This window comes from Bradyrhizobium ganzhouense (genome assembly GCF_049949285.1).
Taxonomy (GTDB): domain Bacteria; phylum Pseudomonadota; class Alphaproteobacteria; order Rhizobiales; family Xanthobacteraceae; genus Bradyrhizobium; species Bradyrhizobium ganzhouense.
Window position 1 is genome coordinate 5478191 of record NZ_CP181318.1, and the last position, 115343, is coordinate 5593533.

General features: G+C 64.0%; 97 protein-coding genes (2 of these 97 running past the window's edge). 38 read left to right on the plus strand and 59 right to left on the minus strand.

Translation table 11 applies throughout. The annotated features are described in order from the left end of the window. Together ACLFLU_RS25175 and ACLFLU_RS25180 are read right to left on the minus strand one after the other, a co-directional pair. Positions 1-888 carry the 5' portion of a PleD family two-component system response regulator gene (locus ACLFLU_RS25175; protein ID WP_426407515.1) on the minus strand. The gene continues 486 nt to the left of window position 1, outside the view, so the window shows 888 of its 1374 coding nt (coding positions 1-888); its start codon is at positions 886-888; its stop codon lies beyond the left edge, outside the window. Positions 889-902: 14 nt separating this feature from the next. Further along, positions 903-1268, minus strand: coding sequence for a response regulator (locus tag ACLFLU_RS25180; RefSeq protein ID WP_008566616.1), 366 nt, complete (start codon positions 1266-1268; stop codon positions 903-905). A 251-nt stretch (positions 1269-1519) separates the two neighbouring features. Between ACLFLU_RS25180 and ACLFLU_RS25185 the strand changes: the two genes are divergently transcribed. The 3 genes from ACLFLU_RS25185 (at position 1520) to ACLFLU_RS25195 (ending at position 3718) form a co-directional block, all read left to right on the plus strand. Then, positions 1520-1831, plus strand: a complete 312-nt coding sequence (locus ACLFLU_RS25185; RefSeq protein ID WP_194468088.1) for a DUF3572 domain-containing protein — start codon at positions 1520-1522, stop codon at positions 1829-1831. Then, the gene (locus ACLFLU_RS25190; RefSeq protein WP_426407516.1) at positions 1828-3117 is read left to right on the plus strand and encodes a DNA polymerase IV; all 1290 of its coding nucleotides are present in this window, start codon (positions 1828-1830) and stop codon (positions 3115-3117) included. The genes ACLFLU_RS25185 and ACLFLU_RS25190 overlap by 4 nt, the downstream gene beginning before the upstream one ends. A 199-nt stretch (positions 3118-3316) precedes the next feature. Beyond that, positions 3317-3718 (plus strand): ACT domain-containing protein, encoded by a 402-nt coding sequence (locus ACLFLU_RS25195; protein WP_426414072.1) that lies wholly within the window; start codon positions 3317-3319, stop codon positions 3716-3718. Here ACLFLU_RS25195 and ACLFLU_RS25200 read toward each other — a convergent pair. The 4 genes from ACLFLU_RS25200 to ACLFLU_RS25215 form a co-directional block, all read right to left on the minus strand. Next, positions 3715-4128 carry an NUDIX hydrolase gene (locus tag ACLFLU_RS25200; RefSeq protein WP_426407517.1) on the minus strand — a complete coding sequence of 138 codons (414 nt, stop codon included), beginning with the start codon at positions 4126-4128 and terminating at the stop codon, positions 3715-3717. The genes ACLFLU_RS25195 and ACLFLU_RS25200 overlap by 4 nt on opposite strands. Before the next feature lie 12 nt (positions 4129-4140). Then, complete coding sequence (locus tag ACLFLU_RS25205; RefSeq protein WP_334522199.1) at positions 4141-4542, minus strand: RidA family protein; 402 nt, start codon at positions 4540-4542, stop codon at positions 4141-4143. Positions 4543-4611: 69 nt separating this feature from the next. Next, positions 4612-6045 carry an HlyD family type I secretion periplasmic adaptor subunit gene (locus ACLFLU_RS25210; protein ID WP_426407518.1) on the minus strand — a complete coding sequence of 478 codons (1434 nt, stop codon included), beginning with the start codon at positions 6043-6045 and terminating at the stop codon, positions 4612-4614. Continuing rightward, positions 6032-8167, minus strand: coding sequence for a type I secretion system permease/ATPase (locus ACLFLU_RS25215; protein WP_426407519.1), 2136 nt, complete (start codon positions 8165-8167; stop codon positions 6032-6034). The genes ACLFLU_RS25210 and ACLFLU_RS25215 overlap by 14 nt, the downstream gene beginning before the upstream one ends. 564 nt (positions 8168-8731) lie before the next feature. On the opposite strand from ACLFLU_RS25215, the gene ACLFLU_RS25220 reads away from it, so the two are divergent. Further along, a complete protein-coding gene (locus tag ACLFLU_RS25220; protein ID WP_426407520.1) occupies positions 8732-10039 on the plus strand; it encodes an autotransporter strand-loop-strand O-heptosyltransferase in 1308 nt (435 codons plus the stop codon). A gap of 20 nt (positions 10040-10059) precedes the next feature. Further along, positions 10060-11799, plus strand: coding sequence for a hypothetical protein (locus ACLFLU_RS25225; protein ID WP_426407521.1), 1740 nt, complete (start codon positions 10060-10062; stop codon positions 11797-11799). A gap of 119 nt (positions 11800-11918) precedes the next feature. Here the strand turns inward: ACLFLU_RS25225 and ACLFLU_RS25230 are convergent, their stop codons facing one another. After that, entirely contained in the window at positions 11919-12764 is an 846-nt protein-coding gene (locus tag ACLFLU_RS25230) for a cell envelope integrity EipB family protein (RefSeq protein WP_426407522.1), read from the minus strand. A gap of 253 nt (positions 12765-13017) precedes the next feature. Here ACLFLU_RS25230 and ACLFLU_RS25235 point away from each other — a divergent pair, with 253 nt between their 5' ends. The 4 genes from ACLFLU_RS25235 (at position 13018) to ACLFLU_RS25250 (ending at position 16023) form a co-directional block, all read left to right on the plus strand. Further along, a complete protein-coding gene (locus ACLFLU_RS25235; RefSeq protein WP_426407523.1) occupies positions 13018-13485 on the plus strand; it encodes a RidA family protein in 468 nt (155 codons plus the stop codon). 5 nt (positions 13486-13490) lie between these two features. Continuing rightward, complete coding sequence (locus ACLFLU_RS25240) at positions 13491-14237, plus strand: glycerophosphodiester phosphodiesterase (RefSeq protein ID WP_426407524.1); 747 nt, start codon at positions 13491-13493, stop codon at positions 14235-14237. A 54-nt stretch (positions 14238-14291) separates the two neighbouring features. After that, positions 14292-15533: a GNAT family N-acetyltransferase gene (locus ACLFLU_RS25245; RefSeq protein ID WP_426407525.1), complete on the plus strand. Its 1242-nt coding sequence runs from the start codon at positions 14292-14294 to the stop codon at positions 15531-15533. A 64-nt stretch (positions 15534-15597) separates the two neighbouring features. Beyond that, entirely contained in the window at positions 15598-16023 is a 426-nt protein-coding gene (locus tag ACLFLU_RS25250; RefSeq protein ID WP_426407526.1) for an HIT domain-containing protein, read from the plus strand. Between the two features lie 3 nt (positions 16024-16026). Here the strand turns inward: ACLFLU_RS25250 and tsaA are convergent, their stop codons facing one another. From tsaA to ACLFLU_RS25270, 4 genes are all read right to left on the minus strand, one after another. After that, positions 16027-16518: a tRNA (N6-threonylcarbamoyladenosine(37)-N6)-methyltransferase TrmO gene (gene tsaA, locus ACLFLU_RS25255; RefSeq protein ID WP_426407527.1), complete on the minus strand. Its 492-nt coding sequence runs from the start codon at positions 16516-16518 to the stop codon at positions 16027-16029. Between the two features lie 32 nt (positions 16519-16550). Further along, on the minus strand, positions 16551-16901 hold the full coding sequence (locus ACLFLU_RS25260) for an AzlD domain-containing protein (protein WP_334522232.1): 351 nt from the start codon (positions 16899-16901) through the stop codon (positions 16551-16553). After that, a complete protein-coding gene (locus tag ACLFLU_RS25265) occupies positions 16898-17638 on the minus strand; it encodes an AzlC family ABC transporter permease (protein WP_283052126.1) in 741 nt (246 codons plus the stop codon). Before ACLFLU_RS25265 ends, ACLFLU_RS25260 begins: the two co-directional genes overlap by 4 nt. A gap of 99 nt (positions 17639-17737) precedes the next feature. Continuing rightward, entirely contained in the window at positions 17738-18643 is a 906-nt protein-coding gene (locus ACLFLU_RS25270; RefSeq protein WP_426407528.1) for a transglycosylase SLT domain-containing protein, read from the minus strand. Between the two features lie 156 nt (positions 18644-18799). On the opposite strand from ACLFLU_RS25270, the gene ACLFLU_RS25275 reads away from it, so the two are divergent. Further along, on the plus strand, positions 18800-19816 hold the full coding sequence (locus tag ACLFLU_RS25275) for a TRAP transporter substrate-binding protein (RefSeq protein WP_426407529.1): 1017 nt from the start codon (positions 18800-18802) through the stop codon (positions 19814-19816). A 42-nt stretch (positions 19817-19858) separates the two neighbouring features. Here ACLFLU_RS25275 and ACLFLU_RS25280 read toward each other — a convergent pair whose 3' ends face one another. From ACLFLU_RS25280 to ACLFLU_RS25305, 6 genes are read right to left on the minus strand one after another with little or no spacing between them, the layout of a single operon-like run. Then, entirely contained in the window at positions 19859-20053 is a 195-nt protein-coding gene (locus tag ACLFLU_RS25280) for a hypothetical protein (protein WP_426407530.1), read from the minus strand. A gap of 41 nt (positions 20054-20094) precedes the next feature. Next, the gene (locus ACLFLU_RS25285) at positions 20095-20337 is read right to left on the minus strand and encodes a hypothetical protein (protein WP_426407531.1); all 243 of its coding nucleotides are present in this window, start codon (positions 20335-20337) and stop codon (positions 20095-20097) included. 59 nt (positions 20338-20396) lie between these two features. After that, on the minus strand, positions 20397-21698 hold the full coding sequence (locus ACLFLU_RS25290) for a glycoside hydrolase family 130 protein (protein WP_426407532.1): 1302 nt from the start codon (positions 21696-21698) through the stop codon (positions 20397-20399). 34 nt (positions 21699-21732) lie between these two features. Then, positions 21733-24018: a glycosyltransferase family 4 protein gene (locus ACLFLU_RS25295; RefSeq protein WP_426407533.1), complete on the minus strand. Its 2286-nt coding sequence runs from the start codon at positions 24016-24018 to the stop codon at positions 21733-21735. 45 nt (positions 24019-24063) lie between these two features. Continuing rightward, entirely contained in the window at positions 24064-24312 is a 249-nt protein-coding gene (locus ACLFLU_RS25300; RefSeq protein ID WP_426407534.1) for a type VI secretion system-associated protein TagO, read from the minus strand. Positions 24313-24372: 60 nt separating this feature from the next. Beyond that, the gene (locus ACLFLU_RS25305; RefSeq protein WP_426407535.1) at positions 24373-24567 is read right to left on the minus strand and encodes a hypothetical protein; all 195 of its coding nucleotides are present in this window, start codon (positions 24565-24567) and stop codon (positions 24373-24375) included. Positions 24568-24891: 324 nt separating this feature from the next. On the opposite strand from ACLFLU_RS25305, the gene ACLFLU_RS25310 reads away from it, so the two are divergent. After that, a complete protein-coding gene (locus ACLFLU_RS25310; RefSeq protein WP_426407536.1) occupies positions 24892-25530 on the plus strand; it encodes an HAD family hydrolase in 639 nt (212 codons plus the stop codon). On the opposite strand, the gene ACLFLU_RS25315 is transcribed toward ACLFLU_RS25310, so the two are convergent. Beyond that, on the minus strand, positions 25527-26567 hold the full coding sequence (locus ACLFLU_RS25315; RefSeq protein WP_426407537.1) for a phenylacetaldoxime dehydratase family protein: 1041 nt from the start codon (positions 26565-26567) through the stop codon (positions 25527-25529). The two genes, ACLFLU_RS25310 and ACLFLU_RS25315, sit on opposite strands and share 4 nt — an antisense overlap. A 27-nt stretch (positions 26568-26594) precedes the next feature. Further along, positions 26595-27611, minus strand: coding sequence for a carbon-nitrogen hydrolase family protein (locus ACLFLU_RS25320; RefSeq protein ID WP_426407538.1), 1017 nt, complete (start codon positions 27609-27611; stop codon positions 26595-26597). Between the two features lie 198 nt (positions 27612-27809). Between ACLFLU_RS25320 and ACLFLU_RS25325 the strand changes: the two genes are divergently transcribed. Together ACLFLU_RS25325 and ACLFLU_RS25330 are read left to right on the plus strand one after the other, a co-directional pair. Next, positions 27810-28766, plus strand: a complete 957-nt coding sequence (locus ACLFLU_RS25325) for a helix-turn-helix domain-containing protein (RefSeq protein WP_426407539.1) — start codon at positions 27810-27812, stop codon at positions 28764-28766. Positions 28767-28816: 50 nt separating this feature from the next. After that, positions 28817-29107 carry a hypothetical protein gene (locus ACLFLU_RS25330; RefSeq protein WP_426407540.1) on the plus strand — a complete coding sequence of 97 codons (291 nt, stop codon included), beginning with the start codon at positions 28817-28819 and terminating at the stop codon, positions 29105-29107. Here the strand turns inward: ACLFLU_RS25330 and ACLFLU_RS25335 are convergent. Both ACLFLU_RS25335 and ACLFLU_RS25340 read right to left on the minus strand, forming a co-directional pair. Next, on the minus strand, positions 29104-30006 hold the full coding sequence (locus ACLFLU_RS25335; protein WP_426407541.1) for an amino acid ABC transporter substrate-binding protein: 903 nt from the start codon (positions 30004-30006) through the stop codon (positions 29104-29106). The genes ACLFLU_RS25330 and ACLFLU_RS25335 overlap by 4 nt on opposite strands. A 19-nt stretch (positions 30007-30025) precedes the next feature. Next, positions 30026-31348, minus strand: a complete 1323-nt coding sequence (locus tag ACLFLU_RS25340; protein ID WP_426407542.1) for an aspartate aminotransferase family protein — start codon at positions 31346-31348, stop codon at positions 30026-30028. Positions 31349-31567: 219 nt separating this feature from the next. On the opposite strand from ACLFLU_RS25340, the gene ACLFLU_RS25345 reads away from it, so the two are divergent. From ACLFLU_RS25345 to ACLFLU_RS25355, 3 genes are all read left to right on the plus strand, one after another. Continuing rightward, the gene (locus tag ACLFLU_RS25345) at positions 31568-32473 is read left to right on the plus strand and encodes a LysR substrate-binding domain-containing protein (RefSeq protein ID WP_426407543.1); all 906 of its coding nucleotides are present in this window, start codon (positions 31568-31570) and stop codon (positions 32471-32473) included. Between the two features lie 122 nt (positions 32474-32595). Beyond that, positions 32596-33621, plus strand: a complete 1026-nt coding sequence (locus tag ACLFLU_RS25350) for an aldo/keto reductase (protein WP_426407544.1) — start codon at positions 32596-32598, stop codon at positions 33619-33621. Positions 33622-33800: 179 nt separating this feature from the next. Continuing rightward, on the plus strand, positions 33801-35222 hold the full coding sequence (locus ACLFLU_RS25355) for an MFS transporter (RefSeq protein ID WP_426407545.1): 1422 nt from the start codon (positions 33801-33803) through the stop codon (positions 35220-35222). Between the two features lie 18 nt (positions 35223-35240). Here ACLFLU_RS25355 and ACLFLU_RS25360 read toward each other — a convergent pair whose 3' ends face one another. The 3 genes from ACLFLU_RS25360 to clpS form a co-directional block, all read right to left on the minus strand. Next, on the minus strand, positions 35241-35786 hold the full coding sequence (locus ACLFLU_RS25360; RefSeq protein ID WP_426407546.1) for a cupin domain-containing protein: 546 nt from the start codon (positions 35784-35786) through the stop codon (positions 35241-35243). A gap of 88 nt (positions 35787-35874) precedes the next feature. Further along, complete coding sequence (clpA, locus tag ACLFLU_RS25365; RefSeq protein WP_426407547.1) at positions 35875-38286, minus strand: ATP-dependent Clp protease ATP-binding subunit ClpA; 2412 nt, start codon at positions 38284-38286, stop codon at positions 35875-35877. A gap of 293 nt (positions 38287-38579) precedes the next feature. Further along, on the minus strand, positions 38580-38912 hold the full coding sequence (clpS, locus tag ACLFLU_RS25370; RefSeq protein ID WP_426414073.1) for an ATP-dependent Clp protease adapter ClpS: 333 nt from the start codon (positions 38910-38912) through the stop codon (positions 38580-38582). Between the two features lie 484 nt (positions 38913-39396). Between clpS and ACLFLU_RS25375 the strand changes: the two genes are divergently transcribed. From ACLFLU_RS25375 to ACLFLU_RS25385, 3 genes are read left to right on the plus strand one after another with little or no spacing between them, the layout of a single operon-like run. Beyond that, a complete protein-coding gene (locus ACLFLU_RS25375) occupies positions 39397-40806 on the plus strand; it encodes a TadE/TadG family type IV pilus assembly protein (protein WP_426407548.1) in 1410 nt (469 codons plus the stop codon). A 9-nt stretch (positions 40807-40815) separates the two neighbouring features. Continuing rightward, positions 40816-41376 (plus strand): TadE/TadG family type IV pilus assembly protein, encoded by a 561-nt coding sequence (locus ACLFLU_RS25380; RefSeq protein ID WP_426407549.1) that lies wholly within the window; start codon positions 40816-40818, stop codon positions 41374-41376. Continuing rightward, entirely contained in the window at positions 41373-41966 is a 594-nt protein-coding gene (locus ACLFLU_RS25385) for a TadE/TadG family type IV pilus assembly protein (protein WP_426407550.1), read from the plus strand. Before ACLFLU_RS25380 ends, ACLFLU_RS25385 begins: the two co-directional genes overlap by 4 nt. Before the next feature lie 72 nt (positions 41967-42038). Here the strand turns inward: ACLFLU_RS25385 and ACLFLU_RS25390 are convergent, their stop codons facing one another. Then, entirely contained in the window at positions 42039-42377 is a 339-nt protein-coding gene (locus ACLFLU_RS25390; RefSeq protein WP_148754857.1) for a phasin family protein, read from the minus strand. 388 nt (positions 42378-42765) lie between these two features. On the opposite strand from ACLFLU_RS25390, the gene ACLFLU_RS25395 reads away from it, so the two are divergent. Continuing rightward, a complete protein-coding gene (locus tag ACLFLU_RS25395) occupies positions 42766-44586 on the plus strand; it encodes a serine hydrolase (RefSeq protein WP_426407551.1) in 1821 nt (606 codons plus the stop codon). A gap of 223 nt (positions 44587-44809) precedes the next feature. Here the strand turns inward: ACLFLU_RS25395 and ACLFLU_RS25400 are convergent, their stop codons facing one another. Then, on the minus strand, positions 44810-45535 hold the full coding sequence (locus ACLFLU_RS25400) for a DnaJ domain-containing protein (protein ID WP_426407552.1): 726 nt from the start codon (positions 45533-45535) through the stop codon (positions 44810-44812). A gap of 181 nt (positions 45536-45716) precedes the next feature. On the opposite strand from ACLFLU_RS25400, the gene tehA reads away from it, so the two are divergent. After that, positions 45717-46709, plus strand: a complete 993-nt coding sequence (gene tehA / locus ACLFLU_RS25405; RefSeq protein ID WP_426407553.1) for a dicarboxylate transporter/tellurite-resistance protein TehA — start codon at positions 45717-45719, stop codon at positions 46707-46709. Between the two features lie 4 nt (positions 46710-46713). On the opposite strand, the gene ACLFLU_RS25410 is transcribed toward tehA, so the two are convergent. The 3 genes from ACLFLU_RS25410 to ACLFLU_RS25420 form a co-directional block, all read right to left on the minus strand. Next, on the minus strand, positions 46714-47469 hold the full coding sequence (locus ACLFLU_RS25410; RefSeq protein WP_426407554.1) for a VWA domain-containing protein: 756 nt from the start codon (positions 47467-47469) through the stop codon (positions 46714-46716). 137 nt (positions 47470-47606) lie between these two features. Beyond that, complete coding sequence (locus ACLFLU_RS25415; protein WP_426407555.1) at positions 47607-48467, minus strand: alpha/beta fold hydrolase; 861 nt, start codon at positions 48465-48467, stop codon at positions 47607-47609. 346 nt (positions 48468-48813) lie between these two features. Beyond that, a complete protein-coding gene (locus tag ACLFLU_RS25420) occupies positions 48814-49737 on the minus strand; it encodes a division plane positioning ATPase MipZ (protein ID WP_426407556.1) in 924 nt (307 codons plus the stop codon). Between the two features lie 272 nt (positions 49738-50009). On the opposite strand from ACLFLU_RS25420, the gene panC reads away from it, so the two are divergent. Beyond that, positions 50010-50864 (plus strand): pantoate--beta-alanine ligase, encoded by an 855-nt coding sequence (panC, locus tag ACLFLU_RS25425; RefSeq protein ID WP_426407557.1) that lies wholly within the window; start codon positions 50010-50012, stop codon positions 50862-50864. 138 nt (positions 50865-51002) lie between these two features. On the opposite strand, the gene ACLFLU_RS25430 is transcribed toward panC, so the two are convergent. The 5 genes from ACLFLU_RS25430 to ACLFLU_RS25450 all read right to left on the minus strand — a co-directional run bounded on the left by ACLFLU_RS25430 (position 51003) and on the right by ACLFLU_RS25450 (position 54130). Continuing rightward, positions 51003-51443, minus strand: coding sequence for a DUF1489 family protein (locus ACLFLU_RS25430; protein WP_426407558.1), 441 nt, complete (start codon positions 51441-51443; stop codon positions 51003-51005). A gap of 42 nt (positions 51444-51485) precedes the next feature. After that, the gene (locus ACLFLU_RS25435; RefSeq protein WP_426407559.1) at positions 51486-52472 is read right to left on the minus strand and encodes a hypothetical protein; all 987 of its coding nucleotides are present in this window, start codon (positions 52470-52472) and stop codon (positions 51486-51488) included. Positions 52473-52628: 156 nt separating this feature from the next. Next, entirely contained in the window at positions 52629-52832 is a 204-nt protein-coding gene (locus tag ACLFLU_RS25440) for a hypothetical protein (protein WP_148773938.1), read from the minus strand. A gap of 185 nt (positions 52833-53017) precedes the next feature. After that, positions 53018-53386 (minus strand): YidB family protein, encoded by a 369-nt coding sequence (locus ACLFLU_RS25445; RefSeq protein ID WP_426407560.1) that lies wholly within the window; start codon positions 53384-53386, stop codon positions 53018-53020. An 81-nt stretch (positions 53387-53467) separates the two neighbouring features. Continuing rightward, positions 53468-54130 (minus strand): glutathione S-transferase family protein, encoded by a 663-nt coding sequence (locus tag ACLFLU_RS25450; RefSeq protein WP_426407561.1) that lies wholly within the window; start codon positions 54128-54130, stop codon positions 53468-53470. A gap of 125 nt (positions 54131-54255) precedes the next feature. Between ACLFLU_RS25450 and ACLFLU_RS25455 the strand changes: the two genes are divergently transcribed. Then, the gene (locus tag ACLFLU_RS25455) at positions 54256-54972 is read left to right on the plus strand and encodes a DUF599 domain-containing protein (protein ID WP_426407562.1); all 717 of its coding nucleotides are present in this window, start codon (positions 54256-54258) and stop codon (positions 54970-54972) included. A gap of 985 nt (positions 54973-55957) precedes the next feature. Here ACLFLU_RS25455 and ACLFLU_RS25460 read toward each other — a convergent pair. Continuing rightward, positions 55958-57334, minus strand: a complete 1377-nt coding sequence (locus ACLFLU_RS25460; RefSeq protein ID WP_426414074.1) for a sensor histidine kinase — start codon at positions 57332-57334, stop codon at positions 55958-55960. 5 nt (positions 57335-57339) lie between these two features. Beyond that, positions 57340-58014, minus strand: coding sequence for a response regulator transcription factor (locus ACLFLU_RS25465; protein ID WP_426407563.1), 675 nt, complete (start codon positions 58012-58014; stop codon positions 57340-57342). Between the two features lie 329 nt (positions 58015-58343). On the opposite strand from ACLFLU_RS25465, the gene ACLFLU_RS25470 reads away from it, so the two are divergent. The 4 genes from ACLFLU_RS25470 to ACLFLU_RS25485 all read left to right on the plus strand — a co-directional run bounded on the left by ACLFLU_RS25470 (position 58344) and on the right by ACLFLU_RS25485 (position 61768). After that, positions 58344-58922 carry a class I SAM-dependent methyltransferase gene (locus ACLFLU_RS25470; RefSeq protein ID WP_426407564.1) on the plus strand — a complete coding sequence of 193 codons (579 nt, stop codon included), beginning with the start codon at positions 58344-58346 and terminating at the stop codon, positions 58920-58922. 10 nt (positions 58923-58932) lie between these two features. Next, complete coding sequence (locus ACLFLU_RS25475; RefSeq protein ID WP_426407565.1) at positions 58933-59592, plus strand: DedA family protein; 660 nt, start codon at positions 58933-58935, stop codon at positions 59590-59592. 314 nt (positions 59593-59906) lie between these two features. Continuing rightward, positions 59907-60728, plus strand: coding sequence for a UDP-2,3-diacylglucosamine diphosphatase (locus tag ACLFLU_RS25480; RefSeq protein WP_426414075.1), 822 nt, complete (start codon positions 59907-59909; stop codon positions 60726-60728). After that, complete coding sequence (locus ACLFLU_RS25485) at positions 60728-61768, plus strand: glycosyltransferase family 4 protein (protein ID WP_426407566.1); 1041 nt, start codon at positions 60728-60730, stop codon at positions 61766-61768. Before ACLFLU_RS25480 ends, ACLFLU_RS25485 begins: the two co-directional genes overlap by 1 nt. A gap of 34 nt (positions 61769-61802) precedes the next feature. On the opposite strand, the gene ACLFLU_RS25490 is transcribed toward ACLFLU_RS25485, so the two are convergent. The 4 genes from ACLFLU_RS25490 to mgtE form a co-directional block, all read right to left on the minus strand. Beyond that, positions 61803-62705 (minus strand): hypothetical protein, encoded by a 903-nt coding sequence (locus ACLFLU_RS25490; protein ID WP_426407567.1) that lies wholly within the window; start codon positions 62703-62705, stop codon positions 61803-61805. A 49-nt stretch (positions 62706-62754) separates the two neighbouring features. Then, a complete protein-coding gene (locus tag ACLFLU_RS25495; protein ID WP_426407568.1) occupies positions 62755-63573 on the minus strand; it encodes an aldo/keto reductase in 819 nt (272 codons plus the stop codon). Between the two features lie 138 nt (positions 63574-63711). Beyond that, the gene (locus ACLFLU_RS25500) at positions 63712-64014 is read right to left on the minus strand and encodes a helix-turn-helix domain-containing protein (protein WP_426407569.1); all 303 of its coding nucleotides are present in this window, start codon (positions 64012-64014) and stop codon (positions 63712-63714) included. A 123-nt stretch (positions 64015-64137) separates the two neighbouring features. Beyond that, on the minus strand, positions 64138-65559 hold the full coding sequence (mgtE, locus tag ACLFLU_RS25505; protein ID WP_426407570.1) for a magnesium transporter: 1422 nt from the start codon (positions 65557-65559) through the stop codon (positions 64138-64140). A gap of 76 nt (positions 65560-65635) precedes the next feature. Between mgtE and ACLFLU_RS25510 the strand changes: the two genes are divergently transcribed. Together ACLFLU_RS25510 and ACLFLU_RS25515 are read left to right on the plus strand one after the other, a co-directional pair. Next, positions 65636-66442: a polysaccharide deacetylase family protein gene (locus ACLFLU_RS25510; protein ID WP_426407571.1), complete on the plus strand. Its 807-nt coding sequence runs from the start codon at positions 65636-65638 to the stop codon at positions 66440-66442. A 179-nt stretch (positions 66443-66621) separates the two neighbouring features. Then, complete coding sequence (locus ACLFLU_RS25515; protein ID WP_426407572.1) at positions 66622-67878, plus strand: polysaccharide deacetylase family protein; 1257 nt, start codon at positions 66622-66624, stop codon at positions 67876-67878. A gap of 10 nt (positions 67879-67888) precedes the next feature. Here ACLFLU_RS25515 and ACLFLU_RS25520 read toward each other — a convergent pair whose 3' ends face one another. Beyond that, complete coding sequence (locus ACLFLU_RS25520; RefSeq protein WP_426407573.1) at positions 67889-68263, minus strand: hypothetical protein; 375 nt, start codon at positions 68261-68263, stop codon at positions 67889-67891. A gap of 231 nt (positions 68264-68494) precedes the next feature. Here ACLFLU_RS25520 and ACLFLU_RS25525 point away from each other — a divergent pair, with 231 nt between their 5' ends. Next, positions 68495-68752 carry a hypothetical protein gene (locus ACLFLU_RS25525; RefSeq protein WP_426407574.1) on the plus strand — a complete coding sequence of 86 codons (258 nt, stop codon included), beginning with the start codon at positions 68495-68497 and terminating at the stop codon, positions 68750-68752. A gap of 226 nt (positions 68753-68978) precedes the next feature. Continuing rightward, positions 68979-69737: a transglutaminase-like cysteine peptidase gene (locus ACLFLU_RS25530; RefSeq protein ID WP_426407575.1), complete on the plus strand. Its 759-nt coding sequence runs from the start codon at positions 68979-68981 to the stop codon at positions 69735-69737. Positions 69738-69854: 117 nt separating this feature from the next. On the opposite strand, the gene ACLFLU_RS25535 is transcribed toward ACLFLU_RS25530, so the two are convergent. Both ACLFLU_RS25535 and ACLFLU_RS25540 read right to left on the minus strand, forming a co-directional pair. After that, positions 69855-70220: a helix-turn-helix domain-containing protein gene (locus ACLFLU_RS25535; RefSeq protein WP_426407576.1), complete on the minus strand. Its 366-nt coding sequence runs from the start codon at positions 70218-70220 to the stop codon at positions 69855-69857. Positions 70221-70602: 382 nt separating this feature from the next. Then, positions 70603-72864, minus strand: a complete 2262-nt coding sequence (locus ACLFLU_RS25540; RefSeq protein ID WP_426407577.1) for a polysaccharide biosynthesis tyrosine autokinase — start codon at positions 72862-72864, stop codon at positions 70603-70605. A 217-nt stretch (positions 72865-73081) separates the two neighbouring features. On the opposite strand from ACLFLU_RS25540, the gene ACLFLU_RS25545 reads away from it, so the two are divergent. Together ACLFLU_RS25545 and ACLFLU_RS25550 are read left to right on the plus strand one after the other, a co-directional pair. Next, complete coding sequence (locus ACLFLU_RS25545; protein ID WP_426407578.1) at positions 73082-73990, plus strand: hypothetical protein; 909 nt, start codon at positions 73082-73084, stop codon at positions 73988-73990. Further along, on the plus strand, positions 73987-74532 hold the full coding sequence (locus ACLFLU_RS25550) for a hypothetical protein (protein ID WP_426407579.1): 546 nt from the start codon (positions 73987-73989) through the stop codon (positions 74530-74532). Before ACLFLU_RS25545 ends, ACLFLU_RS25550 begins: the two co-directional genes overlap by 4 nt. Before the next feature lie 10 nt (positions 74533-74542). Here the strand turns inward: ACLFLU_RS25550 and ACLFLU_RS25555 are convergent, their stop codons facing one another. The 5 genes from ACLFLU_RS25555 to ACLFLU_RS25575 form a co-directional block, all read right to left on the minus strand. Next, positions 74543-75619, minus strand: a complete 1077-nt coding sequence (locus ACLFLU_RS25555; RefSeq protein WP_426407580.1) for a hypothetical protein — start codon at positions 75617-75619, stop codon at positions 74543-74545. 91 nt (positions 75620-75710) lie between these two features. Then, positions 75711-77906, minus strand: coding sequence for a glycosyl hydrolase family 28-related protein (locus tag ACLFLU_RS25560; RefSeq protein ID WP_426407581.1), 2196 nt, complete (start codon positions 77904-77906; stop codon positions 75711-75713). Positions 77907-77954: 48 nt separating this feature from the next. Continuing rightward, a complete protein-coding gene (locus ACLFLU_RS25565; RefSeq protein ID WP_426407582.1) occupies positions 77955-79415 on the minus strand; it encodes a hypothetical protein in 1461 nt (486 codons plus the stop codon). Continuing rightward, positions 79412-80782 carry a hypothetical protein gene (locus tag ACLFLU_RS25570; protein ID WP_426407583.1) on the minus strand — a complete coding sequence of 457 codons (1371 nt, stop codon included), beginning with the start codon at positions 80780-80782 and terminating at the stop codon, positions 79412-79414. Before ACLFLU_RS25570 ends, ACLFLU_RS25565 begins: the two co-directional genes overlap by 4 nt. 130 nt (positions 80783-80912) lie before the next feature. Then, the gene (locus ACLFLU_RS25575; RefSeq protein WP_426407584.1) at positions 80913-81845 is read right to left on the minus strand and encodes a peptidylprolyl isomerase; all 933 of its coding nucleotides are present in this window, start codon (positions 81843-81845) and stop codon (positions 80913-80915) included. A gap of 769 nt (positions 81846-82614) precedes the next feature. Between ACLFLU_RS25575 and ACLFLU_RS25580 the strand changes: the two genes are divergently transcribed. Beyond that, entirely contained in the window at positions 82615-84222 is a 1608-nt protein-coding gene (locus ACLFLU_RS25580) for a substrate-binding domain-containing protein (protein WP_426407585.1), read from the plus strand. 178 nt (positions 84223-84400) lie between these two features. Here the strand turns inward: ACLFLU_RS25580 and ACLFLU_RS25585 are convergent, their stop codons facing one another. Further along, positions 84401-85525, minus strand: a complete 1125-nt coding sequence (locus tag ACLFLU_RS25585) for an alpha/beta fold hydrolase (RefSeq protein ID WP_426407586.1) — start codon at positions 85523-85525, stop codon at positions 84401-84403. Positions 85526-85739: 214 nt separating this feature from the next. On the opposite strand from ACLFLU_RS25585, the gene ACLFLU_RS25590 reads away from it, so the two are divergent. Then, positions 85740-86966: a glycosyltransferase gene (locus tag ACLFLU_RS25590; RefSeq protein WP_426407587.1), complete on the plus strand. Its 1227-nt coding sequence runs from the start codon at positions 85740-85742 to the stop codon at positions 86964-86966. Between the two features lie 45 nt (positions 86967-87011). On the opposite strand, the gene ACLFLU_RS25595 is transcribed toward ACLFLU_RS25590, so the two are convergent. Further along, positions 87012-88808, minus strand: a complete 1797-nt coding sequence (locus ACLFLU_RS25595) for a carbamoyltransferase family protein (RefSeq protein WP_426407588.1) — start codon at positions 88806-88808, stop codon at positions 87012-87014. Between the two features lie 455 nt (positions 88809-89263). Between ACLFLU_RS25595 and ACLFLU_RS25600 the strand changes: the two genes are divergently transcribed. The 3 genes from ACLFLU_RS25600 to ACLFLU_RS25610 all read left to right on the plus strand — a co-directional run bounded on the left by ACLFLU_RS25600 (position 89264) and on the right by ACLFLU_RS25610 (position 92974). After that, positions 89264-90718, plus strand: coding sequence for a sugar transferase (locus ACLFLU_RS25600; protein ID WP_426407589.1), 1455 nt, complete (start codon positions 89264-89266; stop codon positions 90716-90718). A 91-nt stretch (positions 90719-90809) separates the two neighbouring features. Continuing rightward, on the plus strand, positions 90810-91955 hold the full coding sequence (locus ACLFLU_RS25605; RefSeq protein ID WP_426407590.1) for a hypothetical protein: 1146 nt from the start codon (positions 90810-90812) through the stop codon (positions 91953-91955). Beyond that, positions 91952-92974 carry an NAD-dependent epimerase/dehydratase family protein gene (locus tag ACLFLU_RS25610; RefSeq protein WP_426407591.1) on the plus strand — a complete coding sequence of 341 codons (1023 nt, stop codon included), beginning with the start codon at positions 91952-91954 and terminating at the stop codon, positions 92972-92974. The genes ACLFLU_RS25605 and ACLFLU_RS25610 overlap by 4 nt, the downstream gene beginning before the upstream one ends. Positions 92975-93164: 190 nt before the next feature. Here ACLFLU_RS25610 and ACLFLU_RS25615 read toward each other — a convergent pair whose 3' ends face one another. From ACLFLU_RS25615 to ACLFLU_RS25655, 9 genes are all read right to left on the minus strand, one after another. Beyond that, a complete protein-coding gene (locus ACLFLU_RS25615) occupies positions 93165-94151 on the minus strand; it encodes a glycosyltransferase family 2 protein (protein ID WP_426407592.1) in 987 nt (328 codons plus the stop codon). A 39-nt stretch (positions 94152-94190) separates the two neighbouring features. Beyond that, positions 94191-107951, minus strand: coding sequence for a filamentous haemagglutinin family protein (locus ACLFLU_RS25620; protein WP_426407593.1), 13761 nt, complete (start codon positions 107949-107951; stop codon positions 94191-94193). Positions 107952-108328: 377 nt separating this feature from the next. Next, a complete protein-coding gene (locus ACLFLU_RS25625) occupies positions 108329-109342 on the minus strand; it encodes a peptidylprolyl isomerase (RefSeq protein ID WP_426407594.1) in 1014 nt (337 codons plus the stop codon). Then, entirely contained in the window at positions 109339-109932 is a 594-nt protein-coding gene (locus ACLFLU_RS25630) for a hypothetical protein (protein WP_426407595.1), read from the minus strand. The genes ACLFLU_RS25625 and ACLFLU_RS25630 overlap by 4 nt, the downstream gene beginning before the upstream one ends. A 2-nt stretch (positions 109933-109934) precedes the next feature. Then, positions 109935-111737: a putative porin gene (locus ACLFLU_RS25635; RefSeq protein ID WP_426407596.1), complete on the minus strand. Its 1803-nt coding sequence runs from the start codon at positions 111735-111737 to the stop codon at positions 109935-109937. Between the two features lie 78 nt (positions 111738-111815). Further along, positions 111816-112532 (minus strand): energy transducer TonB family protein, encoded by a 717-nt coding sequence (locus ACLFLU_RS25640; protein ID WP_426414076.1) that lies wholly within the window; start codon positions 112530-112532, stop codon positions 111816-111818. Between the two features lie 21 nt (positions 112533-112553). Further along, positions 112554-112958 (minus strand): ExbD/TolR family protein, encoded by a 405-nt coding sequence (locus ACLFLU_RS25645; RefSeq protein ID WP_148777061.1) that lies wholly within the window; start codon positions 112956-112958, stop codon positions 112554-112556. A gap of 4 nt (positions 112959-112962) precedes the next feature. Next, positions 112963-114918, minus strand: a complete 1956-nt coding sequence (locus tag ACLFLU_RS25650; RefSeq protein ID WP_426407597.1) for a DUF2341 domain-containing protein — start codon at positions 114916-114918, stop codon at positions 112963-112965. Then, positions 114919-115343: the final stretch of a ShlB/FhaC/HecB family hemolysin secretion/activation protein gene (locus tag ACLFLU_RS25655; RefSeq protein ID WP_426407598.1), read on the minus strand. It continues 1234 nt past the right edge of the window; only the last 425 of its 1659 coding nucleotides appear in the window; its start codon lies off the right edge, out of view; it ends in the stop codon at positions 114919-114921. It abuts the gene before it with no gap.

Genomic DNA, 115343 nt, shown 5'->3' on the forward strand with positions numbered 1-115343 from the left:
CGCGTCGGTGATCGCCATCTCGATCGAGTTCTGCACGTTGTCGCGCAAATGATCGGTGTAGCGGCGGCGGCGGATCTGGGTGCGGGCGCGCGCCAAGAGCTCGGTCTTGTCGATCGGGCGCAGCAGATAGTCGTTGACGCCGATCTCGAGGCCGCGGAGCAGCCGCGTGGCATTTTCCGCTTCCGCAATCGCCAGGATCGGCACGTGGCGGGTGCGCTCCAGCGAACGGGCCTGGCTGCATAGCCGCAGGCCATCGAAATTGTTCAGGTCGAGCGAGACGATCAGCAGATCGTAATTGCCTTCGGCGGCATGGAACAGCGCCTCGGTCGGATTCGGCTCGACGTCGATGGTGTGCTCGGCGGCGAGGATCGTCGCCAGCCGCTCAAAGGACGATTGCCGGTCGTCGACCAGCAGGATGCGGCCGCCCTTGCCCGCATCGGCGATGGCGCTGCGCTCGGGCGCCTGCATGCCTATCTCGAGCGAGGTGATGGCGCGCATGCGCAGCTCGTCCGTCATCATCTTCAGCCGCGTCAGCGAGCGCACGCGCGCGATCAGCACGACGTCGGAGACGGGCTTGGTAAGAAAATCGTCGGCGCCGGCTTCGAGGCCGCGGTTGCGGTCGGCGGGGCTGTCCAGCGCGGTCACCATCACGACGGGAATGTGGTGCGTGGCCGGGTCGGTCTTGAGGCGGCGGCAGACTTCAAAGCCGTCCATGTCGGGCATCATCACGTCGAGCAGGATGATGTCGCATTCGGCGCGGCGGGCCAGCGCCAGCGCCTCGGTGCCGTTCGAGGCGGTCATCACGTCGAAATATTCGGCCGACAGACGAGCTTCGAGCAGTTTGACGTTGGCGGGAACGTCGTCGACAACCAGGATACGCGCGGACACTGTGAACTCACTTCCTATCCGATAAAACGCCGGACCGTCTCAATGAATTTGCCGACCGAGATCGGCTTGGACAAATAGGCTTCGCAGCCGCCCTCGCGGATGCGCTCTTCGTCGCCCTTCATCGCGAAGGCCGTGACCGCGACGACGGGAATGGCGCGCAGCTCCGGATCGTCCTTGATCCAGCGCGTCACCTCGAGGCCGGAGACCTGCGGCAATTGGATATCCATCAGCACGAGGTCGGGCCGCATCTTGCGCACGAGGTCGAGCGCCTCGTAGCCGTTGCTGGTGCCGGAGGTCTGGTAGCCGTGCGCCTCCAACAGGTCGCGGAAGAGCTTCATGTTGAGCTCGTTGTCTTCCACGATCAGGACGGTCTTAGCCATCCCGCCCTCCTGTTTGGTCCTGACGACCGATGCATGTGACGCCTCAGGCGCCGCTTTCCGGCGCTTCGAAAACTGGATTCAAACTAGCCTCAGATTCGCTCTAGTTTCGTTAAACCCGAGGGGCCACTTTCTGCGATGTGGTTTCCAGTTGCTTGTCTGGGCCCGCAAGACTCGAGGCCAAGACTCAGTCCCAAGACTCGGGCATATTCCAAAGTAGACACCGAAAGTTAACGGAAAGGCAAACCGGGCCCGTGAAAAAGCCTGTTCACAACCCTCGCGAAGTCGCTGAAATCGTTGCGATTCAGGCGCTGTCCTTTATTGCGGGCGACCCTGAAAGGCTGGGCCTGTTCCTGGCTGAGACAGGGGTCGGCCCGGAGACGCTCCGGAACGCCGCCTCGGACCCGAATTTCCTGCTCAGCGTGCTCGATTTCGTGCTGCGCGATGACGACACCGTGAAGGCCTTTGCCAAGGCCTCGGAACTGCATCCGACCAACGTTGCCGCAGCGCGGCAGGTGCTGGGCGACGCGCTCGGCGACCGGACCTGGGAGCGCGACGTGCCGTGAGCGCCGCCGATCCGGCCGGGCCCCGCTGCTTCTGCCGGGATTGTCTGGCCGATCTGGATGTGGCCGTGCGGCGCTGTTCCGCCTGCGGCTCCCCTCGCCTCGTCCGCCACCGTGCGCTCGCGGGCCTGACCATCGCCCATATCGATTGCGACGCCTTCTATGCGACGGTCGAGAAGCGCGACAATCCGGATATCGCCGACAAGCCCGTCATCATCGGCGGGGGAAAACGCGGCGTGGTTTCGGCCGCCTGCTACATCGCGCGCACCTATGGCGTGCGCTCGGCGATGCCGATGTTCAAAGCGCTGGAAGCCTGTCCGCATGCGACCGTGATCCCGCCAGACATGGCGAAGTATGTCCGGGTCGGCCGCGAGGTGCGCCAGGCCATGCAGGCGCTGACGCCGCTGGTCGAGCCGCTGTCGATCGACGAGGCCTTTCTCGATCTTTCCGGCACCGAGCGCGTGCACGGCATGATCCCGGCAAAGGTGCTGGCGCGCTTCGCCCGCGACGTCGAACGCGATGTCGGCATCTCCGTCTCGGTCGGCCTGTCCTGCAACAAGTTTTTGGCCAAGATCGCTTCCGATCTCGACAAGCCGCGCGGCTTTGCGGCGCTCGATCAGGAGGAAGCGCGCACGATGCTGGCGGAGAAGCCGGTCGGCTTCATCTTCGGCGTGGGACCAGCGACGCAGGAGCGCCTCATGCAGCGCGGCTTCCGCATCATCGCCGACCTGCAAAAGGCCGACGAGATCGAGCTGATGCGGCAGTTTCCGAGCGACGGCCGCAGGCTGTGGCGGCTCGCCCGCGGCATCGACGACCGCCGTGTCGAGGCCGATCGCGGCGCCAAGACGATTTCCAGCGAAACCACCTTCGAAACCGACATCCGCGATTTCGCGTCGCTGGAAAAAATCTTGTGGCGGCTGTGCGAGAGAACGTCGTCGCGCCTCAAGAGCAGCGAGCTCGCGGGCTCGACCGTCACGCTGAAGCTGAAGACCTCCGACTTCCGTCAGCGTACGCGCTCGCAGTCGATCGCAGCCCCGACGCAGCTCGCAGCGAAGATCTTCTCGATCTGCCGCGAGATGCTGGCGAAAGAAATCGACGGCACAGCCTTCCGCCTGATGGGCGCCGGCGTCAGCGCGCTGCGCGAAGGCTCCCCCGCCGACGACACCGACATGCTCGACCGCCGCGCCGTGCATGCCGAGCGGGCGGTGGACAGCCTGCGCAAGAAGTTCGGCAGCGCCGCCGTCATTCGGGGCATCGCGTATGACGGGCCGGAGAAATCGCATGAATGAGTTGGCAGCGACGGAGGTGTTCGTCCCGTCATCCTGAGGTGCGAGGCATGGGACGCAAGGCGTCCCATGGGGAGCCTCGAAGGATGCACGGCCGAGATGCAGCCGGGCCGCTTATCCTTCGAGGCCTCCGCTACGCTCCGGCACCTCAGGATGACGGGGATGGAATCTTGCGGTCCGAAAGCTGTGACAGGAAATGATCGTGACCGGTGAACGTGACCTCGACGCGCTACTGAGCCACATGAAACCGGAGCTGCAGCCGGGCACCTTCGTGTTCTGCACCATCGCGACAAACGAGCGCATTCCCGCAGCGCTCAATCCGCTGCTGACGTTCCGTGAGCAGGAAGGGACGACGCTGGTCATCCCGCGTGAAGAAGCCGAAGCGGCAGGGCTAAGCTACGCATTCGCCTCGCGCCTGATCACCTTGACGGTTCACTCCGCGCTTGATGCAGTCGGCTTCCTGGCTGCGATTACGACACGTCTCGCCGATGCCGGCATCAGCGTGAATGCGGTCTCCGCCTTCCACCACGACCATCTCTTCGTACCGGCCGACAGGGCCGACGACGCCTTGGCCGCTCTCCAAGCAATGTCAGGGGGGAGCTAGGTTCCAGCCGGCCGCGAGCACAGCGGAAGCAGCTTGTCGCGCGTCAGCGGCGCGAGCTTCACCGATCCTGGCGCGTTGGGGTCCAGCCAGAGAATCTCCTCAATTTCCGCTCCAGGACTGACTGACCGCGCGACAGCGATGCGAAAGATTTCCGCATCGACCAGCCGACCGGGTTCGTGCGCGGCAGGCGCGGTATATCGTCCGACATAAGTCATCTCGTTCGGATCGACTTCGATCCCGAGCTCCTCGGACAATTCGCGCCTCAGGGCGGCCTGTGGATGCTCGCCAGCCTCGATCTTTCCGCCCGGCTGCATGAAGCTCTCGGTGGCGCGCTTCCTGACGAGCAGGACGTGTCCATCGTCGCGGCTGATCAGCGCCGCGGCGATGCGAATGGCATTTTCCGACGTCATTGCGTCCACACCTCAATCCGCGACTGCAATCGCCTCGATCTCGATCAGCCACTCAGGCGCCGCAAGCGCGGAGACGCCGACGAGCGTCGAGGCCGGCGGCTCCATGCCTTCGAAGAAGGCCGAGCGGGCCTTGCCGATGATCGGGCGCAGCTCCGGCTTGTAGCCGACGACGAACGTCGTGATCTTCACAATGTTGCTGTAGGTCGCGCCGGCCGCCTTCAATGCATGACCGAGATTCTGCATCACCTGCGTCGTCTGCGCGGCGATATCGCCCTCGCCGACGATCCGCCCCTCCTCGTCCACCGACACCTGGCCGGAGATGTAGATCGTGCGCGCGCCGGAGGCGGTGACGACGTGTGAATAAGCGGGATTGTGGTGCAGGCCGCTGGGGCGGAGATGGTCGAGCTTGGGCATGGTGTTGTTCCCTGGCTTTTCTTTAATCGGGTGTGAGCCTACCCGGAAACGCGCCCTGCGCCAACGCCGCTATCTCTCCCGCATGCTCTCATGCCGATAGCGCGCAAGCGGCGACAGCAGATAGCTGATGATGCTCCGGGTCCCCGTCTTGATCTCGATGCTCACCGCCATCCCCGGCGAGAGATTGACGTATTTGTCATCGATCAGCATTCGGTCCCTTTCAGGCGATATCCTGGCCGAATAGACCAGCTCCTGCCCCTTGGGCTCGCTGCTGTCCTGCTCCGCGTTCGGCGGACTCGCGCCGTTCTTGTCCACGGGCTTGTCGCGGGTGATCGCATCATGCGACACGCTCGTGACCTTGCCGTCCAGCAAGCCGTAGCGGGTGAAATTGAAGGTATCGACCTTGATCGCCGCGTCCTGGCCGACCTCGATGAAGCCGATGTCGCGGTTCGACAGCATCGCCTCGATTTCCAGCCGGCTCTCCAGCGGCACGACCACCATCAGCGCCTGCGCAGGCGTGACGACGCCGCCGACGGTATGGATCGCAAGCTGCTGGATGACGCCGTCGACCGGCGCGGTCAGCCGCTGAAAGCTCCGCCTCTGCTCGGCCTTCACGACGTCCTGCGTGAGGCCCACGGCCTTCTGCTCGGCCTTGGCGAGGTCATCCGACAGCGAACGTTGATACTCAGCCGTCGTCTTGGTGGAGGTCTCGACCAGCGCAGCGAGCGCCGCATCGGCCTCCTTGTATCGGCTTCGTTGAACGACAAGCTCCTGCTGCTGGCCGACCAGGTCCTGCAGCTCCTGCAGATAAAGCAGCTTTGATCCCAGCTCCTTGTCGAACAATTGCTTGCGCATATCGACCCGCTGCTGAAGCAGCGGGATCGTCGCCTCCAGCTTGCCGATCGTCGCCGTGATCGTCGCCCGCTCGGCCTCCTTCTGCGCGACCTGATGCTCGATCGACGCCAGCTTGGCGTTCTGCTCCGCGGTCTGGCTCGCCAGAAATCGCCGCTGGACCTGCACCAGCTCGGCGGGAGCGGCTTGCGGCGGATGGAATCCGGCGAGCGGATCGGGGCCGTCGGCAAGAGCCGCGCGCAACCGTGCCACCTCGAGCTGCGCGCCGACGAGATCGCTCTTGAGATGGCCGAGCTCGGCCTCGTTCATCGTCGAGTCGAGATCGACCAGCACATCCCCTGCCCGCACTGTCTGGCCATCGGCGACCAGGATGGCGCGCACCACGCTCGTCTCGAACGGCTGGATGACCTTGGTGCGGCCACTCGGGATCACCTTCCCCGGTGCCACTGCGACGATATCGACGGTCCCGAGGCACGCCCAGACGATCGCGACCGAGAAAGCCGCAGCGATCGTGGCGCTGACGGCGCGACCGACCGGATTGGGCGGCGTCTCAACAATCTCCAGCGCCGCCGGCAGAAAGGCGATCTCGTCCCTGCTTCTCGCTGGCGGCTTGTTGGCCGGAAACTGCACGACTTTGCTAGCTGATTTCATGCAGCCCTGCCTGAAGCCGGAATAGCGTGGCGTATCGCCCGCCGGTCTTGACCAGTTCCTCGTGGGTGCCGTCCTCGATCAGGCGGCCCCGATCCATCGTGATGATGCGGTGAGCCATGCGCAGCGTGGAGAGGCGATGCGCGATCACGAAGACGGTGCGGCCCTTGGCGATCTGAATCATGTTCTGCTGCACGATCCGCTCGCTCTCGTAGTCGAGCGCGCTCGTTGCCTCATCGAGGATCAGGATGCGCGGATTGGTGACCAGTGCCCGGGCGATTGCGATCCGCTGCCGCTGCCCGCCCGAGAGCGTGCTGCCCTGCTCGCCGACGACCGTGTCGTACCCCTCGGGAAGCTCGAGGATGAAATCGTGCGCGCCCGCAAGCTTTGCGGCTTCGATCACGCGCTCGATCGACATCGCGGGATCGGCAAGCGCGATGTTGTCGCGGACCGTGCGGTTGAACAGGATGTTCTCCTGCAACACGATTCCGATCTGCCGGCGCAGCCAGGTCGGATCGACCATCGCCAGATCGGTGCCGTCCACCAGCACACGCCCGCTCTCGGGGACGTAGAGCCGCTGGATGAGCTTGGCGAGCGTGCTCTTTCCGGACCCCGACGTGCCGACCACACCGACGAACTGCCCCGCGGGCACGCTCAGACTGACGTCGCTGAGGATCTCCGGGCCGTCGATGCGGTAGCGAAAAGTGACGTGCTCGAATTTGATGTCACCGCGGATCGCGGGCAACGCCGCCCGCCCCGGGGTGTAGACCGGCTCGGCCGCCGTGTTCAGGATGTCGCCTAGGCGCTGAACCGACAAGCGCGCCTGGTGGAAATCCTGCCAGATCTGCGCAAGACGGAGGACCGGAGCGCTGACGCGGCCGGCCAGCAGATTGAACGCGACGAGCTCGCCCACGGTCAAATCACCCGCGATCACCAGCCGTGCACCGAAATAGAGGATGGCGGCGGTCGCGACCTTGCTGACGAACTGGATGGCCTGGCTTGCGGTGTTGCCGAGGCTGATGACGCGGAAGCTCGCGGCCACGTAGCTTGCGAGCTGCTCTTCCCAGCGCCGCTGCATCTGCGGCTCGAGCGCCATCGCCTTCAGGGTCTCGACACCCGTGACGCATTCGACCAGGAACGCCTGGTTCTCCGCGCCGCGCTGAAACTTCTCGTCGAGCCGCCCGCGAAAGGCGGGACTGACGCCGGCGGAGATGGCGATATAAAACGGAAACGACGCCAGCGTCACCATCGTCAGCAGCGGCGAATAGACCCACATCACGGCGATGAAGACGACCGTGAAGAACAGGTCGATCACGATCGTCAATGCGGAGCTGGTAATGAAATTGCGGATGTTCTCCAGTTCGCGCACCCGCGCGACGGAATCGCCGACGCGCCGCGCCCGGAAATAACCGATCGGAAGCGCCAGAAGGTGCCGAAACAGCCGCGCGCCCAGTTCGACGTCGATGCGATTGGTGGTGTGCGAAAACAGATACGTCCGCAGCGCGCCGAGGATCGTCTCAAAGAGCGCGATCGCAATCAGCCCGGTCACGAGGACGTCCAGCGTGGTCATGCTGCGATGGACCAGCACCTTGTCGATCACGACCTGGAACAACAACGGCGAGACGAGCGCGAACAGCTGGAGAAACAGCGACGCGATCAGGACCTCGCCGAGCAGCCGCTGGTACTTCTGAATCGCGCCGAGGAACCAGGTGATGTCGAAACGCCGGGTAAGATCAGTCAGGAGCGCCCGCTTCGCAATCAGGATGGCCCGGCCGTCCCAGGCGGCCTCGAACTCGGCCCGGGTCATCATGATCGGCTTCGATGCATCCGGGACCTGGACGATGATCTTGTCGTCCCCGGCCTTGCCGAGCAGGAGAAATCCACCGTCACGCAAGACCCCGATGCATGGCATCGGAATCCCGGCGAGCCGCTCCCAATTCGTGGAGACCGTCTTCGCTTTGAGGCCAAAGCCCTTTGCGCAACGCAGGATCTCGGTAACGCCAATTTGGGCGCCGAATTGATGGCGGACCTGGTCCGCGCTCGCCCCCACGCCATTCAGGCTCAACATGGCAATGATCGCGTGAAGGCCGGGGTCGCCGGGCGCTTGGGCCGCAGCTTCAGTCATGCGCAGCCCGGCCAAATGCCAGCATCATTGCAGGGAGATCCCAACGAGCCCATTATCTGCTCCATACATCCTCATCAGGCACGACGCAGCAGGGGGCGCCCAAATTGGTATGATATAATAACAATCTATGTTATAGACGGGAAATGCGACTCATATGCGAAAGCAGATTTCAGCTGAACGACCCTTCTTGAGGACTCTTTGCTAGCGCGGGATGGCGTCATTTCGCTCCTTCACCAAGCTTGCAGTGCAATCGAGCCTACGAAATAGGACCTATCCCGCCCCATTGCTCGGGACCAGCCGGATTCATTTTCGCCGATCCATCGCGACGTCGCGAGACCATCGTCTGGCGGCAATCCGTGTGGCGATCGGACGCGTCGATGCGAGTAACATCACATCGAATTGCGAGGAATAAAATGTTACTCGCCGTGTTATGATAACAAATATGATGCGTACATCGTAATAATCGCCCACTCGCCTTGACCAACTCCGGCCGACGACAGCGTCAACAGCATCCAATTCCGCGCCAAATCATCAGACGAAATCCATTTTGCCGACCGTTCACCGATGAATATTGCCCACGTCCCGACTTCTGCGCCTGATGCAAACGGCTCGTCCCGGCCATCGGAGCCCGGACCGGTCAATGCCGCGTCGCCGTCCACGCGGACATCGTCTGTCGCGCCGGACAAGCTGCCCTTCCATCCTCCGGCCGACATGCCGACCCAGTCCGGTCCGCGCGGGATTCGTTTCGACTTCAACGACGGCTGCCGGGTCCGGCTGCCCGAAGCCGATGGCCCCTACCGGGTCCGGCTGAGCGATATCGACAGCGGTAACGTTCTGTTCGAAACCGAGATCAAGTCAGGCCGCATCAATTCGACCAAGCGCTACTTCGTGCGCATCCGCCTCCAGATCTGGATCAACGACGAGATCGTGCTCGCGCACGACTATTCCGCGGCCGACCGCGATGTCCTGATTCAGCTTCCCGAGGTGACACTCGGCGACACCATCGGATGGTTTCCATACGCGGACAGGTTTCGCGCCCTGCACGGTTGTCGCCTGACCTGCACAATGTCCGAAAAGGTCATTCCGCTCTTCCGCAAGGCGTATCCAGAGATCACACTCCTGGCGCACGGCGAGGTCGATCCGCGCCGCTACTACGCGACATACAATATCGGACTGTTCTTCGACGATCAGGACCGGGTGTTTCAACCCTGCGACTTCCGCCATATCGGCCTGCATCGCACCGCAGGCTACATCCTGGGCGTCGACCCGGCCGAGCAGCCGCCGCGCATCGCGCTGGCTGAGGACACGCCTCCCATCGCCGAGCCCTATGTCTGCATCGCCGTGCAGAGCACGACGCAATGCAAGTACTGGAATAACCCGCATGGCTGGCGCGACACCGTTCGCTTCCTGAAACAGGCCGGCTACCGGGTGATCTGCATCGACCAGAAGCCGGTTCACGGCTCAGGATTGGTCTGGAACCACATTCCGCACGGCGCCGAAGATGAGACCGGCGACCGCCCGCTTCAGGAGCGCGCGCGCTGGGTCAGGCACGCGGACTTCTTCATCGGCCTGTCGAGCGGACTGTCGTGGCTCGCCTGGGCAACCGGAACGCCGGTCGTGCTCATCAGCGGCTTCACGCATCCGACCAATGAGTTCGCGACGCCTCATCGCGTCGTCAACTACCACGCCTGCAATTCCTGCTGGAACGATCCTGTTCACAGGTTCGACCACAAAGACTTCCTGTGGTGCCCGCGCCACAAGGATACCCCGCGGCAATTCGAATGCACGCGGCTGATCACCTTCGACCAAGTCAAACGCACGATCGAGAACATCCCGGGCTTCGGGACGCGAAACGGACATAGCACACAGTGAATTTTACCAGGAGAAATGCGATGACTGATACAGTGCAACCCGGCGATACCTTGGATGTCGGCTCCGGGTCGACCGCCGACGGGACTTTGGTCCTTTGGAACGGCACGCTCGAAATCAACGCCGGCGGCACGGCCAATGGGACGGTCGTCAATGGCGGCGGTCTGCTGGTGGTGGACTCCGGCGGGACTGCCGTTGACTCCTTCCTCGGCGGCCTCGCCATCGAAAACGTGTTCGGCACCGACATCAATGCGACGATCGCCGGTGGCGCCGTCATGAACATCTTGAACGGCGGTAAGGCGATCGGCACCACCTTGGACGGCGCCAGCCAGAACGTCTATTCCGGCGGCGTGGCCAGCGGCACCACTGGCGACGGTGTTCAGGCCGTCTACAACGGCGGCATCGCGACGGGCACCAATCTGAGCACCGGCGCCCAATGGGTCTATTCCGGCGGCGTAGCCAGCGGCTCGACGCTCGGCAACGGCATCTACCAGGCCGTCTATGGCGGCGCGATCGTGAGCGCCACGACGATCGCCGGTGGCCAGGAAGACGTCGTCGGCACCGCGTTCGACACGACCATGACGAGCGGGTGGCAATTCATCGGCAGCGGCGGTGTCGCCAGCAACACCACCATGAGCGGCGGCTTTGAATATGTGCTGGCCGGAGGCACTGCGGCCGGCACGCATATGAGCGGCGGATCCCAGATCGTCTGGGACGGCATCGCCAACAACACGGTGATGACCGGCGGCACGCAGACCGTGCTCGGTGGCGGCGTCGTAAGCGGCACGACCCTGACCGGCGCGACGCAGCAGGTGGAGATCTACGGCACGGCGCTCGCCACGGTGGTCAACCGCGGCGGCTACGAAGTCGTAACCTCGGGCGGCGTGACGAGCGGGACGATCGTCAACAGCGGTGGCTACGAGTTCGTCAGCGCGGGCGGAAGCTCGTTCGGGACCACGGTCAACCGTGGCGGCTATGAGATCGTCAGCGCGGGGGCGACCTCGACGAACACGACCGTGAATTCCGGCGGTTACGAGGTCGTCGACACCGGCGGCATCTCGAACGGAGCGACTGTCCTGACCGGCGCCTACGCCATGATCCAGATCGGAGGCCTGGCGACCAATATGGTCATCAGCGCCGGATATCAGTTCGTCTACGGCACGGCGGACAACACGACCAACAACGGAGGCACCGAGTACATCTATGGCGTCGTCGACGGCACGGTGATCGGAAATCACGGCAAGGAGAACGTCATGGGCGTGGCCAACAACGTGGTCGTGAGCAGTGGCGGTCTTCAGACCGTGTCGGGCGGCATCACCAACGGCACGATCGTTAGTAGCGGTGGCGTCGAATTGGTGAACAGCGGCATCGCCAACGGCACGATCATCGCGGGCGGCGTCGAGCACGTTGCTGCGGGTGGTGCAGCGGTCGACGTCAGCTTCCAGGGTGCAGGCGGCACGCTTCAGCTCGACAGCTCCAACCTGTTCTCGGGCCAGATCACCGGGTTCGGCGACACCGACGTCATCGACCTCCGGGACATCGCTTTTGGCGCGGGGACGACGCTTGGCTATGCGGCCGAACCCGGCAACACGGGCGGCACGCTAACCCTCGGCGATGGAGTCAATTCGGCCTCGCTGTTCCTGCTGGGCCAGTACTCGGCTGCGAACTTTGCGCTCGCGTCGGACGGACATGGCGGCTTGATGATCACCGAGCATACGGCGGTGGCGTCGGCGAGCCTGGCCCCCAACGCACTGGCGGCCTGATGATGACGCAGGTGGCGGAGCCCCGGCTCCGCCTGTCCTGAAACATCAAGGGCGCCGCCTCGGAGGCAGCGCCCTTTTCTTCTGGCTCTTGGACCGGTGGGCGCGCCGAGCCCCGGCGCTCAATTGCAGGGTTTGCTGTCCTTGACGTCGAACTTGCCCATCGCACCGGAAATGACAAAGTCGTTGTAGTCGAGCACGAGCTGGCGGGAGACGCCGTTTTCGTAGAGCTCGAACGACATCGCATAGACCGGCGTCTGCTCGCCTTCCTTCTGCTGAACGTCGCGATCGAAATAGCTGACGGTCACCGGCCAGCGCTTCAGCGATTTCATGTGCTCGTCCGACGTCGACGGATCGGGCGAGGCGGTGCGGTCGTCGGGGATCGGCTGACCGATCACGGTCAGCGTGTTGTAGACCTTCTGGCCGTCGTCGGAGCCGTCATAGACGGAGAGCTCCAACAGCGATTTGCCGTCCTTGGCGGCGGCAATGATGTGCTGGATCTGCTCGGTCGGAAACACGATCTTGCCGTCGAGGGTGAAATTTTTCGGTGCAGGCAACTTCAGCTTGACGTTGATGTGGTCGCCGTCGCGCTCAGCCGAGCCGTCGACCAGGCCGGCCTCGGTCTCGTTCATCCGCGTCTCGATCTTGAAACGGTAGCTTTTTCCTGTGGCGTCCTCCCAGGAATTGGAGCGGAGATCGCTGAGCGTAATCTTGCCTTCGCCGCTGTCGAGCTCGGAGACCTGGCGGAATTCGGACGTATAGCCCTCGCAGCTGCTCCCGGCGAAATTGTAGAGAATGCGGCCGCGCGCGCTGTTGATGGAATTGGAACGCGATTTGACGAGACTGAGATCGTAGAGCGCCTGGTGCGCGAGGAACGGACCGTTCGCTGCATGCGCGCCGCCACCGGCGCCTACAGTGGCCGCCGCGAGCGCCATCACACCGAGTGAAGTCCGGAAAAGGTGCACCATGTCTGTTCCTTGGGGGACGCGCAGATTCGACACTTTAATGACCGTTCCATTGCGTCGCAACTGCGGCGGTTTCACGTAAAGTTGCGCCTCTCCGTTGAATCTCCTGAGCTGCCTCATGAAAATGCAGTCCACCCCGCGCCCGACCGCCCTATCGGCTTGCTTGCATGTGGCGGCATGATGGGCGAAACAGGGCGCGCCCGGCGGTCACCAGACGCGCCGGAGCGGATGATTTTCCAGACATCGAGGTCGAGACATGGCGGGCACGGTCGAGCAAAAACTGGCGGAACAGGGCATCAAGCTGCACGACGCCCCCACCCCCGTCGCCAATTACGTGCCGTTCGTACGCACCGGCAATCTGCTGTTCGTCTCCGGCCAGGTCTGCTTCGCTCCCGACGGCAAGCTGATCGCCAAGGGCAAGCTGGGCGCGGGCGTCTCGCTCGAGGAAGGTGCTGCGGCCGCGCGTGGCTGTGCCGTCAACCTGCTCGCGCAGGTCAAGGCGGCGCTTGGCGACCTCGACAAGGTCGTACGCGTGGTGCGCCTCGGCGGTTTCATCAACTCGGCGCCGGACTTCGTGGACGGGCCGAAGGTTCTCAACGGCGCCTCCGACCTGATGGTCGCGGCCTTCGGTGACAAGGGCCGCCACGCCCGTACCACCGTCGGCGTCGCCTCGCTGCCCGCGGATGCGGCGGTCGAGGTCGAAGGCGTGTTCGAGGTCGCCTGACATCGATGCGTGCTCCGGATTGGCTGACAGCGCGGCCGGTCGCCCATCGCGGCCTGCATGACATCTCGCGCGGCTTCGTCGAGAACATGCCGGGCGCGGTGCAGGCGGCGGTTGCGGGCAATTTCTCGATCGAGGTCGACATCCAGCTTTCCGCCGACGGCGAGGCCATGGTGCACCACGACCATGCGCTCGGCCGCCTCACCGAAGCCAGCGGCCCGGTGGTCGCGAAGACTGCAGCCGAGCTGAAGGCCATCAAGTTCAGGGATACACCTGAGCGGATGATGTCGCTCAGTGACCTCTGCGCCATGGTCGCCGGCCGCGTGCCGCTGGTGATCGAGGTGAAGAGTCATTTTGACGGCGACCGCAAGCTGGTGAAGCGGATGGCCGAGGTGCTGGCGTCCTATCAGGGGCAAGCGGTCGGGATGTCCTTCGACCCCGACCAGGTGCTGGCGCTGCGCGAGCTGCTGCCCTCCCGCCCGCGCGGCATCGTCGCGCAGCGGAGCTATGAGGACGAGTACTGGGCCTACCTGACGCCGCAGCAGCGCGATAGCATGCTGTATCTTCGCCATGGCTTCCAGACCCAGCCGCATTTCGTCGCCTTCAAGGTCGACCACCTGCCGGCGCCCGCCCCTTGGGTCGCCCGCAACGTATTTGGTTGCGCCCTGCTCGGCTGGACCGTGCGCACGCCGGAGCAGCGGACGCGGGTCGGGCAATGTGCGGACCAGATGATTTTTGAGGGATTCGTGCCGTAGGCTTGAGTTCCCGCCCTCTTGAAGTCGCTGCTGCAATGCACGATCTTGGGCGCAATGGCATCATCCGACATCACGCTCGAGGCTGTACCGTCCATTGGCGAAGTCTCGCCTGCGGATTGGAACGCCTGCGCCAATCCCGGCAAGGCCTGCAATGGGCATGGCGCGGGAACCTCATCCGGGCTCCCAGGCGATTCTGCCGGCCTGTTAAAACCCTCCTATAACCCGTTCGTCTCGCATGCGTTTCTCTCCGCCGTCGAGAAATCGGGTTCGGCGACCATCCGCACCGGTTGGGGGCCGCGGCATCTCGTGGCCAAGATCGACGGCCGCGTCGCCGGAATCGTGCCTTGTTATCTGAAATCGCATTCTCAGGGAGAATACGTCTTCGACCGCGGCTGGGCCGACGCCTATGAGCGCGCCGGCGGACGCTATTACCCAAAGCTCCAGGTTTCGGTTCCCTTCACGCCGGCGACCGGACCGCGGTTGCTGGTCCGTGACGGTGTCGATCGTGATCGCATCACGGAGGCCTTGGCGAGCGGGCTGGTGGCGCTGTGCGGCGTCAGCAAGGCCTCCTCGGTCCACGTCACCTTCGCCCGCGAGGCCGAGTGGAAGCTGCTCGCCCAGCACGGCTTCCTCCAGCGCACCGACCAGCAGTTCCACTGGCGCAACGAGGGCTTTGCCACCTTCGACGATTTCCTGGCGACGCTGAACTCGCGCCATCGCAAATCAATCAAGCGCGAGCGGCGCGACGCGCTCGCCGCAGGGATCACGATCCACTGGCTCACGGGCAGCGACATCACCGAGGATGCCTGGGACGCCTTCTTCGCGTTCTACATGGAGACCGGCTCGCGCAAATGGGGCCGGCCCTACCTCACGCGCGAATTCTTCTCGCTGATCGGCGAGACCATGAGCGATGATGTGCTCCTGGTGATGGCCCGCCGCAACGACCGCTGGATCGCAGGCGCGATCAACTTCATCGGTTCGGACACGCTGTTCGGCCGCAACTGGGGCGCGGTCGAGCATCATCCGTTCCTGCATTTCGAGGTCTGCTACTACCAGGCGATCGATTTCGCCATCAAGCGCGGTCTCACCTATGTCGAGGCCGGCGCGCAGGGCGAGCACAAGATCGCGCGCGGCTACCTGCCGCGGACCACGCACTCCGCGCACTTCATCGCCGATCCCGGCCTGCGCCGCGCCATCGACGAATACCTCAAGCGCGAGCGCGCCTATGTCGCCGAGGCCGGACGCGAGCTCGCCGAGCTCGGCCCGTTCCGGAAAGGCATCGGCGAGGCGCCTTGACGGTTTGCCATCGCTGGTGACAGTAAGCGCAAAACCAAGCTCAAAATTCCTGGGAGCCGCCGCCATGACCGCCTATGACCCGAACAACATCTTCGCAAAGATCCTGCGCGGCGAGTTTCCCTGCCATAAGGTCTATGAGGACGAGCACGTCTTCGCCTTCCTCGACATCATGCCGCGGGTGCCCGGCCACACGCTGGTGATCCCGAAGGCGCCCGCCCGCAACATCCTCGACATCAAGCCCGATGACTATGCCCACGTCGCCCGTGGTGCGCACAAGATCGCAGCTGCCGCGATGAAAGCGTTCAAGGCCGACGGCATCACCATACAGCAGTTCAACGAGCCCGCCGGCGGACAGGTGGTGTTTCATCTCCACATGCACGTGATGCCGCGCCATGACGGCGTCGCGATGCTGCCGCCCGCGAGCCGCAAGGAAGACGTCAAGGTGCTGGAGGAGAATGCGACCAAGCTGATCGCCGCGTTGAAGGGCTGACCGTTATTCCGTCTGGAAATCCCCCGGCTGCGGTGCGGCCAGCGGCGTAAACTCGCACCGATCGGGCTTGATGTCGATCAGCGGCGTGTTGTCGAGGCAATCGAGGCCGCGCACCAGGATCGTGCCGCCCACGATGCCGACGAGCTTCACGATCGAGGTGCCGATCGGATTGGGCCGGACCGGCGAGCGCAGCGAAAACGTGCCGCGGGTCTTCTCGTTGTTCTTCGGGCTCTGCAGCACGATGTCGCGGCGCGACTTGTCGAGCCAGTAGAGCACTTCGAGATTGCTGTAGAAATCGACGCCCTTGATCGCGGGCAGGAAGGGCTCGAAGATCTCGAGGCGACACACCGGGCCGTCGGCGCGGCCCTGGCGCGGCGTCTCCAGCCGCGAGGTCCAGGGCGTGCGGATGCGGCCGATGAAGACGAGGCCGGCATCCTCCGTCGACGGCAGCTCGATGGCGACCTCGCCCTCGCGGAGTTCGTTTTCGCGAACCATATTTCCAGTTCCTTGGCTGTTCGGAGGTGGTTTTAGCCCAACCACCACTTGCCGGCCAGCATGAAGACCTCGCCGGCGACAACGCCCGCAAAGATCGAGCGGCGGGTCAGCAGGAACACGACGAGGCCGGCGCCGACCGCGCCATAGCGCAGGCCGTCCGGCACGCTGGCGAGCGCGCCGGGGGGCTCGACGACGATCTGGGCGATGACGCCGGCCAGGATCGCGGTCGCGACCGCCCTCACCCAGACCAGCAGCTCCGAGCCCTCGTCGATGCCGCCGCCGAACCACAGGCCCAGCATGCGCCATATCTGGTTGGGGATGACGCCGGCGACGAACAGCACGACCAGCGCCTGCCAGTCGCCGATGAGTTGCGCGGCGCTCATGCGCGCACCTCCCGCCACCAGTGCACGCCATAAGCGATCGTGCCCGCCGCAAGGCCACTGACGAGGATATCGAGGCCGGAGTTCATCTTCGCGGCCAGCGGATAGAGCAGAACCCCAAGCGCCAGCGCGACGACATCGGCGACCTCGCGGCTGTTGCGCGCGGTCGAGAACAGGAAGGACAACGGCGTCAGCAGCAGGATCGCGGCGCCCAATGTCTGAGTGAGGTTGGCGGCGAGGAAATAGCCGATCGTGTTGGCGGTCAGACACACCGAGACCAGACCGAAGCCAAGTCCGTTGACGAAGGCGATGCGCCGCTCGCGCGGCACCTGCGGCAGGAAGCGATGGCATTCGACCCACAGCGTCACGGCCGTCAGATGCGCCGCGAAGAACAGCTCACGCCGCTTGGTCGTCGGCGTGCGCATCAACGGCAGCACCGAGACCACCATCGGAAACAGCCGGATGGCGCTGACGGTGACCGCGATCGCCGACTGGATGACGGTCGCGCCCGAGCCGAGCGTGGTGATCAAGATGATCTGCGCCGGCCCGGCCCAGACGAACAATGTCGAGCAAAGCGCCCAGACCAGGCTGAAATGGCTGTCATGGGCGAGCGCGCCGATGCCGAGATAGGTCGCGAACAGGACGAGCGTGAGGATCGTCTGCGTGATCGAGCGCAGCCCCCAGGTGAAGGCGCGCCACGGACTTTGCCATTGAGGGGAATCGAGCGGAGGAAGCGCCACGGAACGGCCGGCTGAGGTTGCAGAATCGTGGCCGCATAACGGGCAATGCGGGCGGCCGCGTCAAGGAAGCACGCGGCGGGGCTGGCATGCGCGTGCTCCCTACCCGCTCACGCCCCGGTTCTTCAGCACGAAGCAGGCGCCGCCCGCTTTTCGGATGCGGTTGCAGAGATCGTCGGCCTCCGGGCGCGTGTCGGTGCCGATACGCACCTGGTAGAAGGTATGCGAACCGCGGCTGCGCACCACCGAGGAGAGCAGACTGGGATCGCGCTCGCCGATCACGGCGCTGAGGCGCGTGACGGCGCGGGAGTACATCGCCAGCGCCTTGTTGCGATCGAAGCCGGCGGCGAGCTGAACGCCCCAGATCTTGGCGGCGGCGAGCTCGACATGCTGCTCGAGCTCGGCAACGAACGGGTTCGGCGCGCGCTTCAACAGCGCCATCAGGTCGCGACAGCTCGTCGGCGGCGAGCTGGGCGGCCCCTTGCCGGTGCTGCCGGCCTTGGCCCATGCGTCAACCGTCGCGCCGGTGATGGCATAGACGTAGTTGCGGGTCTGCTCCGGCATGCCACCGGTGCCGGCGAGCCATTCCTGCACCCGCCGCGGTCCGGCATTGTAGGCGGCAGCGGCCAGGCCGAGATTGCCGAACTGGTTGCGCAGCTCGTTCAAGAACTCGGCCGATTTCGGCAGGGCCTGCACCGGATTGAAGGGATTGAGAAGCCCGCGCTCGCTCGCGGTGCCCGGCATGAACTGCGCGATCCCCTGCGCATGCTCGCCGCTGCGGGTCATCGGGCCCACCGCATCGGCCTGGAAGCGGCTCTCCTGCCAGATCACGCGGGCAAAGAATTCGAGCGGCAGACTGGCATCGCGCGCGGCCGCCTCCACGATCAGGCAAATCGATTCCCGCGTGTCGCTCTCGCGGCCATCCGCCGGCTTTTCCGGCGGCATCGCAAGCTCCTCGACGCTGGGGACGGCGACGTTGGTCTTTGCGGGTGAGCTGTCCCAAGCCATCGCCTGTGTCGCGGACACGAGCAATACGGGGATGATGCGTGATGCGATTCGCGTCGGCCGTGCCCAAGTATCCCCGTGGCGCACGCGGGCGCGGCATGCAACAAGATGATCTGCCATATCGTGGCGTCGTGCCATGGTTCGATGAGTTGCCAACAAATGCCGCCTGAGCTGCTTCTCCCAATGCGCACCCCCGCCAAAGGGATCCGCGCGATCCTTGCCCTCGCATTATTGATCCTGTCCGCCGCGCCAGCCATGGCGCAAGTGAACTGGCGGATGACCACCGAATATCCCGAGAACAACATATCCGGGATCGGGCTCAACACTTTCGCCGATCACGTGGCCGCTCGCACAAACGGTTTCGTGACCGTGACCAACGCCTTCGACAATCAGCTAAAGATCAGCTCGGGCGAGATGCCGCGCGCGGCGCTGGACGGCCGGATCGCCGGCGGCGACGCCTTTGCGGGCGCGCTCTCGGGCCTCGACCCCGTGCTCGGTCTCTCGACGCTACCCTTCCTGGTGCAATCGGTCGACGTCGCTCGCGCCGCCAATGTGCGCGCACGCCCGCTTTACGAAAAGGCCCTCGCCGCCCGCGGCCTCAAGCTGCTCTATCTGACGATCTGGCCGGCCACGGGCCTATGGTCGGATCGCGCGCTTGCGGGCGCCGACGATCTGCCGACACTCAATTTGCGCGCTTACGATGCCAATTCCAGCGAGGTGATGAAGGCGGCCGGCGCCAACGCGCAGTTCCTGCCGATGGACAAGGCGCTTGCCGGCCTGAAGGAGCATCAACTGAACGCGTTCCTCACCTCCGGCGACGGCGGAGCGGGACGCAAGCTGTGGGACTTCCTGCCCTATTTCACGGCCATCAACTACGCAATGCCGGTCTCGATCGCTTTCGTCCGCACCGAGGCATTTGCCGCGCTACCCGAGCCGATGCAGCGCGAGGTGCTGGCAGCCGCAGCCGAGACCGAGCAAAGCCAGCTCGCGCTGCTGGCCCACCGCACGACCGAGAATTATGCGCGCATGCGCGACAACGGCGTCAAAATCGCCGAGCCCGCGCCACCATCGCTCGTCGCGGCGCTGCGCTCGGCCGCAACGGCCACGATCGCCGCCTGGGAAGCGCAGGCGGGCGCGGATGCCGCCGCGATCGTCGAATGGGCGAAGCAGCAATAAGCGAGCCACGCCCGCAAGTCCCGTCTTTCGCTCGCTTCGGTCCTATGCCGAGACGGGGTTTTCTGTGCTGATTGCGCGATCCAGGGCATCAATCAGCGTTTGAAGTTCGACGAATTTGTTTCGGGCCCGCTCGGCCTTGTCACGATCAAAGGGAGCGGCCAGCACCTTCGCATGCTGGTCTCTGTCCTCGATCATGCGATTACGGGCCTTCTTCAATGTTTCAAGTCGCTCGTTCATCTCGGATCCTCTGCCAATATTTTTCGACCGCGACCGGGGATTCAGTCGAAGCCCGCCGGAAGCTCGCCCTTTCGGAAGAACACCGTAGGCTCATCGTCATAGTCACCCATTTCGGGATCGCCGCTGGACGAGAACGCGACGACGCCGAGCTTGCTCAAGGCCAGTCTCTCCGCCGTCCGCAGCGCACCGCTTTGCGACTTGCAGACGATGGGAGAGTCGGCCTTCAGATTTCCGCCCCTGCCGGCATTGAACGCCTGCACGACGTAGGTTGTTTCTCGGACCATGACGGCACCTCTGACCTGTTGGCAAACGGAGTTGACGTCAACGACCGTGAAAGCCGCGCTCAGCCGCGCATCGCTTCGATGAGCGCGAAAATTTTGATCGTTGCGAAACTGGAGAAGGTGTCCGACACGGCATATGGCAAGACGATCTGGTCATTGTGCCTCATCGCACCGCAGGTATAGACGACGTTGGGGACATACCCTTCGCGCTCGGACGGTTCAGGTCGCAACAGCGGCTCGACCGAACGTGCCAGCACCTTGGACGGGTCGCGCTTGTCGAGCAGCGCGGCTCCGATCGAGTATTTGCGGATCGGACCGACGCCGTGCGTCAGCAGCAACCAACCTTCGTCGAGTTCGATCGGCGACCCACAATTACCGATCTGGACGAACTCCCAGGGAAATTGCGGCTTCAGAAGGGGGACCCCGCCGCCTTCCCACGTGTAGAGGTCGTCCGAATAGAGCAGGTACAGGTTCTCATTGTCCTGTCGCGCGATCATGGCATAGCTGCCGCCGATCTTGCGTGGGAACAGCGCCATGCCCTTGTTGAGTGCCGCAGCCCCCCGCAAAGGCGTTAGCCGAAACGACATGAAATCGCTGGTCTCGATCAATTCCGACCGGATCGCGCGTCCGCTGTAAGCCGTATAGGTCGCGTAGTAGGTCTCCCGATCGCCGTCGCTGAATTTGACAAAGCGCGCATCCTCGATGCCGTTCGATTGGGATTCGGTAATGGGAAAGATGACCCGCTCGCTGAGGTCTTCCTCAGGCCTGAACATCAATTCCACACGGTCGCCGTCCGGCCCGGATACGCGATGGGTGATCCGGGGGACCGAGGCAAGGCGCGCCGTCGGGTCGACGGCCAGGCTTCCGTCAGCCGCAATCGTTCCGGTTCGAAACGTCAGTGACGACACATGCCCCTCGCCGATGGCTCGGAGACTGAGGATGAAGCGCAAGCCTCCCTTCGGTGCCCCCGATTGATCGGGGTGCGGGATGATGCTGGGATTGAACAAGGCAGATGCTTCGAACGAATACTCACTGAGAAAATAGGCGCCGACCAGCTGACGCTGCGTCTTTGAGAAGACGCCATGCGTTGCGAACGCATCCTCCATTTCATCCGCGCGGGTCTCGAACCTCTCCAAAAGATTACGATGTCGACCCTGGAAATTGTCGAGGACATCCGCAAGCTGAACCGCGACGGCTTCCGAACTGAGCGCCAGAACCCGGTCGACGATATGATTTGCACGCATCTTGTCGGTCGGGTTCAGGTCGCGGGGTTCGGTTGCCGGCTTGAATGGCCGCACGATGACTCGCGCTGGATCGGGGCGCAGATGGAGCCCCTGCCGGTTCAGGAAAGAAACTTGTGACACGGCATCCTCGGCTTGCTGAATGAAAAGATGAAGTTCAGGCGCTCACGGCGCGCAAGGCTGTGGACCTTGTCAGGCTCGGGTTGGCGCGCGCAAGCTGACGCATCTCCGCAAGTCCAAGGAGATAGCAAACAACCGACTCGCCCCCGCGGTTTTCGTTAGCGCGATCGGGGTGTAAGCCATCCCGGCAACTGCCAGTGAGCGGATCGACCAGCGCCACTGAGAGATCGTTGCTGCCGAGGAACCAGGCGAAGGCCCGCGTTGCCATGGCTTTCCATTCGGCATTGCCGTCGGCACGCCACGCGGTGAGGCAGGCAGCGATCGTTGCCGTTGCCTCCACGGGCTGCTGATCAAACGGACGAGGATGTTGCCGCCGTTCGCCGAAGCCGGCGGTGCCGACCGGTCGGAAATGACCTGCCGCGGTCGTCTGTTGCGTCATGAGCCAGCGCAGAGACCTCAATCCGCCATCGAGATATTGAGGCATTTGCGTCGCCACACCCGTGAGTATCAGGGCCTGCGGCAATCGCGCGTTGTCGTAGGCCAGCCCTTCTTCAAACCACACCCAATCCGGCGTCTCGACCGACGTCAGGCAGGACATTAACCTGTCGGCAAGGGAATGCCGGACTTCCCGGGCGTGGAGATCGTCGGGAGCTACAGCGCAATAGGCGTCCAAACCCAGCAGCATGAACGCCCACGCTCGTGGCGAGCGAAAGCTCTCCGCGATCGACAATGCCTGGGCGAACAAGGCAGCGGCCCACAGGCGCCGGGCCGGGCTCGCGTCTCTGCGTGCAGCCTCGCCCAAGGCCCATAGCGTGCGCCCGTGACTGTCTTCGGACCCTCTGTCTTCAAGCCAGGTTCGATTAAAGCCCATGAAGTTGCGAAATTGCCTGGTGTCAGGGTTCCAGGCGTGCTGCACGAATGCCGCAAACCGGCTCGTCAGGACCTCCGACAGCGGCTGTTCGCCTGGACTATTGAGGGCGCAGGCCAGCAGCAGCGCTCGGGCATTGTCGTCGACGCAATAGCCGTGCGCGCGATCCGGCACCGAATGGACCGCGTGCTGGAACAGGCCGACATCATCGCACATCGACAGGAAATGGCCGATCTGCATATCGGGCGGCGCGGGGCTACGTGGCTCCGACGCGTTCATGTCGGAGCGCGCGAAGACCTTCAACCGATGACCCTGCCGCGCATTGTCGAACACGGACACGTAGCGCTCGGCCACCCGCTCCCATGTCATCATCCGGCTTGCCGCATAGGCGCGCCGGGACATCGCCTGCCGGCGGGCGTCGTCGGTCAGCAAGTTTGCGATCTCGTTGCCGATCGCCGCGGCGTCGCCAAAAGGCACCAGGACACCGCACCCGTCGGCAAGCAGCTCGCGTGCGTGCCAGTAAGGCGTCGAGACGACCGGCTTCCCCAGTCCGAAGCTGTAGGCCAGGGTTCCCGACGTCATCTGGGCCTCGTTGAGGTAGGGCGTGACATAGACGTCGCACATCGAGATGAATTCGAGCAGCGTCGCCAGATCGGCGAACCGATCGAAGAACACCACGTGGTCGTCAATTCCGAGTTCGCGCACCCGCGCCATCAGGCTCTCGCGATAGGCTTCGCCCTGGTTCCGGACCAAATTGGGGTGCGTTGCGCCGAGCACGACATACACCGCATTTTCGCAGCGCTTCAGAATCGACGGCATGGCGTCGATCATGACTTCGATACCCTTGTTCGGTGACAACAGGCCGAATGTCAGGATGACCGATTTTTGCTCGAATCCAAGCTTGGTTTTCGCTGCATCGGGCTCGACGAAGGCGACATCGGGAATGCCGTGGGCGATGACCTCGATCTTGTCGTCAGGTACCAGGTAGACCTCGCGCAACAGTTCGCGGCCCTTATTCGCCATCACCACGACCTTCGACGACGCCTCGACAATGCGTTCCATGACCATCCGTTGCGCAGGTGTCGGATTGGCCAGAACGGTATGGAACGTCGTCACCACCGGCATGGCAAGGCGGGACAACAACACGAGGATATGTGCCCCGGCTTCACCACCGAAAATTCCAAACTCGTGTTGCAGACACACAGTGTCGAACCGGCCGGCATTCAGGAAATCCGCTGCCCGCACGTAGTCTTCGATATTGCCGTCCTTGATCTGGAACGCGACCGCCGGAGGATAATCATAAGCTTGACCGCGATCGGTCATTGCAACGATGCAAGTCTCCAGATCCTGGCGCGAAGTCGATATCGCGTTCTTCAGATCGGTCGTATAGGTCGCAATTCCGCACCGGCGTGGCAGCGAGTTGCCGATGACGGCGATACGGCGGAGCGGTGTCATGTCGGCACCTCAATGATTTCGCTTGATGTCGGAGCGTTCACGGCTTCAACAGCCTCGGCAGATGTTCTTTAGTTTCGCCGCGGTTCTGGCCTCTTCCGCGGTGAACGGGTCCTGATAAGCACCGCGGGACGCGTCGTCCTCCGCAACAGCGGGCTTCTTCACTTTCGGCGGAAACGCAGCGTCGTAACACGCAAGGCGTCCGCTTGTGCTGTCGATCGCGCGGCAGTCCGGCTCTTTCGCGACAGCACTTTGCACGAGTGCGCCAAGCGCCAATGCGACAAAAAGCATCTTCATGTAGGTATCTTTCTTTACGGGGATCTGGGCGCGGTCATTGGACGAACCGCCGGCGGATCTTCATGCCTCGAACTGGTCGAACTCGTCAGACAGCAGGACCCGGCCTTGCGGCGTGCATATCCGCACGTCGATATAGCCTTCCTGCAGCAGCTCCCTCGCCTTCTTCAAAGCGGCATCCGTGGTGGCGCGGGCCAAGCTGATGTACCCGCTTTGATCGCGGCCGCTCACCAGATACTGCAGCGGCGTTCTATCCATGCAGAAGCGCCGCAGCAGCTACCAAAAGCAGCAGAAAGAGCGGGACGATCACCGGCGGCACGATCCAGTCGGCCAGGCGAAATCGAGGCATGCGCGCTCCTCCTCGTTCGGCGGGAGCGCAAGTGACCCTCAGTCACCGATGGATGCCATGGGAAGGGCGGTGATGGCCCGACTCTACGCTTGCCCCCGGCCAATAGCGAGCCCTTAAACGGTACACAACGTCAGCCATCCCGATTTCGGCGTGATGACGGTTGCGCATTGCCTTGGCCAGCGGCCTCGTTTAGGTCAAACAGCGACGCTGGTATCAACACGGACGCGGCAAGAATGGCGACAATCTTCTTCGATCTCGACGGAACGCTGACCAACCCGAAACCCGGGATCACCCGCTCCATCCAGTACGCCCTGGAGCGGCTGAGCCTCGCGGTGCCGAGTGAGGACGAGCTGACCTGGTGCATCGGGCCGCCGCTGCATGCGAGCCTGAAGAAGCTCACCGGGACCGACGCGTTGGCCGACCAGGCGCTGTTGCTCTATCGTGAGCGCTTCAGCGATATCGGCCTGTTCGAGAACGAGGCCTATGCTGGCATCATCGACACGCTGACGACGATTGCCGCGACCGACCAGCGCATGTTCGTTGCGACCAGCAAGCCCGCCGTCTACGCCACCCGCATCGTCGATCATTTCGGCCTGAAGCCGTATTTCGAGCGCGTGTTCGGCTCCGAGCTCGACGGCACCCGTGTCGACAAGCGCGACCTGCTCCGCTACGCGCTCGACGAGACCGGGGTCGATGCGAACAGCGCCATCATGATCGGCGACCGCAGCCATGACGTGGTCGGCGCCCGGACCAACGGAATGACCGCGATCGGCGTGCTCTATGGCTATGGCAGCGAGGCCGAGCTGCGGGACGCCGGCGCGCATCACATCTGCGCCGCGCATCCGGAGCTGCCCGGCCACTGCGTCGCCTAAGCTGTAACCGTCTCGACCGCCGCAAGCATTCCCGTCTTCGGATGGCAATTCAGATATTCGAAGAACTGCTCGTCAACGGCCGCCACCGTAACCTCGTGATAGAGCCGCAGCTTGGCTGACGGCCCGAGCGTCGAGAGATATTTCATCGCCGCGCCGAAGATTTTGACATGGGTCGGATGCGATTCCGCCCAGCGCTCCAGTGCGGCGAGACTTTTCCACCAGCTCTGACCGTAGGATTTTTCACTCGCGTCGCCGTCAGCCGAGAGCACTTGCATGTAGCGGTTGGCATAGCAGCCGATCGCAAGCCCGTCGTCGCGCAAGAAATCCATGCCCTCGCGGAGCACCGGCTCGACGTCCTCGAGATAGAGCTTGCGCTCCGACGCTTCGGTATCGCTCCAGTCCTGCCCGGAGCGGATCAGGCAGAGATTGTCGTTCGCCTTCACGCGCACCCGCGCACCATCACGGATCAATTCCGGATTGCCGCCCGGCGACATCGGATCGGTCTGCGACAGCGGAATGCGGTCGCGCATGCCGCCCCAATAGGCGTGCTCCTGAACCTCGCCGCTCATGCCGTTGGCGATCACAGCAACACCTTCGGGCCTGCCGAGCGAGGAGAACAGCGTCTCGTGCCGCGCCACCGTGGGACGCAGCACCTCGATGAAGGTGCCGATTCCGTCGCGGTGCTTTCCGGTCCACGCCTCGCGTGCCAGCGCAAACCAGGCGTCGAAGCGCGCGATGTCGTCCCAATAGGCGACCGAGACAACGTTTGTGTGGCCGGCCTGGTCGACATAGTGCGCGCGGTCCCAGTGCGAGGGACCACCCTCGCCGGCGAACAGCCCGGCGATTTCCGCGAGCGCTTCCGTCGCAGCCACCGGCGTCGCCCCACGATATTGCACACCGAAATACGCCATCACGACGCGGCTCACGGCGGGCTTGTAGCGCGCCACGAACGACGGATATGGCGGCTGGTAATCGTCCGGCACGCGCTTGTGGCGCGTGCGCTGGGTTTCGAGATGCAGAGGAATTGCGGATTCCATGATCGTGCCTCCCTTTGATCCCTGCGATCAGCTTGCTGCCGCGTTGATGTCCGTGGGCTCAATGGTATCCACCGGCAGCGCGAACTGCTCGACGCGCTTGTACGGCTTCTTGTTGAGCAGCAGCCGCGTGACGTCGGGCCGCGAATAATGTCCGGCGGGATCGGCGGCATTCTTGGCGACGCCGATGGCGCCGAGGTCGATCTCGGCGATCAGCAGCCCCTCCTGGTCCGGCGCCAGCTTGTCGCCGATCTGGCTGCCGTCGGGCCCGTAGATCGCGGCAAAACCGCCGCCCACATGCAGCAGCGCGTTCTTGTCCGGCCGGTCGCAGAGCTCGTCGATCATCGCCTGCGAGACCGTCGCGCAGGGCGCCAGCACGAAGCAGGAGCCCTCCACCGCATAGACGCGCGAAGCGGCGTTGTTCACCTCCGCGCCGAGCGCCGGCGCAAAGGGGTCGTACAGCGAAAAGCTCGGCCAGGCCGCAACGTGCACCTGCTCGTTCTGGGCGTACATGGCGTATTTCGATAGCGGCTGGAGATGCTCCCAGCAGCACAGCGCGCCGATACGGCCGATGTCGGCGCGCGCATGGACCGCAAGATCGCTGCCGTCGCCCTCGCCATAGACGGTGCGCTCGGCATGGGTCGGCCGCAATTTGCGGCGTTTTGCAATCGTCTCGCCATCCGGCCCGATCAGCCATTGCGCCAGATAAAGGCTGCCGCCGTCGCGCTCGGACAGGCCGAATACAGCCGTGAGCCGCGCTTTCCGCACCGCATCGCGCAGCCGCTCGGCCTGCGGGCTGTCGTAGGACAGCGAATTGTCGAAATAGCGCTGCACAAAACCGCGGCCGATCGCCCAGGCCGGCGAGTCCATCCAGATATGCCAGGGGTAGCCGGGGATGAAGGCTTCCGGAAACGCGATCAGCTTGGCGCCCTTCTCCGCGGCGTCCCTGATCAGCGCGATCGACTTGTCGATCGAGGCGTCGAGGTCGAGCCAGGCGGGTGCCGCCTGCACCACCGCGACCTTGTATTTCGGATGTTCGATGCCCATTGCCGCCTCCATTGCCGGTTGATCGGAGACCACGTCCGATGCAGTCTATTGGGCCAAGCCGGGCGGCCGCGCGCTCGACCACGGCGGAACAAAAACTCGACTGGAAGGGATCGCCGCCCCGGTACGGAACTTGCCTGCGGTCAGGCTGGATCTGCGCCACCATGCGGTTTTGCTGGATGTGAAAGGGAGGCCTGCGAAATGCCAATCCAGTTCACGACAGACGGCAGCCCCGGCTACCGCCGGCTCGCCCTCTGGCAGGACATCGTCTGCGACGTCTTCGTCGGGCTCGACTGCAAGTCGGACCTCGGCAGTGCCTTCCACGGCTCGGTCACGCAAGTCGCGCTTGGCAAGGCCGTTTGCTCCGAGGTCTGCTCGGACCGTCAGCACGTTTTCCGCACGCCCTCGCGCATCGCGCGCTCGGATCAGGATTATGTTCTCGTTGCGCTCGGCCATCGCGGCGATGGCGGCGTGGTGCAGGATGGCCGGGAGACCGTGATCCATCCCGGCGAGTTCGCGCTCTACGACACCACGCGTCCCTACGAGCTGAAGTTCAAGGACACCTTCTCCCAGACCATCTTCAAGGTGCCCCGCGAGATGTTGCAGCGCCGGCTCGGCGCCACCGAGACACTCACCGCGATCACATTCGGGGCCGATGCGCCGCTCGAGCGGCTCGCCTATGATTTCATCTTCCGCCTCTGCCAGAGCGCGGACCGGCTCGCCCCCAACAGCGCCGCCGCCCTGTCCGAGCAAGCCGTCGACCTGCTCGCCATGGCGCTGAGCGAACGGCTCGGCGGGACGTCGCTGCCATCCTCAACCCATCGTTCTGCCCTGCTCTACAGGCTCAAGGCGCATATCCGCACACGCCTCGCCGATCCCGACCTCTCGCTGGCCGAGACCGCCGCCGCGCTCGGCATCTCCTCGCGCTACGTCAACGATCTCCTCGCCGACGAGGACACCTCGTTCCAGCGCCATGTGCTTGCCGAGCGCCTCGCCCAGTGCAAACGTGACCTCGCCTCGCCGGTACTCGCCCAGCGCCACATCAGCGAGATTGCGTTTGCCTGGGGCTTCAACGATCTCTCGCATTTCGGCCGCGTCTTCCGCGAGCATTTCGGGATGTCGCCACGCGACTTCCGGCAGAGTCAGCTGCGACACTAAGATCCGCTCCAGCCAGCCATCATCGCGAGCCTTCGTCTCAGGCGAAGGCAATGCTCGCCAATTCCAGATTGTCAGGTCGTGCAGTCTGCATCACGCTGGCGCGCATGAGGACTCACACGACGATAAACGGATCGGAGCTCTTGCTGGGCGTGATCGCGATCCGGCTTGCGGTGCTGGTCCTAGTGGGCTGGGGCTTGACGCTCCTGCCGCGGCAGGCACAGGACAGCGAACCGACGTGTCTCCCCTCGTCCGCGGCTACGATCGAAGCGCGGTCGCCAGCTAACCCGGCAGGCACGCGCATCGTCGATGCCGCGCTCGACGACCTGCGTCTGCACGACTAAGGCGCCAGCGCATCGCTCGGAGAAGCGACGCGAGCCTTCATCGCTTCGCTCATGGGAAGCTTGAGGTTCTGGCCCTTCGGTGGAATCGGCGACTCGAACCATTTTACGTAGAGCCGCCCGAACCCGCCGGACGCCATTTTCTCCTTGATTGCGGCGTCGACGAGGGCCTTGAACTCCGGGTCGTCCCTCCGGGTCATCAGCCCGTAGTAGGATGGCGCATAGGTGGCTGCCAACATCCGGAAAGCTTTGGGATCGGATGCGTTCGCGACAAGGCCGGCAACCAGGATATCGTCCTCAAACCACGCCACCGCGCGGCCCGTTCCGAGCATGAGGAGCGACTCGGCGTGGTCCTTGGCCTGGACGATCGTGACATTCAGCTTCTGGTCATCGATGATCTTCCTGGCGACCCCGAAATTCAGCGAACCCTGCGTGATGACGACCGTCTGCCCGTCGAGTCCTTTCGGCTCCATCACCTGCGACGAGGCGGACACCAGCCAGCGCGGCGACGCCACATAAGTCGCAACGGAGAACGCGACCTGCTTCTGCCGATCGGCCGTATTGGTCGTGCTGCCGCACTCGACGTCGATCGTGCTGTTCTGCAGCAAGGGAATACGATTGGACGCATTCACTGGAACGTATTCGATCCCGAGTTCGGGCCGCTGCAATGCAGCTTTGATCTTGTCGGCCACAGTGGAACAGAGGTCGAGCGAAAGTCCGGTCGGCTTCTGATCGGCCGCGAGATAAGCGAACGGAATCGACGCCTCGCGGTAACCGAAGGTGATCTTGCCGACCTCCCTGATCTTGTCGAGTGTCTGGCTGGCTGCCCGCGCGGCCGGAATATCGAGCAGTGCAAACGATACGGCGGCGATGGCGAGTGTCGGCAAAGATTTGCGGATCATGTCAGCCTCCGACAAGTTGCTAGGCAGCGGGGTTTCGCGACAGCTCGTCGAGACTTTCCCTCAAGGCCCGATCCAGGATTTCAACAGCGTGGTCGATTTCCTCGGTCGAGACGGTCAGAGGCGGCGCGATTCGCCACACCGACCCGCGCTCGGGGCGGCGCCGGATGTTCATGCTCAGCCCGTACTCAAAACACTTCCTCGTCGTCAGGCCGCCAAGCTGGTGAGCTGGGCGCCGGCTGTTGCGATCACTGACCAGTTCGACACCGAGCAGGAGGCCCATGCCCCTGATGTCGCCGATCTGCTCGTACTTTTGCTGAAGGCCTTCGAACCGGCCGCGCAGGTAGGCGCCCATCTCGTTTGCGCGTGCGACAAGTTTTTCTTCAGTGATCACGCGCAGCACCGCGAGCCCGACCTCTGCAAGCAAGGGATCGGAGACGTGGCTTGTGTAATAAGTGAAGTGATCGTCGTGGAGCTTGCTCTCGATCGCCTCGGTTGTAGACACCGCTGCAAGTGGGAGACCGCCGCCGAGCGTCTTCGACATGGTCATGATGTCGGGAACGACACCGAAATATTCCGATCCTGTCCTTTTGCCGATGCGCCCAAAGGCAGTCTGGGCCTCGTCAAAGATCAGCAGCATGCCGCGATCGTCAGCTGCCTTGCGCAACGCCTCCATGAACGCCTTCGGCGGTACCAATACGCCGCCGGCGCTGATCACGGGCTCCGCGATGATCGCCGCACCCCGCCCGCTCGACTGCATGTCGAACATTTTCAGCGCGAGTTCGAGATTTGCGAGCGCGGACTCGTCCTCGCTGCCCTTTGTGATGTAGGGCCGATAGGCGTTCGGCTCGGGGATGACGAACACGCCTGGCGGCGGGACGCCATATCCCTTGCGGTCGCTGGCCATAGAGACCGAGGCGGCCCCGCCGGTGATGCCGTGCCACGAGCCGCCGAGGACGAGCACCTCGTAGCCGCCGGTGTACATCTTGGCCATCCGGAGCGCGACTTCGGTCGCTTCCGAACCGGTGTTGATGAAGATCGAGCGCTTGATATCTCCGGGAAGCCAATCCGTGGCCAACACCTGGGCGAGTTCAGCGACGACTTCGGGGATCATCCCGCTGAAGAGGTGGAAGGCCTTCTTCCCTGCTCTTTCCACCGCCGCAACGATGGCCGGATGGTTGTGGCCGATGGTGGCGCACATCTGGCCGGAGGTGAAATCGAGATAGTCGCGCCCGTCACTGTCGGTCACGATCGTCCCCTTCGCCGAGGTGAAGAGGTTCGGAAAGACGTCTCCGCCGTATCGGACCAGGAACTCGTCGGCGGCCTGTTTCAGCGCAGAAGTCATGGATTCTCCTCGGGCAAGCGGCATCCCTCGCACGGACGTGCGGTGCGGCGGTGTGCTCGCCGTTGTCGGGTCGGTTTTGGGGTACGAAGCTGTTGCTTCAGGGCGCCTGCGGTACGAGACTTGCCCGAGCAACGTGGACATTCGTACCGAGCGGACATGATGGGCGCCAGTTCAAAAAACTCAGCAGCCGATGAAGCGGACTCAACGCAGCGGCCGCGAATGCCTCCACTCAAGGCGCTGTCGGCGTTCGAAGCGGCCTCGCGCCACGGTAGCTTCAGCCGGGCCGCCGAGGAGCTCGGGGTCACGCCCTCCGCGATCAGCCATCACATCCAGAAGCTCGAGGACTTCCTCGGCGTTCCCGTCTTTTCCCGGCACGCCGGCCGTGCAGTCCTCACCAATGCGGGCCGCACCTATGCCAGCGAGATCGAGCGCGCGTTCGGAACGATCATGGGCGCGACTCGGCTGGTGGCGCCGCAGTCGCAGCGCGAACACCTCTTCATCGCGAGCGGTCCGAGCTTCGCTGCCAAATGGCTTCAGCCACGGATCGGACATTTCATCGGCCAGCACCCGGAGATCGGGATCAGGCTGTCGACCATCACTGACTTGCGCGACCTCGAAACCATTCGGTTCGATCTCGCCATCGCCTATGGCCGTCCTCCCGTTGGCAACGGCCGGCAGATCGAACCGTTGCTGGCGGAGCGTCTGCGCCCGCTCTGCAGCCCGCGGCTGATTGAGCAGCTCGGGCTGCGCGAGCCCGGCGATCTCGCCCGCGCCACGCTGATCCATTCCTCGAATGCCCTGACCTGGACCGACTATCTGCGACAGGTCTTGGGCTCGACCATCAAGGCGCGCCACGAATTGTGGTTCGACCGATCCACGATGGCCATCGACGCCGCCGTCGAAGGTCTCGGCGTCGTCCTGGAGAGCGAGATCCTCGCTTCCGACGAACTCGAAAAGGGCACGCTGGTCGCGCCCTTCTGCCAGCCCAAATTCGAGGTCGAGACGGTCTCCTATTATCTCGTGCGGTCCGCTGAAGCCAAAGGCCGCAGCCACGTCGGCGCATTCGAAGCCTGGCTGCGCGCGAAGATCCCGGCTGCGAATCTGCAGGCGACAAGCGTGGCGTGACGCCTGCGGACCCTGCAAAGCAGAGCCGCCATGTGAGCGCGTCGTAGGACAACGCGCCTGCTTGCATTAGCATCCGGCACCAAGGCCGCGCGGATCAATCAGCGGCCGCGAGGAGCAGTTCGATGGAATACCGACGCTTGGGCCGGTCCGGCCTCATGGTGCCCGCCTTGAGCCTTGGCACCGGCACGTTCGGCGGCGTCGGCCGTCTCGCGGCTTGGGGGACGACCGACGCCACGGAAGCGCGGCGCCTTCTGGACATTTGTCTCGAGGCCGGCGTGTCGATGTTCGACACCGCCGACGTCTATTCGCTCGGCGAATCCGAGCGGGTGCTCGGTGAAGCCATTAAGGGCCGCCGCGACAAGGTGCTGGTCTCGACCAAGGCCACCTTCCGCTTCGGCGACGGCCCCAACGACATCGGCTCGTCGCGGCAGCATCTGCTTTCGGCCATCGACGGCTCGCTGAGCCGGCTCGGCACCGACTATATCGACCTGTTCCAGCTTCATGGGTTCGATGCCATGACCCCGCCGGAAGAAGTGCTGAGCACCCTCGACGTCCTCGTGCGCGCCGGCAAGATCCGCTATGTCGGTGTCTCGAATTTCTCGGGCTGGCACCTGATGAAGTCGCTTGGCGTTGCCGACAAGCACGGCTTCCCGCGCTATGTCGCCAACCAGACCTACTATTCGCTGGTCGGGCGCGACTATGAGTGGGAGCTGATGCCGCTCGGCCTCGACCAGGGGCTTGGCGCCGTGGTCTGGTCACCGCTCGGATGGGGCCGCCTCACCGGAAAGATCCGCCGCGGCCAGCCGAAGCCTGAAGTGAGCCGCCTGCCCCAGACCGCCGATTTCGGGCCGCCCGTGCCGGACGAACACGTCTATCGCGTCGTCGAGGCCATCGACGAGGTCGCAAAGGAGACCGGCAAGAGCGTCTCCCAGATCGCACTGAACTGGCTGCTGCAGCGCCCGACCGTTTCGACGCTGATCATCGGCGCCCGCAACGAGGCGCAGCTGCGCGAAAACCTCGGCGCGGTCGGGTGGTCCTTGACCAGGGACCAGATCGCGAAGCTCGATGCCGCGAGCAAGGTGACGCTGCCCTATCCGTACTGGCATCAGCGCGGCACGTTCTCCGACCGCAATCCGCCGCCGGTGTAGACATCTTCGGCAAGGCGACGTCGCGCTGGCGAGCCTATGAGATTCTGACTGATGCATGCCTGTGGCGCCGGGAGACCTGCTTCCGGCACAGGAACCGTCCGTGTCCTGCCGGGTTGCGATGATCAGAGCAATTTCCTAATCCGGGGATCATCACGGCTCGAATCAAGCGCGCCTCCACCATGTCGTCCATCCCGATCGAGCATGCCGACGGCCTGCCGCAGCCCCAGCGCAATCAGGCGATCCTGACCATTGCGCTCGGCATCACCATGGCCGTCGTCGACAGCGCCATCGCCAATGTCGCGCTGCCGACGATCGCAGCCGACCTCAACGCGAGCCCCGCCTTCTCGATCTGGATCGTCAACGGCTACCAGCTCGCGATCACGATCTCATTGCTGCCGCTGGCGTCGCTCGGCGAGATCGTCGGCTATCGGCGCGTCTATCTGGTCGGGCTTGTGCTGTTCACGCTCGCATCCGCTTTCTGCGCGCTGGCGCATACGCTGCCGCTGCTGACGATCGCGCGCATCATCCAGGGATTTGGCGCGGCCGGCATCATGAGCGTCAACTCGGCGCTGGTTCGCTTCACCTATCCGCGCAACCTGCTCGGCCGCGGCATCGGGCTCAACGCGCTCGTCGTCGCCTTCTCCGCCGCGGCCGGGCCGACGCTCGCCGCCGGCATCCTCGCAGCCGGCAGCTGGCCCTGGCTGTTCGCCATCAACGTCCCGCTCGGCGTGGTGACGCTGGTGCTCGGCCTGCGCAGCCTGCCGCACACCACGCCCGCGAGCCATTCCTTCGACTGGCAGAGCGCGGGCCTCTCGGCGATCACCTTCGGCGTCGGCATCGCCGCGATCGACAGCGTCGGCCACGGCGAGGCGACGATCACCTGTCTCGTCCAGTTCGCCATCGCGATCGTCGCAGGCGCACTGTTGATCTACCGCGAAACGCACATGGCATCGCCACTGCTGCCGGTCGACCTGTTGCGCATCCCGGTCTTTGGACTTTCGATTGCGACCTCGATCGCCTCGTTCTGCGGGCAGATGCTGGCCTTCGTCGCGATCCCCTTCTACCTCCAGAGCCGCTTCGGCTATTCGGCCGTGCATATGGGCCTCTTGATCACGCCATGGCCGATTGCGGTGGCATTTGCAGCCCCCCTCGCCGGCCGCCTGGTCGAGCACTATCCGGCCGGCCTGCTCGGCGGCATCGGGCTGACGCTGTTCGCCTGTGGCCTCGCCGCGCTCGCCTTCCTGCCCGCAAGCCCGACACCGCTCGACATCATCTGGCGGATGGCGCTCGCGGGCGCCGGCTTCGGCCTGTTCCAGACCCCCAACAACCGCACCATGATCGCGGCCGCTCCGCGCGAGCGCTCCGGCGGCGCCAGCGGCATGCTGGGCACGGCGCGGCTGCTCGGCCAGACCACGGGCGCGGCGCTGGTGGCGCTGTTTCTGGGTCGCTATCCAGTCGAGGGAACCCGGATCGCGCTTCTCACCGGCGTTGGATTTGCGCTCTGCGGCGCGATGCTGAGCATGCTGCGGCTGTCGCCGGCGGGTGCGCGGGGCGCCGAACACGTCCGCGTCCAGGACGACCAGCGCCTGCGGGGCGAATAGGGCTGCGTCCGGCGCGCCTCACATCTTCACCATCTCGGTGCGATATTTCGGCAGCAGTGCCGCGATCAACTTGCCCTTCTCGGCCATCCCTTCCGGGGTCGGCTTCGGCGGTGGCGATGTGCGGCTTTCGACGGGAAAGCCAACCGCCAGGAAGAATTCGTCCTGTCCCGCGGGCGTACACATACACAGCATGCGGGCCGTCTTGCCGGACACGTTCTTGAACGCATGCGGGGCGTTGGCCGGAACGTTGACGGTCGCCCCCGCACGTACGGTGTGGGACTTTCCACGAAAGGTGAATTCAAGTTCGCCTTCGAGCAGCGTGAACATTTCCTCGAAGTCGTGGCGGTGCGGCGGCGGCCCGCCGCCGGCGGGCACCAGCATGTCGACCAGGCAGTAGCGTCCAGCGGTCTGCGCACCTGACACCAGGATCGTGTAAGTGCCGCCGGCCACAGAGACATGCGGCACTTCGGAGCCGTCGGGATCGGCGACCGTCAGGGCGCGGCCGGGATCATCAGGGGGGATCGCGGAAGTTGACGGAGAATTTGCAGAAGGCGCGTTGGTCATCTCGGATCTCGTCGCCTGTGGCTGGCTGCCTAAAAAAAGGCCGGCTTCGCAGCCGGCCTTTTCGATTCATGATGCGCCGATCAAGCGATCAAGCCTTGACCAGCGGGCCCTTCGAGGTCGGCCCCTTGGAGCCGCCGGGACCGCCCGGCTTGTTGGGCTTGCCCGGGGGGCGCTTGCGGGTGCCGGGCAACTTTTCCTGCTTCGGCGTGACCGGGCCCTCGACGAACTCGAAGCCGATCTTTTCCTTGGTCTCGTCGGCCTCGTCCTTGACCAGGACGACGCGGACGTGACCGCCGCCCTTGAGCTTGCCGAACAGCACCTCGTCAGCCAGCGGCTTCTTGATGTGCTCCTGGATCACGCGGGCCATCGGCCGCGCGCCCATCTGCTCGTCATAGCCGTGCTGGACCAGCCAGGCCTTGGCGGGCTCCGACAGCTCGATGGTGACATCGCGGTCACCGAGCTGCGCTTCGAGCTGAAGCACGAACTTCTCGACCACGGTGCCGATCACCTCGACGCTGAGATGGCCGAACGAGACGATGGCATCGAGACGGTTGCGGAATTCCGGCGCGAACTGCCGGTTGATCGCCTCGTGGTCGTCGCCTTCCCGCTTCGAGCGCGTGAAGCCGAACGCCTGCTTGGCCAGATCCGAAGCACCCGCATTCGTGGTCATGATCAGGATCACGTTGCGGAAGTTGACCTGCTTGCCGTTGTGGTCGGTGAGCCGGCCGTGGTCCATGATCTGGAGCAGCACGTTGTAGAGGTCGGGATGCGCCTTCTCGATTTCGTCGAGCAGCACCACGCAGTGCGGGTGCTGGTCGACGCCGTCAGTGAGCAGGCCGCCCTGATCGAAGCCGACATAGCCGGGAGGCGCGCCGATCAGGCGCGACACGGTGTGCCGCTCCATGTATTCGGACATGTCGAAGCGCAGCAGCTCGACGCCGAGCGACGCCGCGAGCTGCTTGGCAACCTCGGTCTTGCCGACGCCGGTCGGACCTGAGAACAGGTAGCAACCGATCGGCTTCTCCGGCTCGCGCAGGCCCGCGCGGGCGAGCTTGATGGAGGCCGCCAGCGACTCGATCGCCTTGTCCTGACCGAACACGGTGCGCTTCAGGGTCTGCTCGAGATGCTTGAGCACCTCGGCGTCGTCCTTCGACACGCTCTTCGGCGGGATCCGCGCCATCGAGGCGATCGTGGTCTCGATCTCCTTGATGCCGATGGTCTTCTTGCGCTTGTTCTCGGCGACCAGCATCTGCGCCGCGCCGGACTCGTCGATCACGTCGATCGCCTTGTCGGGCAGCTTGCGGTCGTGGATGTAGCGCGAGGACAGCTGTACCGCCGCCTCGATCGCCTCATTGGTGTATTTGAGCCGGTGATAGTCCTCGAAGTACGGCTTGAGGCCCTTGAGGATGGCGATGGCGTCCTCGACCGTCGGCTCGTTGATGTCGATCTTCTGGAAGCGCCGCACCAGCGCGCGGTCCTTCTCGAAGTGCTGACGGTATTCCTTGTAGGTGGTCGAGCCCATGCAGCGGATCGTGCCCGAGGCGAGCGCAGGCTTGAGCAGGTTCGATGCGTCCATTGCGCCACCCGACGTCGCGCCCGCACCGATCACGGTGTGGATCTCGTCGATGAACAGGATGGCGTTGGGATGTGCCTCGAGCTCCTTCAGCACCTGCTTGAGGCGTTCCTCGAAGTCGCCGCGATAGCGCGTGCCCGCGAGCAGCGTGCCCATATCGAGCGAGAACACGGTCGCAGCCGCCAGCACCTCCGGAACCTCGCTGTCGACGATGCGCTTGGCAAGGCCCTCCGCGATCGCGGTCTTGCCGACGCCGGCCTCACCCACGAACAGCGGATTGTTCTTCTGACGGCGGCACAGCACCTGGATCGCGCGGTTGATCTCGGAATTGCGTCCGATCACCGGATCGATCTTGCCGTCACGTGCCTTCTTGTTGAGGTTGACGCAATAGGTCTCGAGCGCCTCGCCCTTCTTCTTGGCGTCCTCGGCCCCCTTGGTCTCGGTCTCCTCGTCGACGCCGCGCACCGGCCGCGCCTCGGAGACGCCCGGGCGCTTGGCAATGCCGTGGCTGATGTAGTTGACGGCGTCGTAGCGCGTCATGTCCTGCTCCTGCAGGAAATACGCAGCATGACTCTCGCGCTCGGCGAAGATCGCGATCAACACGTTCGCACCGGTCACCTCTTCGCGACCGGAGGATTGCACGTGGATCACCGCGCGCTGGATCACGCGCTGGAAACCGGCGGTCGGCTTGGCGTCGTCGGCGCCATCCGTCACCAGGTTTTCGAACTCGGTCTCAAGATAATTGACGAGGCTCGTGCGGAGCTTGTCGAGATCGACGCTACAGGCACGCATGACGGCGGCTGCATCGGAATCATCGATCAAGGAGAGCAGGAGATGCTCGAGCGTCGCGTATTGGTGATGACGCTCGTTGGCGATCGCCAGTGCACGATGCAGGGATTGTTCAAGGCTTTGAGAAAAAGTCGGCATTCGCGTCCTCTATGGCCCCCACCATCATGATCGCCATCGCCCGGTCAGGCAACAACAACCTTTGTCACATATAGTTATACAAGACTGCGGCGAAAGACCGGTTCCGCGACTCGATGGGCATTACGCGCCCACCGAATTCTCGATGCAAAACCCGTTCCGATTTGGGCAAAACTACCCATTTGGGCAGGATTGGCGGCGGCGCTGATTTTCGCCGGATCATGCAGCGGCATCCGCCGACATCACACACCGCACGAACAGAACCGATCCAAAGAACTCGGGATTCGAACGCGCAGTTACTTCTTTTCCATCACGCATTGCAGCGGGTGCTGGTGCTTGCGGGCGAAATCCATCACCTGCGTCACCTTGGTCTCGGCAATCTCGTACGTGAACACGCCGCACTCGCCGATGCCATGATGGTGGACGTGCAGCATGATCTTGGTCGCGGCCTCGATATCCTTCTGGAAGAACTTCTCCAGCACATGGACGACGAATTCCATCGGCGTGTAGTCGTCGTTGAGGATCAGCACGCGATAGAGGTTGGGCCGCTTGGTCTTTGGCTTGACCTTGGTGATGACGGACGTGTTCGGGCCCGCCGGGCCACCGGAACGGTTCTCGTCATTGCTCATCCGGGGAGCGTGGGCGGCGGCGGCCGCGGACAGGTCGAGTCTGGAAGTCAATTGCGGCATGGCTCAGGCGTTCAAATTCCCCATGGAAGCGTATGGCAGTTCGCCGCGCGGTCCCGCACCGGGGAGCCTCGCACGGGCGCGCCACCTTGTTGGATCGCCGCTTCCAACCAGCCCGGTCGAAACCGGATCGATTGCAGGGAATATGGGCCCGCCCCCGGCCCGCCGCAAGCATGCAACGGCCCAGCCGATGCGGCCGCGACGGTCCCGATTCCCGGTCCGGGCGATCCGCACCAAGGTTAACCAATCCCGACCGATTTGCCAAAATAATCCGTCCTCGGTTTCACCGACATTAACCAGACCCCCCTTCGGCGGCGGGGGCGCGACCTTTTGCGCGCGACTGGCCCTGGATTTGTACGGTCGAATTTACCTGATATTCAACCGCGCCCCCCGAAATCAGGCAAACCAGAGAATTTCGGGGACCGTCATGTTTCGCCTGCCCGCCGCCCGGCGCACTCGTCGACCCCTGGCTCGTTTTGCCGCCGCCGAGCAGGGCAACGTCGCGGTCATCTTCGCGATCATGCTGTTCCCGACCATCTATTTGTTGGGCATGACGCTCGATTACACCCAGGCCCAACGCCGACAATCGCAACTGGACGCCGCAGCAGACGCCGCAGCAATCGCAGCGGTGACGCCGTCGATGATGGCCCAGAGCACGACGGTCGCACAGACGACTGCCACGAACATCTTCAATGCAACGGCAAACGCTATCGCCGGCGGCCTGACAGGGTCGCCCAATTTGACGGTTACCGTCGGTAATGTCGGTCTGGTACGTACTGCGACCGTCACTTATACCGCGAACTCCAGCAACGCCTTCCCGTCCCTGCTCGGTGCCCCCGTGTGGCCGATCAAGGGCGCCGCGACGGCCAGCGCCTCCGGCGCGCCGAATATCAACTTCTATCTGCTGCTGGACGACTCGCCATCAATGGGCATCGCGGCGACGGCGAACGATATCACCAACATGATAGCCGCGACAAAAAACCAGCCCTCTGGCTCGGCGAACTGCGCGTTCGCCTGTCACGAGAAAAATCCCCAGTCAGACTCCGGCGCGAACTCCTCGACCAAGGACAACCTCAGCATCGCACGCAGCAACAACATCACGTTGCGTATCGACCTCGTGGCCCAGGCGACCGCGAGCCTGATGGGCACAGCGCAATCCACAGAGGCGACGCAGAACAACACTTACAAGGCCGCGATCTATACATTCGACTACGGCTTCAACACGATTTATGCGCCGTCAGGGCTGCCTTCCGCCGACCTGACGTCTGCCGCTAGCCAGGCCGCCAGCAATATTTCGCTTCTCACCGTCGACCATCAGAACTGCGTGATCTCGGGGTGCAGTATCACCACCGACTACGGCACCGACATCGAGAACGCGCTATCGAGCGTCAATGCGATCATGCCCGCACCCGGCGGAGGATCCAACCAAACCGGAGACACGCCCCAGGAAGTGGTGTTCCTCGTCACCGACGGGGTTGACGACAAGATCGTATCGTTAAGCTCGTCCTGTAGCGGTACGCCGATTGCGACTGGCTCCAAATATCGGTGCCAGCAACCAATCAACACGTCGATATGCACAACGATCAAGAATCGGGGCATTCGCATCGCGGTGCTCTATACCGAGTACCTCCCGCTGACGACCAACGGCTGGTACAACAGCTATATTGCGCCGTTCAACAATCCTTCGTCGTCCACGGGCCAGATCGCGCAAAATTTGCAATCCTGCGCATCATCGCCCAGCTTGTTCTTCGACGTGCAATCGGGCGGTGACATCAGCGATGCACTGAAGAAGCTGTTCCTGAAGGTCGTGGAAACGGCTCCCCACCTGACCAACTGAGCTGACATCATGTCCTTGTTGCACGCAGCATCCGGAAAGCGACGCCTTCGCGAGACGTTCGCGGCCTTTCTCAAGGACGCGAAGGGCGCGAACGCGGTCGAATTCGCGCTCGTCGCGCCGCCGTTCATCGCGCTGTTGGTCGGAATCATCCAGATCTTCCTGGTTTTCTTCGGCCAGCAATTGCTCCAGCAGGTCGTGCAGCAATCGGCCCGGCAGATCATGACCGGCCAGGTGCAGGGGGCCGGGATGACGCAGACTCAATTCTCGACCCTGGTGTGCTCGCAGGTCCGCATCATCTTCAGCTGCAACAATTTGATGATCAGCGTCCAATCCGCAAGCACTTGGTCCGCGTTGAGCGCGGCTTCACCGACGTTGACGTTCGATGCCAACGGCAATGTCACCAACAACTGGCCCTACAGCCCAGGCGGTCCTTCCGACAAGGTCATCCTGGCGGTGATCTACCAATGGCCGGTATTCATGGGACCGCTCGGCTTTACTCTGGCGAACCTGCCGAATGGCAATCGCCAGATCACGGCTTCAGCCGCTTTCCAGAATGAGCCCTATCAATGACCCGCTTGCCCGTGCGCCTGAGGGAGTTTCGAGCCAACGAAGATGCCGTGGCAGCAATCGAGTTTGCCATCGTGCTGCCGTTCATGCTGCTGCTCTGCATGGGCGGGGTCGAGCTCGGCAACGCTCTCGCGATCAACGTCAAGGTCACGAATACAGTGCATACGATCGCCGATATCCTGTCGCAGAACAAGTGCGTGACCACGAGCGACGTCACCGGCATTCTCAACGCCTCGTCGAAAGTTCTAACACCCTATGACATCACCAAGGCCGTCGTGACCGTCTCGGAGGTGCAGCCAACCGGCGATAACATCACAGCCAAGGTGATCTGGAGCCAGTCGCTTAACGGCACGGCAAGAGCGACCGGAACAACCGTCACCCTGCCGACGTCCCTGACGGGGGTGCCGACGACAGCTGGGCTTATCCTTGGTGAGGCGACGTACTTCTATACGCCGAACCTCGGCTACACGATCAGCGGAACAGTTTCGCTCAGCGACAGCTACTACCTGTATCCTCGCCAAACGAGCTTTGTCCCTGCCATCACAAGCGGGACGACGCCGCCCGTTCCAAGTACCTCATGTCCAACCTCATGACGTGCCGCCACTCGCAAAAAAAGCCCGGCTGAACCAGCCGGGCTTTTTCGATTCCAGCGCGTTTCGAAAGCGTTACTGGGCGGCCGGGGTGAACTTCGACACGACCGTTTCGACCGGCTTGAACGCCTGCTTGGCGAGGTCGCTGTAGAGGCCGGCGATCTTCTGCGATTCCGCGACGAAGGTCTCGTAGGCGGAACGGGCGAAATCGGTCTGGGCTTCCATCGCCTTGTCCAGCGACTTCACGCCGGAAAGCTTCTCGACGAAGGACTTGGTGTCTTCAAAAGACTTCTTGGTGTAGTCGCCATAAGCGCTGGCGATCGCCTGGAGGCCGTGCTGCACCGAGGTCGCGGAAGCAACGCACGTCTCGAAATGCTCTTTCCCGTAGTTCTGAAAGTCTTCAACCTTGAACATCTTGGAATCCTTTTCCCTGGCTCGTGTCCGGAAGCCCCGGCTCCCTGACTCTGCCCACAATTAGTGCAACGCACAAAAAAGTCAAGAATCTTGTGCGACGCACAAAAATCGATGCAAGTTACGGAAATTCCCGGGGTTTCCGGCAAGCATTTCTTAAGCTTTTGGAAACCGCGGCGCCCTACCCTGATTCCCTGGACGTGTTCACCTTCCGCAAACGGTCAAAAGCCGTTTGAGAACATCACCTTAGCCAGAACAGCGGCTCAGGCCCAACGTTCCCCGCAGCGAGCACCAGCGGAGGGACAGCCTGAGCAGGTAATGATCCCGGGTCCGCAGGGCACAATTTCGCCTCACGAGCCGGTGATCAAGTCACAAACGGGGACGGGGTTCCATGCTTCGTAGCAACTGGTCTTCCTCGCGCTTGGCGCGGGTTGGCGTTTTCGGGCTTCTCACGGTCACCACAGCCGTCATCTTCACGACCGATGCCGCCGACGCGCGGCGCCATCGGCGCCACTACGCGCACCACCGGGTGCAGCGTGAAGCGTCTGAGAGCTCCAGCCCGAAATTCGCATCGATCATCGTCGACGGCAATTCCGGCGCGGTGCTTCAGTCGACGAGCCCCGATGGGCTGCGCCATCCCGCCTCGCTCACCAAGATCATGACGCTCTATCTGCTGTTCGAGCGTCTCGAGTCCGGCAAGATGAAGCTCGACACCGAGATGCCGGTGTCGCAGCACGCCGCCGACCAGGATCCGACCAAGCTCAATCTGCGTGCCGGCCAGACCATCCGCGTCGAGGACGCGATCAAGGGTCTCGTCACCCGCTCCGCCAATGACGCTGCTGTTGTGATCGCCGAGGCGATCGGCGGCGACGAGGACGATTTCGCCGCGATGATGACGCGCAAGGCGCGCGCGCTCGGCATGTCCAAGACGGTCTACCGCAATGCCAACGGCCTTCCCAACGACGAGCAGGTGACGACCGCGCGCGACCAGGCCACGCTCGGCCGCGCCATCCAGGAGCGCTTCCCGCGCTACTATCGCTATTTCTCGACCACCTCGTTCACCTGGCGCGGCGAGCAGATCCGCAACCACAATCATTTGCTCGGCAGCGTCGACGGCGTGGACGGCATCAAGACCGGCTACACCCGCGCCTCCGGCTTCAACCTCGTGACCTCGATGCGCCGCGGCAACCGCCATCTGATCGGCGTGGTGCTCGGCGGCCGCAGCGGCGGGTCGCGTGACGCCATCATGCGCAACCTGCTCGCGGAGAACCTCGAGAAGGGCGCGACCGCCCACACCGTCGTGGCGGTGACCGAGCGCAACAGCGCTGACACCGGCACCGACGTCGCCGATGCTTCGGATATGCCGGCCCGTCCCGCTGCGCCGGTTCAGGTCGCAGCCGCCCCTGCCCCCGAGGCACCCGCGCCGCGTCCCGCCTCGCGCCTGTCGGCCCTTGCAGCTGCGACCGCCGCGATGCCGCCGGCCCAGACCAAGCCGGAAGCCAAGCCCATGGAGTCGAAGATCGAGCCCGCGCCGCTCACCAATGGCGTGATCTCGAGCCAGCCGCTCTCCCTCATTCCGGGGTCGTCCGAGCCGATGAAGCCGGTGCGGGTCAAGACGGTTCAGGTCAAGGCCGGCGCGGTCAAGGTCGCCTCCGCCGCCCCGACCCAGGTCGCGCCGCAGGTCACCAACACGATTTCGTCCCGCTCCGACGTCGCCGAGACCTCCGGCGCTGTCGTCGCCAGGGCCGACATCATCAACAAGCCGGAGCAGGCCCGGGCCGAGGCCGCCCGGACCGAGATGCCGCAGCAGCCGGCGGGCTTCGGCACCGGCAACGGCATCCTCGGCGTGCTGCCGGCGGCCACGACCGCCGCCCCGGCACCCGGCCCGGTCGCGAAGCTCGCCTCCGCCGATCCGGCCCCGCAGCCGATCCAGATGAGCGCCACCACCAAGCCGGTCGCCAGCCACAGCGGCTGGATCGTCCAGGTCGGCGCGCTGGAGAGCGAGAGCGAGGCCCAGCAGCGAATTGAAGCCGCCCGCAGCTCGGCCCGCGGACTGCTCAGCAAGGCCGATCCCTTCACCGAGCCTGTCGTCGCCAGGGACAATCGCAAGCTCTACCGCGCCCGCTTTGCCGGGCTCGAGCGGGACCAAGCCGAAGCGGTGTGCAAGGCGCTGAAGCGCGCCGATATCTCCTGCATGACCGTCCGCAACTAATCTCCCTACCCTTCCGAACAGAATGCCCGCGCCTTGCGCGGGCATTCTTGTTTTTGGGATGCGGTGGCGCTGGAGGCTGTTCGGCGACAACCTCTCGTCAAGGATTTACGGTTAAAACTTTACGCAAGGGATCGACCACGCCGACAATGGCGGGCATCGGGGCGACGGCAAACAGAGCAAGCGGAGCTCACGCGGTACGGGCGTTTGTAGCGTGGTGCCGGAGTTAGCCGTTATGCGTACGAAGCAGAGTATCCTTGGCCTCGTTTACACGGGCAGCCAGGTACGTCGAGCCCCCCTGGTCGGGATGCAGTTTCTTCATGAGGGATTTGTGCGCCCGGCTGATGTCGTCGCGCCCCGCTCCCGGTTGCAAGCCAAGGATCTGATAGGCTTCCTCCGCAGTCATTTTGCCGCTCGACGCCGTGCGGCGTTGCCCCCCTGCCGCGTTGCCATGCGCGTTCTGACGCCAAGCGGGAAACCGGCGGTCCAGATAGCTTTCAAGTAAGGCCACGCTCTCGGCGTCGAACGCCGGGACCATCGCCAGCAGGCTTGCAAGATCGAACTCGTCGAGACCGCGCCCGGCGTGAGGCCCGGCGACGATCTGGCCGGAGAGCTGGCCGGACTCGTGGTCGAGCCGCATGTCCAGGAATTGCGAGCGCACGCGCGAGCTCTGGCTGGACGAGCGCGTCGCGCCGCCACCGAACAGGCCACCGATATTGCCGAAGCCCGCATTCGCCAACGGCGTCCAGCCGAGCAGTCCGGCGCCAAATATCCCGAGCGGGATCGCAACCGCCAGTTCGCCCCTCAAGCCCGTGAAGGCGGCCACTGCGAGCGCGACCACGCCGCCCCCGACCTTGATGGCGCGCGCCAGCACGGCCGGATTGGCGGCGCGGAACATCTGGAGCAACAGATAAAGCGTGATAACTGCGACAAGGCCGGCAATCAGGGTCATGGCGGGAATATAGTCGCCCTCTTGCCAAAAAGCATGGTGTCCTTCCCTCCGTCCAAGATCGCAAGGTGACACGACAGGCTCTTTTGCCGATAAGCACTCTGCCCAATCATTCAGGCAGGCGCGACCGTGACGACGATCGCGTCATCATCGTAGGAGCGATGGCAAGGGCTTGGGGGAGACGATGAGCAGCGGATTCAAGCCACCGATCGTGCCGGCCGGTTTCTTCGGAATTGTCCTTGGCCTTGCAGGTCTCGGCAATGCCTGGCGTGCCGCACACCAGGTCTGGCACTTGCCGGCGATCGTCGGCGAAATCATTTACGCTTTCGCCTCGATCGTCTGGGCGGTGCTGATTGCGCTGTTCGCGCTGCGCTGGATTTTCGCGCGCGCCGAGTCGCTTGGTGAAGCCCATCACCCGGTCCAGTGCTGCTTCATTGGCCTCGCCGGCGTCTCCACCATGCTGATCGCGATCGCCGCGGAGCCCTATTCGCGCCTCGCCGCCATCATCCTGTTCGCGGTCGGCGCGGCCTTCACATTTGGTTTCGCACTGTGGCGGACGGGACTGTTGTGGCGCGGCAATCGCGATCACACGGCGACAACGCCGGTCCTCTATCTGCCGACCGTTGCGGGCGGCTTCGTCACGGCCGGCGCTTCAGCGGCGCTTGGCTACCCCGATTGGGGACAGCTCGCCTTCGGCGTGGCACTGTTCTCCTGGTTCGCGATCGAGTCCGTGCTACTGCACCGGCTCTATACCGTCGAAACCCTTCCCATCGCGCTGCGTCCGACGCTCGGCATCCAGCTCGCACCGCCCGTGGTCGGCGCGGTCGCCTATCTCGCCATCAATGGCGGTGTCCCCGACATGTTCGCGCATATCATGGTCGGATACGGGCTGATGATGGCGCTGCTGCTGCTTCGCCTGCTGCCCTGGATCATGGAGCAGCCATTCTCGGTGTCCTATTGGGGCTTCACCTTCGGCGCCACGGCGCTTGCGATCGCGCCGATCCGCATGGTTGGCCACGGCGACACCGGCGCGATCGCGCTGCTCGCGCCCTATCTGTTCGCGGCCGCCAATATCGTGGTCGGACTGATCGCGCTCGGCACGCTGCGCCTGATCGTGCAGGGACGCTTGCTGCCGCCTGTCGCCGCACCGCCTCCGGCGCAGGCCGCACGGGCTTGATCTGCTACTTCATTTGTCCGATCAGCTGCGCCGCGCCGCTCGCCGTCTTCGCCAGTTTCAATAACGCCTCGCGGCCGCCGGCTGCATAGGCCGCAGCAGCCCGCAACAACTCACGCAATTGCGCCGCCGCGCCCGGATCGAACCGGCACCAGGCGCCGCCGGTCAGGCGCGCGATCTCGCGAAACGCCTGTTCGGCGACTGCATCATGGCCTTCCTGAAACAGGAACACCGGCACCTTCAGCATGCCGAGCTCGCCGGCCTTGGCGCAGAGCGCGTCGACCTTCTCCTCCATCGCATCGCCGACGAAGACCACGGCACGCACACCCGATGCGACTGCCTCGCGCCGCGCATCGGTCAACACCCTGCCGATCTGAGTGTCGCCGCCGCGGCAGTCGATCTTGCTCATCAGCGTCGCAAGCTTGCCGCTGTCCGAAATCCACCCGGTGGCACGGCATTCGTTGAAGCCGCGATAGTAGACCAGCCGGATGTCGAGGCTGCCAAGCGAGGCGGCCTCGCGAAACATGTCCGCCTGAAGCGCGCAGGCCATGTCCCAGGTCGGCTGCCGGCTCATCGTCGCATCCAGCGCGAAGATCAGGCGGCCCTTCGCGCCCGGCGCATGCGGCGACAGCGCACGCGCCTTGGCGACGAAGGCGGCGACGTCCTCCGAAGTCGAGGTCCTTGCCTGCGGCAGCGCGCCGTCGCTTTCGGCTCTCGCCGAGACGGCATCGCTATGGCGCGGTTTGATGGGGTCGCCGGGCATCTGGGGTCGCACTTGGTCTCACACCACCAATGTGGATAGCGTGCCCTGCCCGGTCAATGCACAAAACCTCCGCAGGCGGGTGCCGACGGAGGCTTTGAAGCGCATTTCCGACGATTGTCGGATTGATCAGCTCTTGATCAGCTCTTGGCTGGCGACATCAGGGCAACGGGACCCGGCTCGAGCACATTCGGCGGCGACGACGTGGTGTCGACCGGCGCCATTGCGCTGTCGGTGTCGCTCAGGAATTTATCGAGCATGCCCTGGATCGAGTTCTTGGCGTCGTCCGGACCGGTGTCGCGCATGTCGTTGTGCTGGAAGTCGGTCTTCACGACCTGAATCCCGGCCTTCTCGCACTCCTCATCGGTCGGGATCACGCCCGGATCGGTCTTGAACTGCGGATCCTTAGAGCGGAACGACAGGATCTTGAACTTGCCGGCGGTGACGAAGGGCACGCGGAGATTGTCCAGCGTGACGACCTTCTTGACCTCGTCCGGATACTGCTTGGCGAAATACATCGTGATGTCGCCACCCATGGAATGGCCGACCATCGTCACCCGCGAATAGTCGGCGTTGGGCTGGACCTTCTTCATCTCCTGCATCGCCAGATGGATGTTGGCAACACCGCGCAGGATCTGCGGCAGGCGGCCGACATAGAGCTCACCGGGCTTGGTCACCATCGGGGGATCGGTCGGCAAATCATGCTGCGGGCTGACGACGAGATAGCCGCGCGCGGCGAAAATGTTGGCGAGGAAGCCGTACTCAGTGTTCTTGACGGTGTTGCCGTGATTGATCACGGCAACCGGCATCGTGATCAAGCCGGCATTGGCCTGCATTTCCTTGTCGCGACGGATCGCGATGTCGACGGGCACGGGACGGTTGTCGCGCGAAGGATCGTAGAAGGTGATGGTCTCGTGTTTGATCGCCCACTTGCTCGCCGTGAAATAGGCGACGCCGCAGAGGGCACTGACACAAACCAGAACGGCAATTCCACGCTTCATTTTCGTCCTCAGCCTCAGGCCTTCTGGCCTGAAATCGCAGTTGAAATCGTGTTCGTAGAGGGCTCTCGAGGGCCCCTTGTCGCCTATTCCCTAATATACGTCACAGCAGCGTGACAGGAAGGCCAAATATTGTGAACTGGCAGCCCTTTCATTGTGCGCCGCACACGTTTGTTAGGCACCCCATCCTCATACCGCTACGTCAGGGTGCAGGTCACCATTCGACGCAACCTGTCTCGATTGGGTTCAATTTCGCGGCAAACGTGGGATGGAAACGGCCGAACACGACCGCAGTTCCCGCGAGAACCGGCTGTTTTGATCGACTGGAAGTAGAGTTATACCGCCTGTATCAGGCGCCGAAGATGTCGTGAACCTCGAGCGGCTTGTCGACCTGGCTGAACCACTCGGCGCGATTTGCCGCACGGCGGCGGCCGCGCTCGTCGAGCGGCAGCTTGAGCTGGCGGAGCAGGCTCGTGACCTCTTCCCGCGCGGTGAGATGGCCGAGATTGGGCCGCATCCCGAGCGTGGCCTCGTCGATCTCGTCGAGCGCCGTCAGGCCGCGTGGAAAAAACTCGCGATAGACGACGCGCTCGGCGAAGCCGTCCACGTAGCGGAAGCCGAGCCGCAGCGACAGATCCTTCAGCCCTTCGGCGACGAGTTGCTTGTTGCGGGAGCCGAGCATCGACAGGCGGTTGCGCACCACGATCCAGTCGGTGGTCGAGCCATCGAGCTGGCGGCGCTTGCGCCTGACGTCGCGCACCATCTCCGCGTAATGGCTCTCCCCTGTCACCGCGTAGTTGGCGGGGTCGACGGTGCCGAGCACGTCGAAATCGAGGAAGCTGTCGTTGATCGGCGTAACCAGGGTGTCGGCCATCGAATGGGCAAGCCGCATCAGATAGCTGTCGGTGCCGGGCGTATCGATGACGATGAAGTCGAAGCTGCTCTCGACCGCCGAGACCGCCTCCATGAATTGAAGGAACTCGGAATTCTCGTTCTCGGCGACCTGCATGGTCTCGCCGAGCTTGATGCAGCGATGCATCGGCAACTCGAGGTCGAGCTTGGTGCGGCGCGCCCAGGCGGAGCGGTTGTTGATGTAGCGGGTGAAGCTCTGCTGACGACAGTCGAGATCGATGGTGGCGACGCGCTGGCCGGCCTTCAGGAGCGCAACTGCGATGTGCAGGGCGGTGGTCGATTTGCCGGAGCCGCCCTTTTCATTGCCGAGCACGACGACATGCGCCGAGCCGGATTGGCTTTGGCTAGCCTGCACAAGCATGGCGATCCTCAACACCCCTGAACAATATCTTCGAGTTGGCCGCGTCTGCGGTCAAGTGAAATGCGTGACAGGATGACGAAATCGCAGTGCGCTGGTCTTCATCGCGAATCGTGTCGCGTGTCGCCTCTGTGATCCAGCCGGCAAGAGCGCGCCATCCTCGCTGCGAGAGATGCTGTGCCGCATGTCGATGCTTGGCGTCCACGACCGCTGCTTGTTAAGGTTAGCCGCAAGCGCGGTGGACCGCGCCCACCCCCAACGATCGCTGAGTCCTGATGTCACGAAGCCCCTTGATCACCCGCACGGTGCCCGCCCTGCGACGCGCCGTCGACACTCTTCGCAAGCGAAAGGCCACGGTCGCGCTGATTCCGACCATGGGGGCACTCCATGACGGGCATGTGTCGCTGGTGCGCCTGGCCAAGCGACGCGCGAGCCGCGTCATTGTGTCGATCTTCGTCAATCCAACTCAGTTCGCCCCGACCGAGGATTTCGGCGCTTATCCGCGAACCTGGAAGGCCGACATCGCCAAGCTCGCCGCCGAGGATGTCGACATCGTCTGGCACCCTGGCGTCGAGGCGATGTATCCGGAGGACTTTGCGACGCGCATCGTTCCGGAGGGACCGGCACTGGCCGGTCTCGAGGACCGCTTCCGCCCACACTTCTTCGGCGGCGTCGCCACCGTCGTCGGCAAGCTGTTCACGCAATGCCGGCCGGATGTCGCGATCTTCGGCGAAAAGGACTTTCAGCAATTGCGCGTGGTGACGCAGATGGCACGCGACCTCGACCTTGGCGTGAAGGTGATCGGCTCCCGCACGGTGCGCGAGCGCGACGGGCTCGCGATGTCGTCGCGCAATGTCTACCTCTCACCCGAGGAGCGGCAGACCGCCACCACCCTCTACCGCGCCATGAAGGACAGCGCCGGGCGGATCCAGGCCGGGCAAGCCATCGCAAGTGCGATGGCGCGCGGCGCCGACGTGATCAAGGCGGCCGGCTTTGCGCTCGACTATTTCGAGCTCCGTCATGCCGAGACGCTGGCGCCTGTCACCTCGCGCGCGGACGGGCCACTGCGGATTCTGGTCGCAGCCAAGCTCGGCACCACACGGCTGATCGACAATATCGCGGTGCGATAGCCGAAGTTGATCTCAAGGTTGACTTCGAACTGGAGCCCTTTCCGTTCCGATGGAATCCGAACGGGGCTCCAGATTCTTGTTTTGACGCGTTTTCTTTACGCGAACCGCTACCCACTTCGCTCGAAAACGCTCTAGCGCCTACAGCAGCCCGAGATCGCGCAGCTCGCGCCGCATCGGCTCCGGCATCGCGGCGATGCTGCCTGCGGCGGACTTGCCGAGATCGGGCGGCACGGAATCGTCGGTGAGATAGCGCCAGCCCTGGAACGGGCGCATCGGCCGCGGCGACACCGGGATCACTTTCGGCTGCATCACGATCCGGCAACGCCCGATACCGTCCTTGTCGCGGAACGGCTCGATGCCGATGATTTTTTCGCGCGCGGCGATCTCGCCCTTGATGACCCAATAGAGCGATCCGCCTGACAGAATCTCGGCGTCGCGCTTGGGCACCATGCGGGTGATGTGGATGTGGTGTTGCGGCAGGCCTTTTTTCCTGGCCGTCTGCATCCGCTCGGCGACCCACCCCTTCAATTCCTTGACGGAGTCGCAGCCGACGGCAAGCTTGATCAGATGGAGTGGCATGGCCCAGCATTAGCCGGCCAGCCACAGGTTTTCAAAGCCGAACTAGTTGTTATCCGCAGCCGCGGGAGCCGAGCCCGGCGGCGGAGCAAGCGGAACCGGCGCGGCGGCGGGCGCGCGCGCAGCCTTCGGCGCCGACGACTTCTTGGCAGCCGGGGCTGCGGCCTGTGCCGAGGTCGCAGCCGGGGCACGTGGCGCCGGCGCTGCGGCCGTATTGGCGGCCGGTGCCTGGCGCGTGGCCGCGGTCGGCGGTTCAGGATTCATGATGCTCACCGGCGGCGTCGACGAGGCGCTCGGGAACTCCGCATTGGTCGGTTTGCCAGTCGGCATCGACGGCGGCATCGCGGCGATCGGGCCCGCGGCCGAAGCCCCCGTCGGCGCCGCGGCGGGCGCATTCCAGGTCGGCGCGTAGCGCGCGACCAGCGTGTCGTAGAGATGGGCGTCCATGTTGGCGGCGACCTGCTGCTGATCGGTCAGCGACCGGAAGGCGGCACAATCGAACTGGGTGCAGCCGTCGCGCACGACCAGCACCTGGGCAACGAGGCCGTAGCGATCGCGCTGCAGCGACTTGCGCAGCACCTTCGTGTCCGCTGTCAGGTTCTTGTCGGCGGTCGCCGCGTCGCCGAGCGCAGTCAGCCGATCGATCCGGGCCGCCGTATAGGCGACGGCGGCGGCCACAGCATCTGGCGCACCGAACAGCGCCTTCTCGCAGCCAACGGCCACGGCATCGCCAGCGAGATCGTCGAGGCAGGACAGCGCCGGCAGGTTTGTATTCGCCACGGCCAGCGCGCGCGCTTCACTCGGCGCGGCCTGCCCCACGGGTCCGTAGACACGCATGGTGGCAGCCACTGCGATGCCGATCGAGAGCAGCGTGATGACGGTCAGCGCACCGTTGGCGACCGATCTCTCGGCGCGCAGCAGCGTGATCAGCAGGATCAATCCGAAGAAGCCGGCAGCCGCCAGCGTCATCCACATCGGAAAGGCCGGCGAGCGCCACGTTTCGTCGAGCGACGAGGCCCATGCCCAGTTCATGCGCGATGTCCCCTCACGCGAGCAAAGAGCGAATGGTCAAGCAAGCACCGCGAGTCGGCAACTGCCCCCGGTCCACCTTGTCGAGCCGAAGCGGGCCTTTTGACGGCGGCAGAAGCAAATTCATCCGCGATGTCAATGCGTGGTGCCGTCAGCGCATTACGAGAGCGCGAGCTGGCTTTCCTTGGCAACCCGCTCGAAGGCTTCGGTCGAGCTCTTGATCCGGTACTGGCAGTCGTCACCTTCCGTCGGCAGCAGGCGAATGACCTCGTACGAGCCACTCGCAGCCGGGCGCGCGACGTTGCTGGCAGTGAACAATACGCGCGTTCCAATCGGGAATTTGTGCTTCAACACCCTCTCCATCACTCAAACAGCGCCTGCCTCGCCCGTGGTCCCACTGCGAGGCCGGCTGGAAACCCAGTCGCTGTATAGCACGCATGCGGCGTTTTTGACCAGCACCATGCGAGCATGGCAATGCACCAATTTTGAAGTCTTTTCAGGACGATAATGGGAACAAAGCCGGCCTGGACTACCGCTGGAACCAGGCCTCAGGCGCCATGAGGCAAATGGCCCTGCGGGCTTGCCTGATCCACCGCCTTGGGCAGCTCCTGGGCCAGGATCTCGCCCAGCTGGTCGACCGGGATGTTGTAGCGTGCGGCGAGCTGGCGGACGGTGTCGCTGCCGAGCACGGCGCGGAGCTGGTCGGCCGAGATCGGCAGGTTCTGGCCGTTACCGAGCCAGGATTTGACCTGGTCGCCAAAGCCCGCCTGCTGGAGCTTTGCGACGATCGCACCTAGGCCGCCCTGGTTGTTGCTACCGAGCACCTCGTTCATCACGGCCGGCAGGACGGCGGCGCCGAGCTGGCCAAGCGCGCTGCGCAGCGCGGGATTGTTTTCCAGCGAGTCGAGAATTCCCATAGCCGTCCCTCTCCATTGTTTCGCGGGATTGAGCGCCGCCCTTCGGCATGCCGTCAAGCGGCCCACAAATCACATTCGCGATTACGCAGTCTCGAACTTTTCGATGACAAGCGTTTCGGCGAGGCCATCGCGGGTCCATTCCTGGAACGCCGGCATCGCCATCATCGTGTCCATGTAGGCCTTGGTCTCCGGCGTGACCTCGATGGCGTAGGTCCGGAAGCGATGCACGACCGGCGCATACATCGCATCCGCCGCGCCGAAGCGGCCGAACAGGAACGGCCCGCCGGCACCGTAGCGGGTCCGGCACGTGCGCCAGATCTCCTGCACGCGCGCGACGTTGGCCTTGGCGTCCGCCGACAGCGTCACGGGACGTACGGGACGGTGCAGGTTCATGCCGCATTCGTTGCGCAAGGCCATGAAGCCGGAATGCATCTCGGCGCACACCGAACGGGCAAACGCGCGGCCCGCGACGTCATCGGGCCACAACTTCACTTCCGGATAACGCTCGGCGATGTACTCGATGATGGCGAGCGAATCCCACACCGTGATGTCGCCGTCGACCAGCACCGGCACCTTGCCGGCGCGGCTGAAGGACAGGATCTGCTCCTTGTCCGCGGGGTTGTCGGTGTAGAGCGGGATTACGGTCTCCACGAACGGGATGTCGTTGGCGCGCAGTGCAAGCCAGGGCCGCATCGACCATGACGAGTAGTTCTTGTTGCCGATCGCGAGCTTGAGCGCTGCCATGCCACTGGTCCTTCCGTAAGTCGTCCTGGATGCGGCTGCTTTTAGCGCCATTGCCTGCCGCCAATCAATCGTTGCCGCAACCCAGCATGCGTGGCAATCGTGGCGATCCTCGCGAGGAGAGAGACATGAGCAGGCATTGGGTCGACATCACCGCCGTCGGCTTCTTCATCATCGAATGGCTGGTCTATGCTGCAACCCTCGAGCATTCCGCCTATGGCCGTGACAGCCTGTCGGCGCGGATGAACCGCTACCGCGAGGTCTGGGTCCGCCGACTGCTCGATCGCGACGCGCGCATGGTCGACATGCAGATCATGGCCTCGCTCCAGAACGGCACGGCCTTCTTCGCTTCCACCAGCCTGTTCGCGCTCGGCGGCGCGCTGGCGTTGCTGCATGCGACCAACGACGCCATCACTATTCTCGGCAAGCTGCCGATCGATCTCAGCACCTCGCCCGCAATGTGGGAGCTGAAATGCGTCGGCCTGGTGCTGATCTGCGTCTACGCCTTCTTCAAGTTCGCCTGGGCCTATCGCCTGTTCAACTATGTCGCAATCCTGTTCGGCGGCATGCCGCCCGCCTCGCAGCGCGGCACGCCTGAGGCCGAGGCCCACGTCATCCGCACCTCGCGCGTGTTCGAATCCGCTGGCCGCCATTTCAACCGCGGCCAGCGCGCCTTCTTCTTCGCACTCGGCTATCTCGGCTGGTTCGTCAGCCCCTGGGTGCTGTTCGTGACCACGGCCGCCGTGGTGATCGTGACCTGGCGACGCCAGTTTGCGTCCAGTGCATGGGCCGCGATGGCGCCGGAGGTGGTGGATGGTGACGAAGTGCAGAAGCGCGGTCATTGATGCTCTCGTGTCCCGGACGCGCTGCAGCGTGCAACGCTGCTGCGCAGAGCCGGGACCCACGCCACATGGGTTGCTCGGAGACATGGGCCCCGGCTCTGCAGCGCACCGTCGAAGAGACGCTGCGCTGCGTCCGGGGCACGAGAGCGAGGTGTGACGCAACGTTGGCTCTCCAAATGACGCTGTCATTCCCCGCGAAGGTGGGGAATCCAGTACACCGCAACCTCTCGGCTCAACCACAACCGCCTCTGGAATACTGGATCGCCCGGTCAAGCCAGGCGATGAAAGCGAGTGTGTAGAAGTAGGCACGCCTTTGCAGCCTCGCGGCGTAGTTCGCCCGAGCTTTACCTGGTCTCTCCACCCTCTTGTCCAAGAGGGCGCAGGGAAGGCCGGGTGCCAGCGGCACCTGCGGTCCGCCGCGCGAAAAGCACACGCAGAAGGAACCGCACAGCAGCATACAGGTGAAGCCCAACACACGGCCTTCCCTGCGCGATGGTTTGACGGCTTATGCCGTGCTCTCCCGGGAGCCGAGTTCCTTCTGGCCTCCCTCGCCTCGCAGATTGACGATACACTTCACCCGGTTGGGCTCCCTGCACCTCCGCGACAAGCTTGGCCGTAGCAACGACGGCCAGGACCACACGGTTTTGCCGTACGCGCGTTCGCTGACGCCACAGGGTTCGATGACATCGTGCACGTGGCCATCGAAATGTTGGCGAGACGAACTAACAGCGCCGCTCATCCACACGCGGTTTCGGGCTCACAGGGACTACCCGCCCTGCCCGCACCCTCTCGTGCCGACGCTGCCGCGTCCACCGCAAGCCCGGCTCGCAATCGGTGACGACGTACGATCGCCCCTCAAGGATGAGCCGGGATGGGCGACACATACGCCAATTCCGAATTTCGGTAAAGCGGAATGTTTTTGCAAAGAGGGATTGACAGCGTCCGCAGTGTTTTGCCCGTCGCACACATTGCAGGCTGACGAACAGTACTAGATCACAAAGAGAGGGACCGCAGCCTGCGGAAACACCATGCGCATGCAGGCGCCGCCGGAGGGCGCGCGGTCGGCTTCGACGTGACCGCCGTGCAGGCGCATGATGTTCTGCGCCAGGTCGAGGCCGAGGCCCGCGCCGCGTCCGCCATGATGCAGCCGATGGAACGGCTCGAAGATCTGCTCGCGCTCCTCGGGCGGGATCCCGTCGCCGTCGTCGCAGACTTCGATGCAGCGATCATTCGTCACCCGAACCAGGATCGTGCCGCGCCGCTGCCCGTGGTCGATGGCGTTTTGCACCAGATTGGTAAGGGTACGTTCGAGCGAGGTCTGGTCGCCCGCCACGACAACGGTTTCATCCTCGCGTTCAAAGGACATTTCATAACCCGCGCCGAAGGCCAGCGGTGCCAGATCGAGAACCACCCGCCGGGCGACGCCGACGAGATCGACGGCAGCGAACGTGTCCGTTCCCTGGTCGAGGCGTTGCAGATCCAGAAGCTGGCCGGCCATGACGCTGAGGCGGGTGGCATCCTCAAGCAGAAGCGTCTTCTCCGGTCCGGCCTCAAGCGAAGACACCCGTGTTGAGAGAATTGCGATCGGGGTCCGAAGCTCATGCGCGGCGTCGGCGAGAAAGCGCCGGTGGCGCTCGTAGCCCTTGTCGAGACGGCCGAGCGCGTCGTTGATGGCCTTGACCAGCGGGGCAATCTCGATCGGCACCTCGTCGAGGGGCAGCTGCACGCCGCGCTGGTCGATGTCGATCCGCTCGGCTTCCGCCGCAGCCTGCCCGAGACCCTTCATGGCCCGGCGCACCACGAATGGCGTCGCGACCAGCGTGGCCAGCGTCATCAGGATGATGATCGGCAGAATCACGTTCAGGAACAGGAGCGGTGTGCCTGCCAGCGCCCGCCACATGGAGATCTGACCGTATGTTCCGGTGAAGATCTGGATCCGTCCCGCAGCGGTGTCGGCCCATTTGACGAGCGCCGAGGGCGGCGACGCTTCCGCCGCATTCCATCGGAGCCGTGCATCGCTCACATAGTCGAGCGCGTCGGCGATCGCTGCGAATTGCCGCGGCACCGTGCCTTCGGAGAGCTTGCGGCCCTCGGTGTCGCGGACGACGAACCAGAGGTCGGGGTATTCGGATCGAATGGTCGACAGATCGGGCGTTTGACGCAGGGTCAGTCCGCCGTTGGCGTCGCGCGCGACCGCGTCCTTCAGCGCATCGAGGGTGCTGCCTTCATAGTCGTCGAGCAGCAGCCCGGCGCGCAACAGCACGATCGCGGCGAGCCCGATCAGCAGGATCAGCAGCGTCAGCATGATCGCCTGCAAACTCGCCAGGCGCCCAACCAGGCGCCAGGTGAGTGAACGCGGTCGCAGCGCGCTCACGGGGTCTCCCGCAACACATAGCCGAGGCCGCGAACGCCGTTGATCGTCACGCCGGCACCGGACTCCGCGAGCCTGCGGCGCAAGCGCGACACATGCGTGTCGAGCGCGTTGGGCTGAACCTCATCGTCGAGACCGTAAACCGCCTCCATCAGTGCAGAGCGCTGCACCATACGCCCCATGCGATGGGCGAGCGCCTCAAGTAGGAGCAATTCGCGACGCGGTATATCGAGCGGGCGTCCGTCGACACTCGCCTCGCGATGGCTGAAGTCGAACGACATGCGGCCGATCCGACCGACATTGTTCTGCACATTGGCGGGGCGGCGAAACAGTGCCCGCAACCGTGCCAACAACTCCTCGAGCGCAAAAGGCTTGCCGAGATAATCGTCGGCGCCGCTGTCGAGGCCGGACACCCGGTCTGCAAGCTCGCCGCGGGCGGTGAGCACCAGCACCGGCACCGCATTGCCGCGCTCGCGCAACTTCGGAATCAGCTGCAGGCCGTCGCCGTCCGGCAGTCGACGATCGAGCACGATCGCGTCGTAATTGCCGTCCGCGGCGATCGCCTCGGCTTCGGCCAGATCCGGCGCATGATCGACGAGCATGTCATGACGCGCGAGCGCCGCACGCAGCGCCGTGACCATTTCCGGCTGGTCCTCCACCAACAGAACTCGCATTCGCAGCGTTTTCCTCGCACCCGCTCTTCATCGCGTCTGCCGACTTTATGTCTAATTCATTGCGGCAACCTTGCGGCCCGTCGGGCGAAAACGTCGCGGGTAATTTTCCAGGACACGCATTCGCGACAGACTTACGCAATTTTCGCGTGAGACTGAATGCCACCTGTCGGGCCTGGCTTGATCATCCTGCTGCGCCGGACACTGCTCAACCGGCGGGAGCCGTTCGCTTTCGACGGCGCACACCCGCAAACGGAAAGACAAGCGAATGACCTCGTTACCCAACCATCATCGCGGATCCGGCCGCGCTTTCATCGTCCGGGTGATCCAGCATGTCGGCTGCTGACATTCTGCCGTTTTTTCGCGCGTGGATTCGCAATCCGCTGCGTATCGCAGCGATCGCGCCGTCGGGTTCAGCCGCCGCGTTGCTGATGGCGCAGGAGATCACGGCCGAGACCGGTCCCGTCATCGAGCTTGGCCCCGGCACTGGCGCGTTCACCCGCGCGCTGCTCGGTCGAGGCGTCAGGCAACAGGACCTCACGCTGGTCGAATACGGCTCCGATTTCATCCCGCTCCTGCAACAACGCTTTCCTGGAGCACGGGTGCTGTGGATGGATGCGGCGTGGCTGCACAAGGAAAAGCTGTTCGAGGGTGCGCCGGTCGGAGCCGTCGTCAGCGGGCTCGGGCTGCTCACAATGCCGCCGGAGAAAGTCTTGGCCATCCTCGGCGGCGCGTTTGGCTATCTGCGTCGGAACGGCGCGTTCTACCAGATCACCTATGGCCCGCGTTGTCCCGTCGCTGACCTGATCCTGGATCGTCTCGGCCTGCAGGCAACCTGCATCGGGCAGACCTTTCGCAACCTGCCGCCGGCTTCGGTGTATCGCATCGCCCGCCGTCATCCCCACGCTTGATTGAGGCATCATGGACACGTCCAATACAATTACGCTGTTTCTGAACTTCGGCCTGCTGGGCGTTGGCTGCCTGGCGGTCGCCGAGAAGTTCGTTCCGCTGTTTCCGTCCTACGTCCTGCTGATGCTGCTCGGCCTGACGGTTCCCGACGGCACGATGCTCGCCATGACCATCGTGGCGACAAGCGTTGGATCCGTGGTCGGGGCGATCGGCTGGTACGGGCTTGGCCGGGCGCTCGGCTCGCAGCGCATCGAGGGGCTGGTGACAGCTTACGGAAAATACGTGCTGCTGCGGCCCTCGCTGTATCGACAGCTGACCGACGCCTATCGCGGCAACCATTTCTGGGTGACGCTGATCGGCCAAACCCTGCCGACCGTGCGGATCTATCTGGCCTTGCCGGCCGGCGTGCTGCGGCTGGAGCCGCGGGCATTCATCGCCGCCACGGCAATCGGCACCGTGATCTGGAACATGCCGTTCCTCAGCCTTGGCTACGCACTGCGCGGCAGCAGCCATGATCCCGTCGGGATCGGCTTCTGGGTGGTGGCCATCCTCATCGTCGTGGAGGTCGCGATCATCCTGGGATTTCGTGTCTACAAGCGGTCGATCGCGCCGCATCGCCTCGCAGCGTCACGCGCGATCGCGGCCCCTGTGCCGGCGGAGGAGGTTGCATGAGAGTCCTGTTGTCCCGCCTCAGACCCGGCTCGCATGCCCTTGAGCGTGTCATCGCAACGCTGCTGACCTTGCTCGCGAGCTATCAGTTCGGTGTCGCGGCGTCCGACGGCCGGCATCGGAGCGCCGAACTTGCGCTGCTTGTGTTTGTCGTCGGTGTCTATTGGTGCCACTCGATCTTCAGGCGACGCGCCAACCGCGACGTGGCGAAAGCCGTCGCGGGTTTGGCAGAGGCCGCAGCGATGGCGTTTCGGCGCGAGGAGTCCGGCGGCAATCGGTCGGCCCAGCCGAAGCGCGCGCCGGGCACCGACCATCGCATGGACGAGGCTAGCGCCTCGCCGCACGATGTCATCAAGGTCAGGAGCCTGTTTGTTTCCGACGTTCATCTTGGGACCAGGGGATGTCAGGCCGACAAGCTGATCGACTTTCTCCGCCACCATGAAGCCGAGACGCTGTTCCTCGTCGGCGATATCGTCGATGGCTGGTACCTGAGATCGAGCTGGTATTGGCCGCAGGCGCACAATGCGGTCGTGCAGGAACTGGTGGAGCTCGCGCGCCGCGGCAAGCGGCTCGTCTACATTGCCGGCAATCACGACGAATTCGTGCGCGACTATGTCGGCTCGACCTTCGGCGGCGTCGAAGTGGTCGAGCATGCGATCCACCGCGGGATCGATGGCCGCGATTACCTCGTCGTCCATGGCGATCATTTCGATCTCGTCGTGCGCCACGCCCGATGGCTCGCCCTGCTCGGTGATTTCGGCTACCGCACAGCGCTCGCCTCCAACGTCTGGCTCAACCGGATCCGGAGCCGGCTTGGGCTTGCCTATTGGTCGTTCTCGTCCTGGGCGAAATTGCGGGTCAAGAATGCGGTCAACCACATCGGCCGTTTCGAGGAGGTGCTGTCGTCGGAAGCAAGGCGCCACGATGCCCAAGGCGTGATTTGCGGCCACATCCACCACGCAGCGATGCATGACGATTTCGGCATTCGCTACATCAACACTGGAGACTGGGTGGAATCCTGCACGGCCGTCGTCGAGCACGATGACGGCCGGTTCGAGATCATCAGGTGGACCGAGGCACCGCCACACCGGATGTCCGGCGAGGCGAGCGTGGTGCCGTTCGCAAAGGCGGTCGCCTGATGCGCGTGCTGGTGGCAACCGACGCCTGGCGTCCGCAGGTCAACGGCGTGGTTCGCTCGCTCGAATATCTCGCCAGCGAAGCACCCTCGTTCGGCGCTGATATCGACTTCCTCACGCCGGGCAATTTCCGAACCGTGCCGCTGCCCGGCTACCGGGAGATCCGCCTTGCGCTCGCCTCGGCAGGGCGGATCGAGCGCGCGATCACCAGGATACGCCCGGACTCGGTGCACATTGCGACCGAAGGGCCGATCGGGTGGATCACGCGCTATGTCTGCCAGACGCGCGGCTATCCGTTCACGACCAGCTATCACACCCGCTTTCCCGAATATCTGGCGGCGCGATTACCGGTGCCGCTGAAATGGAGCTATGCGGCGTTACGCCGCTTCCACAACGGCGGTGACGGCACCATGGTTGGCTCACCGACGCTGGAGCAGTCGCTCAAGGCGCACGGCTTCCGTAACCTGATGTTGTGGTCGCGCGGCGTCGATGCCGAGCTGTTCCGCCCCCGCACCGAGCGGCCGCTTGCCTTCCCGGCGCCGGTGTTCTTGTATGTCGGCCGCATCGCGGTCGAGAAGAACCTCGAAGCCTTCCTCAACCTCGACTTGCCGGGCTCGAAGGTCGTGGTCGGGGACGGGCCGTTGCGCGCCAACCTGCAATCGCAGTTTCCGCAGGCACACTTTCTCGGCACGCGGACCGGGAAAGCGCTTGCCGATGTCTACGCCTCGGCCGATGTCTTCGTCTTTCCAAGCCGCACCGATACGTTCGGGATGGTGATCCTCGAGGCGTTGGCGTGCGGTCTGCCGATTGCCGCATTTCCGGTGATGGGACCGCTCGACGTCATCGGCAAATCGGGCTGTGGCTGTCTTGATCCCGATCTGCGTCATGCGGCGCTGACAGCGCTAAAGGTGCGGCGTGAAGAATGTCGGACCCACGCCCTGACCTTCACCTGGCGCGAGAGCGTGCGGCAGTTCCTCGACAATACCAGACGGGCCCACGGCGTGCTGGCCGGAGCTGCCCGGCCGTTGCTCGCGACGAAGTAGCCGATCATCGCAGCGCAACGCGCCACAGACGTCCCTACCCGCCAAAATCCTGCGGCGTGAACGACAGGTCCATCACCTTCCATTCCTCGTATTTGTCGACGGGCAACATCTTGTAGGGCTGGCAAGCCTGCAGCGCGCTCATCGCTGATTGAACGATGGCCACGCCCTTCGTCGACGGCGGGGCTTCGATCAGGATCGGCGGGCGCGCCAGCGTGCCGTTGGTGGCGAGCACCGCACGCAGCCTGATGTGCACCGCATCGGTCGGTGCGACCCCGGCCGGAAGTTTCGAACAACTTCTCAGGTGCCGGCGAAGCTCGGCAATGACCTCGGGCGGCAACTTGGCGCCGATCGAATCATTGGCATTGCCGCCGTCATCCTTGGGGGCTTCTTTCGGCGCGGGCGGCAATTCGGGCGGCAGGCCCAGCATCACGCCGTATTTGACGGTCACGTCGGGCTCCGACGCCCGATAGGCCGGGGGCGCGGCCTGCGGCTGCGGCATCGCCGGAGGTGGAGGCTGCTCCGCCTGAGGCTGAGGCGGCGGCTGTTGCGATGGCTGAGGCTGAGGCTGCGGCTGCTTCTGTGGCGGTTCGTGCGAGGCCTGCTTCTGTTGCGGCGTCGCCTTCTCTGATGCCTTCTCGCTGGCCGCAGGCTTGGGCGCTGCGTCCGGCTTGTCCTTGTCGGTGAAGTCCAGCTTCGGCAGCTTCAAGTCGGGGAGCGGCTCCGGTGGCTTCTCCTTCGCCTTCTCTTCGGCCCTTTCCTCGGCCTTGGCCTCCTCCTGCTTCACCTGCTCCGGCGTGACGATATCAACGGCGACAGTCTCGGGCGGAGCGGAATGAAACGGATGGACTTCACTGATCACGATGATCAGCGCCACCAGCGTCAGATGCGCGATGGCTGACGCCGCAATGTCCGTCCGTATGATCTTCCGCAGTTCCATCGCCCGATCTTGGGTTGCCGGCCTGCTCCTACCATACCGCGGTTCCCTCTCAATCCCATTTCGGCGCGAAGCCAAAATCGGTCAGGCGGCCCTTGGGGCTGGCGAGTGCGGCGACCTCCGCCATCTCGTCATCCGAGAGCTCGAAATCGAAGATCTCGATGTTTTCCGACAGACGCTCGACACGCGACGTTCTGGGAATCGCGGACACATTCTGTTGCACCAGCCAGCGCAGGCAGATCTGTGCCGGTGTCTTGTGATGAGCGCGGCCGATCCCGGCGAGCGTCTGGTCGGCCTTGATCCGTCCCCTGGCGATCGGGCTGTAGGCAACGAGCGCCATCCCATGCTGGTCGCAGGCCGCCCTCACCTTCGCCTGATCGAGGTAAGGGTGATATTCGACCTGGTTGCAGACGAGCGGCTCGGGTGACAGCGCGACCGCCTGCTCGATCAGCGCCACCGTGAAATTGGAGACGCCGATGTGCCGTGTCAGGCCCATGCGCTTGGCGTGCGCCAGCGCGCCCAGCGTCTCCTCCAGCGGCACGTGCGAATTGGGCCAGTGCAGCAGCACCAGGTCGACGGCGGGAAGCCTTAAGCGCACCAGGCTCTCCTTGACCGACCGTTCGAGATCGTGGGGTGCGAAATGGTTGGTCCAGACCTTTGTGGTGACGAAGACGTCGTCGCGGCGGACGCCGGAGGCGCGCAATCCGTCGCCGACCTCGCGCTCATTGTCGTAGACTTGGGCGGTGTCGACGTGGCGGTAGCCGAGCCGCAGCGCCTGCTCGACCACGCGCGCGCAGGTCCGGCCGCTCAGCTCCCAGGTCCCGAGCCCGATCGCGGGGATTCTTGCGCCATTGGCCTCGACGAACAGCATGAGGGATCCCCTCTGTTGCGGCAGCCCAGATGTCATCACCGACATCATTATGGACCCGGTCCGCCAGAGTGCAACGGAGGGCGCCGACCTCGGGGCCGGATCTTTTGCCAACGCTAACGGGAGGTTCGCGTCAGGCGTTCAGGCTTTGGCGAGCGCCTGGAACACCGTGTCGGGCGCATGCGCGATCACGGCCAGCAACGCGCGAGCGGGTCCGCGCGGGGCGCGCTTGCCCTGCTCCCAGTTGCGGATGGTCTCGACGGGCACGCCGAGCTTGGCGGCGAACTCCATCTGGGTGAGACAGGCGCGCCGGCGCAAATCGCGCACCGCGAGCGAACCGGCCTCCGCCGGCGCTGCATTGGTCGCGGGCTGGATTGGAAACTCCTGCCCGTCCCGCAACTCGACGACCCGTCCGTCCGCCTTCAGCCGCACACGCATGCTCATTCCCCCAAGCGGGCAGGATCATGCGGCAGCACGCTTAAGTTCGAATTAAAAGGTGACGGGGCGCGTACCGCCCTAACCCCATCATTGCTGTGCGGAGAGAGCGCGGCGCCCCAAGCTGGCCGCCTACTTCAACCCGAACCACAGCGTGGCGATGCCGAGGAAGGAGAAGAAGCCGACCACGTCCGTTACCGTCGTCACGAACGTGCCCGACGCCACCGCCGGATCGGCCCTGACGCGTTCGAGCGCCATCGGGATCAGGATGCCGCCGAGCGCGCCGGCGACCAGGTTCACGATGATCGCGAGCCCGATGACAACGCCAAGGCCGGGGATCTTGAACCAGACCACGGCCGCGATGCCGGTGATCACGGCGAAGGCGAGACCGTTGACGAGACCGACCAGCGCCTCGCGGATGACCACGCGCCAGGCGTTGGAGGAGCCGAGCTCGCGGGTCGCGAGCGCCCTCACCGCGACCGTCATGGTCTGGGTCGCGGCATTGCCGCCCTGGCTAGCGACGATTGGCGCCAGCACGGCGAGCGCCACCATCTGTTCGAGCTGGCCCTCGAACAGGCCGAGCACGGAGGACGCCAGGAAGGCCGTGGCGAGATTGATCAGCAGCCAGTTGAAGCGACCGCGCGCGATGGTGAGAAACGTGTCCGACAGCTCTTCGTCGCTGGTGACACCGCCGAGCGCCTTGAGATCCTCGTCCGCCTCCTCCTCGATGACGTCGACGACGTCGTCGACGGTGATGACGCCGACGAGGCGGTCCTGGGTGTCGAGCACCGGTGCGGCGACGAGGTTGTACTTGCCGAACATGCGCGCCACCTCCTCCTGGTCCTCCAGGACGGAGACGCGGCGGCGATCCTCGTCGGTCAGCTCGGTCAGCGGCACCGGGCGGCGCGCGCGCAGGAGCACATCCAGCGGAACCGCGCCGTGCCAGTGCTGGTCCTTGTCGACGACGTAGATCTCGTAGAAGCGGTCCGGCAGATTGGGCGTATCGCGCATGTAGTCGATGGCCTGCCCGACCGTGAAATCCTGCGGCACGGCGATGAACTCGGTCTGCATGCGCCTTCCGGCAGAGTTTTCCGGATACAGCAGGCTGCGCTCGAGCGCGACGCGCTCCTGCGGCGGCAGCTTCTCGAGAATTTCCTCCTGCTCCTCCTCGCCGAGGGTTTCGAGCAGCTCGACCGCATCGTCGGATTCCAGTTCGCGGACGCCCTCGGCGACCGTCTCGGGCGGCAGCTCGTCGAGGATCTCCTCGCGGACGGTCTCGTCAACCTCGTTCAGTGCGGAAAAGTCGAAGTCGCGGCCCGTCAGCTCGACCAGGCGGACACGATCGTCGGGTGCGAGCGCCGCGATGAGATCGCCGAGATCGGCCTCGTGCAGATCGGCGACGCAGGCTCGCAGCGCGGCGCTGTCGGCGGCCTCGATCGCCCGGGCAATTTCCTCGACGAATTCGTGCCGAATTTCGCCGTCTTCATTGCGCATCGGGACGTGGTCGAGTACCAAGGACTCGGTGGAAGCGGCGTCATCCATATGTTTATCCATGGTACGCCTCGCCGTTTGGCAGGTTGATGGTTTGGGCTGACGGTCAGGCAATACCCACAAGGCAATTGCGAGCGCAATGGCAAAGATGCAGCGACCGAAATGGACCTCGATCATTGCGGGCCCGGCTCTCGCCGCCCTCACCGCGATTGGTTCAGTCGAGGCCGCGGACTGCCCGCGGAGCGATGCGCTCGGCACGTCGCGGATCCTGAGCGTCGATGCCAAGACCACGCCACGCGTCGGCCTGAAGAGTTTTCCAGAGACGCTGCCGCTCGCAGATCACGAGGTGGTGCTGACCTTCGACGACGGCCCGCGTCCGAAGACGACGTCCAAGGTGCTGGCGGCGCTGGCGCAGGAATGCGTGCGCGCGACCTTCTTCCTGGTCGGCCGGAGCGCCGCCGAATTTCCTGACCTGGTCAAACGCATCGCCCGCGAAGGTCACACCATCGGCCACCACACCTGGTCGCATGCGCACATGGCGCGGATCCCGGCCGAAGCGGCGAAGTACGAGATCGACCGCGGCATCGCGTCCGACGAGATGGCGCTGCACGGGGTCTCGACGACGACGCCATCGACGCCGTTCTTCCGCTTCCCCTATTTCGAGTCCACTCCGGCCCAGCTCGACCTGCTCGAGCAGCGCGGCATCGTGGTGTTCGGGGCCGATTTCTGGGCCAGCGACTGGAACGACATGACGCCGGAGCAGGAACTCAAGCTGATCACCGATCGCGTGGCCGCCGCCCGCAAGGGCATTATCCTGTTCCACGACGCCCAGGCGCGCACGGCGGCGATGATGCCGGACTTCCTGCGGTATTTGCGGGAAAACGGCTATCACGTGGTCCACATTGTGCCGGCGGGCACATCACAGAAGAACGCCGACGCGCATTGATGCCGGAATGTCACGCCTGACCAAATTGGGGTGATTTGAGCCCTATTAACACTCTGTTCATGCTACGCCGTGCAAAGAATGAGGGGGACCCGAGGCGGGAAAGGTCTTTGCGCCTGAACCGTTTCCTGATGTCTCCGACCTACTATGGCGGCAAACGCAGATGAGGGCAGACCGGGTTCATGATCGGCAGTAGCGTTGCTTTTCGGACGCGATCGTGGCCCGTCCTGCTTCTGGGGTTGCTGACCACGGCGTCGCCGGCGGCCTTCGCCGCCGAATGCCCGGGTCATCCGGGCGCGCTCGGCACCTCCCGCACGCTCGTCGTCGACCCGCATGAGCATCCGCGCATCGGCACCATGCAGTACCGCGAGACGCTGCCGCTGAAAGACCACGAGGTGGTGCTGACCTTCGACGACGGTCCGCTGCCGAAGAATTCCAACCAGGTGCTCCAGATCCTCGCCGACGAGTGCATCAAGGCGACCTTCTTCATCATCGGCGAACAGGCCAAGGCGAACCCGGAAGGCGTGCGCAAGCTGGTCGCGGCGGGCCACACTGTCGGCACGCACAGCATGAACCATCCGCTGACATTCGACCGGATGCCGCTCGACAAGGCCGAGGCGCAGATCAACGGCGGTATCGAGTGGACGTCGGCTGCGATGACCGATCCGTCCAAGCTCGCGCCGTTCTTCCGCATTCCCGGCCTGATGCGCGCCGAGGGCGTCGAAAACCTTCTGATCTCGCGCGGCATCCAGGTCTGGAGCGCCGACTTCCCCGCCGACGACTGGCGCCACATCTCGCCCGATCGCGTCTACCAGCTCGCGATCCAGCGGCTGGAGGCCAAGGGCAAGGGCATCCTGCTGCTGCACGACATCCAGGCGCGCACCGTGGCGGCGCTGCCAAAAATCATCCGCGACCTTAAGGCACGCGGCTATCGCATCGTTCATGTGGTGCCCGCGACCGCCGACCAACCGGCGACGCCGACGACGGCGGTGGAGTGGCTGCTGCATCCACCGACGGAGACGACGCCGATCGCGCGCTGGCCTGCCGTGCCGAACTTCGCCTTCACGCAGACCGGGACGCTGCCCGCGCCTGGCCTTGCCGATCTCAACACGCAGACCGCGCATCAGCCGCTGGTGTTGCCGCACAAGACCATGGCGCAGGCCGATGTCGCCGCCACCCTGCCCGCGCCCGGGCGCGATCTCTTCGCGATCCCCGAGGGCTCGGTCGAGGTGCTGCTGTCGACGACCTTGTCGCGACGGGCCGCAACCCGGCTCGCGATGGCAGCCGAAGCACCGCATGCCGGCAAAGGCAAGGCGGCCAAGATGCAGGCAGGGCGAACTGCGCATGCTGCACACCCAGCGCCGAAGCGCGCCGCTCAGGCCAAGGGCACGGCGCCCCGCCCGACCCGCGTCGCCACCAGCGTGAAGAAGCGCGCCTGAGTAAAAACCGTTACTGCCGCATGATGTTGGCGACGCAGAGCAGCACGATCAGCGCCAGGAAGAACAGGTCCATATAGGACTTGAGCTCGCCGTCGCGGCGCAGCCGCGCGACATCCGCCACGATCTGCTTGCGCGCATTCGTACCGCCGGAGCCGTCATTGATCGGCCCCTGCAGGCGCTTGGTCTCGGCCTCCAGCTTCTCGATCTTCTGGAAGAAGTAGAACGCGCGCAGCGTCGAGGCCGCGCGCATGCCGCTATAGACCAGCACCAGGATCGCGAGGATCGCCCGGTTCTGATATTTCTCCATGAAATTCAGGCTGAAATAGACCAGCGCCATGAACGCGAAGTTGGTCAGGAAGCGATAGACGAAGCTTAGAAAGACCATGCTGGCTCCAGCCGAGAGAGGTCGCGCGAGGTCCGTCTACGCCAAGTTTGTTTCAACAAAGATACCATCGCCCGCGTGCCGCCGCCTTTTAGCCACGCGCCGCCATAATGCAAGCGAGAGCGCGGTCGCTCGCCCTGTTCCACGCAACTCGCGGCTCGATGGAGATTCGACCGAAGCTACGTTAGACTGTTGCCACCGCTATACGTGAGGTCTGCGGATTGAGGTCTGCCGATGCCGAAGAAGGGAATCACCGGCCACGACGACTGGGTTCTGACCGAGGCGCTCGCAACCGCGCTGGTCGCGCTGGAGCAGCTCGAGGCCAAGCACCAGCCAAGCGCGCATATGGACGACATCCGCAAGCTGCTGGCGAACGGCAAGGAGCCGGCCGCGGTGAGCCTGCATCTCGCCCAGGCCAAATGCCGCCTGTTCCCCGACCTCGACCCGCTCGCGATCTACCGGGAATACGGGATCGGCGAGGAATATGGCTAGGGCGATCCTGCTGCCGCATTTGACGTCATTTCAATGAGTTGACGGCGGCCCTTCAGGCTCAGCTTTTGGCTGAGCTGCAAGAGTGCGCGCATTAATTGAAACCACACCATGCCCAGTGAGTGAGGTGCGACTTTCTCCGAGATCGATTCAATTTGACGTAACGGCTTAGCGGCATCGCGATGTCTGTCTGCGAGCCTCCCATCCGGACGCCGATGGGGGGACAGGCATGACCGGATCTTGCAGGGAGCAACGCAACGCTATCGCAGCGCTTCGCCGGTGGCTGACGGCTGCCGCCGCCCTCACCGCGACCGTCTTGCTGGACGGCGCGCCGGCCCACGCCTTCCTCGTCCGCCCGGCGCTGTTCGCCGCGATCGGGAACGCCACCAAGGCGCCGAACGGATGGTTGCAGCTCTGCGCCGCCAATGCCGAGGAGTGCAAGCCGATGGCCGGCCAGGCGCGCGAGATCACGCTGACGCCGGACCTGCTCCAGCAGCTCTACGAGATCAACAAATACGTCAATGACCGCGTGATCTGGACCAGCGATGCCGAGCTCTACGGCACGACCGAACGCTGGGCCTATCCGCTCGACCGCGGCGATTGCGAGGACATGGTCCTGCTCAAGCGCAAAATGCTCGCCAAGGCCGGGTGGCCGATTGGCGCGCTGCTGATCACCATCGTCGAGGAGCGCGGCCAAGGCATACAAGGAGGCAAACAAGGAGAGAACCAAGGGAAGACGCGTCACGCGGTCCTGACCGTCCGGTCCGACCGCGGCGAAATGATCCTCGACAACCAGACGCCGGAAATCCTGTTCTGGTACGAGACCAGCTATCGCTATTTGTTACGGCAGAGCGCGGCGGATCCGAATGTCTGGGTGTCCTACGGCGCCGAGCAGGCCAAGCCGGCGATGCCGGTGGCGGCAGAGCGCATCCCGGTGTCCGCCCCCTCGCCTTTCGACCTGCCTCCCCCGCTGGGGATCAAGCCCTAGAACCCTTTCCGTTCCGATGGAATCGGAACGGGGCTCTAGATTCTTATTTTTAACGCGTTTTCTTTACGCGAACCGGTACCCACTTCGCTCGAAAACGCTCTGGCTCGGGACCAGGCCCTAGCCCTTCTCGGGACGGCGAAGCCGCGGCTCCTGGCGTGCACGAAGCTCCTCTTCGTACTTCAGCTTTTCCAGCAACATGTCAGTAACAAGACGTCGCAGTTGGGCGTTTTCGAGCTCCAGCCGCTTGATGGTATCGCTGGAGGAGCCATCGCGCGGCGCGCTGACGCCACTGGCGGCCATGCTGTCCGCACCATCCATCCCCGGCTCCGGGGATTTGGTCATCTTCTTCCAGCGATGATAGGTCATGATGCTGACGCCGAGCGCTTTCGATATCTCGCGCTGGGTCTTGCCTCTGGCCGCGAGTTGATCCGCCTGGGCCAGCTTGTCCGAAATTTCCCGCGAATCGTGTCTCCTGCCGACCATCTCGCCCTCTTTGGCCTCTGTCCCGCTTCACTCTAGTAAGCGCGATTAGTTAACCTTTTCAACATGGTTATGAAAGGTTGGGGTGCGTTCAGCGCCAGGCTTGGCGTGGATCGACCACCCAGTAAAGCCCGCGCGCCGCCATTGAATTGACGATGGTTAACTCACGTGGGCACGATGTCCCCGGTCGGAACTTCCGTGTCCGTGTTACCACACACCGGAATCCTCCCAAAATTCCGCCCAGACTCGGGGGATCATCATCCCCAGGATGCCTGCATCGCAAATTCGATCACGAAATTAAAGGAAAAAGCGGTGCTGCGACCGAATGGGCCAGCAGCCGCAGGTCGCCCGGCGGCGTGACCATGACATCGGGCAGCTTCAGCGCTCAGTAATAGCCATGCTGGCCGTCGGCTGCATCGAGGCCCTCGTGCCGCCCGAATTCCCGGAGGTCGACCTTGTTGAGGACTACACCGAGCAGCCGCTCATGAATCTCGGGCGCACCCAGGAGCTGCTGCCGCACCGTGTTCTTGCGCGAACGGCCCCACTCGATCACCTGGACATAGCAATCGACCAGGCCCGCGGTCGACCGAACCTCCGCGACGGGACCGAGCGGCGGCAGGTCGATGATGATGGTGTCGTAGGTCTCGCGCAGCCGCTCGACCAGCAGCTTCAGGGCGTCGGAGCCGAGCAGCTCGCTGCCACGGGCCACGCCGGGCGCGATGATCGTCGGCAGGAAAGCGAGCCCGCGCACGGTGCGAATGGCAGTGTCGAGCTCGGCCTTTCCGGCGAGAACCTCAAACAGGCCGTTGGTGGCGTCCGCGGCCATCGCCCGGCTGATCGTCGGGTTGCGCAGATCACCGTCGATCAGGATGACCTTCTTGCCGACATGGGCGATCAGCTCGGCCAAATTGCCCGCGATGGTCGACTTGCCCTCGTCCGGCAGCGTCGAGATCACGCCGATGACCCTGCTCCTCTCGCCGGCCGTGCTGACATCGACGGCAACCTTGATCGCGCGGAAGGCGGAGGCGAACAGCGACGACGGATCGCGAACGGCGCGGCCCAACAGCACATCCGCCGACGCCGGCGGGACGGGGTTGCCGCCAATATGTCGCCGCCATGCCGCCGGCAGACGCGATCGCGGCGGCGCATCGAGCTGCGGCACGACCGCGAGACATTTGACCTGGAGGGTTTCCCGCACCTGCCGCGTGCTGCGGAACACCGGGTCGAGCGCCTCGCGTAAGGCCGCGGCCGCGAGGCTGAAGGCGAGGCCCAGCACCGTGGCGAGACCCAGCACGACGGTCGTGCGCGGACTGCTCTTCTGCTTGGGCGCGGTCGCCGGGCTGATGACGCGCGACTCCGTGATCGGGAACGATTGCTGCTGGATCGCTTCCATGTAGCGCTGCAGGAAGCTGTCGTAGATGGTGTGGATCGCCTGGGCGTTGCTCTCGAGCTCGCGCAGGCCGATGCGCTCGCGGTTGGTGAGCCGCGCGTCCGAGACCATGTCGGCGAGCTTGTTCTTGAGCGACTGCTCGCGCGCGGTCGCGATCTCGTAGTCGCTTCTGGTGCCCTCGGCGATGCGGCGCAGCTCGTCGGTGATGGACTGGCGGATCTGCTCCATCTGGGCCCGCACATTGATCGCGGCCTGGTGGTCGCTGCCGTAGCGCTGCGACAGGATGCCTTCGCGCGCGGCGAGGTCGAGATATTGATTGCGCAGGCGAATGACGATCTCGCTCTTCAGCGAATCCACCACGGACGCATCGGGGATGTCCATTTTTAGGATCTCCTGGATGCGATCGAGCCGCGCCTTCGCCTCCGTGCTAGTCCCGCGCGCAGTGCTCAGCTGGCTGGTGATCTCGCCGAGCTGCTGCTCTTCCAGTGATCGCGTGCTGGTGTTGGCACCTCCGGCCGACGACGCGACGGCGATGTCGACGATCTTGTTCTTTTCCTTGTAGTCGAGCACGGCGCGATCGACCGTGGAAACCTGCTCGCGCAGCTCGGCGATCCTGTCCTGGAGCCATTTGCTGGCCCGACGCGTCGCCTGGTATTTCGATTCCAGCTGGTCGTCGATATAGGCCTCGGCGATGCCGTTGGCGATTTCGGCGGCGCGCGCCGGATACAGCGACGTAAAGGCGATGTCGAGCACGTAAGTGCGGCCGACGCGGCTGATGGTGCGCTGACGCAACAGCGCATCAAGCGCCTGCGACTCCCGGCTGTCCGCGCTTTTCGCCGGATCATCCGTCCGCCAGACCCCGCCGCCCGCCGCGGCGAACTCGGCGTCGTCGGCGAGATGCATCGCCTTGACCACGGCGAGCCCAAGGCCTTCGGATTTCAGGACTTCGACCTGGGTTTCGATCTGGGTGGTGTCGAGCGGCGCGTCGGCCAACGAGGCCTGTTGCGGCTGCAACACCCGCAACTTGCTGGTGTCGATCAGCATCATCGCATGCGCGGTGTAGCGCGCGGGCGTCGTCAGCAGATAGACCAAGCCAAGCCCGATCGCACAGGCCGTGACGATCAGGAAGACGAGATACTGACGCCGGATGAAGCCCCAGATCTGCTCGACCAGATCGGACACGGAGATGACCCCGCCGGGATCATCTCGCTCTGCCGGATCGATTGCCTTGGGTGTTGCGACCGTTCGGGTATCCATACTTGTCCGCCGGGGATCCGCGCCATCGTCGCGCCCCCGTCCAAATCCTCGTCCTGCCGGCCTCGCTTAGTCCCTACGCAGAAGACGTCCCGCTGTCGGCCTCGACGAAAATAAAACACGCGGGCGCGACGCGCTTATTTCGACGGACATAACACATGTTATCATAACTTAACACTGAAGCCGTAGGTATCGAGACAGGGAACCTGGGTGGCTTGCCATGTCATTGCTGTCGCGACGCGCTATGTTGAAAACGGGTCTGGCCGCTGTGCCGGCCATGACGCTTCAGTCGGCCCCATCACTCGCGCAAACGTGCTCCGCGCCGCAGGCGTGCAACATTGTGCCGCCGAGCACTCTCCGCCAGGTCGCAACCGGCTGTCACACTCCAGACCTTGAATATCTCGGCGTGCCGGCTGTGCTGTCCCGCTCTCCGCACTTCAACCGTTCCGGGCTGACGCTGAGCACGCTTCGAATCGCAGTGCCGAACTGCGTCGGCAGCACGGCCTATCCCTTCAGCCCGAAGACCTGGCAAGCCGTGATCGAGTATCCTCTCAACACGCTGACCACAGTCACATGGGGTGGGCAGGACGTGGTAACCGGCCCGATCACCAGCCCGCCGGGCACTCAGGGTCCTCCGCTTTTTGTCATGTCCGACGAAATCTGTCTGACTGTCCCCATTCCGGACAACGCCTTGTTCTGGGTTCGATTGTCGCAGACGGACGGCACCGGTGCCAAAGGGTTGTTGTGCCAGAACATCGGCAATTTGAACTCGACCAGCGCGAATATGCAGCGCAGCTTCAACCAGGCGCTCGGGGAAACAAACTGCGCGGCTGATGCGTCACTGCTCAAAAATCCGGTGATGCAAGATCCTACCAGAGGTATCTGGGCGTTCACAGGCGGCGGCATCATCTATGGGAACGGCGCCGCCCTTTGGGCTTCCGTGCGGCCGATGGCCATTCTCGGACAGTCGCGAAAATCCGCGTTCTCTCTATGGGGCGATTCCCGCGTCGTCGGGATCGGCGACACCTTCGACGGTGCCTGCGACGATCGCGGCGAGGTCGAGCGCAGCATCGGTCCGGCCTACGCCTACATAACCTTGCGGTACCGAGCAAACCGCTTGCCGATTTGAGTGCGATCCTGACCGACCAGCAATTCATAGGTCTCGCCCCCCATCTCGTCCTCGGGCAATATACGACCCACCTGATCGAGAATCTGGGAGGAGCCGATTGCATCAAAGTCGCTACCGCCAATCTCAAGGACCCGACCAACGCGACCACATCTGATCAGTTCAAAGCTGAATTCAAAGCAAACAAGGCGAGCCTGTGGAGCGCCTGGACCGGTTTGGGAAGATCTCCATACTCGTTGTCGTCCCTTACGTTCCCGCCCTCCCCTAGTACAGACGTGCCGCAGCAGAACGCCTTCCTCAAGGATGTGACCGACACGCTCAGGGCAGGCATCATAATGGTGGATTCCCAACGCAACCCGCTGCTCGACGCCAATAACAATCCGATCAAGGCTCGCGTCATCGACGTTGCGTCCATCGTCGGACTGGCTTCTGGCAGTGACTGGATCTGCGCGGATTACAGCGCCGACACCCAGCACGAATCCCAGGTCGGCTGCCTGGCCATCTCCGAGAGTGGCATCATCGATCCTTATGCGCTGACCCGCTAGCTTGCGGTACTCAGCGCGCCTTCTTGCGCAAGACGAAACGGATGTGATTCGAAAACAGTTCTTCTTCGCTGAAATCGCGAAGAAGCTGGCGCCGATCGGCGGTGAGAAAGCGCCGTCCGATCTCGCCGAAGGTGCGCTGTTCCCTGACGATGTCGAAACGTTCGCTGAACAGCTCGCGATAATCGCGGAGCGTCATCTTGTTCAGATAGGTGTCAGCGGGCCGGGACTCGCCCGTCAGGTGTCCCCAGGCCGGGCCACGGGGCAAACTCTCGACATCGACTTCATGCGGTCCCCAGCCCAGATCGTGGCCGCCCGCGATGCCGGTGTAGACCATCGGGGCAATAACGGCGAGACCGAGGTCGGAGAGAGCGTCCGCCGCCTGCGCGAGAACGGTCGCAAGCAGCTCCCGCGGGATGTGCTCGACGACATTATCCGAATACACGAAATCAAGCGGTTTGCCGGCCTGCGACCAGATGGCCGAACTCGAGGCATCCCCGACCAGCATCGTTTGCGGAGCAAGCGAAAGTGTCTTGCCGTATCGCTCCCGAATGAACTGATCGAAGGCCCGGTAATGGGCCCGATCGAACGCGATGCACCGAACCAGCGACTTGGTCGCGCGCAGGGCGCCGTTCGTTCTGAGAACAGATGCCACAGCCAGCGGATTCAGGCTGAGGAGCGGCCGATCGAGATCAACCCCTCGGACGTCGTAACCCAGCGAGTGAAGCAGGATGAGACGAAACGGCCGTTGGCCGTAGCCGATCTCCAGGATGCGCGCGTCCTGCAAGTCACGTCCAGTCCCGGCAGAAAATGCCCCTCGATAAAAATCGAGGTCGTTGGCACAGGCCTCGAATATCTCTCCGATCAGGTGACGGCGCTCGAAGTTCACGTAAAGCAGGCGCCAGAGATAGGCGATGCGCTCGAGAGGCGTCACTTCCGACAGTTGCGAATTCGAACGTGCCACGGCGGCGCCCTGCAATGATTGGTGTGGAGGACAAAACAAATCGTCTTGCGGAGCGGACGACCAGCTCGTCTGCACGCGGCCGACTGCTCGACCAAGCTCCCGGGACGCGATATCCCGCGCTTTCATGAGAGATCACGTAACTTGTCAAATTAACATTGGAATGACACAGTTTATGTGATCGCAAGATCGCGCCCGTTCGACCTTCCCAGGTCGAAGGTCATCTCGGAATCCGGTTGACAGTGTTGCGTCGTTCGGTCGTCAGCTGCACGCCGTGGTCGATGACGAGCCCCAGGCGCGAGGCACCGATGACATTGTCCTCCACGACGACGTCACGCACGCCCGGAAAGACCGGCGACACGCCGCTGATCTCGATATGAGAATCTTCATCCATCCGGTTGCCGCGCACGATCACGCCGCGGACGAGGGGTGGCTGCTTCATCAATCCCGCCGGGCGAACGGCCTGGACCGCGATCAGGGCCTCGCCGGACGCAGTGGTGCGGTCAGGACCGGCCTGGTAGGCATTGCCCTCGGTGATGCGGTTGTTGAGGATCTGGACCTGCCAGTTCGGCTGAAAATGATGGTAGAACATTCCGCGCGTGAAAAAGCCGCCCGATCGCACCGACACGTTCCCGGCGAGCACGTGGTTCAGACCGGTGCCATAAAACACCGTGGCGACGCCGACGTCTTCGAACGTGTTGTCGACGACAAGATAGTTCTGGTGCATCTGGACCACCGTGACCACCGACGTCGCATCGAGATTGACCGCGAGCCTGCGGTCCAGCGTGACCGACATCGGCTTGTCGTCGCCGGCGGGATCGAACCGGACGACGCGCGCGAACTGGCCGGACCCCTGCCCGTCCGCGACCATCACATTGGCGCCGGCCCAGGTCGTCGCGATGACCTGCTCGTTTGCTGGCCCGGTCAGCGAGAGACGATCCGGTGCAACGCTCGTGGCCGGACCGAAATAGAAGCCACCGCCGCCGTCAGTCCCCACCGCTTCACGATCCCAGCCGTACATCGATTTGAAGGTGTTGTGATCGAAGATCACGTTCTCGGAGCCGGTGACGTCGGCCCAGAGATTGTTGACCGAGCCGCCGGTGCCCTGGAGGTCGGCAGCAGCAACGATGTTGTTCTCGAAAATGACCCGACTTGATCCCGTGATCGAGTACCAGCCGAACCGACCGTTGTTCAGCAAATTGCCGGAGATGACGGCATTGGTGGCCTTGAGGAGAAAGAGCGACCGCCCCGATCCGACCAGATCGCACTCCGACACGGTCAACCGATCGCCGGTTAGCCTGACCGTATCGAGGTATTGGCCATAATGCTGTTCGAGATAGAACATGCGCTGGTAGGTCTGGAGCGGGGTCAAGTGGCCGCGGAATGCCGACGCCCGGACCCGCACACGCCGGATGGCAATGTCGGACGCACCAGGGATCGGCTGGTCCTTCAGGAAGCCTCCGGTCACGATCGGGCCGTGCCGGGACGCGTAGATCGTCAGATCCTCGATCGAGAAATTCGTGGCACCAGCGATCAGCGGTTCCGGCGGGTTCTCCGCATCCTGCCAGACCAGATTAACGATGTCGGTACGCTCGCCCTTGAGGCTGACGCCTGGCGGCAGGATCAGCGTTCCCGTCATGAGATAGCGGCCGCGCGGGAGAAACACGGTGCCGCCGCCGCTCTGCCGGGCCGCCTCAACCGCGGTCTTGATGGCGGCTGCACTGTTGACGGCACCATCGCCGATCGCGCCGTAATCACGTGCGTTGAAGGTCGGATGCGCCACCGCCGCCGCGGCCACGACATGAATTCGGCCGGCATCGACGAGATCGTCGTCGCCGCCGTCGCCATTGGAAAGCCGCAAGCGATAATCCCCGAGCGGCGCCGTTTCAGGGACACGAAAGCTGCCGCGCCAGAGATTCCCGCCAACGGCAGGTAGCCGCACCGGCTGGCCGCCCGCCTCCGGCACCAGCAGCAGCACCGCCGTCTCCGCACGTCGAACGATGTTGCGCCCGAACAGCTGCACCATCCCGCCGGGTGATGCCATGTCGCCGCGCGCGGTCTGGACCCAATACACCGTCGGCAGATTCAGACGCGCCGACATCGTTCCCTTGGGATATTCCAGCGTGAAACGATAGATTCCCCTGGCAAACTCCTTCGGGACCACGAACTTCACGGACTGGGCGTTCTGCTGGAGCAGCTCAACGCTCCGCGATGCAACCGGCTCCGCATGCGCGGAGCCGTCCGCAACGCGGCTGACGCTGATCGCGGTGACCGTATCGAGCTCGGCCCCCGTGACGATCACGGTCTCGTCGGGGCCGACTGGATCATTGAACCAGAACATGCTCGGCTGCGCCTCGGCAGACGCGATCGAAAGAAGCAGCGGCAGTACGAAAGCGATCCGGCTCAGCCGCAACACGGCACGGTCTCCTCGAGCTCGATTGGTGCGGCGGTCCGACATCGTTCGTCAGCGCGTCCGGCGGGGGACAAAGGTGTCCCGGCTGCCGTTGGACAAGGATCGCCGGCACAGCAGACGCGTCAGCACCGCCAGGCTGAGCATCTCGACGAACGTCAGTGCAATCACGGAGCCCAGCGCGCCGCGGACGAGAATCGGAACCGATGCCATGAAGACAAACGCGCGCAGGTCCATCCCGTGCACCAGAACCGCGCGCTTGCTGCCGAAGAATGTCAGCAGAAAGGAGACCGCAACCGCGCCGATCGCGACGCCCGCGATGCCCAAATCAGCGTAGAAGTCTCCCGCCACGAAGCTGGAGAGGTTCGGTGTTCCCGCGATTCCCAGGTCCGCCAGCACCACGCCCATATCACTGGCCAGAACCGACTCCTTTCCGGTCCAGAGGCTGCGGGGGACAAAGAAGAGAAGCAGGCCGAGCGTCTTCGCGCCCCAGAAATAGTCCGCACCTTCCAGATAGCGCACTTCAAAGACGAGCATGTCGAACACGTCAAGCCCGGGAATCGTGAGAATGCTCGACAAGTCGACCGTCTGCGCGGCCTCGGCCAGCGAAGCGCCGGATCGCGTCGTCAGGTTGAGCATGGGCATGACGGCGACAAGTCCGATCAAGACACTCAGATAGAACGTCTTGATCCCAAGCTTGCCCGAAATGCAAACCAGAACGATGGGCAACCAGGCGATCACGAAATAGAAGCGCGCGGTATTGAACGGATTCTGCGCAACCAATAGCAGCCCGAACGCAACCGCCGACAAGACGACGACCGTGGCCAGACGCGAGCTAGTCCGGTGCGGCTTGCACTTCACATAGACACAGATCAGAAGGCCGGCGCTCATCTCGAGCGCGATTGCGGAGGTGCCGAGGATTCCTGCTGCGGCATCGTCGGTCAATTCCTTCGAATATCGATCCGCCAACACATTGCCCAGCCCCCCCTGGAAGACGACGAACGCGGCGAAGGCAATCACGCTGACCACAACCAGGACCGGCAACGCATGATCCTTCAGCAGATAGCGCGCGGGCTCTGCCGGCACGATCAGCCGCCTGACCAAGACTGACGTCACGGTCGCGAACAACAGGAAGACGAAGATAATGCCGGACGCCGTCGCGATCTCCGCGTTCGTGAAGAAGAACCCGCTGGCCGAGCCGTCATTCTCGAAATAGCCGAATCTGAGGGTCTGACAGGGAGCGATGACGAAGAACACGTACATCAGCAACCAGAGCATGTCCTCAACGGTCGCATAGAATCCGGTGAGGCGCGCGAGGTTGTAGCAGCAGAGCAGGAAGGACGGAACCGTCAGCGCCGCCACGAACGTGTCGGCCGCGAACAGAAAATTCAGGACATAGTAGCCTGCGAAGAAGGCGAGTCTCGTGAACCGTGGCGTGACGGCGAACCGATAGCGCGGCTGATCGGCAAGCGCCTGGGCGCGTCCCCGCATGGGTATGTCGGATACGGCGATCACGGCCGTTGCCCCACTGCCGGCAGATCAGCCGGCTTCAACCTGCCGAGGCGAACCGACATCAACAGGAATCCACACGCCGTCGAAAACAGGTCTCCCGCTAGGAAAGCGTAGACACCAAATCTGCTCAGGAACAAATAGCTCGCCGCCACGCCGATGGCGTTGAAGATGATGTTGTCGATCGCCAGTCCCTCATACGCGCCCGTCGCAGCCAGGGACTGAGCTACCATCAACAGCGCGGTCATCGTCAGGACAGTCATGGAGAATGCGCCGAGAAGCGGCGCGACCGTGCCAAACCGGCTTTGCGGCCAATGCGCCATGGCCGCAGCGCCGATCAATATCGCGACGGTGGCGAGCACACCTGCCATGGCCATGAGTTTCTGCGCGCTCAAGATCGTGCGGAACAGATGGTCGTCCGGGGTCGACAGTCGCTTGACCAGTGTCGGAAATTCGACACGCTGGATGAATGCAATGACCTGAATGACACCCGCCAGCAATTGCTTGACGTAGAGAAAAAGCGCGGTCGCCTCGGCGCCGAGATAGGACGCGCTCAGGATGAGTTGAACCCGGCCGTAAAGCTGCCCCGGCAACATCACGCCAAGCATGGCTCCCCCTTCCCGCGCGGCCGTCAGGAGGCCGCGCGTCGTCGTGCCCTCCCAACTGGGCAATCGGCCGAACCGGGCCAGCACGATCCAATGAGCCGCGACCGTCAGCAGGGAGCCAGCCGAGAAAGCCGCCCCGAGAATGGCGCCTGCGACTTCCGGCGATGCGCGCCGGACGAGCACCAGGGTGACTGCGGATGTCGCATACGGGACCGCGCCGCAAACCCCGCTGATGCCGCTGAACTTGAAACCATCAAGCAGACCGGCAGCGTTGCCGGCATAGAACAGGAAGGCCGGAGCCACGAAAAGCGCGTAGCTCCGCGAAAATCCATCCGCGAGAGATGAAAATGCATAGACGACGGTCGCCGCGACCAGTGTCAGCGCCAGTGCTACGCGGATCGTGGTCGTATTCCAGAAGATTCGCGAAAGCCGCTGCTGCGACGGAGAATCGGGCGGCAGTGCCGCCGCATGCCGCGCCAGCGTGGTGATGGACCCCGCATCGACGACGAAGATTCCGAGCACAGCGAACAAAAAGTGGGTGCCGAACGCGGCCAGAAACCGGTATTCGGCGTTGGCGACCAGCCAGGTCTGCGCGATGAAGATCGCTCCCTGTCCCAGTCCGAAGCCACTGAGCAGAAGTGCGATATTGGCGATCGTCGAGAACGGCCGCCTTGCGGAGGAGTCGTGTACGGGCATCGTCCTCAACAATCGATCAGACGTGCCGGAGTTCGGCAGCGCCAGTCCGTCACGGCCGCCGGCACGGTCCATACCGTTGCCCGGCCCGCGGTCGCTCAGGCCCCCGCTCAGGCGGGGATCGCGGCCTTCCTTGCCGGAAGGCCGCGACGTTTACTCACCCCGTTCGCCATCGCACGCCGCCATCCTGAAGTGCGGCAACGCCTTACTTCTGGGCCTGAGTGGCCTGGCCTTCGGATGGCTGGGCACTCGCGCTCCGCTCGATCTTAGCGGCAGCGCGCAGCTTCTCCATCATCTCGAGCTGCGCCTTGCGGCCGACAACGGCAACGAAGCGCTCCCGCACTGCCTGGAATTCCGGAGGCGTGCGCGTCCGCTTGTCCTCGACTTTCACCACGTCCCAGCCGAGCTCGGTCTTGATCGGCGCGGAGACGGCGCCGATGTTGAGATCGGCGGCGATCTTGGCGAGATCGGCTCCCATCTGCTGCTTGTTCATGTAGTTCGCTTCGATCAACGTGGCCGGAGCCGACGTCCCGGTCATCTCTTCGGAGACCTTGGCGAAATCTTCGCCCTTCTTGACGCGCTCGGCGGCCTCCTTCGCACGGGCCTCCGCGGCGGCGACAGCCTTCTCGTCCTTGACGTCGGCGACCTTGAAATGCATGAACTTCAAGCGGACCTCCGGCTCGGACGTGACGTCCTTGACGGCGCGATCATAGGCATCGCGAACCGACTGGTCGGTGATCGCCGCCTGGGCGGTGGAGCCCAGCAGCTTTTCCATCAGCGCCTTGTTGCGCTGAAACTCGAAAGTGCGCTGCAGGGCCGCCTCGTCGATCGCCAGGTTCTCCTTGCGAGCCTCCCGCGACATCAGCGTGAGGTCGATCAGATACTGGACGAGGAAATCGTGGCGAGACTTTTCGTCCAGTCCACGCATGTCGCCGGCAAAGGCCTGCAGCGCCAGATCATATTCGGTCTGGTCGATCACCATTTCGTCGACCTTGGCGATCACCGCTTCGCTTGCGGTCGCCTGGCCATGACACGGTCCGCCCAACGCGAACGCGGAAGCGGCGATCACGAGAGCCGCAATTGTCCGGCCGGGCAGACCAGCGAACGACACCGGGCGGCGGTCACGATTGAGAACCATCATAATTCCTCGACTAGGTTACGATATGTATCATTACACGATATTTCGGCACCCCGCGCTCCGCGAAAGATGTCGCGGCGCGCGACCAGCAGTGCCATCGATCCGTTCCGTCTCTCCGGGCTTTCCTCGCGGCCACGCTGCGCCGGCGTTTCAGCCCTGACGTTCATTTTGCGCGGCCTGAGCAGGCTCAGATAGACCTCGCGCATCTCAGCCCAATCATCGAATGCGGGTGGAGGTCCTTCCTGCCACGTGACCATTGCCTGTTCCTTCCGTGCTTCGAGTGGGCGTGCGCCAGGCTCTGTGCGCCACGGCTGCCCGCTGGTCGCGAGCGGCAAAGCCGGCCGCGGTCTGTAACAATCGAAGCGCAACGCTCTCATGATGAAGGCGAGAAGGATTTGTGACGGATGATAGCGCGTGGCGGCAGGCCTGCGGATGAGAGATTCGGCTCGCTGCGCGGCCGCGACCCGGATCCGCGCCGGAGCCGCGCATCAAGCGGGCCTGCGCGGCGCGACGAGCATTCAAGCGCTGCGCGAGAAATCCATCCGGCGAAGCTCGCGGCGAACAACGCTGCATAGCTCTTGCGGCTCAACGTCTTCCGTGCGCGCAGACCCACCGCATCGCGACGTGCGGTATCACACCATCAACAGACCAAATGTTAATTTCATAAATGTAACGTTAAACCATAACATGTCGCCCCTACGGTCCGCCGCGCCTGACACGAGGCCCGTGTGGGAAGAGGTCGGGATCCACAATTCGACAGGAGTGTTTAATGAAAAACTGGAAAGCCTATTTGCTGGCGTCGGCGGCCGTCGGCTGCTGCGCCGCAGCTGAGCCTGCCAACGCGCAGCTCGTGTTCGGCGGCGGCGCGACGTTCCCCGCGCCGGTTTATCGCCAGCTGATGGACTGCCACTCGGTTCAGGTCGACGGTAATCCGTCCGGCCCGACCTGGCCCACCAGCTTCCTCGCGGCCTACCCGATCTCCCCGAAGTGCGCCAGCTCCGGCGGTGACTCCAGCGGTCTGAACATGCAGATGCTGTACGCACCGGTCGGCTCGGGCGCCGGCAAGCGCGCTCTGATTGCTTATGACGCGTCCAGCGCCTCGACGGGCCTCGGTGTCCCCTCCGCCGGCAACAACGTTCCGTTCGTCTCGTCCTTCCAGCCCACCTACGGCTATCCGAACCTGCAGTTCATCGGCAGCGACGATATCTGGAATGAAACGGACGCGGCCAACTACGCCGCTTCCGCCGCCAAGAACATCGGCGGCAACGTGATCCAGATGCCCGCCCTCGCTGGCGCGGTCGTCATCGCGTTCAACGGCAAGGACGGTGCGGGTAACCCCCTCAACATCGCCAACGCCGTTCCGGCCGGCGCCACCACCGACAAGACCACCTTCGGCTATCCGGGCGCCTACAGCGGCCTGAACCTCACCCGTAAGGCTGTTTGCGGCATCTTCACCGGCCACATCACAGCCTGGAACGACCCCGAACTGACCAAGGCCAACAACAACACCGTTCTCGGCACTGGCCAGATCACCGTCAACCATCGCTCAGACGGCAGCGGCACGAACTTCCTGTTCACCAACGCTCTCTACCGTCAGTGCCAGGGCATCAGCGGTCCGATCAACACGACCGATGCGCTCAGCGCCACCCCGAGCGTTCGTTCCTGGGAATTCCGGTTCTCGGATCATTCCGCTGCGGCCTGCCCCGACGTGTTCTTCCGCGCGTCGAACACGATCGACTGGCCGGACTTCACCGGCACCGCGACCAATGGCTGCGGCGTCACGCTCACCCCGCCGTCCGGCTCCAAGTTCGTCGGCGCCAGCGGCAACGGCGGCATGAAGTCCGCGATCGAGAGCACCAACGGTGCGATCGGCTACTCGACCACCGACTACTCTCAGCCGGTTCTCTCGACCGGCATGAAGGTTGCCAACGTCCAGTCGCAGTACGACGTCGACAACGCCACCGGTGCGTTCCAGTGGCCGTCCCCCACGCGCATCCTGAACACGATGGCCGCCGCTAGCCCGATCTTCCCGGACGCTAACGCGCGCGCCAACCCGCTGAACTGGAGCTCGCAGGGCCAGGTGCCGAACCCGGGTACGCCCGACTCGTATCCGATCGCCGGCTTCACTTGGCTCGACATGTACCAGTGCTACAGCCCGAGCCGCTCCGGCGGCGGCACGCTCTCCAACTTCGAGAACTATCTCGGCTTCCACTACTACGACAGCCACGCCACCGCGATCATCAACTCGGCTGGCTTCGCTTCGATCCCGAACGCCTGGCGCGACCAGCTCGTTCCGATGCTGACGGGCGGTCCGTCGGCCCTCGGTACCGCTGGCGATCCGTCGGTCCCGGGTTGCACGAGCAAGTCGGGCGCCTGATCGGCCTGTTCGAAGCTGACGCACAAGCACGACATGCACCCGGCTTTGCCGGGTGCATTTTTTTGTCGGTCAACAATCAGGCAGATTTGGTGCGCTGGTGCAGAAGCGCGGGCAGCGTGCCGCCGAAGATCCAGCGACACGACGACAGCAATCCTTTTGCGGTAGATGAGAGCGGCCCTCAGGCCTGGGCGGCCTGCCTGGTGGCGGCCTCTCGATGCGCCGCCGACTGCACCAGACGCGCGGAGATCTCCGCGGCGAGACCGTGGGCATGCGGCGGCAGAACCATCGTGGTGTGCGAGCCGTCAACCTCGACGACTTCGAGCTTGCGCACGCTCGGCCGCCACATCTTGACGCGATCGGCGAGATCCGAGTGGGCCCTGCGCGATTTGAACAGCACCACGGGAAAATCGACCGGCCTGGGCGCATAGCGCTCGTGGGCCTGGATCGCGAGATCCTTCACCACCTTGATTCTGGGATCGAGCTCGGGCTCGTAGGACTCGGAAAAGGTCGGATCATACGAGAACGCGCCCATCACTCGGTTGATGAAGGGACGCATCAGGCTGCGCAGTGCCTCGACCCGGCCGCCCGCGGGTGCGCGCGTCAGCGTCCGCACGCGCGACAGCGTGCCGTTGGCGAGATAGCGCAGCCGCATCGGCAACGGCCAGTGCCTCTCCGCAATGCCGGTATCGATCAGGCCGATCAGGCCGAGCTTGCGATTCCTGGCGTGCAGCAGCCGCGCCATTTCGAACGCGATCTCGCCGCCGAAGGAATATCCGACGATGTTGACGGGCTCATCGGGATCGCCGCCGAGATGCTCCACGAAGAGCGCCGCCATCTCCTCGACGGTCTGCATCTCCGGCGTCTCGCCTTCGAGCCCCGGCGCCTGGAGGCCCCAGGTCTTGCCGCCATGCTGGGTCGCCTGAGACAGCGCGATGATTTCGAGCACGATGCGATGGCCGCCGGCGATCATGTAGAGCGGCGGACGATCGTCACCATCCTTAAGCAGCAGCAATGGCGAGGGAGCCGGCCATCGCCCGGTCACGACGGCATCCGCGATCGCCTCTGCGTTGCGCAGCCGCAATGCGGTGCCGGGCGGGATCTTCTTGCCCAGCGTCTGCTCGATCTCGTCGAGCATGCGAAACAGGCGCTTGACGCCGACGCCCATCTGGCAGAGGTCCGCAGTCGGATGGCGCCCCTTCGGGCCCATGGCGCGGTGCCAGATCCCGAAAACAGTCTCCCGAACGGAAGCAGACGGCTCATCCGTCACCGTGGCCGGCGGCGTGTCGAGCTGCTCGTTGCTCATCGCTGGATTCCCTCGCTGGCGAACGCCCCAACGGCGTCGCCAAGATGCGCTGCTTGCCTGCAAGCCACGGCGGATGCGTCGTGATCGCAGCCTTTGTTAACACTCTGATGAAGCGGCACCGATTCAGCCGGTATCGCCGCGCCGACCCATGCTACATCATGACGTTATATATCACACCTAGATGTGAGGCTTTCCGCGAGGATTGGAGCGTCTGGTGCGCGTACTCGAGATCATAGCGTCGGTCGATCCGCGCGAGGGTGGTGCCATCGAGGGGTTGCTGCGCCAGGCGGAGGCCCGGCACGCCTTTGGACTGGAGACGGATATCCTCTGCCTCGACGGCCCAGATGATGAATGGGTCACCCAGTGCCCCGTGCCAACCTTTGCGCTCGGCAGCGGCAAGCGACGTGGTCCGAGCACGCCGCTGAACTGGCTGTGGACCCATTATGGCTATGCACCCGACTACGTCCCGTGGCTGCAGGCACATGTCGGCGACTACGATATCGTGGTTGTCAACGGACTCTGGAACTATTCGGTGTTCGGCGCCCGGCAGGTCCTGCCGAGCTCCGGCATTCCCTATGTCGTGTTCGCCCACGGCATGCTGGATCCATGGACGCGCGGTAGCCTGAAGCATGCAGCGAAACAGTTGCTCTGGCTGTTTTGCGAAGGCCCGCTGCTGATGCGTGCGAAGGCCGTGCTGTTCACCGCCGAGGATGAAATGACCCGCGCACGCAACAATTTCTGGCCATACCGGGTCAACGAGCGGATCGTCGGCTATGGCACCGCAGATATCGGCGGCGATCCCGAGCAGCAGATCCGCGCCTTCCGCAAATCCGTGCCGGCGCTCGGCGACCGGGCCTTTCTGCTCTTCCTCGGCCGAATCCACCCCAAGAAGGGCTGCGATTTGCTGATCAACGCATTCTCCAGGATCGCAACCGAGCACCCCGGGCTTGATCTGGTGATCGCCGGCCCCGACCAGATCGGATGGCGCAGCGAGCTCGAGGCGCAGGCGCGCGCGGCCGGTATCGACCGACGCATCCACTGGCCGGGCACTGTCTTCGGCGACGTCAAATGGGGCGCGATCCGCGCCTGCGACGCTTTCGTGCTGCCATCGCATCAGGAGAATTTTGGCGTCGCCGTCGCCGAAGCCCTTGCCGCCGGCAAGCCGGTCCTGATCACCGACAAGGTCAACATCTGGCGCGAGATCAAGTCCGATACCGCAGGCCTCGTCGCGACCGATGACGACGCCGGCGTCAGCGATATGCTGGCGCGCTTTGTATCGCTGTCCGATGCAGAGCGGAAGGCGATAGGCAACGCCGCGCGCGACTGCTTTCTGAAGCGCTTCGAGGTCAGCATCCCGGCTAGACACCTTGGCCGGGTGCTCTCCGAGATTGCGACAGCGCACGGACGCACTCAACCGGTGACGGCCAAGGCGGTCCCGTAACCAGGATGCGCCAGAAACCGAGACGCGAGGCCGCGAACGGGCTCCCTAGCCCGCCGCGGCTTCCTGAGCTCCGCACGCCTCGCGCACCAGCGCCTCGTGCTCCGGCTTGGCGATGACGTAATTGCCGAGGCAGATCGCGTCGAGGCCGGTGCGCACGAAGCAGTTCACGGCCTGCTCCGGCGTATCGACGATCGGCTCGTTCTCGTTGAAGCTGGTGTTGAGAACGATCGGGATCCCCGACTGGCGTCCGAACGCCTCGATCAAGTCGAAATACAGCGGATTGGTTTCGCGCTCGATGCTCTGGAGACGGCCGGTGCCGTCGACATGGGTGATGCCCGGGAGTTGCTCGCGCCACTCGGGACGGACCTTCACGACGTGCATCATGAACGGGCTGAAGACGTCCTGCTCGAAATACTTGTTCACTTCATGCCGGACGATGGTCGGCGCGAACGGACGGAACAGCTCGCGACGCTTGATCTTGGCGTTGATGAGATCCTTGATGTCATGCCGTGTCGGATCGGCGACGATCGAGCGGTTGCCGAGCGCGCGCGGGCCCCATTCCGAGCGGCCCTGATACCATCCGATCACGAGCCCTGCCCGGATCAGCCGGGCGGCCGCGTCCGGAAGTTCTTCGGGCGACAGTTGGTGGACCGGGAAACCGGCGGCTTCCGCCGCCTTGCGCATCAGGCTGTCCGAATATTCCGGTCCCCAATAGGCGTGCTTCATGTAGAAGCGCTCCGACCGGCCCGCGACATTGTGCCAGGCCCACATCGCAGCGCCGATGCACAGGCCGTCATCGGATGCGGCGGGCTGGAGATAGACCTTCTCGAACGGGGTATCGCGCAACAGCCGTGCATTCGCGACGCCGTTAAGCGCACATCCGCCGGCATAGGCGATTTGGTTGCTGCGAACGCGATCGTGGAGCTTCTGGAAGCAATCCATCGCGACGTCCTCGAACCGGACCTGGCACGAGCGGGCGATGTCGCGCTCGCGTTGCGTCAATTCTTCGCCGCGCTTGCGCGCAGGGCCGAGCTTGTCGATCCATTTGTCGGTGTAGAGCAGATCCGTCGCAATCGCGTTGCGCTCGTCCATTCCACCGCTGACGCCGCCCGAATGCATTCCGAACCAGCCCGACGCAAGGCGGAACCAGCCGTCATCAGGCGAGCTCACCAGTTCGCGCATGAACTCGGCGTAGGTGTTCTCGCCATAAGGAGCAAGGCCCATGACCTTGTACTCTTCGCCGAACCCGTCGAAGCCGATGTACTGGCAGCACGCGGTGTAGAAGAACCCGAGGCTGTTCGGCAGCGAGACACGATCAAGCACCTCGATGCGGCTGCCCTCGCAGCGCGCGGCCATCGCACTGACGAAATCGCCGCTGCTGTCGTAGGAAAAACCGGCGGTGACGCCCTCGAACGGTGAGCAGTAATAGGCGCTGGCGATATGCGCGATGTGATGCTCGACGTTGACAACCTTGGCCTTCAGCGAGCCCGGCGCCTCGCCGCACGCTTCCGCAACCCGGTCGGCTGTACCCTTCTCGGCATTGGCACGGCGAAGATGCTCCATCGCAGCCTGCGCCCCATGCCAGGGATTCTGCAGGACATACATGGCCTTGCTCAGCCGATTTTGCTGGGTGTCGCGCGGAACCGCGATGAAATCGATATCCTTGGCACTCACGCCGCCGATCGCCAGCACCGACCTGATCGCGTATTCCGGGAACGTCGGATCATGCTTGATGCGACGCCCGAAGCGCTCCTCGGCGACAGCTGCAACGACCTTGCCGTCCAGGATCAGCGCGGCCGACGCGTCGGCGTGATTGAAGTTCAGCCCCAGGATCGCGGTCATCTACCCACCCGTCTCCTTTGACGCCCACCGCACGGTTAGCAGCGACGGCGCCTGTGTTGCGCATAACGCCATGCGCGGGCCCCAGGCACGCACCTCGCGGTCGCCAGCGCGTATCCGGCCTCGACGACGCGGGCACGGATACACCACGTCATATTATGTTACGATGACATGAGAAGATGCGATCTCACCGCATCGTCATCACGCGACGCGATCGCGTGTCACCGTCTCCGTGCGGCACCACCATCTGGCAAATCACCGCTTAGACAAGCCGAAAGCAGCACAGCGGCAGTCCGGAACGAACTCACATTCCCTGTGGAACTCTTTCCGACGAATGTTGTGATGTCGCCCCGATGTCACAGACCAATGTTAACTGAATGTTAATCGCGCGATGCCCGCAGGAACGCCGGCAAATGCGGTGAATTGCTTTGAAATGACAAGGGATTGGGCGAATTGCCATGAGATCATTGCGCATTCTGCTGGCGGATCTGGCCTTGGTGTCATTCGCGCTGATCGCCTCCTCGGTGCTCCGCGAGAACCTAGAATTCTCGCTCGATCATCTTCTGGCACTGATCCCGTATGGTCTTCTGACGATTTCCACAGCTGCAATCGTGCTACCGTTGTCCGGCGTCACCGGGGCGGTCTGGCGCTACAGCTCTCCGCAAAACTATCGTGACATCGTCACCGCGGTCGTGGCGATCGTCGCCGGCGCGGTGGTCCTGACCTTCATTACCAACCGGCTCGAAGGCGTGACGCGCGCCCTGCCGCTGCTCCAGGCGCTCATCACCGTCACCCTGATGATCGGAGTACGGATCGCCAGCCGGCTCTGGCACATGCGGCGTTCGCCGCGCGACTGGCAGCAGGACGTGGTCGTTCCCACCGCCGACTCCATCCTGCTCGTCGGCCTCAACGAGCTCGCAGAGCTCTATCTGCACTGCATCACCCGCTACGCCCGCGATCGCGTGCGCGTCGTAGGCCTGCTGGACTCGCAGGCCCCGCGCGGGCAATCGTTGCTGTCGCATCGCGTTCTCGGCGCGCCGGAAGACGTCGCCGATGTGGTCCGGACGCTCGAAGTGCACGGCGTCGTCATTACCCGGATCGCGCTTGCGGTTCCGCTTCGCGAGCTGTCGGCCGAGGCGCGCGAGGCCCTGTTTGCGCTCGAAGCTTCCAACGCAATCCCGCTCGAATTCCTGGACGAGAAGTTCGCATCCGAGCGTCCCAACCGGCAGGCGGCGCGCAGCGGCGATGTCGCGGAAGCGCAGACGCAGACTTACGCATTGAACGCCAAGAGCCGCGAGGGTTTGGCCAGCTCGCCCTACCGCACCGTCAAGCGGGCCCTCGACATTGTCGGCGCGGCGGTGCTGCTGGTGATGCTGGCGCCCATCATGGGCCTGGCCGCGCTCGTCACGATCGTGGACGTCGGATTTCCCGTGCTGTTCTGGCAGGAGCGTCCCGGGCTCGGTGCCCAGCCGTTCAAGGTCTTCAAGTTCCGCACCATGGCCGCCGCCCATGATGCGCAGGGCCGCCGCAGGCTCGAGCAGCAACGCATCTCCCAGATTGGCAACGCGATGCGCCGGACACGGGTCGACGAGCTGCCCCAGTTGATCAGCATCCTGATGGGACGCATGTCCTTCGTCGGGCCGCGGCCGCTGCTTCCGATCGACCAGCCGGCCGATTATTCGGCCCGCCTCCTGGTCCGTCCGGGTCTCACGGGCTGGGCCCAGATCAAGGGCGGACGCGCAATCTCGCCGGCCGACAAGGCCGCGCTCGACGTGTGGTACGTCAAGAACATGTCCTTCATGCTGGACGTCAGGATCGTTCTCGGCACGATCCCCATGATCCTGTTCGGCGAGAAGATCGAGAGCGACGCGATCGCGCAGGCCTGGCGCGAGCTGGAGAAATCGCAGGCGTGAGCCGGCGGCGCGAGGTCGTCGCCGTCCGCGAAGCTTCACGTGTCGTCAGGGCGACATGTTGTTATCATAACTTCACGCGAAACATATCATCATGTCCGCTTCCCGTCTCGTCTACATCTGCGATTGGCTCCCGCCCGACTTCGGCGCGGTGGGACAATATTCCGTGCTGTTCGCTCGTGAGCTCGCCCGCGACCGCGGCCTTCACGTCACGCTCGTCGGGCTCACCTCCGGCGAAGCTGAGACCTCGACCGAACAGTTCGAGCGCGGCGCGCTCGAAATCGTCAAGGTGCCGGTCCCCGCCTATGACAAGGCCAAAGCCTCGGCTCGCATTCGCTGGACGATCACGACCAACAGCAAGCTGATGCGAGCCGCGCTCCCCTTCATTCGCAACGCGGAGACGGTTGTCTTCACCGGAAGCCCGCCGCTGTTCCTGCACTGGATCGCGCCGACGAACGTGCTGCTGCGCAAACGGCTGATCTATCGCATCACCGATTTCCATCCCGAATGCGCCATCGCCGAGCGCGGCAGCCCCAGCCTGTTCCTGAAATTCGTCCTTACCCTCACCCTGTTCTGGCGCCGGCGGGTCCACACGTTCGAAGTGCTCGGACACGACCAGGCGATGCGGCTCAACGAGATCGGGGTGACCAAGGAGCGCATCGTGCTGAAGCGCGATCCCTCCCCGATCGCGATCGGCACCGACACGCCATCGCTCGCCCGCCCCCCGCAGACCGAAGGCAAGTTTCTCCTGCTGTATTCGGGCAATTGGGGCATCGCGCACGACACGGCGACATTCGTCGATGCCTACATCGCGCATTACAAAAACGGATCCGGAACGGTCCTGCTCTGGCTCAACGCCATCGGAAAGGGCGCAGCCACTGTCGCCGAAGCGCTCGACAAGGCCGAGGTCCCCTACATTCGCACCGACCTCGTGCCGCTCGATCAGCTCGCCTCGCTGCTCCGGACGCCCGATGCACATCTCATCACCTTGAAGAACGCATTCGTCGGCTACGTGCTGCCGTCCAAGGTCTATGCCTGCGTCGATTCCGACCTGCCGGTGATGTTCATCGGCCCGACGGCCTCCGATGTTCACCTGCTCTGCGACGAGCGCAAGTCCAGCGCCTACTTCCACGTCGATGTCGGCGACAGCGCGCGATGCGCGCGGTTGCTCGAAGATTTCGCTGCGATCGAGAACGCATCGTCAGCAAAGAAACTACGTTTAGTCAGGAGCAGCGTATGAAGAAGGCATTGGTCTGCGGCGCAGGCGGATTCATCGGGTCCCATCTGGTCAAGCGCCTGAAGGCGGAAGGTTTCTGGGTCCGGGGCGTGGACCTCAAATATCCACGCTTCAGCCCGACCCAGGCGGACGATTTCATCGTCGGCGATCTCCGGGATCTCGCGGTCTGCCACGAAGCGGTCGATACGCGCTTTGACGAGGTCTATCAGCTCGCTGCCGATATGGGCGGCGCGGGCTATATCTTCACCGGCGAGAACGACGCCTCGGTGATGCACAATTCGGCGCAGATCAACCTCAACATCCTCGAGGCCTGCCGCCGCCGCAACAGTTTTCGCATCTTCTACTCGTCGTCGGCCTGCATCTATCCGGAATACCGCCAGCTCGAGGCCGAGAACGCCGGCCTCGCCGAGACGGATGCCTATCCGGCGGCGCCGGACAGCGAGTACGGCTGGGAGAAGCTGTTCAGCGAACGCCTCTATGCGGCCTACGCCCGCAATCACGGCTTCGAGGTCCGCGTCGCGCGCTATCACAACATCTTCGGGCCCGAAGGCGCCTGGAACGACGGCAAGGAAAAGGCACCGGCAGCGATCTGCCGCAAGGTTGCACAAGCCGGCAATCCCGGCGAGATCGAGATCTGGGGCGACGGCGAGCAGACCCGCTCGTTCCTCTATATCGACGAGTGCCTGGAAGGCACCATCCGCTTCATGCGGTCGGACTGGGCCGGCCCGGTCAACATCGGCTCGGAGGAAATGGTCTCGATCAACCGCCTCGCGGCGATCGCAGCCGAGATCGCCGGCAAGACCATCACCCCGCGCCACATCCCCGGCCCGCTCGGCGTGCGCGGCCGCAACTCGAACAACAAGCTGATCTTCGAGAAGCTGGCCTGGCGTCCGTCTCAGTCGCTCGCGAGCGGCATCGCCAAGACCTATGCCTGGATCGACCAGCAGGTTCAGAAGACGCAGCGTCCCAAGGAAGTGCCGAAGCCTGCAATTCGCCAGCCGGAGATCGAGGCCGCCGAATAAGAGCCGTCAATCGGGTTGGTGTTGACTCGTGCCGCGTCCGGATGACGGACGCGGCACAGCTTTGAATCGCGATCACCTGTGCATGATGTGGTCGCGCGCGAGACCGCCGCACGTTGCGAGTGCCGTGATCAGGTTGTCGACGATTGATCAGCTTTCGCCGATGGTAAGCGGCAGTTGAACTTGTCCGCGGCTAGTGCGCGATAGCGCGCTCGCGATTGCGCTCGCTCTCTGGCACAACGAGCCGCGCCAGCTGCTGCAGCGGCGCCGGAGCCGCAACGTTCGGATCGAACCCCGTCGCAAGCCGCACCGCTTCGCTGACCGGAATCCCCTGCCGCTTGGCCAACGCCATGATCTCGTCCAGCTTGGCGTCGATCAGGGTGCGGTACCAGAAACCCTGGAGGATGTGGAAATAGTAGCCCTGCTTGCCGTCGAGGAAGCCGAGCCGCACGACGTAACGGTAAAAGAAAAAGAACAGCGGGCGTACCCCGCCAGGGAGCTTCTCGTAGACGTGCTCCTTGACGAAGCGCTTGAGCTTGGCCTGCCAGGACGCGCTGTGGCGCTGGATGTCCATGGTCTCGCCGAGCAGGCCGCGCGAGGCGAGGATGTCGATCACCTCGCGTGAGGCGTAGCGATTGTGCTTGCTGGTCCACCAGTCGAGCGAGTTGAGATTCTCGTCGACGAGATCGATGGTCGATCGCACCACCTTGCCGGTGACGATGATGTGCTCGTCCATCCAGCGCTGCTCGCAGGAGCCCTGCCCGGCGCGCCAGAGGCGCAGCTGCCAGCTCGGCTCGATCGCGCCCCATTTGATGCGGCGGCCGAGAAACACGATCTGGCGGCGAACGACGACGCCGCCGACGTCGCGCGGCTGCCGGTCGAGCAGATCGTGCAGGTCGGCCGCCGATTCCGGCGTGAGATATTCATCGGCATCGATACGCATCAGCCAGCCGATCTTGCCGGCGCAGGCCGCGATCGCCTTGTTGGTCTGGGTCGCGTAGTTGATCCAGGGATTCTCGATCACCTCGGCGCCGAGGCCGGCCGCGATCTCCCTTGTGCGGTCCTTCGAGCCGGAATCGACGACCAGGATGCTCTTGCACTGAGCGCGGATGCTCTCGATGCAGCGCGCGATGTGCTTCTCCTCATCCAGCGTCAGGATGATGGCGTGGATGTCGGTCATCGCGGTTCCCCGGCCCCTGTTGTGTCGCGCAAGCCCGCCTTACGGCTGCTTGCGCTCCTGGTCGTCGGACTTGGTTCCCTGTCCGTTGCCGGACGAGGAGTTGGAGTCCTGGCCGCCGTTGTCGCCGCCGCCGTAGCCGACCACCTCGACGATGAAGACCGACGCACGATCATTGTTGCCCGACGCCGTCGGCGGCTCCGCCGATTTGGCGGCGGCACCGGCCGTGTTCGAGGCCGCGCTGAGCGCGCCGATGTTCGGCGCCGTGATGGTCGGCACACCGGTCGCAGTGCCGCCGACCTGGATGTTGCCAGCATTGACCACCTGCACGGCCGCGATCACCAGATTGCCCGACACGCGGATACCCGCATCGCCCGCGTCGACGGTGCCGCGCGGCGCGAGCAGGTAGGCGCTGGACTTTTTCGCCACCTTGGAACTCTGGATGACGGCGATGCCGGCGCCGCTGACGAGGCCGCCGAGATCGACGCTCTGATAGTCGTTGGAGTCGAACACGACCTGCAACGGCGGGAACGACAGCGTGGTTTTGGCGCCGCGGCCGGCGTCGAGATCGCCGTTCGAGCTCCACATCAGGATGTCGCCGCCCTGCTGGGTCATGACGCGGCTCGAATTGACCAGCACGCTGCCGTCGGTAAACGTGTTGATATCGCCGACCCCGAGCGTGAGGATGCCAAGATCATTGGGCTTGAGCAGGTTGTTCGGCTCGAGCGCCAGCGAACCGACACGGATCGTGCCGCCCGGACCGAAGATCGAGATGTTGCCGCCGAGCCTGGTCTGGATCGTCGCATGCAGGAGGTCGAGGTCACCGGTGTGCTTCAGCGTATTGGCGCCGTTGGTGCCGCCGCCAAGCGCGTTCTGGGTGTAGCCGAAGTCCCCCGGGAACATCGTGTTGACCGCCGTGTAGCCACGCTGGTAGGTGCCGGGCGTCACGGCCTGCGCCTGGCCGACGGCCTTGAGTTCGGCGAAGAACACCTGGTCGGCGAAGACGTGCTGGAGGTCCTGTGGCAACGACTGGAAGATGCTCCAGGCCGCGTCGTCGCTGGTCACCGGCCGGTCAATTCGGGCGAGGAAGTCTCTTAGCTCGCTGACATATCTGTGCGCAACCAGAGAGGCGTCGGTATTGACGGGGGTACCGGTCACGCCGTCAGGATAGAGATGAAAAACGAGCCGATTGGCAGCGCCACCCGCGGGATCGGCGGCCCAATAGCCGTTCTTCGGCAGAGACGCGAAGATGGCCAACGCATCCGCGTCGCTGGTCGCCGGCTTGCCGATGCGGACGAGGAAATCCTTCAGCTCGCCGAGGTAGTCGCGCGCCGCGCTGACGGGATTGATGTAGGTGTCGACCACGCCCAGATGATGGACGAGTGCACCGGTGTTGGGATCCTTGGCCCAATAGCCGTCATAGTTGATACCATTGGCGACGCCGAACATGGTGATGACGTCGGCCCCGGTGCCGGGCAGTTTCTCGTTGCGCTTCTTGGTCGTCGCGTTGAATGCGCCGAGCAGTTGTGCGTCGTAGAGGCCGGACGAGCCCTGGCTGACATAGCGGTTGCCGACCGGCCAGAGACTGGCGTTGCCGACCGAAGCGATGCCTTCCTGCCCTTGCGTGAAGGTGCTGCTGTCGCGCGTCACCGGGAGGAACGGACCAAGGTCGCGCCCGGCATCTACGACAAGGAAGCCGGGACCGGCGATCTGCAGGCCGGGCCCGCCGAGCGTTACGACCTGGCCGTTGAAGTTGGCGGTCGCTCCGGCATAGTTGTAGAGGATGTCACGCCCAGCCCGGATCGTGGTGACATCGTCGGCAGCGACGTTCTGGGAGATGAGATTGAGGTTGAGGATGTCACGGCCAGCGTAGATCTGCGCCGGCCGATTCAGCTCCACCCTCGCATACGAAGTCGGCGTCGCCGAGACAATCTTGCCTGCCGTCCGGGTGACGTTGCTCGTCGTGGTGGCAACCGCCGATATATCGCCGGTGACCGCATAAATTCGTGCCGGATTCGTGTCGTGATCATCTTGGTGCGCGAGAACTGATGACGAAAAGGCCCCCGTCATGCCGTTGTTGGGCTGGTAGGGATCGAACGCGGCATTAAGCAGCGACGGTCCCGCCGAGATCGCAGGCGCCACTGTATTTGTCCCGGACATTACAAAGCCGCCTGTCAGGTCGACGCTACCCTCTGCTTGCAAATTGAATGTGCCCCGCTCCGACCCGGTTAGAATGATGCCGGGCATTGCAGGAGTGAGCTGGGGGATATTCGTTGCAAGCCCCTTCGTGGTGATATCTCCGCTTGCCGCTACGGCCGTAAGGCTTGCGGGATATGTAACACCCGTAGTCCAATTCGTCGTGGCAACCGTTTGTGGCATCGCAATGTTCAAGTTGCCGGTGATGGCAGTCAGGTTGACCCCGCTATCCGGACCGTATGTGTTCATCAAAATGAACGCGCTGGCGTGCGCAGGATCAGGATTGGCTTGGATGCCGACCTGCTGGTGCAATTCCGCAGGATTGACCACGCCGCCAATGGCCATCGATCCACCCGAGACCATGCTGATCTGGCCGGTGTCCACCGCTAGCAGCGTGTAGTTAGGTAGGGTGACGAGAACGCCATTGTTGAGCAGCTTGGTGGTGATCGTGCCATTCTGGTCGACCACACCATTCACCAGGATGCTGGCATGGCCCGAGCCCTCATAGTACGAACCGCCGAGGAGATTGCGGCCCGCCCGCACTTGCATGTTGCCGCTATCGTAAAGGTGCGTTTGTGGGACACTAACGGTGCCGGTGCTCAAGGATGCGAGACCGCCAGTCACCCGTCCCGTCGTGGGCAACGATACCGACACATCGATGAGGTCACGCCCAGCAGTCACAGCCGCATTGCCGCCGGCGCTGAGGATGCCATCGCGAAAGCTTCCATACTGGATCCACCAGGCCGATTGCGAGGCAATGTCTTTACCGGAGGGCGCGAACACGCCCGACCCGAGAGTGCTGCCGGTGCTGGACGCTGCAATCCCCGCGTCCGCGAGCAACCATGGCGTATAGTACGCATTCCACAACGTTACACTGGTCCTGCCGAAGACGTTCTGGGTTGTGGTGACGTCTCTGTGCCCCTTGATGTCGCGCTGCGCGGTCACCATGACGTCACCACCCTGGGTCGGGAAGGCTGCGGCCGTAGGCGGACCGTAGACAACGGCGACGCTCAAGGAGCCGAACAGATTTGGAGGCGTGTATCCGAGTACCTGCGGCTCGAGGAACCCATCCGGATTCACCACATTGCCAGACGCGTCATAAGGATTGGCATAGGGAGCCGTGTTCACGCCCGCAGCATAGATCGTGCCCGGCGCCACGGTATCCGCGAGCGAGATGTCACGCGCAGCCGCAATTGCGATGCCGCCGGTGCCCGTGCGCACCATGGTCGCAAGATTGACCGTGTAGTTGGCGCTCTGGACGTTGAACGTGCTGGTGACATGTCCGTTCAACACCACGTCGCCGGCATTCCTGCCGTTGACGCTGTCGAGCGATTGCATCGCGTTCGGATTGGCGCTCGCCATGTCGGCGCCGGCGGTCAGCCGATAGGTCCACGAACCCGGGTTGGTGATCGTCGTGGCAACATCGGGTGCAGTATCGGGGCCGCAGTGGCTGACGCAGACATTCAGCGAATGCGGAAACAGGTCCGCCCCCGCGAGATCGAGCGAGTTCGGGCTAACCCCATTTGCGGTCGGGTTGTATGGCGCGAACGGAAGGGTCTTGTATCCGTTCAGTTGATAGGCGTTCGAGTCGATCGATCTAGAAGTACCGCCAAGATACGCCGTGAGATCGCTCTGATAGCTGCTGTCCCGATAATTTGCGAACTGGAAGAAGCCGTCGGAGATCGAGGCGTTGACGTTGATGTTGTTGGCCGCACGGAGCGTCAGCGCGCCGGCCTCTGCCGCGTAGTAGGGCGAGGCTGCGGTTCCGTAGTTGGCGAGGTAGCGGTAGGCGAAGTCGACATAGCTGGTCTTGGGATCGAAATACTGGAACGTCTGCCCTGAGCTGCGCTGGCCCGTCTGCAGATTCAGGGCCGCGCCGGCCGCGAGATTCCAGTTGCTGGCGATCGTGATGTTGCCGCCGTTGATTGCGGTCGACGGGTTGACCAGATCGACGCCGGGCCGCAGATGCACCACCGACGTGCCGAGCTGATCGGCCAGCGGCTTGACCAGGCGGTCGACGGCCGCGCCAAAACCGTAGCTCTTGAAGTCGGTGGCGGTCGCGTAGGTGAATGTTCCCTGCGTGTATTGCTGAAGCGTGACGTTGGCGAAGGCGCCGGAGCCGGTGGCCGTGGACGCGCCCATATCGGCATTCGCCGCCGAAGCCTGTGTCGATCCGCCGCCGCCGGAGAAGCCGGCGGTCGCTGTGCCGGTGTAGCCCGTGCCGGCATTGACCATGTTGATGCCGACCACGGTCATCAGGCTGCTGGCGAAATCGGCTGCCGACATGTGGCCGGTCACCACGAGCTTGCCGTCGCGGTAGAAGCTGATGGTGGCGGGAGCGCCGGTGAAGCCGCTGCCCGCATTGGTGATGGTGAAGGTGGGAACGCCGTTCGCGTCGGTCGTTACCGTACCTGTCGCAGGGGTGCCGCCGGGTGCGTCGATCACGACGGTGCCTGAAACGTTCCGGTCGAGATGATACCAGCTGCTCGTCGAGGCGATGGTGATGCTCTTCAGCCCCATCACCGCGGTACCCATCGCCTGCCCCCCCGACGTGAACTGGGTGCTGGCGAAATCGCTGCTGGTCGTCTGGTACGAGGCCAGCAGCACCCCATCCTTGTAAAAGCGTACGGTCGCGGGTGCGCCCGCAAAGCCACTGCCGGGATTGGCGATCGACAGGGTGGGAACGCCATTCGCATCCGTCGTCACGGTGCCGGTCGCGGCCGTACCGCCCGCGGGAGCTTCGATGACGAAAGTGCCCGAGGTGTTCGGATCGAGATGATACAGGCTGCTCGTCGGAGCGATGGTGATACTCTTGAGCCCGGTCGTCGCGGTCGCCGGCGAGGAGAAGATGACGTCCGGGACGCCGGTATAGGAGCCGCCGGTGCCGGGCGGCACGTAGACCGAATTGACCCTGAAGCTGGTCGTCGTCACCTGCCCGCCCGGATCGAGGATGCCGTTCCAGCCAAGCCCGGACGCATCGATGCCGCCCTGGCCGTTGGTGCTGAAGCTGACGAAGGACTCGAGCGTCACGTCGCGGGCGCCGATGATCTTGCCCGAGATCGGCGCGATGTTGACATCGTTGTTGCCGTCGTTCGGCGCGCGCAGCAACACGGTGCCGCCGCTCAGGCCGCCCTTCGTGCCGCCGTGGACGTCGATGACCGAGCCGGCGTTCAGATAGATGCCTCCGTTCGTGTTGGCGTTCCAGCTGATGCCGATCGTCACGTCGCCGCCGCGTTCGTCACTGTGCGCGGTGGATGCATCGATGCGGCCGGTGGTGTCGAGCGTGACCTCATTGGCGCCGTAGAGCCTGACCTGTCCGCCGGCCTGTCCGGTGCCGTCGGCGGTCTTGCCCGCATAGCCGCTGGCATCGAGCGTGCCGGCAATGATGATCCGGCCGAACGCCGCCGACAGATCGGCGCTGGTCCAGGTCGGGTCGTCCGCCGTGAGCGTGATCGAGTTGGCCTTGAGCGTGTGGCCCTGCGACAGGATCAAATTGCCGGTGCGGGTGTGGATGTCCATCGCACCGGTGAAGCCGCCCGCCAGCAGCCTGTCCGCCAGCGTATCGAGCATCACCTGCTTTGTGAACGGCTGACTCGAGTCGACCTGGAGACTGTTGGTGTCGATCAGGAAGCTGCCGCCAAGGCCGTTGCCGCCCTTGCCGTAGATGGTCCCGAACACGCTCGCGCGGCCGGTCGTCGCCAGAATCTGGATCTGGCCGCCATAGCCCATGCCGCCGTCCGGCTGCGCCACGTCGATGACGCTGGCATCGCGCGTCAGCACGTTGCCCGCATCGGCCTTCAGTACGACCTTGCCGCTCGGGAGATACGTCACGGTGTCGACCAGGGTCTTGGCGTAGCCGCGCGCCGACACATAGGCATTGTTGTCGAGCGTCACGTCTCCGGTCGTCGCTTCCAGCGTGATCGAGCCGGCCTGCGCCTGGATGACGTTGCCCGTATGCTGATTGTTCTGGGCGTCGACAAATCCGCCGACGCTGACGCTGCCGCCGCGGATCGTCAGGCTGCCGCCGGTGTCGCCACTGTCGGCGGGCGCACCGGTTCTGGCGGAGGCATTGGCGACATCGCCGATGTTGACGACGCCGGAGGTCGCGAGGACGAACGATCCGCCGCCCTTCGAGGTGTTGCCGCCGACCGACACCAGCGGCGTGACCATCTGGAGGCCGACCACGTCGCTGCCGGTCCCGAGCGTCAGCCCGCCCTGCCCGCTGAACAGCACCTTGTCGCTGGCAGCAAAGTTCACTTGCGAGAATCCCGCGATCGTCTGCGTCCCGCCACCGAACACGATGTCGGTCGCAGCGATGCCGAGGGTCCCGGTCAGGCCGGCCTGCGCCGACGTACCGGTCGCGCCGCTGCTGTTGAGCAGGTTCACGGTGCCGCCGATCTCGATCCTTGTGTTGCCGCCGATCCCGGTCACCGCGCGCGCGTCGAGTGTCAGCGACTGCATCGCCGCCTGGATCAGATCCGAACCATGGAACGTGACGTCGCCGCTGATGGCGGCGAGCGTGAGATTCTTCACGCCGCCGAGCTGGGCCAGATTGGTCTGGCTCAGGGTCACGCTGTCGCTCGAGCTCGCGCCGATCCCGATGGTACGGCCAACGATCTTGCCCTGATTGGCGGTGATGGTCGCGGCCGGCACGTTGGGATTTCCCGCGACCGGCTTGTTGAGGATGATGTTGTTAGTGGTCGCGCTCGCCTGCATGAACAGGGTGTTGGTCGTGATATGCGCGCCCGCCTCGATCTCGATATGACCGACATTGCCGCCCGGCAAGGCGATCGCGGCCGGGTTGCTGCTGCCGTCAGCGCTGCGCACCGGGTTGTTGCTGCTCGCCAGCGTCGTGAACTGGATCGTCAGCGGTGATCCCGAGGGCCCTGCGACGGAAACCGTGGAATCCTGAGACGCGACAAACAGGGCGCCAAGGCCCGAAGTGGAATAGCTGGACAACACGGCTGCGGACGACGGGCTGCCGTTGCTGTATACACCCGGAACGCTGACGGGCAGCTTGTTGATATCGGCGCCGGTAATCACGGTGCCGGTGGAATCCAGCGTTCCTCCGAGAGCGGTCGCCACCTGCTGCGCGGTGGTGCTGCTCGGATTCGAGGCGATATAGAAGTTGCGTCCCGCGCCGGTATGAACAACCCCGCTGGTCGTGATCACGCTACCAGTGGCAATCGAGATGGTGCCGGTGCCCGTCGGCGCATTGGCGGAGAACTGGCTCGTGCCGTTGAGCCAATTGCCGCTGACGTTGACCTGGAACGACGATGAGACGGTCTGCTGCGTTGTTCCCGGCTGGGTGACGAACATGAGCTCAGGCGCCGACAGGCCATCCGGCGTATTGACCGCGACTTCGGACGCGGTCCCGGTGATCTGCGTGCCCTTTGACGTGTCGCTGCGCAGTCCGCCGATCAGGACGCTTTCGAAGCTCGCCAGCTGATCGCTCGCCACCACGACATAGCCGGCAGCCGTATACGGCTGCTGGTTCACGCTGGAGCTCAGCACGGCCAGCTTGCCGCTGGAAATATCGAGCTCGCCGCCGCGTCCTCCTGCGGCAGGCGCGCTCAGCTCGGTCGCACCGAGAAGGAGCGTTTGCTGCGCAACGACAGCAATGCGGCCGGCATCGACCGGAAGCCGCGGGATCGCGACGCCGTCATGGTTCGCCTTGTCGGTGAAATAGCCGTTGGCGGTGCTGAAGCTGTATTCGCTGTATTGACGCCAGACGCTGCTGCTCTGAATCGCGAACAGCTCGCTGCCCGACGAATAGGCGCCCGGCCGCGCCGATTGCGTGTAGTGGCCGGAGACCAGCACAGTGCCGTCCGGCAGAGTCGTACCCGACGGGAGATTGCGTCCGAGATTGCTGCCGTAGTCGACGACGCGCAGGGTGCCGGGCAAGGTCGCGTAGTGGCCGGGATAGAGCGTGTAGGTGCCGGCAGGAACGCCAGTGCTGCCGTCGAGATAGATCTGCTGTCCCGCCAGCGGATAAGCATCACCCGCCTTGACGGTCTGGCCGCCATCGAGGCTGCGCGAAGTCGCGAGGTGGATGTCGTAGGCCGCGACCGGATCGTTGTAGGTCGGCACAAGAGCATAGACAGTCTGGCCCGAGGGTGTCGTCGCCAGCGTGTCGCGCGATCCGCCCTTGCCCGAAGTCCATTCCATGGCCTGGAGATCGCCGCCACCGCGGGTATCGATGGTCGAGCCTTGCTTGACCGAAACGTTGTTTCCGTTGAGCACAAGGCCCTTCGACGGCAGCACCGGCTCACCGGTGCTTGACGCTGCCTGCAACGGATGAAGGCTCGCGTTGTAGTACCAATTGACGCCGTCGACCGTTTCCCCATAGGGCACGACCGTGCCTGCGAGCGTGACCGAGGTGAGACTGCTCGGCTCGAGCGTGACCGAACTGGTCTTGATGCCGCTCAACGTCCCGTCATCGCCAAGCGCGATCTTGCCGAGCGGCGCGAACAGGTTTCCGCCCTGGTCGATCGTCGTCGCAAAGACCGACAACGAACCGCCGGCCGAGAGAGGAATATCGCTGCGTCCGCCGGCAGTCGCCTGGAATGTGACGCTTCCGGTGGTCTGGATGGTGAAGTCGACAGCCGAGACGGGATAGATCCGCTGCGCATCGAGCAACAGATTGGCGCCGGCGGCCTGAAGCTTGCCGGTGAATCTGGGCGCGTCCCCTGACGCCAGGCCGTTCGCAACCTTGGGCGTGCTCAGGCGGATGTCGCCGAGGCTCTTGAATTCGATGTCGTTGAAGCCGCTAAAATCAGCGCCTTCAATGTCGATCGTCTGCGCGATGATGTGGTCTGGACCACCCGCCTTGCCTCGCTCGAAGCCCAGATTGATCGAACTGCTCGACGTGCTGGCGCCGCCGCCGCCGCCGGTGAATGACATATAGGGTGCCGCGAGCGTGACGGTGCTGCCCGGCGTGGTCGAGGCGATCGTGCTGGCTGCGACGTAGAGCCGGGACAGGCCGTCGCCGGAGGTCCACTTCACCGAGCCCGCGATCTTCAGCGCGCCGAGCGACGGCGCGGCGATGCCATAGGTGTTTCCCGAAAGTCCCGTGAAAATGCGCGCCGCGCCGTTCTGCGCGGTGCCGCTGTAGAGGTAGACGTTCTCGAACGCGTCCAGCTTGTCGACGGCGGCGAACAGCGTGGATGTCGCGTCGCCGGCCGGCCTGAGTTGGCCAGCGAGCGAGCCCGAATTGGTTGCGATGTTGGCGAGCGTCGCCGCTCCGCCCGAAACAACGTTGGAGAGTGCCGCGGTGACGTTGGCCGAGTCCTGCTGAAGCAGCATCGCACCGCCGCCGAGGATGATGGTGCCGCCATTGGCGACGGGAGTTTTCCCGTCGGCGCCCAGCACCTGCGTTCCGTCGGCTAAGCGGCCACCAAGCGCCTTGAACGTGCCGCCCCAGACAAAGCCAGCCGCGTCGATCTGCACGCTTCCCGCATCGCTCCAGGACTGCGACGAGACCGACTTGCCAGTGAAGTCCAGGGACTGAATCGTGGTGGCGTAGCCGGACACGTCGACCAGCGCGCCGGTTTCGGCGACCACAGAGCTGCCTGATGGCACGAGGCCATTGACATAGGTACCTGCCTGGGCGGTGACCGGACCAGGATTCGCCGCTTCCACGATGAAGGAGCCGCCGCCGAGCACCGTGCCGCTGGTCTTGGCCCCCTTCGGAGCGCCGTAGTAGGAATTCGCAACATACGTTCCCGACACGTCGATCCTGGCCTGCGAACCCAACCAGGTCTTCTGTGCGTTGACTGTGACGGTGCCGGCGTGATCGATCACGCTGCCGCGGATCAGAACGGTCTGGGCCGCTGCCTCGCGGCTGGGATCTGATTTCGAATAGTCCGGAATGCCGCCGAAGCTCACCTTCGCCTGCGGATCGGTCACGATTGCAGCGCCGGTGTCGACGAGAATGTTGTTCGACTTGAAGGTGAGATCGACCGCCTTGCGTTGATCGTCGGGCAGACTCACCAGGTCTGCCGTGCCGGCAACTTTGTTGCCGGTGCCGAGCCCGCTGTAGTTGGCAAGGCTCGCCAGATTCTTTTGTTGCAGCGTGAGGTTCACTCCGGCAGCAACGGCGATAGTCGGGCTCGCGCCGGACCAATTATCCGGCGTGGATTCGAAAACGTAGGAGCTGAATCCACCATCCGTCAGTCGGGACGCCGCGAGCGTCGCGGCCGTCAGCCCACCGCCAAGGGTGGAGGTCACGATACCGGAGGTCGCATCGGCATGTGTGGTGCTGTCGATCGTGATCGTCTTGGCAGCGCCGAGCGTCAACGTCCCATTGCTCTGGAAGCCATAGGCCCGCAGAGCCCCGTCAAGCTGAAGCTGGGCAACACTTCCCTTGAAGGGGATGACGGGTCCGCCCGATCCGCCCTGGGCCGTCCAATCTTTGAACCCCTGATATAGCAGCAACGAAATGTTGCCCCCACGCCCGGCCATTATACCCGTCGCAACTGTCTTTGCGACGCCGGTCGGCGAGATGTAGCCGCCGCTCGATGCGTCGAGCAGCGATCCCTGCGCGAGCAAGATGCTGCCGGTCACGTCAGTATCGCTTCTGCTGCCCCGGTTCGTCGCGATCGAAATGGAGCCGCCATCGATATAGGCCGGCCCTGCTGCGCCCAATGCGCCAAGGCCGGTGTCGTTGACCCAGCGGCCGCTGACATCCAGGGTGCCGGAGACGAAGATGTCCGACTTGCCGGAGGCTGTTATAGCGGGAGCGAACCAGCTGCTGCCGCTGCCGCCGGCCGCAGCAAAGGAGTCCGTCACGAGACTGATCTGGCCGCCCGCGGCGCGTATGCTGCCCTTGATGCTAATCGCAGATCCCGCAGTCGCAGAAAACTTGCCGCCGGCCGCCAAAGTGAGGTCGGGCAAGCTCGACGAATCCGCGAGACTGCCGTTGGCGGAATCGTGGCTGACGAGGAGATCACCGGAATTGACGCTGAGCAGGCTCAGCCCATAACTCGACAGCATGGCTGCCGAAAGCACAGTTTGATAGTTGCTAGCCGGCGTGAAGTCGTCGCCTTTGATGGCCGTCGCGAGCTGCGACGGATTCGGCGAGCCGGGAATGGGCGCGATCTGGCCTGTCGTTGCCAATTGGCCAGTCGCAAGATCGGCACTCGTGCCGATCACCACGCTACCCGGCGTGGTCAGCGAAAAATAGCCCTGCGACGGCAGCTCGTCGCCTTTTGCCTGGGTGTTGGTCACGCCGCCGGTCACCGACGGTTTCAGACCAAGCGCAATCTGGCGCTCGCCCTCGACCGAGCCGAAATACATCTGTCCCTGGAGTTGCGGCGTGATGGTGGTGATCGTGACGCCGCCGGCGTCGTGCCCCTCGGTGTAGCCAGGCACCTGCATTTGAGTCCCGGTCGACCAGGTCTCGGTCAGGTTCCAATGCGCATGGTTGACGGTGAACTGGCCCGCGATGCCGAGATAAACCTGGTTGGGATCGGCATTCGCCATGCTGTACAGGCGGCCGTCTGCGCCCAGCAGCTTGGTGCTCGAAACCGTGCCCGGCTGGAATGTGACATTGCCGCCGGTGACGTTGATCACCGAACCTGCCTGCGTGATGACGCTGCGATTCAGCGTCGTACTGTCCGTCGCGCTGAGATCTGTTTGAAGGTTGACGGACCCGCCAGTCGTCATCAATTGCTGAAGGCTGCGTTTGTAGGTGAGAACCGTGGGGCCGGCATCCGCGACCGGCGTGCCCACCCAGCTCGTGCCGTCGCTTCGGGTGCCGGACGCGCGGATGTCGATGTAGAGCGTCTGGCCAAACAACACGCCGTTTCGCTGCAACGGCATGTCCGCGAATTCTAGTCCGCGCGGTACGAAGGGAATGAAATTGTAGCTGGCCGGGAGCTCGACGTTCTGAAGGCCCGCAACATCGATGGTTGCGCCGGGCTGGAGCAGCACCTGCTGGGGGCCAGTGACACTGAGACTCAGACCCAAAGGGGCCCCGTCGAAGAGAAACAGCGAGTTCTGGGTTGGGTTCGTATAGAGAGACGCACCGTTCACCGAGGGACCCAGATCAATGGCTCGCAGCGTCACGGTGGCGGACGGCGCTGATATCAGGCCGCTCGAACCGACTGTGACCGATCCCTGGGCGGACAGTTCGACATAGGCCGGCGTGAAGCTCTGCACCGTGCTGCCCGCGCTGCCACCTTGCGGCAGTCCCGACGCTATCGGATCATTGTCCGCGGGAAGCGAGCTGATCGTACCCTCGAGATCGACGCTGGTTGCAGCACGCAGAAGCACCATGGCGTTGCGGCTGATGCTCGTGTCTGCCGAAATCACGCCGGACTTGCCGATCGTAATCCGGTCTCCGTTCATCTGGGTGACGCCGCGCGGCGTTTCGATCAGACCATTATTGGTGACGAGACCCGACCCCGCGGTATATTTGCTGCTGAGTGCAGCACCGTCGTCCGTGGAACCGCTGTCCGACAGATAGGCGCTGGCAAAATGAGTGATCCGGAAGTCGTTGAGGCGCGCGGTCACGCTACTGGGTGCAACCAGCGACGGCAGTTTCCAATAACCACCCGCAACTATGCCGATGGTGCGCGCCGCCACCAGGTCCACTTCGCCCGCGGAGGACACGAGGTTACCGGAATTGGAGACATTCTTGCCGAACAGGCGAATGAAACCGCCCGAATCCAGACCGACAACCGTGGTCGTGATCTTGGCGCCGGCGTTGACCGTCACGTCACCCCAGCTGTTGTTTTCGGCCGCATATCCTGGGTCCGATGGTTTTAGCGTGGGCGCAACCGAGAATGCATTGAGGGGATTGTTGATTCCCGACTGAAGAAAGAAGCTATCCCGCTGATCCTGGGTCAAACCCAGCGCACCGACGTCGAGGCTCGAGGCGACCAGCGCATGAACGTTAACCTGCGCGCCGGCGCCGAAAATGATGCCGTTCCGATTGATGACGTAGACGCCACCCTGTGCGCTCATCTGCCCGAGGATCTGCGTCGGGGAGCCGGTCGGGTCGGTCACGCGGTTGAGCACGGTCCAGTCCGCCGACTGTTGCTCGAACTTCACCGACGTCTTGCTGCCGATATTGAATGTCTGCCAGTTCAGGACGGCGTTCTGAGAGGTCTGGGTGATGTCGACGGTGTGTTGCCCGTCTCTGACGGTCTGGGTGAACGTCGTATTGGCGTTTTTCCACGAGGTCGGCGTGTTGAGCTGAAGCGACGAGCAGGAATCGCCGCAGGCATTCTTGGCGGTGACGTCGCTCACGCCCCCGATCGGCATCAAGCCGCCACCGGCGACCCCGTCGACGACCGACTTGGCGGCTTGCGCCGCCGCCGCTGCAGCATCCTGCTGGGCCTGACGCGCCGCCGAAAGCGCGGCTGCGGCGCGCGAAAGAGACACTTGTGCCTGAACGCCCGCCGCAGCGCCCTGCTGTGCCGCCATTCCCGCGGCGATCTGGGCCGCGGTCGCAGGCGCCACCGACGAATTGCTGGGGGTGAGGCTGCGAGCCTGAGCCTGATGGCTGATCAGCGAGGGCAGCAGGGCCGTGGAGGTCAGCAGCGCCGCACGCAGGCTGCGCCAGCGGGGCGAAAAGGCAGTTGGCTTCAGAACGGTATTCACGCGGCACACTCCAGCGGGAACGGATCGTTGCTTGGGGCGGCTGACAGACCGCACCAGCCGCTTCGCGGCCGCCGCTGAGAGCACGCAACGCGCCTCCCGGGTATCACATAGAGTGTTACACCTATGTGATATTTAACTAACTATTAACGATATTGATGAGCGTAACCTATGATCCGCGCTGGATATTCCGGTTCCCGCCGATACTCCACGGAACAAAAGCGCGGCCGGGCTGCGCCCTCGCGCAACCCGGCCGGATTATCCGGACAAATTCCTGCCTAGAGCCCTTTCCGCTCCGATGGAATCGGAACGGGGCTCTAGATTCTTGTTTTGACGCGTTTTCTTTACGCGAACCGGTACCCACTTCGCTCGAAAAAGCTCTAGCGCGACGGTGTTGCGTCCGGCTTCGCCTCGAGCAGCTTGGAGAGCGCAATCTCGTTCACGACCGGCGGCGATTGCTTGAGCAGTTCCGCGACATAGGCGCGACGATTGGCCTCGACGCGCTCGGCTCTCATGCGCTGAACCAGGGCGTCCTTGACCTCCGCAAGCGGCCGCGTGTGCGCCGCCTCCGTGTCCAGCAGCTTCAGGACGTGCCAGCCATCCTCGAGCCGGATCGGATCGGTGACTCCCGCTTTCGGCAATCCGGTGACCTGGCCACGGATCTCGGTCCGAAGATCCGGCTCGGTCACCCAGCCGATCTCGCCTTCCTTCTCGGCCGACGCCGTATCCTCGGACGAGCTGCGGGCGATCGCGCCAAAATCCGCGCCCGACTGCTTGAGCTTCCTGACGACGTCATCGAGCTTCTTGCGCGCCGTGTCTTCGGTGGCCTTGTCCGCGTCCTTTGCCACCGAGACCACGATCTGGGCGAGACGAAAGCGGCGCGGAACCAACAGAGCGCCGGCGTTTGCGTCGTAGACACCCTTGATCTCGGCCTCGCTCGGAAAGCTGTCGGGCGGCGCGGTCACGGATTGCAGATAGGTTTCGACGATCAGGCTTTCCCGCGCGCGCGCAAGCTGGGCGACGACGGCGGCCTGCTGCTCCCATTTCTTGGCCGACGCCTCCCTGAGCACGAGGCGATTGGCGAGGATCGCCCGCACGGTCTGGCTGAGCAGCGCCGGATCACGTGCCATTGCGGCCTGCTGGCGCGGATCGAGCAGCTGGATCGTCGCGCGCACCTCCTCCGCGGTCACATCGCTGTCGCCGACCCGGGCGATCACCTCGCCGCCTTTCACGGCAGTTGCATCCTCGGTAGCTGGCGGACGTGCCGGAGCGGCAGCCGCGGGTACAGGACGCGCCGGCTGCGGCGGAGTGCGGATCTGGGCCAAGGCCGCGGACGAGACGGCAGCCAGCAGCGTGCCGGCGAGCGTGACGGTCTTGAGTGTGTGGTGGGTCATGGCTTGGCCTTCTGATCAAGGATCTTGTCGCGGTAGTCCTGGGCCGCGTTCTGGTGCTCGACCCGCTTCAATCCAAACACCGGATCGTGGTCGAGAACCTTCTCGAACGGGTCCATCGCCTCGTATTTGGTCACGACCTCGTTGGCCGTCTTCGCGAGCTGAACATTCTTGGCTTCGCAAGCCTTGGTGCTCGCCTTGAATGCAGTCGCCTCGGCCTCGAACTTGGCGCGTTCGGCATCCTTGGCGCGCGCAACACCCGCAGCCTCACCGTAGGCGACCTTCCATTTCTCGAGTGAATCGTCGCGCTCGGTGAGGCGTTCGTTGAAATCCTTCACGGCCTGACGATAGGCCTGCTCCGCCTCCTTGACCTGGGCCCGATACGCCTCGTTCTGCTTGCGCAGCCGCTCACGTTCCTGCTCAGCCGCCGTAAGCTTGGCCTGCAGTGCAGCACGCTGATCCTCCGCCGCCCTCGCCTGCGCGGTGGCGGATCGCAACGCCTCGCGCAATCGGTCGCCCTCCTGGTCCGCGTGCGCGATCGAGGAGACCGTCAATGCCAATGCGACGACGGAAGAGACACGCAACAGCCGCATGATCAGAACCTCGCATTGAGATCGAGTTGCACGATATCGACCGCATAGGGCAGGCCCGTGATGCCGTTCGCGCTCATCCAGCGGACAGAGGCCCAGACGTTCTCGCCGAGGCCGACATTGCCGCCGATGAAATAGCCCTTGAGGTTGGTGCCGCCGAGACCGAAATCAGAGTCGACGAACGCGTCCACCATCGCGTCGGACTCGAGATATTTGTAGCCGACATGCGCGTTCCAGTCCCAGAGATGCTTGATCTCCTTGTTACCGACGGTGAGACGCGTGAGCCAGCCCTGGTTACCACCACCGTAGGGCCCAGCCACCCCGCTCGGAGTGCCGGCAAAATTGTTCACCGCAACGGCAGCCACGGCCGCGCGATCGAACGCCGTGTTCCAGATGTACTCCGCGTCGAGAGTGATCTGAATAGGATTGAATTGGGTAAAGGCGAGCTGGGCGCTGGCGACAACCGGACGGAAGTCGCTGGCAAGGCCGTAATACTGGAAGTCAACCGTCTGCTGCGGGGTCGCCACATCCGGAATATTGCGCAGCCTCATATAGGTATTGCCCTTTTGGGCAAAGGTCGGACGAAGCAAATCCGTATTGCAGGTATCGCTCGCCAGGTAGACAAGACATGTGCTCGACAGGCGCCCCCTGATGTTCGTGAAGTCGTAGTAGGCGACCGCCATCGTCAGATTCGTTTCGGCATCGAACCTCGCGGCGAATCCCGTCTGGGCGCCCAATAACCACTTGTCGCGACTTGGTAGCTTGACCGGCACGACGTTCTTGTTGAGATCCAGCTCCGCGATGTTAAGGCCGGCGTTCAAATCCGTATTGAACGTGGGAAACGCGCCGCCGACGAAGAACGGAGTGAAACCCTCGTTCACCTCTTGCTTTGCCTGTACGGCAAAGCCGTCGAAGCCGAGGTCCTTGTACCACACCAGATCAGTGGGCGACCAAAACGGATTGTCGAACCGGCCAACCGAGGCTGAGACATCCTGCACCGGCTGGTACTTGATGAACGCGCGATCGAGCCAGAGCGCGTATTTGGAGAAATCGCCCCCATTGCCGCCGAACGTCTGATTGGTCGAAACCGGCGAGCTGCTGTCGCCCGTTGCGATTCTCAAACCCGCGGTAAAGCCATCGAACAGATCGACGTCGGCACCGAGCCTGGCTCGGAAACGAAACCGATTGCGATCCTGCGTGACGTTATAGCTCGGCGGAAGGTAGAAGTTCGGAACTGCAAAAAAATCCTCCTGGAACGGAGACCCCGTGTTGATGGCGTTGTAGTTCTGAAGCGGCCCGTTTCCGGCAGGGAAATGATCGCCCTCATAACGCGCCCGGATGTCGCCATAGAACCGGATCCGCTGCGCCCATTCCGGATATTTGCCGGGCGATGCCCAGTTCTCCTTCTCTGCCTTCGCCATGACCTCAGCGCGAATTTCGTCGCGCAGTTGCTTCTTGACGATCTCGGGGACATAGGTGACGCGCTTGGTGCCGGGCGGCGAGACCGCGTCCGTTGCGGTCGCCGCCGCCTTTTCGGCACCTTCCGCTTTCGTCGTCGCATCGCGCGAGGCCTGGCGGGCAACATAGGCCTCGTCGTCCGCCTGCTTGATCAACGCCGCCGCCTGGTCCTCACTGAGCGTGCCCTGTTTCACCAGGAGGTTGATCAGGTTGACGGTCGCGTTCGACGACGGCGGCGCGTCGCGCGACACCGTCGGGCGCTTGCCCGGCTGCGTATCGTCCTGGGCCGAGGCAGGAACGGAAAGTGCAAGCAGGATAGCTGCGGTTCCCGCAAGCTGTCGCTTTGTCATCTCTGCACGCCACATGGCATCAACCCCTCTTCCAGTCTCTCTTACTCGTTCACACCGACGGCTCGCGCCGCCGTCTTCTCACCCCGGACTGCGCGCCGTGACCTGCATCACGATCGGCATCGGCATTTCCCTCGGCGGCGGCTCACGCAACGTCATGCCGCTGAGGACCTGGTCGCGGATCACCGCGTCCAGCTCGTTGTTGCCGGTCGAGGACACCAGCTGCACGCGGGTAATCCGGCCGGTCGGATCCGGCCATAACCGGACCCTGACCCGCATCACGGCGTGACGCGTCTTGTCGTTGGCACGCAGCGCCGCCTCGATCTGCGCCTGCACGATGCTGGCGTACCAACCCCATTTGCTGCTGCCGCCGCCACCACCGCCGCCTCCGCCACCGATCAGCCCGCCCTTGCCACCCTTCAGCGTTCCAGGACCAGCGGTGTTGGCTTCGATTGACGGCGGACTGTCCATCGGCGTATCGGGCGCATCCGGCGGCGCGTCCTTAGGGATGTCGACCGGCTTCTCCTCAATCATCTCCTGCTTGACCGGCGTCTGCTCGACCATCTTCTGCTCGGGCTGTTGCTCCGGCGGCGGCGGTGGAGGCGGAGGTGGCGGCGGCGGCACGATCATCGTCACCTGGAGTTCATTCACCTTGCGCGGCGGATTCTTGTCACCGCTCAAGAGAACCATAATGCCGCCGACCATGAGTGCGGCCACCAACAGACCGCCACCGCCCAGCAGCAGATAGCGCCGCCAGGCCGGTCCTTCGTTCTCCTCGCTGGTGTCGCGCTGATCCATCGGCGTCACATGCAACTCGGCTCACCGCGCCACCGGCTTGGTGGCCATGCCGACCTGGGTGAAGTTGAGGCGGCCGAGCATGTCGAGCACGTCGACGACGTTCTGATACTGGGTCTGGGCGTCGCCGCGCACGACGATCGGAAACTCCGGCGTCAGCGCGCGCTGCTGCACCAGGCGCTGCTCGAGCTCGGGCAACGTCACCGGAATGGTGTCGAGGAACAGCTTGCCGTCATTGGCGACCGTGATCGCCTTGGTGGTCTGCTGCGCGAGGCTCGGCGCTGCGCTCGCTTTCGGCAGGTTCACCTTCATGCCCTGCACCGTCGCCGTGGTCATGATGATGAAGATCACCAGGAGCACATAGGCAAGATCGAGCATCGGGGTGATGTTGATGTCGTCGTACGGCTTGCTGTCAGATTGGACTTGCATGGGTTCACTCCGCCGCCTGCTTCACCGGCTCTTCCGGAAGCTCGTAGGATTCCGCGATCCGCGTGATGAACTCGTCGACGAAGACCTGCATCTCGCTGGAGACGTCCTTGATGCGGATCGTCAGGTAGTTGTAGGCAAACAGCGACGGGATCGCGACGCCGAGGCCGGCGACGGTGGCGACCAGCGCCGCCGCGATGCCCGGTGCGATCGCGTTGACGTTGACGTCACCGGAGGCCGCGATCGCCGCAAAGGTGATCATGACGCCGACGACCGTGCCCAACAGGCCGAGGAACGGGCCGCCGGAGATCGCGATGGTGAGCATCACCATCAGCCGGTTGAGGCGCTGGTTCTCCCGCACGAAGCCGCTGTCGAGCACGGCGCGGATAGACTGGATCGCCTGCGGCGACAGCCGGCGATAGCCGCCACCCGCGAAGCGCCGCCGGATTTCCTGCGCACCTGCGGCGAACAGACGATAGAGCGGCGCGGCGTGCACGGCCTTGCGCTGCTTCTTGCCCATCTCGCCGCCGAAGCTTGGATCGTTCTCCTCGCTGTCGAGCTGGAGCAGCCCGCCGATATCGGTCGAGGTCTGGCGGAAATGCCCAAGGAAAAGCTCGTTGCCGCGTGAAACCCGGTTCAGATACGAGATGCGATCGACCATGACGTACCAGCTGATGAACGCCATGATCGCGAGCAGGCCGATGACGACCCAGCCATCGAGCGTCACCGAGCGCAGGATCACGCCGAAATAGCCACCGCTGAACCAGCCCGAGGTCTCCTCGTCGACGCTGAACGAGATCAGCTTGGCTTGATCAGGCCCCTGCCCGATTGCACCCAGCTTGATGAAGCCGGCCGGACGCGCGACCTTCGCGATCTGAAATTCGTCGACGTCGCCGGCAAATCCTACAGCCGAGCCTACCGGTGCGACCGCTGCCGCCGGCGTCTGGGCTGCGTCTCCTGCGGCCGGAGCCGCCGCCGCGTCGGCCGCCGGAGCGCTCGCTGCCGGAGCTGCCGCAGCAGCGCCGAGCTGCGCCACGCCTGTCATGGTCGGCAGGCTTGCGGCCAGTGTCGCGGCCTGGCTGCCATCGACATAGAGCGCGATCTGGCCGCCCTTGGCCGTGAATGCGATCTGATGCCAGCCGCCGGCTGCGATGGCCGCCCCGCCGGCGCTGCGCTGCGTATTACCGCCGTTCGCGACTTCGACGAACGCGACACCATTGTCCAGCCCGACGGTGAGACCGTTCGCACCTTCGGTGCGCGCGAACAGCACAGCCCCCGGCTGAGGCGCGGTCATCTTGACCCAGAGCGACCAGGTCAGCTCGCCGCCTTCGGCGAGCACGAGCGATGGCGAGCCGGGAAGCGCGATCGCGGTCTGTCCGTCGAGGCGCGCGCCCTGCCCGATGATGGCGCCGTCGGCCGCCGGCACTGCGTTCTGCGCCGAGTTGGCCCAGGCCGTGATGTCCTGCGCCGGCGTTCCGCGGTCGTTGAAGTGATAGACCAGCAACGTGTCGGGATCGTAGGTCCCCTTGGCATCGACCGCAGCCGGCGCCTTCTGATTTCCGTAGTAGAGCCAGATGTCGTTCTTGGTGCCGGGCTTCAGGTCGGGAACGCTCACCCACACCAGCGCCTCGCCGAGCAATGAGTCGTATTTCTCGACGTGATGCTTTAGCGGCGTCTTGTCATCCGCAGCGACGAAGCGGAGATCGCCGCCGTCCTCCTTGGCCGCGCCGAAGCGGAAATTGCCGACATGCAGCCGCACCAGGATCGGCGCCGTGCCGATGGCGTCGCTGATGCCGGCGCCCGACTGGCCAGTGTCGATCGTGATCTTCTTGCGCAGCGTCCACTGGTCGTTCCACCACGCGGACGCAGGCTTCGGCCACAGCACGGCTGCGAGAACGAGAAGCAGCATCAGCGGCGCGCTCAGGCCGTATCGGCGGCGTGATCCAAAGCGAAGGAGCGACATCTAGAATTCTCCCCAGACCCGAAAGCTGAACCGTGGATGGTTGGCGACGGTGACCTGCTGGCTGGTCAGCGGCATGCCGACGAAAATGATGCTGTTGAGATAGCGAAGCGATTTCATCCGCATGCCGACGCCATAGCTGGCGAGGTCGAAGTGCGACTGCTGATCCGGCAACGGCTCAAAGATCCTGGCGTTGCCGCCGTCGACGAACGCAAAGAAGCGCCATTCGTCGAACGCGTTGTACTTGATGGACTCGCCGAGCGGATTGGGCAGCTTCTGCTGCATGTACTGCGCAAGGTTGGGCGTGCGCAGCTCCAGCGTCCCGGCGACGCCGTAATCGCCGAGCACCTCGGATTCGAGATAGCCGCGCACCGTGTCCTGTCCGCCGAGGCTGAGCTGCTCGCTCGACACCAGCGGCTGATCGGCCG

Excerpts from the sequence above, each read along its gene's own strand:
- ACLFLU_RS25520 (WP_426407573.1), bottom strand. The coding sequence starts at position 68,263 with ATGGTCTTTCTAAGCTTCGTCTATCGCTTCCTGACCAACTTCGCGTTC.
- ACLFLU_RS25495 (WP_426407568.1), bottom strand. The coding sequence starts at position 63,573 with ATGCTGTTCGTCGAGGCCAATGGCGCAAGAATCCCCGCGATCGGGCTC.
- ACLFLU_RS25580 (WP_426407585.1), top strand. The coding sequence starts at position 82,615 with ATGAAAAACTGGAAAGCCTATTTGCTGGCGTCGGCGGCCGTCGGCTGC.
- ACLFLU_RS25595 (WP_426407588.1), bottom strand. The coding sequence starts at position 88,808 with ATGACCGCGATCCTGGGGCTGAACTTCAATCACGCCGACGCGTCGGCC.
- ACLFLU_RS25275 (WP_426407529.1), top strand. The coding sequence starts at position 18,800 with ATGCCGCCTGAGCTGCTTCTCCCAATGCGCACCCCCGCCAAAGGGATC.
- mgtE (WP_426407570.1), bottom strand. The coding sequence starts at position 65,559 with ATGGATAAACATATGGATGACGCCGCTTCCACCGAGTCCTTGGTACTC.
- ACLFLU_RS25485 (WP_426407566.1), top strand. The coding sequence starts at position 60,728 with ATGCGCGTGCTGGTGGCAACCGACGCCTGGCGTCCGCAGGTCAACGGC.
- ACLFLU_RS25535 (WP_426407576.1), bottom strand. The coding sequence starts at position 70,220 with ATGGTCGGCAGGAGACACGATTCGCGGGAAATTTCGGACAAGCTGGCC.
- ACLFLU_RS25380 (WP_426407549.1), top strand. The coding sequence starts at position 40,816 with ATGTCCTTGTTGCACGCAGCATCCGGAAAGCGACGCCTTCGCGAGACG.
- ACLFLU_RS25340 (WP_426407542.1), bottom strand. The coding sequence starts at position 31,348 with ATGACTTCTGCGCTGAAACAGGCCGCCGACGAGTTCCTGGTCCGATAC.
- ACLFLU_RS25475 (WP_426407565.1), top strand. The coding sequence starts at position 58,933 with ATGGACACGTCCAATACAATTACGCTGTTTCTGAACTTCGGCCTGCTG.
- ACLFLU_RS25435 (WP_426407559.1), bottom strand. The coding sequence starts at position 52,472 with ATGAACTGGGCATGGGCCTCGTCGCTCGACGAAACGTGGCGCTCGCCG.
- ACLFLU_RS25310 (WP_426407536.1), top strand. The coding sequence starts at position 24,892 with ATGGCGACAATCTTCTTCGATCTCGACGGAACGCTGACCAACCCGAAA.
- tehA (WP_426407553.1), top strand. The coding sequence starts at position 45,717 with ATGAGCAGCGGATTCAAGCCACCGATCGTGCCGGCCGGTTTCTTCGGA.
- ACLFLU_RS25235 (WP_426407523.1), top strand. The coding sequence starts at position 13,018 with ATGGCGGGCACGGTCGAGCAAAAACTGGCGGAACAGGGCATCAAGCTG.
- ACLFLU_RS25360 (WP_426407546.1), bottom strand. The coding sequence starts at position 35,786 with ATGACCAACGCGCCTTCTGCAAATTCTCCGTCAACTTCCGCGATCCCC.
- clpA (WP_426407547.1), bottom strand. The coding sequence starts at position 38,286 with ATGCCGACTTTTTCTCAAAGCCTTGAACAATCCCTGCATCGTGCACTG.
- ACLFLU_RS25525 (WP_426407574.1), top strand. The coding sequence starts at position 68,495 with ATGCCGAAGAAGGGAATCACCGGCCACGACGACTGGGTTCTGACCGAG.
- ACLFLU_RS25345 (WP_426407543.1), top strand. The coding sequence starts at position 31,568 with ATGCCTCCACTCAAGGCGCTGTCGGCGTTCGAAGCGGCCTCGCGCCAC.
- ACLFLU_RS25215 (WP_426407519.1), bottom strand. The coding sequence starts at position 8,167 with ATGACTGAAGCTGCGGCCCAAGCGCCCGGCGACCCCGGCCTTCACGCG.
- ACLFLU_RS25410 (WP_426407554.1), bottom strand. The coding sequence starts at position 47,469 with ATGCCCGGCGACCCCATCAAACCGCGCCATAGCGATGCCGTCTCGGCG.
- ACLFLU_RS25630 (WP_426407595.1), bottom strand. The coding sequence starts at position 109,932 with ATGCGGCTGTTGCGTGTCTCTTCCGTCGTCGCATTGGCATTGACGGTC.
- ACLFLU_RS25325 (WP_426407539.1), top strand. The coding sequence starts at position 27,810 with ATGCCAATCCAGTTCACGACAGACGGCAGCCCCGGCTACCGCCGGCTC.
- ACLFLU_RS25420 (WP_426407556.1), bottom strand. The coding sequence starts at position 49,737 with ATGCTTGTGCAGGCTAGCCAAAGCCAATCCGGCTCGGCGCATGTCGTC.
- ACLFLU_RS25350 (WP_426407544.1), top strand. The coding sequence starts at position 32,596 with ATGGAATACCGACGCTTGGGCCGGTCCGGCCTCATGGTGCCCGCCTTG.
- ACLFLU_RS25200 (WP_426407517.1), bottom strand. The coding sequence starts at position 4,128 with ATGACGTCGGAAAATGCCATTCGCATCGCCGCGGCGCTGATCAGCCGC.
- ACLFLU_RS25400 (WP_426407552.1), bottom strand. The coding sequence starts at position 45,535 with ATGACCCTGATTGCCGGCCTTGTCGCAGTTATCACGCTTTATCTGTTG.
- ACLFLU_RS25335 (WP_426407541.1), bottom strand. The coding sequence starts at position 30,006 with ATGATCCGCAAATCTTTGCCGACACTCGCCATCGCCGCCGTATCGTTT.
- ACLFLU_RS25445 (WP_426407560.1), bottom strand. The coding sequence starts at position 53,386 with ATGGGAATTCTCGACTCGCTGGAAAACAATCCCGCGCTGCGCAGCGCG.
- ACLFLU_RS25500 (WP_426407569.1), bottom strand. The coding sequence starts at position 64,014 with ATGAGCATGCGTGTGCGGCTGAAGGCGGACGGACGGGTCGTCGAGTTG.
- ACLFLU_RS25385 (WP_426407550.1), top strand. The coding sequence starts at position 41,373 with ATGACCCGCTTGCCCGTGCGCCTGAGGGAGTTTCGAGCCAACGAAGAT.
- ACLFLU_RS25250 (WP_426407526.1), top strand. The coding sequence starts at position 15,598 with ATGACCGCCTATGACCCGAACAACATCTTCGCAAAGATCCTGCGCGGC.
- ACLFLU_RS25470 (WP_426407564.1), top strand. The coding sequence starts at position 58,344 with ATGTCGGCTGCTGACATTCTGCCGTTTTTTCGCGCGTGGATTCGCAAT.
- ACLFLU_RS25570 (WP_426407583.1), bottom strand. The coding sequence starts at position 80,782 with ATGGACCGTGCCGGCGGCCGTGACGGACTGGCGCTGCCGAACTCCGGC.
- ACLFLU_RS25180 (WP_008566616.1), bottom strand. The coding sequence starts at position 1,268 with ATGGCTAAGACCGTCCTGATCGTGGAAGACAACGAGCTCAACATGAAG.
- ACLFLU_RS25640 (WP_426414076.1), bottom strand. The coding sequence starts at position 112,532 with ATGGATCAGCGCGACACCAGCGAGGAGAACGAAGGACCGGCCTGGCGG.
- ACLFLU_RS25220 (WP_426407520.1), top strand. The coding sequence starts at position 8,732 with ATGAATATTGCCCACGTCCCGACTTCTGCGCCTGATGCAAACGGCTCG.
- ACLFLU_RS25465 (WP_426407563.1), bottom strand. The coding sequence starts at position 58,014 with ATGCGAGTTCTGTTGGTGGAGGACCAGCCGGAAATGGTCACGGCGCTG.
- panC (WP_426407557.1), top strand. The coding sequence starts at position 50,010 with ATGTCACGAAGCCCCTTGATCACCCGCACGGTGCCCGCCCTGCGACGC.
- ACLFLU_RS25440 (WP_148773938.1), bottom strand. The coding sequence starts at position 52,832 with ATGGAGAGGGTGTTGAAGCACAAATTCCCGATTGGAACGCGCGTATTG.
- ACLFLU_RS25210 (WP_426407518.1), bottom strand. The coding sequence starts at position 6,045 with ATGAAATCAGCTAGCAAAGTCGTGCAGTTTCCGGCCAACAAGCCGCCA.
- ACLFLU_RS25555 (WP_426407580.1), bottom strand. The coding sequence starts at position 75,619 with ATGAAAGCGCGGGATATCGCGTCCCGGGAGCTTGGTCGAGCAGTCGGC.
- ACLFLU_RS25320 (WP_426407538.1), bottom strand. The coding sequence starts at position 27,611 with ATGGGCATCGAACATCCGAAATACAAGGTCGCGGTGGTGCAGGCGGCA.
- ACLFLU_RS25575 (WP_426407584.1), bottom strand. The coding sequence starts at position 81,845 with ATGGTTCTCAATCGTGACCGCCGCCCGGTGTCGTTCGCTGGTCTGCCC.
- ACLFLU_RS25650 (WP_426407597.1), bottom strand. The coding sequence starts at position 114,918 with ATGTCGCTCCTTCGCTTTGGATCACGCCGCCGATACGGCCTGAGCGCG.
- ACLFLU_RS25225 (WP_426407521.1), top strand. The coding sequence starts at position 10,060 with ATGACTGATACAGTGCAACCCGGCGATACCTTGGATGTCGGCTCCGGG.
- ACLFLU_RS25270 (WP_426407528.1), bottom strand. The coding sequence starts at position 18,643 with ATGGCTTGGGACAGCTCACCCGCAAAGACCAACGTCGCCGTCCCCAGC.
- ACLFLU_RS25515 (WP_426407572.1), top strand. The coding sequence starts at position 66,622 with ATGATCGGCAGTAGCGTTGCTTTTCGGACGCGATCGTGGCCCGTCCTG.
- ACLFLU_RS25305 (WP_426407535.1), bottom strand. The coding sequence starts at position 24,567 with ATGGATAGAACGCCGCTGCAGTATCTGGTGAGCGGCCGCGATCAAAGC.
- ACLFLU_RS25605 (WP_426407590.1), top strand. The coding sequence starts at position 90,810 with ATGTCCGCTTCCCGTCTCGTCTACATCTGCGATTGGCTCCCGCCCGAC.
- ACLFLU_RS25260 (WP_334522232.1), bottom strand. The coding sequence starts at position 16,901 with ATGAGCGCCGCGCAACTCATCGGCGACTGGCAGGCGCTGGTCGTGCTG.
- ACLFLU_RS25390 (WP_148754857.1), bottom strand. The coding sequence starts at position 42,377 with ATGTTCAAGGTTGAAGACTTTCAGAACTACGGGAAAGAGCATTTCGAG.
- ACLFLU_RS25285 (WP_426407531.1), bottom strand. The coding sequence starts at position 20,337 with ATGGTCCGAGAAACAACCTACGTCGTGCAGGCGTTCAATGCCGGCAGG.
- ACLFLU_RS25545 (WP_426407578.1), top strand. The coding sequence starts at position 73,082 with ATGTCATTGCTGTCGCGACGCGCTATGTTGAAAACGGGTCTGGCCGCT.
- ACLFLU_RS25510 (WP_426407571.1), top strand. The coding sequence starts at position 65,636 with ATGGCAAAGATGCAGCGACCGAAATGGACCTCGATCATTGCGGGCCCG.
- ACLFLU_RS25615 (WP_426407592.1), bottom strand. The coding sequence starts at position 94,151 with ATGACCGACATCCACGCCATCATCCTGACGCTGGATGAGGAGAAGCAC.
- ACLFLU_RS25230 (WP_426407522.1), bottom strand. The coding sequence starts at position 12,764 with ATGGTGCACCTTTTCCGGACTTCACTCGGTGTGATGGCGCTCGCGGCG.
- ACLFLU_RS25330 (WP_426407540.1), top strand. The coding sequence starts at position 28,817 with ATGCTCGCCAATTCCAGATTGTCAGGTCGTGCAGTCTGCATCACGCTG.
- ACLFLU_RS25395 (WP_426407551.1), top strand. The coding sequence starts at position 42,766 with ATGCTTCGTAGCAACTGGTCTTCCTCGCGCTTGGCGCGGGTTGGCGTT.
- ACLFLU_RS25610 (WP_426407591.1), top strand. The coding sequence starts at position 91,952 with ATGAAGAAGGCATTGGTCTGCGGCGCAGGCGGATTCATCGGGTCCCAT.
- ACLFLU_RS25540 (WP_426407577.1), bottom strand. The coding sequence starts at position 72,864 with ATGGATACCCGAACGGTCGCAACACCCAAGGCAATCGATCCGGCAGAG.
- ACLFLU_RS25530 (WP_426407575.1), top strand. The coding sequence starts at position 68,979 with ATGACCGGATCTTGCAGGGAGCAACGCAACGCTATCGCAGCGCTTCGC.
- ACLFLU_RS25490 (WP_426407567.1), bottom strand. The coding sequence starts at position 62,705 with ATGGAACTGCGGAAGATCATACGGACGGACATTGCGGCGTCAGCCATC.
- ACLFLU_RS25375 (WP_426407548.1), top strand. The coding sequence starts at position 39,397 with ATGTTTCGCCTGCCCGCCGCCCGGCGCACTCGTCGACCCCTGGCTCGT.
- ACLFLU_RS25430 (WP_426407558.1), bottom strand. The coding sequence starts at position 51,443 with ATGCCACTCCATCTGATCAAGCTTGCCGTCGGCTGCGACTCCGTCAAG.
- ACLFLU_RS25480 (WP_426414075.1), top strand. The coding sequence starts at position 59,907 with ATGGACGAGGCTAGCGCCTCGCCGCACGATGTCATCAAGGTCAGGAGC.
- ACLFLU_RS25455 (WP_426407562.1), top strand. The coding sequence starts at position 54,256 with ATGAGCAGGCATTGGGTCGACATCACCGCCGTCGGCTTCTTCATCATC.
- ACLFLU_RS25635 (WP_426407596.1), bottom strand. The coding sequence starts at position 111,737 with ATGACAAAGCGACAGCTTGCGGGAACCGCAGCTATCCTGCTTGCACTT.
- ACLFLU_RS25295 (WP_426407533.1), bottom strand. The coding sequence starts at position 24,018 with ATGACACCGCTCCGCCGTATCGCCGTCATCGGCAACTCGCTGCCACGC.
- ACLFLU_RS25300 (WP_426407534.1), bottom strand. The coding sequence starts at position 24,312 with ATGAAGATGCTTTTTGTCGCATTGGCGCTTGGCGCACTCGTGCAAAGT.
- tsaA (WP_426407527.1), bottom strand. The coding sequence starts at position 16,518 with ATGGTTCGCGAAAACGAACTCCGCGAGGGCGAGGTCGCCATCGAGCTG.
- ACLFLU_RS25600 (WP_426407589.1), top strand. The coding sequence starts at position 89,264 with ATGAGATCATTGCGCATTCTGCTGGCGGATCTGGCCTTGGTGTCATTC.
- ACLFLU_RS25280 (WP_426407530.1), bottom strand. The coding sequence starts at position 20,053 with ATGAACGAGCGACTTGAAACATTGAAGAAGGCCCGTAATCGCATGATC.
- ACLFLU_RS25585 (WP_426407586.1), bottom strand. The coding sequence starts at position 85,525 with ATGAGCAACGAGCAGCTCGACACGCCGCCGGCCACGGTGACGGATGAG.
- clpS (WP_426414073.1), bottom strand. The coding sequence starts at position 38,912 with ATGAGCAATGACGAGAACCGTTCCGGTGGCCCGGCGGGCCCGAACACG.
- ACLFLU_RS25450 (WP_426407561.1), bottom strand. The coding sequence starts at position 54,130 with ATGGCAGCGCTCAAGCTCGCGATCGGCAACAAGAACTACTCGTCATGG.
- ACLFLU_RS25415 (WP_426407555.1), bottom strand. The coding sequence starts at position 48,467 with ATGAAGCGTGGAATTGCCGTTCTGGTTTGTGTCAGTGCCCTCTGCGGC.
- ACLFLU_RS25205 (WP_334522199.1), bottom strand. The coding sequence starts at position 4,542 with ATGCCCAAGCTCGACCATCTCCGCCCCAGCGGCCTGCACCACAATCCC.
- ACLFLU_RS25625 (WP_426407594.1), bottom strand. The coding sequence starts at position 109,342 with ATGACCCACCACACACTCAAGACCGTCACGCTCGCCGGCACGCTGCTG.
- ACLFLU_RS25245 (WP_426407525.1), top strand. The coding sequence starts at position 14,292 with ATGGCATCATCCGACATCACGCTCGAGGCTGTACCGTCCATTGGCGAA.
- ACLFLU_RS25240 (WP_426407524.1), top strand. The coding sequence starts at position 13,491 with ATGCGTGCTCCGGATTGGCTGACAGCGCGGCCGGTCGCCCATCGCGGC.
- ACLFLU_RS25645 (WP_148777061.1), bottom strand. The coding sequence starts at position 112,958 with ATGCAAGTCCAATCTGACAGCAAGCCGTACGACGACATCAACATCACC.
- ACLFLU_RS25315 (WP_426407537.1), bottom strand. The coding sequence starts at position 26,567 with ATGGAATCCGCAATTCCTCTGCATCTCGAAACCCAGCGCACGCGCCAC.
- ACLFLU_RS25355 (WP_426407545.1), top strand. The coding sequence starts at position 33,801 with ATGTCGTCCATCCCGATCGAGCATGCCGACGGCCTGCCGCAGCCCCAG.